Raw genomic sequence first — 115,343 nt, 5'->3', positions numbered from 1 at the left:
TGTTCTTCATGCTTGCCTTTCAGATCCCACCAGACTTTTGTTAATTCAGACAGATGCCGCTTATCTGTCGGTTTAGCCAGCCATTCTTTATCGTGATGGTTGTATTGAGTGTGTTTCTCAAAAGCTACAGCCTCACTTTTCTTGTCAAATTTCCTGCGGATGCGCTTTCCGTTGCGCCCTGCAGGTCTGATGTCCACTTCGTATCGACCATCATCGAGCTTTTTAATAGACATAAAGCCTCCCGATGATGTTACTGCTTACTTCAATTTCCTGATTTAAATAACAAAAACTCTTCGTGCATTTACTACACAAATAAGCGCCGTAAATGGTTAGCCAGTTTTCTGGTCGGAGTGGGGAGATGTTGTTGTCTGCTGCCCAAAGTGCGCGAGAGCCGGTGCAATCTGCCCAGCTTCTGGTGATATTTGTTCAGTCATAAACCAAAGGGTGTATTTGCTGAAACGAGGATGTTGAAGAATTTTCATGGCGACGTCCGTCGGGGGGATCGTTCTGCCGCTTTCATAATAGGTTAATGAGCTATAAGGAACTCCAGTAATTTCAGAGAATTGCTTCCTGTTTAGCCTCTCTGACTCACGTATGAGAGCCAGCTTTACACTAATTGCTGTTGACATGTTATCGAGATCCTCTAATAATCACGACATCTTCTACTATGTTTCAAGTTTTTCTAAGTTTCATTAAGGCACATTAGAGAACATTGAAACCCATTGGTTAGATCTAGATGAAAGGTTAACAGATGAGTAAACAAATTGTCAGTAGTAGTGATGCCGTCCCCTATCAAGAGTTTGCCAAACTTATTGGTAAGACCCCTGCAGCAGTAAGAGGAATGATTGAAAAAGGGAAATTACCGGTAGTTGAAATGACAGATCCGCAATCGACATCAGGTCGGGCAGGAGAATACTGGGTTTACCTACCAGCCTGGAATAATGGAATGAGACTTGCCTATGAAAGTCGCCCGAAAGAAATTCGTGAAGGTTGGCTGATGTGGCTTGGTTTGGGTGGACGGGCATAAGGAGGGAAGCTTAATGAAAGAACCTCGCTGTATAGCTCAATTACTGCGTAATGAAAGCCCGCGCCCTATGACGTTCAAGATTACTCATGGTAAGGGACGTAAAGGCATCATCATCCGCACTCGTAAGCCTGCCATTATTGAGACGCTTTTCCGTTTGGTCAGAAAAAGAGGGATATGGTTATGACCGTTATGACTCTTGATGTGATCCAGAAACAGCCAGCGGCACTTCGAGAGCTGGTTGGTAAGTACCTGGCTCAGCCACGCTGGCAAGACACCTGTGATTTTTACAATCAAATGATGGAACGCGAACGACTGACAGTTTGTTTTCATGCTCAATTAAAACAGCGTCACTCTGTCATGCGCTTAGAAGAAATGGACGAAGCAGATCGCGAGCGCCTTGTCTGTGCGCTGGATGAACTGAGATTCGCATTTTGTCGGTTTCGTCAGCATGGCTCTACTAGGGCGACTTTCATTAGCCGTCTTACTGTTAGCCAAAGGCGTTCTCTTTTTCGTCATGCCGGGCTCACAGATCAAGAATTCAGTATGTCGCATTGGCGATTGAACGAGGACGACTGCTATTGGCGGGACAAACTTTTCCGTGCCTTGCGAGAGCTGTTTAGCCTTTTTGAGTACGCGCCGACTATTTTAACCTCGGTAAAACCTGAGCAGTATTTACATTAATTAATCTGGATTCGATTTATTACACGCCTTACAGCGTGGGGACCCCTTTTGTCTGGAGATAGGCAAATGCAAAAACAAAAAACAGCTCAGCGGGATGTGTTTTCGGCACTTCTGGAGCAGGCAGTAAGTGAAGCACAGCGCGACACGGCGACCCGTTTCTCTTCTCAATTTGATGGGCTTATCGCGCACATCAGTAAGTCAGAACTTAACCGCACAGAGATTATCGAGTTGTTAGGTCAAGAATCAGAAAAATTGCACAACTCAATTTTCGGTTGAACGGATTATCCACTTTAGAAGGAAGTAAGAATGAGTATCCGTATCGATATAAATAACCAGTACGTTATTACCAGCGACCGCTATCAATTTATTTTGCAGGAAAAGAAAATCGCTACCTCCGGGAAAAACGAAGGTAAGGAATGGCTGGATGTTGTGGGTTACTACCCAACGATCCCTAAGCTCGTTTCAGGCCTTGCTTTGCATGACCTTTTAACGGGAGATGCTATCTCTTTCTCGGCGCTTGAAACTCAGATTGAGCGCGTAGCGAAGCAATGTCTGGACGCCTTCAATTAGAATGGCCGCTGCACCTCGGGGACGTACTGCCCCTTCGCCACCACCTCCTTTCTCGAAGCACACCGATGATACATTCGTCGGTGCTTATCCCTGGAATGCTCCACGTTCTGCAATTGGCCGTGACAGACCCCTTACACGTGGCGAATTCCGTCAGGTGCAAGGTGTTTTAGGTAAAGTTAATCGCCTGCCATATGTCTTAAAAACGCTGTTTAACTCGCGTTATGATTTCATCCGTCGTAATAAAAGCCCCCTTCATGGTTTCTATTTCCTTAAGAATACTGTCGAGAAAAGGGTGGGGCCGCGTCTTGAGCGGGTCAATCAGCTAAACGGAATGAACGAGACGGCATCTCTACTCTTCCTGAGTGAGCGCGAAAGCTATTCGCGTTTAGCAGGTATGAGTGACAAGGCTCTCAAAAAATTTGCTGCCCGTATCGCTTCGCAGCTCTATGTTGCTTATGAGGAACTTAGCGACGCTTGGGCTGATACTCACGGCGGTAAAGAGACTCTTTTTACTGATGAGGCTCAGGCGCATTTGTATGGTCACGTTGCTGGTGCAGCTCGCGCATTCAACATTACACCGATGTTCTGGAAAAAATACTGCAAAGGGCAAATCACGATCCGCCAGGCATTTTCCGCTATATCTCGTTTGATTAATGATGAGTGGTGGATTAACCAGTTTAAGGCACAGCGTATGCGCTGGCACGAGGCATTGCTGATTGCTGCCGGTGAGGTGAATAAAGACCGTTCCCCATACGCCAGCAGAACGGCGATCCGCGACGTGCATTCTCGCCGCTTGGCTAATCTCGAATACCTCAAATCGTGCGAGCTGGAAAACAAAGTTACCGGTGAGCGTATCGATCTCATCAGCAAAGTCATGGGAAGTATTTCAAACCCTGAAATCCGTCGTATGGAGCTGATGAACACTATTGCAGGCATTGAACGCTATGCGGCTGGGCAGGGTGACGTCGGTATGTTTATCACTATCACCACGCCATCGAAGTATCACCCTACACGTCAGGTCGGAAAGGGCGATAAAAAGACGGTGCAACTTAATCACGGATGGAATGACACCGCTTTTACGCCGAAGGATGGTCAGCGGTATTTATGCCGTATCTGGAGCCTGATGCGTACAGCCTTTAAAGATAATGATTTGCAGGTCTATGGTATGCGCGTTGTAGAGCCGCATCATGACGGAACGCCGCACTGGCACATGATGCTTTTTTGCAAACCAGAGCAACGTAAACATATTACTGAAATCATGCGACGCTATGCCTTAAAGGAAGATGGCGACGAAAAGGGTGCAGCAGCACAGCGTTTTGAAGCGAAGCACCTCAATCAAGGTGGTGCAGCCGGTTACATCGCAAAATACATTGCGAAGAACATCGACGGGTATGCACTTGATGGGCAAGTCGATCACGATACCGGTAAACCTCTCACTGATACTGCAGCAGCAGTAACCGCATGGGCGTCAACGTGGCGTATCCCGCAATTTAAATCTATTGGACTGCCGACGATGGGTGCATATCGTGAGCTGCGCAAATTACCTCGTGGCGTAAGCATTGCTGATGAATTTGATGAGCGAGTCGAGGCTACAAGAGCCGCAGCTGATGAGGGTGAGTTTGACCTTTATATCGCTGCGCAGGGCGGGGCGAACGTACCACGTGATAGTCAGACAGTCCGTGTGGCTCGTAACGTGACTGACGAGGTCAACGCCTACGAAGAGGATATAGAGAGAGTCGTGGGCATCTACGCTCCGCACTTGGGCTCTGGGCTGATACATGTTACCCGTACAGCCGAATGGCGCATCGTTCCAAAGCTGTTGGCCGTTGAGCCTTTGACTTTAAAAAGCGGCATTGCCGCGCCTCGGAGTCCTGTCAATAACTGTGGGGGAGATAGATTCAGTTATGAAACTGATTTGCACTTAATATCGTTAGAACGACGTGAAATCATGTTAGGCATGCTTAAAAAAAGATATGAATGCCATGCAAATTAGACTGGAGCGTAGAACTGGAATGTTAATTTTTTCTTGACGAGATTGTATTTTATCGTATCTATCTTTTCCCATGTAATTGTGACACAAAAAGCAACTACCTTTTATGGTTGTTTTTGTGCGGAGATTCTATAGATTGAAATATGTTACTATCTGATAGTTAATAGATTTTTCTATGGCTTTTTTAAAAACCTTAAGGCCTTTCAAGGCTATATATTCAAATAAATCTTTCAAGTTATCCATAACTAATTTCAGATCTAAGGATATAGTATGAAGTTTAATGATTTAAAAAAATGGACGTTATCAGACGAGACTATAGGGTTATTACTTTTTGTCGAGCGATCCCTTGAGCTATCTTATGATGGAACACCAGTGCCTGAGAAAAGAATTGAGCCGACTGTATGGGAGATTTTAGATGATTGTTATAAATTAGTTTCTCTCGTGGAGTCAGGGGTGAGGAAGAACGCTCGTGATGAACTAGATTATTTCTTAGAGAAGTTAGTGCAATGCATTAAAGGTGATCCAATTGCAAAAGATATGGTCTATGGTGTCGATAATTATACTTTAAATAGATTAAATACCCAATCGATTGAGGAATTGCGCACTTTACTTAATTTGCTAAAAGGAACTTTTTCAGCGAAAAAATATTGGGCGAAACTCCAGTTAAAAACATTGAATCTTGTGATGGATAAAAAAAATAAAAGAGAGATACTAGAGTGCGCAGATAAATGTTTTTATTTTTTGATTCGAGTTGGATATGTTAAGTCTAGTATATATTATCTTCTTCAAAAAATTTTCTTCTATGATTTAAATGACGGTGTAGTAAAAGACTCTTCTTATCTCAATAATTACTTTGATTTATTTGATTTGCAAGCTAAAGTGTTTGATGTTTACTTCAAGTGTTCAAATGCAACTGGTGATTTAGAAGGTGGTTTTGATATATTTTCGATCTCATATGTAACTGATCCTCAACCGAAATATGGACTTAAAATTGAACGTAAGTTTTTTAAAAAGGAAGGTGTGAATTATATTTTATGTAGCAAAATACGAGCTTTGGATTACATGCATGCGGTTTATCTTGCAAGGGATAAACTAAGTAAAATATCAAATATTTTCTCCTTCATGCATCATAAGTCTAAATTTTGGTACTCGAATGATTGTTTAATATATAACAATAATAAAGAGCATGTTAAGCTGCTTAACTTGCCTTCAAACATTATGTCCAAAACAGCTGATGTCGGTATTGATTATGCTAAAGAGAATCTTGGTATATTTTTAAGAGGTTTCAGAATGAGTAAACACTCTTTTGAACGTTTTAATCAAAGTATTGAGCTACATGCTTTAGCACTTAAAACAGAAAGTTTAAGTGCTCAGTTGCTCAATCTATGGATATGTATTGAATCTCTATTGGTTACTGGTAAAGGAAGCCATGTTGGAGAAGTGGAAAATTATCTTACACATATAATATGCAATGATTATTTAGCAGCGAAGCTTGAAGACCTTGATTTATATCTGCTCAACTGGAAAAAGGATTTTTATGAATCATTGTTGGAGAGAGTAGACTCACTTGATAATGAACGCAATATTAAATTAGCAAAGTTGTTATGTTTTAAAGAACATGAACCCATCTTGAAGGAAATTGGAGCGGAGCTCTCTTCGGGCACACCTTCACCACTTTTGTTGAATAAACTTTGGGAAGCTAGTCAATTATTAAGAAGTGTTAGTCATATTACGGAGGCTAGAAAAAAAATAAAAGAGAAAATTAAATTCGACATTAAGAGGATATATTTGATGCGTAATGAAATTGTGCATCAGGGAGAGGTCAAAGCACGCGATAATTTAGTTGAGGTTGCACATTATTATCTCGATATTATATTAAATGCAATAGTTATCAAATCATATGAAAGAAGACGAGAGATTAGGGATTTTTTGTATGAACAAAAAATGATTGGTGAAGAATATGAACGTGTTTTAACCAATGTGAAAAATGATGTGGTTGATGAAAGTAATTTTAAAAGGATTATCTTTAGTCCGGATTATAACTTGTATTTAGATTGATTTTTAGAGTGTCGAGTGGTGGTGATTTTGAGGCTTAAAGGTGTTTGAAGGATTTTTTACAAAACACCTTTAAGTTTTTTGATGTTTTGTAAGTCACTGGGTGTTGCTTTAATAATTGTTGGCGCACTTTGACGCTGTAAAATTAGACATTCATGCTTCTAAGTCATGTATTTGTTTAGATAGGTTAAAACATTCTTAAACTAACTGAGTTTAATGGTGCATTTTTTTGCATGAGTTAACGGTCCTCCTTTTTACAACCTGTATGCAGGCAGGAAGCTGGTCTTAATAACTAATGCACCTGCATTAAAAGCGACACGTTAAGCGCGCAGGCGAGGCGGGGATAGCACTGCGCGCCAGAGGCGGTGACAGCATTTAATTTAATGCGCCTGTGGGCGTCGTGACGGCGCTGATGCTTTGCCGGTCTGCGATGATGTGTTCGTGGGATTGTGCGGCGTGTGGTGTATCTGAGGCTGTCAGGGATGAGGCCGCCCTGAGGCGGCAATTTTTGCGCGGTTACTCTGATTCGAGGCTGTAATCTTTAAAGCGGATCACCTCCATTCCGAGCCAGTCGTTAATCTCTTTAAAACGCTCCTGCAACGGGGTCAGTTCGTTACGCACAAATACCCGCGCCACCTTCTCAACATCCCCCATTGAGCCAATATTTTCCGGCTTGCCGCCCATGAGCTGGAACGGTACGCGGTGCGCATCGAGCAGGTCAGCAGCGCTCACCTTTTTGATATTGAAAAAGTCATCTTTCGTGGCGACCTCACTCAGCGGCACTATCTTGATGCCATCCGGTTTCCCGTTGGGCGCGTAGAAAAACAGGTTTTTAAAATTCCCGAGTCCCTTTGAATCACGCATTGCAAAACGCAGCGATTCGACGTCAGTGCTGCTTTGCGCTGCGTCGGTGACGTACATGATGTAACCCGCGTGCGCGCCATTCTGGTAATACTTGCGACGAAACAGGGTGGCGGATTCATTCAGCCAGGCGGAATTGAGTGCGCTCAGGTATTCCGGCATGCCGTAAAGCTCCTGATTGATATCAGGCTCCAGCAGGTGAAACACCGAGCCGGGTGCGAACTGGTGCGGATTGTTAAAGCTCGATATGTACCAGTAAACGCCATCCTCAACGCCACGACGGGTATATTTAGCCGGTGATGTTTCCAGTTTCAAAAGCTGGCCGGTAACGCTCATGCGCTTCTCAAGATAGCCGTTGGCAAAGACCAGATAATCCAGCACGAGGCGGCTGAAATCCTGACGCGACAGGAGCGGGTGCGGGATGTAGGTGCTCGTCAGGATATTTCGTTTCACGTAAATCGGCGAGCTGTGATGCACGGCGGCGCGCAGGCTTTTTGCCAGACCTGAGAAGTTGACCGGCGGCTCGTACCACTTACCGTTATTGATGCACTCGACATAATCGAGGATATCGCGGCGATCCAGAACGGCTGAAGGCTCGCCAAAGGTGAACGCCTCCATTTTCTGCGGTGCGCTGGCAGTCGTTGTGGCGGGTTTCTTCTGTTGTTTTTTCATGTCAGTTAATATCCAGAATTGACGTTGAATGCATACCACTACCGGCGGAAAGCGGCTCGTTTAACAGGGCGTGCATAGTTGCCCATGCGATGTCTGCGTGGCTGGCCTCTTCGCTGCGGCTGGCCTCATAGGTGGAGCTGCGCCCGCTGCTGGTCATGGTTTTACGGATAGCCATAAATGATTGTGTGATATCGGTTGCCCCGGCGTCGTATTCCAGACATCCGCGTCTGATGGTGTCTTTCGCTTTCAGCACCATCGCGGTTTTCATTTCCGGTGTGTAGCGAATGGCGCGTGCCGCCGGGAAGAACGAGCGCACGAGCTGGTAAACACCCTGGCCGATGCCGGTCGCATCGATGCCGATATACTCGACGCAGTATTTTTCGGTCAGCTCGCGTATGGCCCCGGCCTGCGTCGCAAAATCCATGCCTTTCCACTGGTGACGCTCAAGGATGCGGAACTTGCCACCGGCAACCAGCGGCGGAGCCAGTACAGCGCAACCTGCGCTGTCGCCGGTGTGTGACGGGTCATAGCCAATCCACACCGGACGCCAGTTAAACGGACGGTCGGAAAACGGCTCGAAGTCCTCCCATTCTTCCATCGCATCAACCATGCAGCGCTGCAGCTCCTCGAACGGGAATACCGACGCTTTGTCGTCGACAAACTCACACATGAAGAGGTTGCGGAAATCATCGGCGCTGTTTTCCTGTTTCAGCTGATCCAGATTAAACAGCGTGCATCCCCCGGCGAGCGCGTCCTCGATGGTGACAATCTGCCGCCACTGACCGTCCGGGCACAGCACGCCCCCGGCCAGCGCTTTATGACTGATATCGATGTCGACACGCTCGGCAGCGCTGCTGCGTCCCCGGTTAAACAGCTCACCTGACCAGAACGGATAAGCGCCATGTGCCAGCGTCGAGGGGGTTGAAAAATAGGTGGTGCGCAGGTGGGACTGTGACGCCATCCCCGAGGCGACTTTGCGCAGTTTCTGAAAGTTGGGGATCCAGAAGATTTCATCGACATACAGGTCGCCGTTATGGCTCTGCGCCGTGTTGGAGTTGGTCCCGAGAAAAATCAGCTCTGCGCCATTGTTACCGATGACAATCGGGTCGCCTGACAGGTCGACGTCGACCATGCGGGCAAAGGCGATGATGTACTTTCGGAACACGTAAGCCTGCGTCTTACTGGCTGACAAAAATATCTGGTTTTGCCCGGTTTTCAGGGCGCGCAACAATGACTCGCGGGCAAAGTAAAATGTGGCGCCAATCTGGCGCGATTTGAGGATGTGGCGAATACGGTGCGCGATACCGGCCTTGTGCCAGTTGAGCTGATACTCAAAGGACTGATCGAAGAAAATCTCTTCGAGCTTTTCGATGGCCTCATCGCTGAAAAAATTACGTTTTGGCTTGCGGCGATCGCCTTTGTTGCGGCTGGCAATGTTGGGGTTTAAATCTGCCTCGTTTCCGGTCTGGCCGTAGCGGCTGACGCGTGCGAGCCGTTCCATCTGGCGTGACAGAAAATCAGCGACTTTGAAGTCATGCGGCGTGAGGTCAGGCTTTGCATAAAGCTGAATCAGGCGCGCTTCAAGCGTGGATTCCACGCGGTTAAGCGGGGCGGTTTCCTCCCACCCGTCACGCTGTTTCCAGCTCTGCACGGTCGGGCGCTTGACCTGCAGCGTGTCGGCGATTTGTGGCACGGAAAACCCCTGCCAGAACAGCAGGCGCGCCTGTCGTCGTGGGTCGTGCAAAAGGGAGAGGTCAGTCGAAATGGTCATGGTTGCCTCGTGTCAGTGAATACGGGGCAAGGCTAAGGAAATAGCGGGGCATTATCGCTAACCCCCTGTTGTATCAGGGATCGCACGTCTGCAAGCGGTGGCTGATGCGGGGCGGAGTCGGGAAACTACACCCGAACCGAAAACCCAACATCAGGACACCTGAACAATGGCAAAGAAAGTTTCTAAATGGTTTCGCATCGGCGTCGAGGGTGACACCTGCGATGGCCGTGTCATTAACGGCGATGACATTCAGGACATGGCGGATACCTTTGACCCGCGTGTCTACGGTTGCCGTATTAACCTCGAACACATCAAAAGCCTCTGGCCTGACAGTCCGTTTAAACGCTATGGCGACGTGACCGAAGTGAAAGCGGAAATCATCAGTGATGACTCTGCGCTGAACGGCAAAAAAGCGCTGTTTGGCAAGATTGCACCGCTTGATGAACTGATGAGCATGGTGCGTGCCGGTCAGAAGGTTTACACCTCGATGGAAATTCGCCCGAATTTCTCCAACACCGGTAAATGTTATCTCGTTGGCCTTGCTGTAACCGATGACCCGGCAAGCCTCGGTACGGAATATCTCGAATTCTGCAGCCGTGCTGCGCAGAACCCGCTCGCCGGTAAAAAAGACCAGCCGGGCGACCTCTTCTCGGTGGCCTCCCTTGCTGAGCTGGAATTCGAGGATGTTCCCGACTCCATGCTCAACAGCCTGACCGATAAGGTCAAATCGATTTTTAGCCGCAAACAGGTCAGCGATGACGCCCGTCTTGCTGATGTGCATGAAGCGGTGACCGCCGTCTCTGAGCAGGTACAGACCAACCTGACCGCCACCGAAACGCGCGTCAGTGAGCTGGAAACCGCCTTTGCACAGCTAAAGCAGGACGTGACCAGCCAGACCACGCAAAGCGCGCAGGCGCTTAACGCCCTGAAAAGCTCCCTCGATAACACCGAAAGCTATCGCCAGCCGCGCCGCGAGAAATCGAAAGGTGGGGCGGGTGACGAGCTGCTGACCAACTGCTGACAGACCTGCCGGGTGCGTGTCGCCCGGCCTGATGCCCCTTTTTAGAAAAACAGGAATAACAATGCGTAAAGATACCCGCTTTAAATTCAATGCTTACCTGTCCCGCGTGGCGGAGCTGAACGGCGTCGACACCGACGACGTGGCAAAAAAATTCACCGTTGAGCCGTCCGTGACGCAGACCCTGATGACCACCCTGCAGGCGTCATCCGCGTTTCTGACCAAAATTAATATCGTGCCGGTCGACGAGCTGAAAGGCGAAAAGGTAGGGGTTGGCGTCAACGGCACGATTGCGAGCACCACGGACACCGCCGCCGATGACGAGCGTAAGACTGCTGATTTCACTGCGCTCGAATCCAACAAATACGAATGCGCGCAAATCAACTTTGATTTCCATATTCGTTACAAACAGCTCGACCTGTGGGCGCGTTTTCAGGACTTTCAGACTCGTATCCGTGACGCGATTATCAAGCGTCAGTCGCTCGATTTCATCATGGCCGGTTTCAACGGTATCACCCGCGCGGAGACCTCCAACCGCAAAACGAACCCGATGCTGCAGGATGTCGCGGTGGGCTGGCTGCAGAAATACCGCAATGAAGCTGCCACGCGCGTGATGTCCAACGTCACCGATGATGACGGCAAGGTCATTTACGATGTGATCCGCGTGGGTAAAAACGGTGACTATGAAAACCTCGATGCGCTGGTGATGGATGCGACCACCAACCTGATTGATGAGATTTATCAGGATGACCCGGAGCTCGTCGTTATTACTGGCCGTAAGCTGATGGCGGATAAATATTTCCCGCTGGTTAACAAGGTGCAGGAAAACAGCGAAACGCTGGCCGCTGACATCATCATCAGCCAGAAGCGTATCGGCAACCTGCCTGCTGTGCGCGTGCCGTATTTCCCGGCGAATGCCCTGATGGTGACTCGCCTCGATAACCTGTCGATTTACTTCATGGATGATGCACACCGCCGCGCCATCATCGAGGAGCCGAAAAAGGACCGTGTCGAAAACTACGAGTCGATGAATATTGACTATGTGGTCGAGGCTTACGCCGCCGGTTGTCTGATTGAAAACATCAATCTCGGTGACTTCACCGCACCTGCCGCACCGGAAAGCGGGGAATAAGCCATGACGAGTCCCGCAGCGCGTCACATGATGCGGGTCTCGGCCTCTGAGAATGCGCGGCGGGCTGCTGCTCCGCTGCGCAATGCAACTGCCTATGAGCAGATGCTCGTCAAGCTGGCCGCAGACTGTCGCACGTTAAAACAAATCCGCTCCAATGAACGCAAGGCAGACAAAAAGCGTGAGCTGCTGCCGTTCTATCTGCCGTGGGTGTCGGGTGTCCTCAGCGCCGGAAAAGGGGCGCAGGATGACATTGTCATGACCGTCATGCTGTGGCGTCTCGATGCGGATGACATCGCCGGTGCGCTGGAGATTGCCCGCTATGCGATGACCTATGGCCTGACCATGCCGACCGGCGGCCACCGGCGCACCACGCCGTATTTACTGGCCGAAGAGGTCGCCCTGTCAGCGCAGCGCCTGCTCGATGCGAAACAGCCTGTCGGGCTGTCTCTCCTGCTCGACACCATCGCACTGACCGAACGGGCAGACATGCCGGATATCGTGCGCGCGAAGCTGCACAAAATTACCGGCTACGTGCTGCGTGAGGCTGGCCGTCTGACTGACGCGCTGGCGCACCTGCAGCGTGCGATCCAGTTAGAGCGGGCTGTCGGTGTGAAAAAAGATATTGAACAGCTCGAGCGCGCGCTGAAACCCAAACCAGAACCCGCACCCAAACAGAATAAACCGCGCACGCGCAAACCTGCCGCTAAACCGGCGGCACGGCGCGGGCGTCCCCCGAAAGCGGAAAAAGCCGCAGGTTAACAGAACGCTCCCCGAGCCGGGCGGCACGCCGGTCAATGCGGGTATTGATTGCCCTGACTGCGACCGGCGTCCACCGCCCACCCATTACCCGAGGTTGTCATGACGACAGTGATTATTGAGCCAAAAAAAGAGCCGCAGGATGTGCCGGGCGTGGTGATACCACCACCGGGCGTGAGCGAGCCGGTAATAAAAAATACCTTCTTTTTCCCTGATGTGGATCCGAAGCGTGTGCGCGAGCTGATGCGTCTGGAGCAGACCGTTTCCGCGCTGCGCCTGAATGATGCGATTAAAGCCGGTATGGCTGAAACCAATGCGGAGCTTGCCCTGTGGCGGGTTGAGCAAATGGCCGCAGGGCATGACTCGCTGGCTGATGTGCCTGCCGATGATATTGATGGCGAAAGCGTGCGCTGTTTCCATTATTTCCGCGCCGTCTGCGCCATGACCAGTGCCACGCTGTTTGAGCGCTATCGCGGCATCGATGCGACGGCGAAAGGCGACCGCAAAGCGGAAAGCACCGAGGCGGTTATCGATGAGCTGTGGCGGGATATGCGCTGGTCTGTGGCGCGTATTCAGGACAAGCCGCGCTGTATTGTCGGCCAAATCTGATGAAGGTCTGGGCTATGCAGGGCGACACCCTCGATGCGATTTGCGCCCGGTATTACGGGCGCACTGAGGGCGTCGTTGAAACGGTGCTGCAGGCGAATCCGGGGCTGTCGGAGCTGGGCGTTATTCTGCCGCACGGCACGGCAATCGAACTGCCCGAAACTGACAGCGCCCCGAAAACCGAGACGGTGAATTTATGGGACTGAGTGTGGAAAAAATCACGACGTTTATCGCTTACTGGCTGGCCGTGGGGCTGGCGTATTTCGGGGCGATGTCCCCCGAAAAGCTTGCGCTCTATGTGGGGAGTGCCTGCGCCATTTTTACCGCGCTGACTAATTACTGGTTTAAGCGCAAAACCTACCGCTACCTGACCTCACTCGGACTCGATAAGGAGGCTGTCCGTGAGCTCAATCATTAAACGCTGCAGTGTGGCCGCCGTGCTGGCGCTGGCGGCACTGGTGCCTGACTTTCGTCTGCTTAACACCTCGCCCGAGGGGCTTGCACTGATTGCCGACCTCGAAGGATGTCGCCTGACACCTTACCAGTGCAGCGCGAGAGTGTGGACGTCGGGCATCGGCCACACTGCCGGGGTGGTCCCGAAAGGGGATATCACAGAGCGACAGGCGGCGGAGAATCTCGTTTCCGATGTGCTTAACGTCGAGCAACGGCTCGCGGTCTGTGTGCCGGTGGATATGCCACCGCGCGTCTATGACTCGCTGGTCAGTTTTGCGTTTAACGTCGGAACCGGTGCGGCCTGCAGGTCGACGCTGGTCTCGTATCTCAAACGTCATCAGTGGTGGCAGGCGTGCGACCAGCTCACCCGCTGGGTGTATGTCAATGGCACAAAAAACAAAGGGCTGGAGAACCGCCGCGCGCGGGAGCTGGCGTATTGCATGAAAGGAGTGACTCAATGAAACAACACATTACCTCACTGATTTTTGATTTCCTGCTGGCGCTGATGCTGCTTATGGGGCTGACGAACCCGCAGAGCGTGGCGGTCAATTTCGTTGCTGTATGGGCGCTGTTTGGCTGTCTGGTCTGCATTGCTGCCAGCATCGCCGGTGTGGCTGCCTATGAGCACTGGCAGGGAAACCGGCAAAAGGGTATCCCGCTGAATGATGCGGTAATGAAGATTTTTCGTTTTGTGTTTTGTCGTAAACCTTCCCCGCTGCACCGCTTCTGGTCGCTGCTTATTTTTGCTGGCGTTTTTTCCTGTCTGGTAGGCGCGGGATGGGTGTTTACAGCGCTGCTGTATCTGATTTGTGTTCTGGTGTTTAACGCTGTGCGCACTGCTTACCGTCAGCGCATCGAGGGGGAGGGGATGTGTCCAGATTCATTGTGATCCTTCTGGTTGCTGTGCTGGCCGGGTTGCTGTGGCTGCGATATGAAAATGCGAACCTATCCCGGTCATTTGAGAAGGCGAATCGCGTCGCCAGTGCGCAAAAGACGACGATTGGCATGCTGAAAAATCAGCTTGCCGTATCGCAGCGAATCGCCAGGGCGAATGAGGATGCGGAGGTCAGGCTCGGTGATGAACTGGCCGTTGCCGGTGAGCAGGCGGCAAGGCGGGAAGAAACCATAATGAGGCTGATGAATGAAAATGAGACGTTACGCCGCTGGTACAGCGATAAGTTGCCTGATGCTGTGCGCCGGTTGCACATCCGAACCGGCTGCGCCTCCGCCGCCCGTTGTTTACAACGCCTGCCCGAAGGTGAGCCTCTGCCCGATGCCGGGAAGCGACCCCGTCACTAACGGTGATCTGAGTGCCGATATTCGCAGGCTGGAGCACGCGCTCACCGCCTGTGCGATTAAGGTCGAAACTATCAAAGACTGTCAGGATAAAATCGATGCAGAAAATGAAAAGCCTGCGAAAAGCGCTGAATGACGCCGTACCACAGCTCCTGAATAACCCCGAGATGATGCGTATCTTTGCCGACGAGGGGAATATCGATGCGCGTCTCGCGGCTTCGCTGTCCCATGAAAAGAAATACACGCTGAATGTGATCGTGTGTGACTTTGTCGGCGACCCCGACCTGATTTTTGTGCCGGTGGCGGCGTGGCTGCGAGAAAACCAGCCAGATATCTGCACGCTCGATGACGGACGCAAAAAGGGCTATCGATTCCAGATGGACTTAAATGACGGGGACAATGTTGATATCAGTATCAGCCTGCAACTGACGGAACGCACCCTTGTCCGAGAGGAAAACGGCGCATTACACGTCAGCTATGCCCCGGAGCCACCCCTGCCGGAGCCTGTCACCCGTCCGACCGAGCTCTATATCAATGGCGAGCTGGTGAGTAAATGGGATGAGTGAATTAACGCCTTTTGATGACCAACTGGCAGGGCTTATCGGAGCATTGTCACCGGAGTCTCGCCGTAAGCTGGCCGTTGATATTGCGAAGGAGCTGCGCAGATCTCAACAGCAACGCATCAAACAGCAAAAAGCGCCTGATGGCACGCCGTATCAGGCGCGAAAGCGCCAGCCGCTCAGGGCGAAAAAAGGGCGGATAAAACGGACGATGTTTCAAAAGCTGCGAACGAGTCGCTACATGAAAGCCATTGGGCACAATGATACTGCTGTGGTGGAGTTTACCAGCAAAGTACAACGCATCGCTCGGATTCATCAGTTCGGACTCAAAGACCGCCCAAATCCGCATAGTCAGGATATCCAGTATGCAGAGCGCAATTTGTTAGGGGTCAATCGGGCTGATAAAAAACTTATTGAGAGTTTTATTATTAAACATCTGGCTTAAGTACCAGCTGTTCAACTATAACCTAGTGCTACTAATTCTTGATGGTGGTTAAGCAGGTCGGCCAGTCCGCAGTGAGAAATAAACATAGCCGTGGTGTCAGTCCTCGTATGTCTGAGTAACGGTGAGTGTTTTATGAAATTTCGATGAGCATTAATTTTTTTTTTTTGCAAAATTCATTATGAAATCTTGGTCTTATTGCTATAGTCTTAGCGTAGTATCAATTCTTGAGTGATAAATAGGACTTTTAAAGGAATTTATATGACACCTATACAGAGGATTGCGGATTGGTCTCAAAGGAAACCAGTCTGGTGGAAACATGCTTTACGGCTTTCATTGGTTAATGGAAAATTAGATCAGGATAATTTTGATAGCATATTAAAAATAGCTTATATGGAACACGGGTTATTAGAGATTGATGAAATCTATAGGGAGTCTGCGAAGCCTATAGATTTCAAAGGATATACAGCAGAACAATATGAAGTGTCGATAAGATCCCTTTATGATGTGAAGGGGGTCGGATTGCTTGCAGAAAATCAAAAAATAAACTTCGCTAATGAAGGTTTGTTTATCGTTTACGGTGATAACGGTGCAGGTAAGTCAAGTTATGCAAGTATTTTAAAAAATACATGTTTAACTCGAGGGGAGTGCCCTCAGATAATGGGAAATATTTTCTCCAAAGAACAAATATCCCCGCAAGCAAAAATATCTGTATCATGTAATGGTCAGGACGAGACTTATGCTTGGGATAAAAACACCCCGAGCATAGAAGCTTTGAAGTCAATTAGAGTTTTTGACAGTTCATCTGCAAGTCATTATGTTAATAAAGAAGATGCACTTGGATTTAGGCCAATTGGTTTAAACTTGCTTGCAGAGTTAGTAAGAGCTGTTAATAGTGTTAAGTCATATATAGATGAAGACTTAATGCCAGGTAATGGTTTAATTAAGCTGGCTGAGTTGAACTCGTCAAGTATTACAGCTGATTTATTATCTAATTTATCGGCTGAGACAAGCGAAGATGAAGTGAGTAAGCATATCGCAACTCCTGATGAGTTGCAAAATATAGAACCACTAAGAGTTGAGATTTTACAATATAAATCGCAGACGGCAGAAACTATAAGAAACACATTGCAACAAAATAAAGCTATCCTGACGCCCTTGAAGATCTTTTGCGACAATGCATTAAAATTGCTGGATGATAAAGCTCTTGATGCACTTCAGCTTCTTAAAGTTGAAAAAGAAAGAACAGAAACACTTTCTGAGGAATTAAGAAAGGCCACCCTCAATAGCTTACCTTTGGAAAATATTGCTGGACTGAGTTGGCAAAAGTTATGGCAAGCTGCGAAGCTATTTATTGAGCAGGAAGAAAAAGAACAAAATTTTCCTATGATTAAAGGAGAATACTGTCCTCTTTGTTTGCAGGAAGTTGGAGAGGAAAGCGAAGTTCGAATGGCTTCTCTTAATCAGTATATAAATAATCAAACCGCTAAAGATGCTAAACTTGCAAAAGAAAACTATGATAATGCTATAAAAAGCATTAACTCTCTTTCGTTAACTTTGACACCTTATTTAGCAGCGATTACGTTTTTGAACAAACATAATAATTTGCTTGGTGAGGAAATAAACTCGCTGTTCTCCGCTTTGGAAAGTAGAAAGAAAATATTGACAGGAGTTGTGAATCTTCCACAACTTCCAATAAATGTGGCCTGCGTTAATAAATTAAAAGACATTATAGGACATATCGATATAGAGTTGTTAAGTGTCAGTTCAGATGAGGAATTACTGGCTTTGATAGCTAAAAAAGAGGCGGAATTACTTCATCTTGAAGATAAGAAATATGTTTCTGAAAATATTGATAGTATAATTTCAAATATCAGAAGATATAAAAGAATCAAAAGTCTTGAAAGTATTCAATCTCAGTGCGTCACTACATCCATTTCAACTCTTTCAGCCAGTATTAACCGCTCGGGTGTTGTTGAGCCGCTTATTTCTGCGTTTGATGCTGAATTAAAGAGCTTTGGCTTTGATCGTTTTAAGATAAAAGTTGATTCTCGAAATCGTTCCGGTGTTCAGCAGTTCAGGTTATCCCTTGCAGATGAAAATGATAACGTCATTGGTGCCCTTGGAGTTGCTAGCGAAGGAGAGCAGCGCTGTATTGCAATTGCTAGCTTCTTAGCAGAAATGATCGCAGACTCAAGGAAATCAGCAGTAATATTTGATGACCCTGTAAACTCACTAAGTCATGAATGGAGTCGTCGTGTAGCGAAAAGATTAGTTTTAGAATCCAAAAATCGACAAGTGATTGTATTAACACATAATATAGTATTTTATAAACTATTGCTTGAAGTTGCTGAAGGCATTGAGGCGCAACATTCTAGCATAGCACTTGAGCGCTCACGAAGGTTTGCAGGGCTTGTTAGAGAGTCGGCTCCTTGGGAAGCTATGACTACTCGTAGCAGATACAACTCACTGAAGGTTATGTTGCAAGAATTAAAACGTTTAGATAAAAAAGACGAAACGACAGGTACTGAGTTTCGTGATTCGTGTTACCGCTTTTATGGATCCTTGCGTGAAACATGGGAGAGGTTGGTAGAGGAGAAACTACTTAATAAAGTAGTGACACGATTTGAACGTGGGGTTTCTACGCAGCGCTTGGCGAGGCTTGTTGATATTTGCCAAGAGGATATAGATAAAGTAGATATGGCCATGACGAAATGTAGCACGTATTTCAGAGGGCACGATAGTGCTGCTGCGGTAGGCGACCCATATCCAACAATTGAAGAAGTTGAAGAGGATTTAAATGCTCTTTTTAAATTTTTAACTGAGTTGGAAGAGAAGCCTCGAAAACGAACTTGATGTAATTATTCTAAGCCTCGCTGAAAATGTGGGGCTTTATGAAGTAAGCGGTGCAAAGGATAAAGGTTAAGAGTTATTTGATGTATATGTAATGTTGGGTTTGTAACTTAATAGTAAATATCTGTTCGATATTACTTTTCTACTAAATGGTTGTTTTTTAGTTAGTGTCTTTGTGATTTTTAAATAAATAACTTCACGCCGATCTTTAAGTTCGTTGTGTCATCCACTATAAAACTCCGCCTGATTGCCGCTGGCCTTGCCCGGCGGCATCCTTTCCCCATGAATACGTTAAATTCCATTCAGGATATCGCCCGCGCGATCCGAAACCTTATCCGCACCGGCATTGTGACCGCAGTCAATCCCGATGAGGGGCTCTGTCGTGTCCAGACCGGTGGCATGCAAACCACATGGCTAAACTGGCTGACCTGCCGCGCCGGTCGCTCGCGGGTCTGGTGGGCTCCCTCGGTTGGCGAACAGGTGCTCATTCTTGCCATTGGCGGCGAGCTCGATACCGCCTTTGTGCTGCCCGGCATTTTCTCTGATGACTGCCCCGCGCCGTCGACCTCCCCTGATGCCTTTCACGTTTCCTTTCCTGACGGGGCGGTTATCGAGTACGAACCAGAAAGCGGGGCGCTCACGGTAAGCGGTATTAAAACCGCTGACGTCACCGCGTCGGACGCCATTACCGCAACTGTGCCGCTGGTACTGGTCAAAGCGTCCACCCGTATCACGCTCGATACCCCCGAGGTGGTCTGCACCAACAAACTGACCACGGCCACGCTTGAGGTGCAAAAGGGCGGGAAGATGAGCGGCAACATCGAGCACGGCGGCGGCACGTTTAAATCAAACGGCGTGCAGGTGGATGACCACGGCCACGGTGGTGTTAAAGGCGGGGATAACTGGACGCAGGGGACAAAATGACAACGAGCTATCTGGGCATGAACAGTCATACCGGGCTCAGTATTTCTGAGGTTGAGCATATCAGGCAGAGCGTGCGCGACATTCTGGTCACGCCGGTTGGCTCGCGTGTGATGCGTCGTGAATACGGCTCGCTGCTGTCGGCGCTTATTGACCAGCCGCAGACCCCGGCGCTGCGCCTGCAGATTATGGCCGCGTGCTATTCCGCGATCCAGAAGTGGGAGCCGCGCGTCAGCCTGACCACCATCACCTTTGAACGCGGGGAGAATGACGGTGCGATGTATGTCGATATCACCGGCACGCGGTCAGCGTCAGGCCAGTCTTTTTCTATCACCATTTCACTGAGTTAAACACTATGGCTATTGTTGACCTGAGCCTGCTCGCTGCGCCTGCAGATTATGGCCGCGTGCTATTCCGCGATCCAGAAGTGGGAGCCGCACGTCAGCCTGACCACCATCACCTTTGAACGCGGGGAGAATGACGGTGCGATGTATGTCGATATCACCGGCACGCGGTCAGCGTCAGGCCAGTCTTTTTCTATCACCATTTCACTGAGTTAAACACTATGGCTATTGTTGACCTGAGCCTGCTCGCTGCGCCTGATGTGGTGGATGAGCTGGACTATGAAACCATTCTGGCAGAGCGAAAGGCGACGCTTGTCTCACTGTATCCCGAGGAACAGCAGGAGGCGGTCGCGCGCACGCTGACGCTTGAATCTGAGCCGATTGTTAAATTGCTGCAGGAGAACGCTTACCGGGAGGTTATCTGGCGTCAGCGCGTGAATGAATCGGCGCGCGCGGTCATGCTGGCGTATGCCGCCGGTAATGACCTCGATAACATCGGCGCAAATTTCAGCGTCGGGCGTCTTGTTATCACGCCTGCAGATGAGACCACACTGCCGCCCACACCTGCCGTTATGGAGTCGGACACCGATTACCGTCTGCGTATTCAGCAGGCGTTTGAAGGAATGAGCGTGGCCGGGTCTGGCGGTGCTTATCAGTTCCATGGCCGCAGCGCTGACGGGCGGGTCGCAGATATCTCAGTGACCAGCCCGTCACCCGCCTGCGTGACGATTTCTGTGCTGTCGCGTGAAAACAACGGCGTCGCCTCTGATGAGCTGCTCACTGTTGTCCGTAACGCACTTAATGCCGAAGATGTCAGACCGGTCGCCGACCGTGTGACGGTGCAGTCAGCCGATATTGTTAACTACCAGATAACCGCCTCGCTTTATCTCTATCCCGGTCCCGAGAGTGAACCCATTCGCGCCGCTGCCGTGAAAAAGCTGGAGGGATATATCAGTGCGCAGCACCGCCTCGGGCGTGACATTCGTCTGTCTGCCATTTATGCCGCGCTGCATGTCGAGGGTGTCCAGCGTGTGGAGCTGGCCGCGCCGGTGGCTGACCTCGTGCTCAGCAGTGCGCAGGCGTCATTTTGCACTGATTACAGCATTGTGATCGGGGGCTCGGATGAGTGATACCCGTCTGCTGCCGGTGGGCTCGTCACCGCTTGAAGTGGCGGCGGCGCGTGCCTGCGCGGATATCGAAAACACCCCCGTCCCGCTGCGTCGTCTGTGGAGTCCCGACACCTGCCCGGCAAATTTGCTGCCGTGGCTGGCGTGGGCGTTTTCTGTCGACCGCTGGGATGAGAACTGGCCGGAGGAAACGAAGCGCGCGGTCATCCGTGGTGCGTACTTCATTCACTGCCACAAAGGCACTATCGGCGCTGTTCGTCGGGTGGTGGAGCCGCTCGGCTATGTCATCAACGTCACGGAGTGGTGGGAGACCAACGACCCGCCCGGCACATTCCGGCTTGATATTGGTGTGCTGGAAAGCGGTATCACTGAGGAAATGTATTTTGAAATGGAGCGCCTGATTGCGGATGCTAAGCCTGCCAGCCGTCATCTGATTGGTTTGAATATTATCCAGGACATTCCCGGTTATATGTATGTCGGTGGTGTGGTGTATGACGGCGACATTATTACGATTTATCCCGGATGAGTGAGGAATAATGAGCACGAAATTTAAAACAATTATTACCACTGCCGGTGCTGAGAAACTGGCGGCAGCCACTGTGCCGGGTGGTAAAAAAGTGAACCTTACAGCGATGGCTGTTGGTGATGGCGGCGGCACGTTGCCGGAGCCAAACGCCGGTCAGACAAAGCTCATTAATGAGGTCTGGCGTCATGCGCTGAATAAAATCAGCCAGGACAATAAAAATAAAAACTACATCGTGGCAGAACTGGTCATCCCTCCTGATGTGGGCGGTTTCTGGATGCGCGAGCTGGGTCTGTATGATGATGCAGGCACGCTGATTGCCGTTGCCAATATGGCCGAAAGTTATAAGCCGAAGCTGGCCGAGGGCTCGGGGCGTGCGCAGACCTGTCGTATGGTGATTATTGTCAGCAGTATCGCCTCAGTGGAGCTGTCCATTGACGCGACAACGGTGATGGCGACGCAGGATTATGTCGACGACAAACTGGCAGAGCATGAGCAGTCCCGCCGCCATCCTGACGGCACGCTGAAAGAAAAAGGCTTTGTGCAACTCAGCAGCGCTACCGACAGCACGTCTGAGAGCCTCGCAGCGACGCCAAAGGCAGTTAAGGCGGCGTATGACCTTGCCAGTGGTAAATATACGGCTCAGGACGCGAGCACGGCGCAGAAAGGTCTGGTGAAGCTCAGCAGCGCGACCGACAGCACGTCTGAGACGCTCGCCGCGACGCCGAAAGCGGTTAAGACGGCGTATGACCTTGCCAGTGGTAAATATACGGCTCAGGACGCGAGCACGGCGCAGAAAGGTCTGGTGAAACTCAGCAGCGCTACCGACAGCACATCTGAGACCCTCGCCGCGACACCGAAAGCGGTCAAAGACGCTAACGACAACGCAGATAAACGACTGGCTAAAGAGCAGAACGGCAGGGATATCCCCGAAAAAGATGTATTCGTGCGCAACATCGGCGCAGCGCGGGCTTTCAGTGGCACGGTAAGTATTGGCGGGGGCGGTGACTGGACGACTGCGGAGTTTATCGCCTGGCTGGAGCAGCAAGGTGCGCTTAATCATCCGTACTGGATGTGCAAAGGGTCATGGTCTTACGGTGATAACAGAACTATTACCGATACCGGGTGCGGGAATATCCAGCTAGCCGGTGCGGTTGTCGAGGTTATGGGCGTGCGTGGCGCGATGACCCTTCGTGTCACGACACCTACAACCGCAACGGCGGGGGTTACAAATGCGCAGTTCACATACGTCAATCATGGGGATGGTTATTTACCGGGCTGGCGACGGGATTTTAATACGGCAAATCCGCCACCAGTATCATACCCTGTCGGCGCGCCGATTCCGTGGCCATCCGATAACGTTCCGCACGCTCATGCCTTAATGCAGGGACAACCTTTTGATAAATCAGTCTATCCGTTGCTCGCCGTGGCGTATCCCTCCGGCGTTATTCCTGATATGCGCGGCCAGACGATAAAGGGCAGACCTGATGGCCGTGCTGTCCTTTCTCAGGAGCTGGACGGCATTAAGTCACACGACCACGGTGCAACGGTCGCAAGCACCGACCTCGGAAACCGCGATACAACGGGATTTGATTACGGTAATAAATCTGTTTCGGCTTTTGACTATGGCACGAAATCAACAAACAGCGGAGGCGAACACGCCCACTCGTTAGATGTTTATTATCTCAACACTTCCCAGCAGGCAGCGAAAGTCGGTGCCGGTGGTCAGTGGGCTGGCGGGGTGGGAACTCAGGGAACTTATGCAGGTGGGGCGCATGCTCATTCTGTTGGTATTGGTGCGCATGATCACATTGTTGGTATCGGAGCGCATGCCCACTCTGTCTACATTGGTGCGCACAGCCACGGCGTGACCGTTTCGCCGTCTGGTCATGCAGAAAACACCGTAAAAAATACCGCATTTAATTATTTAGTGAGGCTTGCATAATGGCTTTTAAAATGACCAGCACCAACCGGGTTATTACGATTTACAACCTGTCATCTGCCACGAATGAATTTATCGGTCAGGGTGATGGATTTATTCCTGCTAATACGGGCCTGCCTGCCTACAGCACCGATATTGCGCCCCCAAAAGTGACGGCGGGTTTTGTGGCTGTTTTCGATGCTCAGGCTAATAAATGGTCTCGGGTGGAAGACCACCGCGGGACAACCGTCTATGACATCAGCACCGGTCAGCCCGTTGTTATTGAAAAGCTGGGCGCTCTGCCTGATAACGTTGTGTCGGTTGCGCCTGACGGGGAGTATGTTAAATGGGATGGCGCTAAGTGGGTCCACGATGCCGAAGCGGAAAAAACATTTCGTCAGGGACAGGCGGCGCAGGAAAAAGCAAACCTGCTGATTATAGCAACATCGACCATCGCTCCCCTGCAGGATGCTGTTGATATGGAGATGGCAACGGAAGACGAAGCCGCGCGTTTACTCGCATGGAAAAAATATCGCGTCATGCTCAACAGGGTCAAACCCGAAGATGCACCCGATATCACATGGCCGGAACTCCCCGCATAACCGGTATCACTCAGGCGGGCGGTTGCCCGCGCTTTCCTGCCTCCGGTTGTGCCAGACCTTATCCAACCCTGACAAATAGCCCGCCATCACCACACAACAGAAAATACACTCACCCTTAACCACGGAGTTAAACGGATGAGTGATTTTCATCATGGCGTAGAGGTCATCGAGATTAACGATGGCGTGCGCACCATTTCCACCGTCTCAACGGCCATCATCGGCATGGTCTGCACGGCCAGCGATGCTGACGAAAAGACATTTCCCCTCAATGAGCCGGTGCTCATTACCAACGTACAAAGTGCTATCGGCAAGGCGGGCAAAAAGGGGACGCTGTCGACGTCCCTGCAGGCCATCGCTGACCAGTGTAAGCCGGTTATTGTGGCCGTGCGCGTGGCCGAAGGCGCAGAAGACCCGGACGACCCGGAGGCCGGGAAGAAACAAACGATTTCCAACATCATCGGCACGACCGACGAAAACGGCAAATACACCGGCCTGAAAGCGCTGCTGACGGCGCAGACCGTCACCGGCGTGAAGCCGCGCATTCTCGGCGTGCCGGGTCTTGATCCGCAGGAAGTGGCGACGGCGCTCGCGTCCACCTGCCAGAGCCTGCGCGCCTTTGGCTATGTCAGTGCGTGGGGCTGTAAAACCATTTCTGATGCCATCAACTACCGCGAGAATTTCAGCCAGCGTGAGCTGATGGTTATCTTCCCGGATTTTCTGGCATGGGACACCACGGCGAATGAGACTGCGACAGCCTGGGCAACGGCGCGCGCGCTCGGTCTGCGTGCCAAAATTGACCAGACCGTCGGCTGGCATAAAACCCTGTCAAACGTCGGCGTGAATGGTGTCACCGGCGTCAGCGCCTCGGTGTCGTGGGATTTGCAGGAGCCCGCGACTGACGCCAACCTGCTTAACAAAGCCGGTGTTACGACGCTTATCCGCAATGACGGTTTCAAGTTTTGGGGAAACCGCACCTGCTCAGATGACCCGCTTTTCCTGTATGAGAACTACACCCGCACCGCGCAGGTACTGGCCGACACGATGGCGGAGGCGCATGCGTGGGCGATGGATAAACCCATTACCCCGACCCTCATTCGCGACATCGTTTCGGGCATCAATGCCAAATTCCGCGAGCTGAAAAATAACGGGTATATCGTTGACGGCTCCTGCTGGTATGACCCGGAGTCGAACGAGACCGCGACTCTCAAAGTCGGGAAGCTGTATATCGATTACGACTACACCCCCGTCCCGCCGCTGGAGAACCTGACCCTGCGCCAGCGCATCACCGATACCTATCTGGCGAACCTGTCAGACTCGGTCAACAGCTAAGGAGCTCAGATCATGGCGTTACCCCGCAAACTTAAATATCTGAATATGTTCAACGATGGCCTCAGCTACATGGGCGTCGTTGAGTCCGTCACCCTGCCAAAGCTGACCCGCAAGCTGGAGAAATATCGCGGCGGCGGGATGCCGGGTGCGGTATCAATTGACCTCGGCCTCGATGACGACGCGCTGTCGCTGGAATGGACGCTCGGCGGTCTGCCTGACGTTGAACTGTGGGCGCAGTATGCCTCGCCGGACGCTGACAGTGTGCCGCTGCGCTTTACAGGCTCTTTCCAGCGTGATGACACCGGCGCGATTTCTGCCGTCGAGGTGGTGATGCGTGGCCGTCACAAAGATTATGACGGCGGTGAGAACAAGCAGGGCGAAAGCGGCACGACCAAAATGTCGACAGAGTGCGCCTATTACCAGCTCACGATTGATGGCCGCGAAGTCATCGAGATTGACGTCGTTAACATGGTGCTGAAAGTCGACGGCGTCGACCGTCTGGCGGAGCACCGCCGGGCGATTGGCCTGTAATCCCTTACCCGGTCAGTGAGGCTGGCCGGTCACTTTTCCTGATGAGAATACCCATGAAAAATATCAATGAAACTGCCGTTGCTGACACTGAAACCGTCAATCCGAATGTGGTGATTTTTGACACTCCGCTGATGCGCGGCGAGCAGAAAATTGAACAGGTCACGCTGACCAAACCGAATGCCGGAACCCTGCGCGGGGTGTCGCTGGCCTCGCTGGCGAATTCCGACGTTGATGCGCTGATTAAAGTGCTGCCGCGCATGACGTATCCCGCACTGACTGAGCACGAGGTCACGCGCCTCGATGCGTCTGATCTGATTTCGCTGGCCGGGAAGGTGGTCGGTTTTTTGTCGCCTGCTTCGGGGCGCTGACCTTTCCGAAAAACCTGTCGGTCGATGACCTGATGGCGGATATCGCGGTGATTTTCCACTGGCCGCCATCAGAGTTACATTCCCTGAGCGTGACCGAGCTCCTGACATGGCGCGACAAGGCGCTGCAACGAAGCGGAAACCATCATGAGCAATAACGTCAGAATCGAGGTGCTGCTGAATGCCGTCGACCGGGCAAGCCGACCGCTCAAAGCCATTCAGAACGCCAGCAAATCCCTGTCCGGTGACATCCGTACCTCACAGAAAAGCCTGCGCGAGCTGAATGCGCAGGCATCCCGTATCGACGGATTCCGAAAAGCCAGCGCACAGCTTGCTGTGACCGGTCACGCGCTTGATAAAGCGAAACAGGAAGCCGAAGCACTCGCCACGCAGTTTAAAAATACGGAGCGCCCGGCGCGTGCGCAGGCGCAGGTGCTTGAATCCGCGAAGCGTGCCGCCGAAGGGCTGCAGACGAAATACAACAGCCTCACGGAGTCAGTAAAGCGCCAGCAGCGCGAGCTCGGTGCGGCGGGGATTAATACCCGTAATCTGGCAAATGATGAGCGGGGGCTTAAATCCCGCATCAGTGAAACCACCGCGCAGCTTAACCGTCAGCGGGAGGCGCTGGCGAAAGTCAGTGCACAGCAGGCGAAGTTAAGTCGGGTGAAAGAACGGTATCAGGCCGGTAAATCACTGGCCGGTAACGCGGCGGCGGCGGGCGCTGCCGGTGTCGGTATTGCGACGGCGGGAACGATGGCCGGGGTTAAGCTGCTGACGCCGGGCTATGAGTTTGCACAGAAGAACTCAGAGCTGCAGGCGGTGCTTGGTATCGACAAACAGTCACCCGAAATGCAGGCGCTGCGCAAACAGGCGCGCCAGCTCGGGGACAATACGGCGGCCTCTGCCGATGATGCGGCGGGGGCGCAGATTATTATCGCCAAAAGCGGCGGGGATGCGGCGGCGATTCAGGCGGCGACACCGGTCACGCTGAATATGGCGCTGTCCAACAAGCGCACGATGGAAGAGAACGCCGCGCTGCTGACCGGGATGAAATCAGCGTTTCAGCTTTCAAACGACAAGGTCACGCATATTGGTGATGTTCTCTCGATGACGATGAACAAAACCGCAGCCGACTTTGACGGGATGAGCGATGCGCTGACCTATGCCGCGCCGGTGGCGAAAAATGCCGGGGTAAGTATCGAGGAAACCGCCGCGATGGTGGGGGCGCTGCACGACTCCAGAATCACCGGCTCGATGGCGGGAACGGGAAGCCGTGCCGTCATGAGTCGCCTGCAGGCACCGACCGGCAAAGCTTACGATGCTATCAAAGAGCTCGGGGTGAAAACCTCCGACAGCAAGGGCAACACCCGCCCGATATTTTCCATTCTGAAAGAAATGCAGCGCAGTTTTGAGAAAAATAATCTCGGGACGGGTCAGCGCGCGGAATACATGAAAACCATTTTCGGGGAGGAAGCCAGCTCGGCGGCCGCTGTGCTGATGACGGCGGCCTCAACCGGCAAGCTCGATAAGCTCACCGCCGCGTTTAAAGCCTCGGACGGCAAGACTGAGGAGCTGGTTAAGGTTATGCAGGATAACCTCGGCGGCGACTTCAAAGAATTTCAGTCAGCCTATGAGGCGGTCGGGACCGACCTGTTTGACCAGCAGGAGGGCTCACTGCGTAAGCTGACGCAGACGGCCACGCAATATGTGCTCAGACTCGACGGCTGGATCCAGAAAAATAAGGGGCTGGCGACCACCCTCGGCGTGGTGGTCGGGGGTGCGCTGGCGCTGACTGGTGTGATGGGCGGGATTGGCCTTATCGCATGGCCGGTGGTGATGGGGATTAATGCCATCATTGCGGCGGCTGGCGTGCTCGGCGTGGTTTTCAGTACGGTCGGCGGCGCGATTGTCACGGCTATTGGCGCAATCAGTCTGCCGGTGCTGGCGGTTGCCGGGGCGGTGGTGGCCGGGGCGCTGCTTATCCGTAAATACTGGGAGCCGATTGGCGCATTTTTCTCGGGGGTGGTGGAGGGGCTGAAAGCCGCCTTTGCCCCGGTGGGGGCGATGTTTTCCCCGCTCGCGCCGGTGTTTGATGCCATTGCGGAAAAGCTGGGCGTTGTCTGCCAGTGGTTTAAAGACCTGCTTGCACCGGTGAAAGCCACGCAGGACACGCTCGACAGTTGCAAAAATGTCGGCGTGGCATTTGGTCAGGCGCTGGCTGATGCGCTGATGACGCCGCTCAACCTGTTTAACAGCCTGAGCGGCAAGGTTGACTGGCTGCTGGAGAAACTCGGCGTTATCAAAAAAGAATCGACCGACCTCGACCAGACTGCAGCCAACGCGGATAAGGCTTCACCGGGTGGCGGGTATATCCCTGCGACAGCGAGTTATGGCGGGTATCAGGCGTATCAGCCGGTCACTGCGCCTGCAGGCCGGTCTTATATCGACCAGAGTAAAAGCGAATACAGCATCACTCTGCAGGGCGGCGTTGCACCGGGTGGAGACCTTGACCGCCAGCTCCGCGACGCCGTCGATAAACTTGACCGTGAAAAGCGCGCGCGTCAGCGATCCAACATGAGACTCGACTGAGAGAGGGGGCAAAATGTTAATGGTGCTGGGCTTTTTTGTGTTTGAACGGCGCACCCTGCCGCATCAGTCGATGCAGTATTCGAAGGACTACCGCTGGGTGTCCAATGACCGTATCGGCAAACGACCGGCTTATCAGTTTCTCGGGGAGGGGGAGACCTCGCGCACCCTGTCGGGGACGCTTTACCCTGAAATCACCGGCGGGCGGCTGTCGTTGCAGGCCATCGAGCTGATGGCCGACGAGGGGCGTGCGTGGCCGCTGATTGACGGAACCGGCATGATCCACGGGATGTACGTTATCGATAAAGTGACTCATAACCACACCGAGCTTTTCAGCGACGGCGCAGCGAGAAAAATCGAGTTCACTTTGTCCCTGAAACGCGTCGACGAGTCGCTCGCGGCCATGTATGGCGACCTGAAAACGCAGGCGGATAATCTGGTCACGTCTGCCAGTGAATGGGCGGGAGGGCTGGCAGGATGATAACGGGAATGAATATTCAGGCCGGGGCGCGTGTTGCCCCTGCGTATATGCTCACGCTGGACGGGGAGGATATCACGCAGAATTTCAGCGACCGGCTTATCGGCCTGACCATGACCGACAATCGCGGATTTGAGGCTGACCAGCTCGATATTGCGCTCGATGATACCGACGGGCTGGTCGAGCTGCCACCGCGCGGGGCATCGCTGACGCTGTGGCTGGGCTGGCAGGGATCCGCACTGGTCAACAAGGGGAGTTTCACGGTTGATGAAATCGAGCACCGGGGCGCGCCTGATACGTTGACCATCCGGGGACGTAGTGCAGATTTTCGCGGCTCGCTGAACTCCAGACGCGAGCAGTCATGGCACGACACCACGCTCGGGGTGATTGTGGAGACCATCGCGCAGCGTAATAAGCTGACGGCCAGTGTTGCTGACGCCCTGAAAGCCATCGCCATTCCCCATATCGACCAGACGCAGGAATCCGACGCGGCGTTTTTATCCCGCCTTGCTGAGCGTAACGGTGCATCCGTGTCGGTGAAAACCGGGAAGTTATTATTCCTGAAAGCCGGTAGTGCGATGACGGCCAGTGGTAAGCCTATCCCCCAAATGACCGTCGAGCGTGGCGACGGCGACCGCCATCAGTTCGCCATTGCAGACCGGGAGGCGTACACCGGCGTGACGGCGAAATGGCTACACACCAAAGACCCCAAACCACAAAAGCAAAAGGTGAAGCTCAAACGTAAACCCAAAGAGCAGCATCTGCGCGCGCTGCAGCACCCGAAAGCCGCTAAAACATCGACAAAGGCCAGAGAGAAAAAGGCGCAGGAAGCGCGGGAAGGTGAGTATATGGCCGGAGAGTCTGACAACGTTCTTGAGCTCACGACCATCTATGCCACAAAGGCGCAGGCCATGCGCGCGGCTCAGGCAAAGTGGGACAAGATACAGCGAGGCGTGGCGGAGTTTTCCATTACGCTTGCCACTGGCCGGGCTGATTTATTTCCTGAAACACCGGTTGCCGTGAAAGGCTTTAAGCGCGTGATAGACGAGCAGGCATGGATAATCAGCCGTGTGGTGCACAGCCTTAACGGGAGTGGCTTCACGACGGGCTTAGAGCTTGAGGTTAAGGTTTCTGATGTGGAGTATGAGAGCGAGGAAATAGAGCAGTAATTTACTATATGTATTTGTTTTGTAAGGTTAAAATGAGTAAAATCACTGTATTGAAAACGCTCAGAGGTGCTCATCATGTTTCACTGCCCGAAATGCCATTACGCCGCCCACGCCCGCACGAGTCGCTATTTTTCTGATACCACAAAAGAGCGGTATCATCAGTGCACAAACATCAACTGCAGTTGTACTTTTGTCACGACTGAAACCGTTGAGCGTTTCATCGTTTCGCCGGGGGAAGTCGTACCGGCTCCACCGCACCCGACAGTGTCCGGTCAGCATCAAATGCCCTGGCTGTGAGCCAAAAGAAAAGCCCCGCAATTGCGGGGCTTTCGTATTTTTAACTGTGGTGCTGAGCTTCACGCTTTGACTTCACTGAAGCATTCAAGGCAAGCATCACAATCACTCACGGAGTCTTAATGCTTGGAGAGCAGAACTAAAAAAACTGAATTGTTCATCATTAATTTTAAATTATTAGATTACAGGTATAAAACCATGATATCAGCCAAGTTGGATACATATAAAACTAACTAATTTTTTCTCTGCTTTTAAAAAGAGTTTGGATTTCTTCAAATTTTTCTTTAGGCAAATCAGCAATCCTTGAAGAACATGCATTCGCAAATCTAGTTGGTTCGCATTCTTCCATGTGATCGAATTGATTCTGAACGTTTCCTCCACGAGAAGCGTATTTAACTTTTCCATCCTCCATTGCTAGAACCACGCGCTCTTGGTTTCCAGGGGTCTTGTATACTCCACCAACAGCAATATCATTTTCACTGATAGACATGTTAATCAATCCTTTTTTAATGGAAGTTTCAAGCCATAGAGTAACCACCATCATAAAAAAATCAAACAATACATACGTCTAACATTGACCTTCTGATTGAACAGTAAAGTCTGTGAAGCATTTCTCAGTAAGATGGTTAGTAATCGACTCTGTTGCTGAGGAAAAAATACTCTGAATTGGACTAACTTCACTGTGATTAATACACACTGACCTTTTCTCTCTTTGCTCGTAGTGATTTCAGGTGCTGTGCTTAAAAATGTACGCCTGCTTAACCGAGACATAAAAGGAAAAACCCCGCAAATGCGGGGCTTTTTGTATCGATGTGGTCAATGTGTGGACATTGATAGAAATAAATCCATTTATTTCAGTAGATTACAGGCAAAAAATAAGCCTGCGTAAGGGAGATTACGCAGGCTAAGGAGGTGGTTCCTGGTACAGCTAGCATTTATGGGTTATGTTTTTCAGCGGAGGGGATAATACCCTTAATGAACGAAACGGTATGTGATCGATTTCTAAGAATCTTCCGAACGCTGAAAAATAACCGTAATTAACTACTTAGCATGCGGGTTTCGTGTGGACTCGCTGGCAAAATTACGCATCAACAATGCATAATTCAGATCGATATCCTCTGGTACAGGCATCCACACGGTGTAACCATCGCCCGGCGCAACTGGCATGGCTTCGCCTTTCGCGTTTTCCATCTGCTCGAGAGTAAAGTTGATGTTGCCCTGTGGGGTCATCAGCTCCAGGCTGTCGCCGACGGTGAATTTGTTTTTTACCTGCACGGCCGCCAGTTCACCTTTACGTTCGCCGGTGAATTCGCCGACAAACTGCTGACGCTCGGAAACAGAGAAGCCGTATTCGTAGTTTTGATAGTCGTCATGTGTATGGCGGCGCAGGAACCCTTCGGTGTAACCACGATGCGCCAGGCCTTCCAGCGTTTCCAGCAGTTGCGGGTCGAACGGTTTACCGGCTGCGGCATCATCAATGGCTTTACGATAGACCTGCGCGGTACGTGCACAGTAATAGTACGACTTGGTGCGGCCTTCGATCTTCAGGGAATGCACGCCCATCTGCGTCAGGCGCTCAACGTGGGCAATGGCACGCAAATCCTTCGAGTTCATGATGTAAGTGCCGTGTTCGTCTTCGAATGCGGTCATGTACTCACCCGGGCGCTGGGCTTCCTCAATCATAAAGACTTTGTCTGTTGGTGCGCCAATACCCAGCGTGGGTTCGACGTTTTGTACCGGGATAGGCTCGTACTTATGCACGATATTGCCCACTACATCTTCTTTCCCTTCCTGCACGTTGTATTCCCAGCGGCAGGCATTGGTACAGGTACCCTGGTTTGGGTCACGCTTGTTGATGTAGCCAGAGAGCAGGCAACGGCCGGAGTAAGCCATGCACAGCGCGCCGTGAACGAAGATCTCAAGCTCCATATCCGGCACCTGGGTGCGGATCTCTTCAATCTCTTCCAGCGACAGCTCACGGGAGAGGATCACGCGGGTCAGCCCCATCTGCTTCCAGAATTTCACCGTCGCCCAGTTTACGGCGTTAGCCTGTACCGAAAGGTGAATGTCCATGTCAGGGAAGTTTTCGCGCACCAGCATAATCAGACCAGGGTCTGACATGATCAGTGCATCCGGCCCCATTTCCACCACCGGTTTCAGATCACGAATGAAGGTCTTCAGCTTGGCATTATGTGGGGCAATGTTAACCACCACATAGAATTTTTTACCCAATTCATGGGCTTCATTAATACCGAGCTGCAGGTTTTCGTGGTTGAATTCGTTGTTGCGTACGCGCAGTGAGTAACGCGGTTGGCCCGCATACACAGCGTCTGCGCCATAGGCGAAAGCGTAACGCATGTTTTTCAGCGTTCCCGCCGGGGAAAGGAGTTCCGGTTTAAACATAATTTTCTCGTTCTGATGACAGGTCAGACTCGCCTCACTCAATGAGGCGGTTAGGGGAGTGCCCCCATATTAAGGGCGGGCATTGTAGCGCTGCAGGGAAGGCAGGTAAAGAAAAACGCCGGGCGACAGCGTTGCGTTACCCGGCTGAGCGAGTAATTATCAGGTCTTATCTTTTATCGTCTGACTGACACCATTGGTCTTAACCGAAGTAATACCGGTCTCGCGTGACTGTTCATTCGCATACAGTTGACTGCTACCAATAATCTGGTGGTTTGCAGCTTTCAGGTTGAAATGTAATTTTCCATTAGCCGCTGTTTTTTTCTCATAACGCTCATCCAGAGGGCTGTTAGCCTGGACAGATGCGATCCCTTTTTCCGCAGCGCCTTTGGTAGTGTAAAGCTCGCTGGTAAGGATTATTTCCCCGTTCCCAGCTTTAAGAACAAAGCGGTACTGATCATCGCTACTTTTACTTAATTCAAACCAACCAGCCATATGAACTCCTTGATTAAAAGTTTTAGATCAAACAGTTATTGACGACAGTGTTGTCAGAAAGAGTATGAGCGATATTTGGAGAGTTGCTAGTCACCAGGGCCCCATGGAGCAGCGGGCCCTGAAGGGCAGGAGTGTTTAAGCAATTCGGCAGGCGTCGGCTTCCCAGCGATACCCCACGCCATAGACCGCGCGGATAAACGACTGCTCAGCATCCAGCGACTCCAGCTTGCGTCGCAGGTTCTTAATATGGCTGTCGATGGTGCGGTCGGTAACGACGCGATAATCGTCATAGAGATGGTTAAGTAATTGTTCTCGGGAGAATACTTTTCCCGGCTCATGTGACAACGTTTTAAGTAAGCGGAATTCGGCGGGCGTTAAATCGAGCATCTTCCCACGCCAGGAGGCCTGAAAACGGCCTTCATCGACGATAAGCGGGCTTTCTGCATCCATTTGTTGTAGTTCGCGCTGCGGTTTGCATCGGCGCAGGATCGTTTTAACACGCGCGACGACTTCGCGCGGGCTGTACGGTTTACAAATATAATCATCTGCACCGATCTCCAGCCCCAGCAGGCGATCAATCTCTTCGATTTTAGCGGTTACCATCATGATGGGGACTTCTGAGAAGCGGCGGATTTCCCGACACAGGGTCAGACCATCGGTACCGGGCAGCATCAGATCCAACAAGATCAGATCGGGCGGTGTTTGGCGCACGTAAGGCAGAACCAGGTCGCCGTGGCTGATGAGCGTAGGAGCGTAGCTCGCTGCCCGCAGGTAGTCGATGAGCAGTTGCCCCAGCTTGGGTTCGTCTTCCACGATCAGAATACGCGGCGTGTTTTCATCAATGGGTAACTCAGTCATACATCTCTCTGTAAATCGCGTTCCAGCGGTAACTCTACTGTAATGCTAACCCCACCAAAAGGCGAATGGGCGGCGCGGATCAGACCATTATGCGCTTGTACGATATTGACGCAAATCGCCAGCCCCAGCCCGGAACCTCCGCTGGCGCGGTTACGCGAGCCTTCGGTGCGATAAAATCGTTCAAACAGCTTCTGTAACTGCTCGTCACTTACGCCGGGAGCGGAATCCGCGAAGGTTAATAACACCATGCGTTCGCGTTGTTCGGCGCTGATGTGCAGCCCGCCGCCGCTGTCGGTGTAGCGCAGGCTGTTTTCCAGCAGATTGTTGAACAACTGCATCAGACGATCCCTGTCGCCAAATACCGTCATGCTGTCCGGGAGCGAGAGTTGAATCGTCAGTCCACGGCTGGCAAAGCGTTCACGAAATGCGCCGCTTGCCACCTCAAGCAGCGGGATAAGATCCAGCGATGATTTCTGATAGGCCAGCGCGCCTTCATCTGACATGGAGAGCTGATGAAGGTCGTCAACCAGTTTGGTGAGCGTACCCACTTCAGCCTGCAAAGAAGCAACGGAGTCGGGCGTGAACTGGCGGACGCCATCCTGAATGGCCTCCAGTTCACCGCGCAACACCGCCAACGGCGTGCGCAGTTCGTGAGAAATGTCGGCCATAAAGTCACGACGCATCTGCTGGTTTTTTTCCAACGTACTGGCGAGCTGGTTGAAGTCCTGCGCCAGCTTGCCTAGCTCATCCGTACTGGTTGGCGTAACGCGAGTGGTGAAATCGCCCGCCGCCAGTTTGTGCGTGCCTTCCACTAACCGTTTAACCGGGGCCAGCAGGCTGCGCGCCAGCGTAAACGTTGCCAGCGCAGCCAGAATCGTGGAGAGCGCGACGATAAGCCAGCTGGAACGTCTTTGCTGCATGTCGAAATTGATATCGGTATTACGCGTTAAACGCTCCACCGGAGAGGCAATCACAGCACCCACTTCGCTACCGTTGACGCGGATGGGATGGCGCATACCGTCGCGGGGGACAGGAGCCCGCGGGCCGACCAGTACGTGGGCATTTTGATCGACAACCCAAAACTGTGTACGCCAGCCGTGTGGCGGCATGCCTGGACCCGGTTTATCATCGTCGTTGTCGTGTTCAAAAGAGCGCAGGATCTGGAAAACGAAACGATCGTTATTGCGTAAGAATCGCCAGTTGCCGTGCTGCGCGTACTGCTCGCTTAACGCGTCGCTGAGCATTTGCAGCCGCTGTTCGTTACCGTGCTTAATATAGTCGATAAAACCGCGTTCGAAGCTTATGCGTACGGCCCAGTGCATGCTGATCAGCAACACAATGCAGGTGGCGAAAATCGCCAGAAACAGTTTGCCGGTGATACCGGGCCGCCAGAACTTCATCAGGTGCTCCTTTTGCGTCGTGAAATCACCGCATTGGTTTGCGTGTCGTTCGGCACGCGGGCAAAAATAATGGCGGGCAGCGCAATAATGAATGCAATGCACAACCAGGTATACATAAAGACGCTATGCGTACTACCGCTGTCGATGGCGATATGCTGCTGGCCAAACATGCCTAACAGCAGGCCCGCGATGGTCACCCCGATACTCATCGACAGCTGCATGATCATCGACAGCAAGCTGTTGCCGCTGCTGGCGAGATCGTCAGGCAGATCTTTTAACGTAAGGGTATTCATGGATGAAAAGCGCGTTGAGTTGACCATTCCCTGTAAAAACAGCACGAAGGGCAGGGCGTAATACCAGCCCAGCAGTGCCGTGGTCATTAGCAACAGACTGACCAGCGACAGGCCAAGCGTGGTGGTAATCAGTACGCGACGGTAACCAAAGCGGTTAACGACCTGCACCACAATGCGCTTCATGCCCATACTGCCCAGCACCATCGGGATCATCATCAGTCCGGCATGAAACGGTGAAAAACCGAGGCCAATCTGTAAAAACACCGGCGTCATAAACGGCAGCATACCGCTGCCGATGCGTCCGGCAAAACTGCCGAACAGACCTAGCGAGAAGGTCGATGTGCGAAACAGATTCAGGCTAAACAGCGCGCGGGGATTTCGATGGGCGTGTTTCAGATACAGCGCAATAGCCAGCACCCCGCAGATGACCAACGCCGCCAGCGTGATACTGGAGAGACCTGTTCCTTTGCTGCCATCGAGCGCCAGCGTCAGAACCGCCATACCGACCGCCAGCATCGCGAATCCGGAGAGGTCGAAGCGTCGGGTTTGCATGGTGTAGTTGGGCATCAACATTAACGTCGCTATCGCGCCGACAATGCCTACCGGAATGTTAATCAAAAAGATCCAGTGCCAGGAGGCGTATTCAACCAGAATTCCGCCTAACGCTGGGCCCAGCAGCGGGCCGATTTGACCGGGTAAAGTGACAAACGTCATCGCCGCCATATATTGCTCACGCGGGACGATTTTCATCACCGTCAGCCTGCCGACTGGCACCATCATCGCACCGCCAACGCCTTGTAAGACGCGCGCCATCACCAGCTCGTTGAGCGTGCTGGACCCGGCGCAAAACAGCGAACCAAGCGTAAACAGGATAATGGCGGTGAAGAAGATATTACGCACGCCAACTTTGTCCGCCAGCCATCCGCTGGCGGGCAGCATCACGGCAACGGTTAAAACATATGACACAATGACCATATGCATGTGTAACGGGCTTTCCCCGAGGCTTGCCGCCATCGAGGGAAGCGCGGTATTAACGATGGTGGTATCCAGCGACTGCATAAAAAAACCAAATGCCACAATCCAAAGTTGCCAGCGGGTGCTGTCGGGAAGTTCTGTCATAACTCTGCTACCGGTTTGCTGTTTTTACGCGAAAAACGCAGACGCAGACGGTCGAAAAAGAGATAGACCACAGGCGTGGTGTACAGCGTCAGGAGCTGGCTCACGACCAGCCCACCGACAATGGTTATCCCCAACGGCTGGCGCAGCTCAGAGCCATCCCCTGCGGATAACACTAACGGCAGTGCGCCAAATAACGCCGCCAGCGTGGTCATCATGATTGGGCGAAAGCGCAACAGGCAGGCCTGGAAAATAGCTTCTTCCGGCTGCAGCTTACCGTTTCTCTGCGCTTCCAGCGCAAAATCGACCATCATGATGGCGTTTTTCTTCACAATTCCAATTAATAGCATGATCCCTATCAGGGCGATTAGGCTGAACGGGGCATTGAACAGCTCCAGCGCCAGCAAAGCCCCGACCCCTGCCGAAGGTAGCGTGGAGAGAATGGTCAGCGGATGTACATAGCTTTCATACAGCATACCCAGCACGATATAGACGGTGGCGATGGCGGCGATAATCAGGATCACCTGCGAGTTCATAGTGTCCTGAAATACCTGGGCGGTACCGGCAAAGCTGCCACGAACCGTGGAGGGGACGCCTAGCTGGGTCATGGTTCTGTTGATGGCCTCTGTCGCTTCTGACAGTGAAGAACCTGTCGGCAGGTTAAACGACACGGTTGAGGCGGCAGATAATCCCTGATGGTTTACCGACAGTGGCGCATTCGCTGGCTGCCATTTGGCAAAGTACGATAACGGGATCGCTTTACCGTCATTGTTGATGACGAACATTTTGTCCAGCGCGCTGATGTCCTGGGTGTAACGTCGATCGACCTCCATCACCACTTTGTACTGGTTCATCGGCTGATAGATGGTTGAAATTTGTCGCTGACCAAAGGCGTTATTCAGCAGGCTGTTGGCGGCCGCCACGTCGATCCCAAGACGAGACATGGTGTCGCGATCGTAAATCAGATTCATCTCCGCGCCATTGTCCTGCTGATCGGAGTTGACGTCCGCCAGTTGGGGCAGGGCGGCAAGCGCCTTACGGATCTTCGGTTCCCACTCACGCAGCGCCGCCAGATCGTCGGACAGCAATGTGTATTGATAGCTGGCGTTGGCCTGCCGTCCGCCAACGCGGATGTCCTGCACCGCCATCAGAAACAGATTCGCACCTGGTTCTTTTGAAAGCGCAACGCGTAGGCGGTCGATCACCTGCTGAGCGGTTTCACGGCGCTCATCGCGGGGCTTGAGGGTAATAAACATCATCCCGCTGTTAACCCGTGACCCACCGGTAAAGCCGGTGACATTGTTCACCGCCGGATCGTCGCGGATGATCTTCATAAAATCCTGCAGTTTACCGCGCATCGCCTGGAAAGAGATGCTCTGGTCAGCCTGGATCCCTCCCATCAATACGCCCGTATCCTGCTCCGGGAAGAAGGTTTTGGGGATGGAAATATAAAGCCAGATATTCAGCGCAATGGTGCCGAGTAATACCACGCCCACCAGTCGCGTGTGGCGCAGTACCCATTTAAGTGAAGTGCCGTAGCTTTGCTGCAGCGCTACCAGCACGCGACCAAATCCCCGTTTACGCGACTGTTCACGCGGGGCGCTGGATTTAAGCATCCAGCCGCACATCATTGGCGTTAATGTCAGCGACACCAGCAGCGAGATACCGATGGCAACCGACAGCGTGACGGCAAATTCGCGCAGCAGGCGTCCAGGCAATCCGCCCATTAACAGCAGCGGCAGGAACACCGCCACCAGCGACAGGCTCATGGAAAGCACAGTGAATCCCACTTCGCGCGTACCCTGTAACGCCGCCTGGAGTGGCTTCATTCCCGCTTCCAGGTGGCGGGCAATATTTTCCAGCACCACGATGGCGTCATCTACGACAAATCCCGTGGCAATGGTTAACGCCATCAACGACAGGTTGTTCAGGCTGAATCCGCACAGATACATGGCGGCAAAGGTACCGATCAGCGAGACCGGAACCGCTACCGCGGGGATCAGAGTCGCACGCCCGGATCGCAGGAAAACAAAGACCACCAGGATAACCAGCGCCACGGAGATAATCAGCGTCTGTTCGACTTCCTCTAGTGAAGCGCGAATGGTCGGTGAACGGTCCTGGGCGATTTGCAGATCGATGGCGGCCGGGACCAGCGTTTGTAGCTCCGGTAATTTGGCGCGAATGCTATCTACAGTCTGAATAATATTGGCTTCCGGCAGCTTGCGGATCATCAGCAGAATGGCCGGTTTGGCGTTGGTCATCCCCGCGTTACGAACGTCCTGTACAGAGTCGGTTATAGACGCAACATCACCCAGTCGCACCGCTGCGCCGTTGTTATAGTGGATGATAATCGGTTGATATTCGGCGGCGGTTTTCAGCTCATCGTTAGTTTGTACCTGCCAGCGATGGGTATCATTCTCGATAGCGCCCTGCGGCTTACGCACGTTGGCATTGTCGATCGCGCTACGCACGTCGTCCAGTGACACGCCCTGGTTAAACAGCGCCTGCGGGTTGAGTCCTACCCGCACGGCAGGCAGAGAACTGCCTCCAACGTCCACGTCGCCCACACCGTCGATTTGCGCGATGGTCTGCGCCAGTTGTGTTGATGCGAAATCGTACAGTTCACCCTGCGAGTAAGTGTCCGACGTCAGCGTCAGGATCATGATTGGCGCATCGGAAGGGTTAGCTTTGCGATACGTTGGTCGGCTCGGCATCCCGCTGGGCAGCAGGCTTTGCGCGGCGTTAATCGCGGCCTGAACGTCCCGCGCCGCGCCATTGATGTCACGGTCGAATTTGAATTCGAGAATAATACGCGTACTGCCAAGCGAACTACTCGAAGTCATTTCGTTTACGCCCGCGATGCGGCCCAGCGAGCGCTCCAGCGGAGTTGCGACCGAAGACGCCATCGTTTCAGGGGAGGCACCGGGTAATGATGCGCTGACCATAATCACCGGAAAATCCACCTGCGGCAGCGGAGCGACCGGCAGCAGACGAAAGCCCAGAATACCGCACAGGGTGATAGCCACCGAAATGAGAATGGTCGCCACCGGCCGATGAATGAAAAGCGCGAAAAATTTCATTTACGCTTCCTCTTCCTGACGCGGGAAACGGCTTTTCACATACAGCGACAGACGGTCAAACAGCAGATAAATTACCGGAGTGGTAAACAGGGTTAATACCTGACTCACAAGCAGTCCACCGACCATGCCAATGCCTAACGGACGGCGTAACTCTGCGCCCACACCGGTACTTAACATCAGCGGCAACGCGCCGAGCAGTGCCGCCAGCGTAGTCATCAGAATTGGGCGGAAACGCAGCAGACAGGCCTGGAAAATAGCATCGCGCGGCGCCATGCCTTGTTCGCGCTCCGCGGCAAGGGCAAAGTCGATCATCATTATGGCGTTTTTCTTGACGATACCGATGAGCAAAATAATGCCAATAATCGCGATGACGTCCAGTTCGCTGCCGGCAATCATTAACGCCAGCAGTGCCCCGACGCCCGCCGTCGGCAGCGTGGAGAGAATAGTAATTGGGTGAATAAAGCTCTCATACAGCACGCCGAGGACGATATACATCGCGACAACCGCAGCCACAATCAACCAGATGGTATTTCCCAGCGCGGCCTGGAAGGCGAGCGTGCTACCCTGGAACTGGGTCGTAATATTTGCGGGCAGGTTAAGCGTTTTTTCGGCGTCCAGAATCGCCTGTACCGCATCACCCAGCGAATGTTCGTCTGGCACGTTGAACGAGATGGTGGTGACCGGGAACTGATCGAGGTGGTTAATCGACAGCGGGGCAAAACGCTGTTCAATACTGGCGATCGCGCTGAGCGGTACTATGCCACCGTCGATACTGGTCAGACGTATTGTATCCAGTGCCGCAAGCCCCGGCGTATTGTTGGTGTTATGTTCTAACACCACGCGATACTGATTTGCCTGGGTGTAAATAGTCGAAATCAAACGCTGGCCGAAGGCGTTGTACAGGGCGTTGTCGACATCTGACATGCTGATGCCCAAACGGCTGGCGCTGTCGCGATTGACGTTCACATACGCTACCAGCCCTTTGTCCTGCCAGTCGCTGCTGACATCGGACAGCTGCGGTAGCTGATTTAGTTTTGCTATCAGCTGTGGAACCCAGGTGCTGAGGGCATCAAGGGATGTCGCTTGCAGCGTGAACTGATATTGCGTCCGGCTCACCTGAGTATCAATCGTCAGATCCTGAGTAGGCTGAAGATAAAGGTCAACTCCGGGAACCCTGTCAACCGCGTCCTGTAAGCGCGCAATCACTTTCTGCACCCGATCGTCACGTTCATCCAGCGGTTTAAGGTTGATTTGCAAACGTGCGCTGTTCAATGCCGGATTAGTACCATCCACGCCGACAAAAGCGGTCAGGCTCTCTACCGCCGGATCTTTAAGGATGACATCTGAAACCTGACGCTGGCGCTCGGCCATGCTGGCGAATGAGCTGGACTGCGGTGCCTGTAGCGTACCCTGGATAATGCCGTTGTCCTGGATTGGGAAGAAACCTTTGGGGATAAAAACCCATAGCATGACGCTCAATGCCAACGTGCCGAGCGCTACGCTCAGCGTCAGCCACGGGTGGTTAAGTACTTTTGCCAGCCAATGACCGTACCCGGCTATGACGCGATCAAACACTCGCTCTGAGGCGCGGGAGAAGCGATTCTGCTTACGCAATGAGGCCTGATTCAGCATACGCGCGCACATCATCGGCGTAAGAGTGAGCGAGACAACGGCGGAAATCAGAATCGCCACCGCCAGCGTAACGGCGAATTCACGGAACAAGCGCCCGACGATATCGCCCATGAATAGCAGTGGGATCAATACCGCAATCAATGAAAACGTCAGAGAGATGATGGTAAAACCAATCTCGCCTGCGCCCTTCAGGGCAGCAGTCAGCGGTTTTTCGCCTTTTTCGATATAGCGTGAAATATTCTCGATAACCACGATAGCGTCATCCACAACAAAGCCTGTCGCGATGGTTAGCGCCATTAAGGTCAGGTTGTTGATGGAGAAATCAAGAAATACCATCACCGCGAAGGTGCCGATTAACGACAACGGTACGGCGACTGCAGGAATAATCGTCGCCGGAACATTGCGCAGAAACAGGTAGATAATCATCACCACCAGCGCTATCGCCAGCATCAACTCGAACTGGGTGTCTGCAACAGAGGCACGAATATTGGTGGTGCGATCGGAAAGTACGCTGACCTTAACCGATTTGGGCAGGCTTTCGGTGAGCTGTGGCAGCATCTGGCGGATACTGTCTGCCGTGGCGATGATGTTCGCCCCAGGCTGGCGCTGCACATTCATCACTATAGCTTGTTGCTTATTTGCCCATGCACCCAGCCAGCTGTTTTCTGCTCCTTGTTCGACGGTAGCGACATCGCCCAGGCGAACCGGTGCACCGTTTTTATAGGCAATAATGAGCTGACGATATTCATCTGCGGACTGCATCTGGTCGTTAGCTGAAAGGGTAACGGCGCGCGTTGGGCCATCAAGACTCCCTTTTGCTGAATTGACGTTGGCACCGGTAATGGCCGTACGGATGGTTTCGCTGGTCAGACCGAGTGCGGCAATGGCCTGAGCGTTAAGTTTCACGCGGACCGCCGGACGTTGCCCACCGGAAAGTGTTACCAGACCCACGCCGGATACCTGAGAGATTTTCTGCGCGACGCGGGTTTCGACCATATCTTCCACCTGCGTCATCGGCATGGCGCTGGAAGTGACCGCCAGCGTCATGATCGGCGGATCTGCCGGGTTTACCTTGCTGTAGACCGGAGGGTTAGGTAGATCGCTAGGTAATAAATTGGTGGCGGCGTTAATCGCGGCCTGAACTTCCTGCTCGGCAACATCCAGCGGGAGCGTCAGTTGAAACTGTAACGTAACGACCGATGCGCCACCGGAGCTTTGTGATGACATCTGTTTTAAGCCAGACATCTGGCCAAACTGACGTTCAAGCGGCGCGGTTACCGCCGAGGTCATGACGTCCGGGCTGGCGCCAGGGTAGAGCGTCACGACCTGAATCGTGGGGTAATCCACTTCAGGTAAGGCGGCGATTGGCAGAAAGCGATAACCGATAATACCGGCAAGCAAAATCGCGACCATCAGCAGCGTAGTGGCGACGGGGCGCAGAATGAACAGGCGCGATGGTCCGCCTGTGTTGTCAGGAGGTAACACCTGCATCAGGAGTTGGCTCCTTTTTTGCCGTATCCGCGTGGCGCTGTTTTCTCATCGGAAACAGAGGCGTCGTGCGCCTCAACGACTTCGACTTTTGCGCCTTCCGTCAGACGGTCAATACCGTCAGTCACGACCCGATCGCCTGCGGACAACCCAGCGGCGATCACCACTTTTTGGCTGTCCTGAATACCCGGTTTAACCAGATGCTTGCTGACTTTGTTGTCGCTGTTCAATACCCAGACAAAGTGCCCTTCGTTGCCCATCTGCAGGGCTGCTGTTGGGATCACAACGGCATTTTGCTGCGTGTCGACCAGCATGCGGGCGTTGACGAACTGGTTAGGGAATAACGCATCATCCTGATTGTTAAAACGGGCTTTAACTTTGATGGTTCCTGTAGTGGCATCAATCTGATTGTCGAGACTGAGCAGGACGCCTTCACTCAGTTTTTGTGAATTGGTTCGGTCCCAGGCTTCGACCTTCAGCTGGCTTCCCGATTTTTGTGCCTGCAACACGGTAGCAATGTCGTTTTCAGGCAAAGTAAATATCAGGTCGATGGGATGAGTTTGCGTAATGACGACGATCCCGGTGGTATCGCCGCTGGAAATTTGGTTACCGACATCGACCTGCTTCAGGCCGACACGACCATCGACAGGTGCGGTTATCCGGCTCCAGTCGAGCTGCAACTGAGCGCTGGCGACACTGGCTTCATCCGCTTTGATTGTGCCTAACGTCTCATTGACCAGCGCCTGCTGGGCATCCAGCTCCTGGCGGGAGACCAGATTGGTTTTAACCAACTGTTGATAGCGGGCAAGATCGCGACGGGCATTCGCCAGCGTGGCTTTATCTTTTGCCAGTTGTCCCTGCGCCTGAGCCAGAGCGACTTTGAACTGGCTGGGATCTATCTCTGCCAGCAGGTCGCCGGCTTTTACCTGTTGTCCTTCCTCAAAGTGTAAGGCAATGAGCTGACCGTCCACCCGGCTACGTACCGTGGCGGTATTGGCGGCAGTAATGGTACCCAGCCCTGTCAGGTAACGTGGAACGGCTTCCTCGGTGGCGGTGGCAGCCTGCACGGGAGCCAACGGTCCGGAGCGCATTCCACGGCGTGCCGACCCAGGCGTGTGCTGCGCTGGTTTGGTAGCGCCCGGTGCGGTTTCCTGGGAAGCGCTGTGGCTTTGCCAGAACCAGATGGCGGCGACGGCGGCCACGACGATCACGATTGCTATCACCCAGCGGGATTTATTACTGCCTTTCATTGTTATGAGTTTCTCATCCTGAAACGATTCGCGGAATGATACTAGTTTAGCCAGCGAACAAGGGAGAAAAATGGAGGAATTATGAAACACTGTCGGGATTCGTCTGAATGCTGACGCGGCTTTGCGAGGCGTTACGCAACAATTTGCGGCGAAAATAGCGAATGCGTCATTGTGCGTTAGAGTGCGGTCAAGGCAAAAGGAGGTAAGCCAGAGATTTCAGCGGGACGCTGGAACGGGAAAGCCCCTCCCGAGGAAGGGGCCAAAATAAGGAAAGGGTTATGATGAAGTACGTCATCATACTGGTGATACTCTTAGTCATTAGCTTACCGGCTTACTAAGACACCAGGGGGAGGGGAAACCTTCCCTAACCCTCACTCCTGAAAATAAGCCACAGCAACGGTGATGTCAATACGCACACCTTTCAGCTTGCGAGCGGCTTAGCGGAAAACAACGTCAGCCCAGCGGGCCAGACCGGCGGTGACAGAACCGAAGTCATCGCCACCCGCGATAGGGATCCCAGGAAGCTGCTGGGCGAGGGCTTTTTTAATCAGCGGTGAACGCGCGCTGCCGCCGGTCAGATAAATTACGTCCGGTTTTTCCTGCGCGTTGTCCAGCGCCAGTTTGACCTGCTCCAGAATGCGCGCCAGGGGCTGATTGAGCGCGGCCTCCAATCCATGTTGACTAATATCGGTTGCCAGCGTGTCGCTGATAAACGGTATCGCAGCCGTTACAATGGTCTGGTCGGAAAGCGCGATCTTGCTCTCTTCTGCGCTGCGCACCAGGCGATAGCTCAGACGCTCGCGCCAGACTTTAAGCAGCAAGGCTACTTTATCGGCTTCTTTCGCGTCGCGGACAAGATCGTTCAGTAAACGACCGTTGGCGCTGCTGTAGAAATCACTTTGCGCGGGAACATCGTTGATCGCGACCGCGTTCCACCAGGGGAGAATCGGTAAGGCGATCCCTTTTTCAGTCTCACCGCCCATACCTAGCAGCGGCATCAGGTGTTTAAACGCCAGCGCGATATCCAGATCGTTCCCGCCTACACGGCAGCCACTGTGTCCCAGCAGGCTGTTTTCGCGATCGGCGCGCTGATGCCATTGCGGCCCCATCAGCAGTAGTGAACAGTCGGTCGTACCCCCGCCAATATCTACCACCAGCACGCGTTTCTCATCCTGCAGTGTGGCTTCGTAATCCAGCCCCGCTGCTACCGGCTCGTACTGGAAGACGACATCCTGAAAACCGGCTCGTTTGGCTGCACGTTCAAGAATCCCCTGCGCCTGGGTGTTGGCGTCATCGCCGCCTAATCCCTGGAAGTTGATGGGGCGACCAATTACGGCCTGAGTGATAGCTTCCGGCAGTTGGCTTTGCGCCTGGTTGCGAATGTGCAGCATCATTGCACAGACGAGATCTTCAAACAGCGCAACTTGCTGCGGCTTCAGACCGCTGGCGCCCAAAAATGATTTTGGCGATTTAACGAAGTACACCTCTTCCGGGTCTTCAATATACTGACCCAGCGATGTCAGACCGAACTGCACGCTGTTGGCGTTAACGTCGATGTCCTCTTCGCGATTGTAGCGCATCGCACGGCGAAGCAGCGCCTGTGTTTCATCGTCCGTGGTTGGAACGTCGTGATGGCGATACAGCCACTCGCTAACCGCTTCGCGCGTTGGTGCACACAGCATTGAGGGTAGCAGCGTGCTGTTATTTTCCATTTTGAGCAGGTGGGGCTGCCCATCACGCATAACGGCCACTGAACAGTTTGCCGTACCGTAGTCAAAACCAATAAACACCGTAAAAATCCCCATGCCAGTGAAGAAGGGGCGTGACTTTAACGAATAGTTGACGCCCCGACAACTGGAATATGAAAGCAAGGCGTACTGATTGAATACCGTTTATGCTGTAAGTTTGCTTTAAAAGGAAAACCGAATGTTCACGCTGAGCTGGCAACCGCCTTATGACTGGCCCTGGATGCTGGGATTTCTTGCCGCCCGTGCGGTTGAAGGTGTCGAAACCGTAGAAGAACTGAGTTATGTCCGAAGTCTGTCCGTAGGGGAGTATCGTGGTCTGGTAAGCGTTGTCCCGGATCTGCACGCCAACGTGCTACACGTGACGTTGAGCTCAGGGTTACAGCCTGTAGCCTCTGAGTGCCTGGCAAAAATAACGCGCTTGTTCGATCTTTCCTGTTGCCCGCAGCAAATTGTCGGCGCGCTGGGTAACCTCGGCGCGGCGCGTCCGGGATTGCGCCTGCCGGGATGTGTCGATGCTTTTGAGCAAGGGGTACGGGCGATTTTAGGGCAGTTAGTCAGCGTGGCGATGGCCGCAAAACTGACAGCGAAAGTAGCGCACGCTTATGGCAATACACTGGAGGATGCGCCCGAGTATGTGTGTTTTCCCTCTCCAGAAGAGCTTGCCAACGCCGATCCGCTGCACCTGAAAACGTTAGGAATGCCGCTCAAACGCGCTGAAGCGTTGATTCACCTTGCTCATGCAACCCTTGAAGGAACGCTCGCGACAACAGCCCCTGCCGATATCGAACAAGGCGTTAAGCAGCTACAAACATTTCCCGGGATAGGGCGATGGACCGCCAACTACTTTGCGCTGCGCGGCTGGCAGGCGAAGGACGTTTTTCTGCCGGATGATTATCTGATTAAGCAGCGTTTTCCCGGCATGACACCAGCCCAGATCCGGCGGTATGCAGAGCGCTGGAAACCCTGGCGCTCCTATGCGCTGTTGCATATCTGGTATACGGATGGTTGGCAACCGTCAGTTGATGGCGAAATTGCTGGTATTCAGTAGCAGATCCAGCGGTTGGGCGTCGGCAATAATATCGCCATAAATCATATCAATACCGATGCCAGAAAGCGTATCCATGATGAGCGGCAGTTGCACCGGACCGGCGATGGTTTTAATGTCCAGGCGCTGAGCATGACCCTGGATAATGGACACCCACATTTCGTCGATCAAGTTGCCGGGAGCGCTGGCACTTAGCTCGCTGTCGAGTAACAGGTAATCGACAATGTGATATTTCAGGTTGTCAAAAAGCTCTAAGTCGCGACCAACCTGACTTAACACAATTCGACAACCGTACTGCCGCAGTCGATGCAGGGCGGATACCGCCTGCGTTGGGCTTGTTTTGATGACACTTGATGGAACGGTCAGATGCAGCAATCGTGGCGGTAGCGGGCTGCGTTGCAATTGCTCCAGCAGCTCATCTACCAGCTCTGTGTTGAGCAGGCCGGCGGCGGAAAGGGGCAGGGCAATACTGAGGCCCTTGTTGGCGACAGCCGGGGCAGCACTCTGGAAGAACTCGCCGAATACCCGACGATCGAGCGCTTGACTCAACGTGGGATCGACCAACCCGGCATGGAAGGCTTGATCTTCAATGACTTCACCCTCAGCGGTGCCTAAGCGAAGTGAGATAATCCAGAAGCTAAAAGTCTCCGGTATACGCGGAGAAGCAACACCTCTGGCGATCATCAGCATAGGGTTGTGTGTAATAGTGTGTCTTTGTTCATCCAATGACAGTTGGCTACGCGCGGCATGGGCCTGGCTTTGCTGAGGTTCATAGACACAGACTCGCCCACGGCCGCTGTTTTTCGCCGCGTAGCAGGCGATATCGGCCTGAGACATAACGTCAGTCGCGACATGGTTTTTCTCATCAATCAGCGTAATTCCCGCACTGGCGCCAATACGGTGCAAACGGCCTTCCCACATAAATTGGTAATTGTTAATAGCACTGATGATGCGTCCTGAGATAAAGCGGGCGCTTTCGATATTACAATCCGGCAGCAACAGACCAAACTCGTCGCCGCCAAGGCGCGCCAGCATATCGCTGGATCGCAACATGCTGAGCATAAGCGCAGAGAGTTCACGCAGCAGGGCATCGCCGGCGGCATGACCCGCGCTGTCGTTCACCGCTTTAAAACGATCCAAATCGATAAAAACCAGTACATGGCACTGGCGCGTGTCGTGTACTGAATGCAGCAATTGTTTTAGATGGTTTTCGAAGCTGACCCGGTTTGCCAACTGCGTCAGGTCATCATGTGAGGCACTGTAGCTAAGCTGGCGGAGCATCTTCCGTGACTCTGTGACGTCCTGAATAACCAACACCGAACCAATGCTGCCGCCGTCAAGGGTGCTGAGGGGCGTGATGCTGTACTGAATGTCATAACTGCTGCCATTACGACAATGCAGGACCACTTCCTGCTCGATTGCCGTACGCGACATGTCAGCACTGTAGATATTTTCCATCAGCGGACCGTTCTCGCCAAAAGTAATATGTAGTACCGTCAATAGCGGAATGCCGATGGCACTGTCCTGCTGCCAGCCGCTCATTTTCTCAGCGACCGGATTCATAAAGGTCACGTTCATATAGACATCAATACAAATTACCGCTTCGCCGATTGAGTCCAGCGTAATGTGCAGGCGCTCTTTTTCCTGATACAGCGCTTCGTTAAGCTGCTTCACTTCGGTCATATCCATATTGATACCAAGTAAGCGTTCAACTTCACCGTCTTTATTCAGCACCCGGTTGGCCAACGAGCGGATATGGCGTATGCCATCTTTTACTGCGATACGAAACTCAAGCTTAAACGGAACCCGCGCGGCCAGCGAATCACGAATCACATTTTCGGCGTACTCGCGATCTTCGGGTACAACGCACTCATACCAGACTTGCCAACTGGGCTTTATATGCGCAGGAACTTCATACAGATCGAACATCCGTTTATCCCAACTGATCACGTCAGGCTGCAGTTCCCATTCCCAAATCCCAATGCCCCCGGCTTCATTGGCGAGGGTAATGCGTTCCATCAACCGTTTGTTAATCCACTCGGTATGCTTCAGGTCGTTAATGTCCTCAACCTGCGCGATAAAGTAGAGTGGAGTGTTGTCGCTATGACGCACCAGCGAAACGGCCAGCAACGCCCAGACGACGTCGCCCGCGCGGGTGTAATAGCGTTTTTCCATGGAATAGCTATTAATCTCTCCGCGTGCCAGCATGTTGAGTTGTTCAAGGTCGTTGTTCAGATCTTCCGGCCAGGTTAACTGCTGGAAGGTCAGCGAACGTAGCTCCTCCTGGCTATAGCCCAGAAACTGGCACAAGGCTTTATTGGCCTGTAGCCATTGCCCCTCGGTGCCAACCAGTGCCATGCCAATCGCGGAATATTCCATGGCGTTGCGAAAGCGTGACTCGCTTTCTGAAATGTTCTTGCGTTCGGCTCGAAACGCGTACATCACCATGGTCATCATGTTGGCGGGCAACAGGATCATCAAAAACGGCAACCAGGGGATGTCCGTCATCATGTTCTGTTTCGGGGTGTAAAGCAGTGAAGGGTCGGCGGCCAGCATCAGCGAGACCATCATCACGGTGCTGAGGAATATTAAAAACGCCTCCATACGCGGCAGGCGGACAGCGCTCCACATCAGCAGGACAATAACGCAGGTAAATGGCCATGGAATGTACATCATGGATAGCCAACTGAACGTTAAGGTCACCAGAAGCGTAATCAGGGTCTCAAGTAATAATCGCGGGTTGCGATGGCGCAGCAGGTAATGTGGTTTAAACAGCAAACCTAACGGCACCAACTCCAGTGCGCCAATGGATTCTGACAGTACCCAAATGAGAAAGGTATTTAACGTAGTTTCCTTCGGCAGCAACATCCACATCAATACGCCGCCCAGCAGTGGCGGAACAACCGCGCTGCCAAATGCCAGACGCGCCCAGTCGTTAAGATTTTGTAAGGGATTGTACCAGGGCAGCAGTTTACGCAATAACATTGCGCCAACAACAGCCTCAATAATGTTAATGACCGTATAGGAGAAATTAAGCGACTGTCCGGGGAAGAAGAGTAAAGAGGCGCCGATGCTACCGAATGAGCAAGCCAGCGCGATCCCAGGCCACATCTTTCCAGCGTGACGGTAAAAAGCCACCATCATGATAGAGGTTGGAAACCACAGCGGTGCAAGCTGTGCGCCGTAACGTGACAGTTCCAGCGAAAACAACGTAAAGATGAAAGCCACCAGACCTAAACTGGCCAGGCGCAGTAGAGGATGGGGTAAGGTAACTAAAACATGTTGGGATTGTTTACTCATTACCACTCTACCCAAATAGCCGTTGTCGCCCAGCAGAGATGCCGGACGCATCACATTTAATCTGGGATTATGCTAGTACAAACAATTTACAATTTATACGCCAGCTGCTCATAAATTAACACTCCCAAGCTATTAATTCCTAAGGCAGGTGAATAAATATAGTGGCTGTTCTAAATCTGACCATTTTAATTTGCGACAGGGACAGCATTGGTGCAGCCTGGGGTGGCATCGCGCCGCTGAAATCCCTATAATTGCCGCGTTTGGCGTTTCGGCGCCGCCCTTCCTTACATCCAGGTTAATCAGGTCGCTAAATTTATGACTGATCAGTCCCATCAGTGCGTCATTATCGGCATTGCCGGCGCATCGGCTTCCGGCAAGAGCCTTATTGCCAGTACTCTTTATCGCGAATTGCGTGAACAAGTCGGTGACGAACATATTGGCGTTATTCCCGAAGACAGCTATTACAAAGATCAAAGCCATCTGTCGATGGAAGAACGTGTAAAAACCAACTACGACCATCCGAACGCGATGGACCACAGCCTGCTGTTTCAACATCTGCAAGCGCTGAAACGCGGCTCCGCCATTGAGCTGCCGGTATATAGCTATGTTGAGCACACGCGTACGCAAGACACTATTCATATCGAACCCAAGAAAGTCATCATCCTGGAAGGCATTTTGCTGCTGACGGATGCGCGTTTGCGTGACGAGATGAACTTCTCTATTTTTGTTGATACGCCGTTAGATATTTGCCTGATGCGCCGTATCAAGCGGGATGTGAACGAACGTGGTCGTTCAATGGATTCGGTGATGGCGCAATACCAGAAAACCGTCCGCCCAATGTTCCTGCAATTTATTGAGCCTTCAAAACAATACGCCGACATCATTGTGCCGCGCGGGGGTAAAAACCGCATCGCCATCGATATTCTGAAGGCTAAAATCAGTCAGTTCTTTGAATAAGTTCAGCGAATTGTGTACCGTTCAGTGATAACCTGGTTCACCCTTAACGCACCTGGCATTAAGGGTTTGAAGCACGAAAGGAGAAAGTGCCATGCGTTTATGTGACCGAGATATTGAAGCCTGGTTGGATGAAGGTCGCCTGTCGATCAATCCACGCCCTCCTGTCGAGCGAATCAATGGCGCCACGGTAGATGTGCGCCTTGGCAACAAATTCCGTACGTTCCGCGGTCATACGGCGGCGTATATCGATTTAAGCGGACCGAAAGATGAAGTCAGCGCCGCGCTGGATCGCGTGATGAGTGATGAAATCGTCCTTAAGGACGGCGAAGCCTTTTTCCTGCATCCGGGGGAACTTGCACTGGCGGTAACATTCGAATCCGTGACACTGCCTTCCGATCTCGTCGGTTGGTTAGATGGCCGTTCTTCGCTGGCTCGTCTGGGACTGATGGTACACGTCACCGCTCACCGTATCGATCCGGGCTGGTCTGGCTGTATCGTACTGGAGTTTTACAACTCCGGAAAATTACCGCTGGCTCTGCGTCCGGGGATGCCGATTGGCGCGTTAAGTTTCGAACCGCTTTCCGGTCCGGCAGCGCGACCCTACAACCGTCGTCAGGATGCGAAATATCGCGACCAGCAGGGCGCCGTTGCCAGCCGGATCGATAAAGACTGAGTGTTTATCAGTCCATTGGGGATAGCATGAGACGATTTCTGACGACGCTGATGATTCTTCTGGTCGTGCTGGTGGCCGGCTTTTCTGCGTTAGTACTGTTGGTGAATCCGAATGATTTCCGCGCGTATATGGTCAAGCAGGTTGCCGTACGTAGCGGGTATCAGCTGCAGTTGGATGGCCCCCTGCGTTGGCACGTATGGCCGCAACTGAGTATCCTCTCAGGGCGAGTGATGTTAACGGCTGAAGGCGCCAGCGACCCCCTGGTTCGTGCTGATAATATGCGTCTCGACGTTGCATTGTGGCCGCTGTTGAGCCACCAGCTCAGCGTGAAGCAGGTGATGCTCAAAGGCGCAGTGATTCAATTGACCCCGCAAACTGAGGCGGTACGCGGCAAAGATGCACCCGTTGCCCCAAAAGACAATATGTTGCCCGATCTGGCGGAAGACAAAGGATGGTCGTTTGATATCGCCCGTCTGCGCGTTGCCGACAGTGTTCTGGTGTTCCAACATGAAGACGATGAACAGGTTACCGTTCGCGATATTCGTCTGGAGATGGAACAAGATAGCCAGCACCGCGGCACGTTTGATTTCTCCGGGCGTGTGAACCGCGATCAGCGCGATCTCGCGTTATCCTTTAACGGTACGGTCGATGCCTCCGATTATCCGCACAACTTATCTGCGAATATTGAACAGTTAAGCTGGCAACTGCAGGGGGCCGATCTTCCGCCGCAGGGGATCAACGGTCAGGGACATCTTCAGGCGCAATGGCTGGAAGAGAAAAAACAGCTTTCATTTAGCCAGATAAATTTGACCGCTAATGACTCTTCTTTCTCCGGGCAAGCGCATGTGGCCTTGTTGGAAAAACCGGAATGGGCCGTTGACCTAAAATTTGGTCAGCTCAATCTGGATAACCTGCTCGTACAACATGACGCAGCGGTGACAGCAAAAGGTGAAGTTCAGCAAGGTCAGAGTCAGTCAACGCTGGCGCGCCCCGTTATTGCTTCCCAGGTTGATGCTGTTTCGTATCAGGGACTCAAGGGTTTTTCGGCAGATATCGCTTTGCAGGCTGACAAGGTGCTGTGGCGGAAAATGGCGTTTGAGAATGTCTCGGCAAAAATAGACAACCGGTTCGGCTTACTGAACATTGCACAGTTGCAGGGAAAAAGTGATGGCGGGCTGATCTCATTGCCCGGCACGCTGGATGCCAGAAAGGGAGAACCGCGAGCGGTCTTTCATCCGCGCCTGGAAGGTGTTGAAATTGGCACTATTCTGAAGGCCTTTGATTACCCCATCGCACTCACCGGCAAGCTGTCGTTGACGGGAGATTTTTCCGGCTCGGATATTGACGCCCAGGCGTTTCGTCACAGCTGGCAAGGGCAGGCCCATGTCGAAATGAACGATACGCGAATGGAAGGGATGAACTTCCAGCAGATGATACAGCAGGCCGTCGAGCGTAGCGGTGGAGATGCTAAAGCCCAGCAAAATATGGAGAACGTGACCCGTCTGGATCGTTTTGTAACCGATATGACGCTGGATAACGGTGAGGTGACGCTGGATAACATGGTAGGGGAGTCCGCTATGTTGGCACTGACCGGCAAAGGAACGTTAGATCTGGTGAAGCAGAATTGCGACACGCTGTTTAACATTCGCGTTCTGGGCGGTTGGGATGGCGAAAGTAAGTTGATTAATTTCCTGAAGGCCACCCCGGTTCCTCTCAGAGTCTATGGTCAATGGCAATCACTGAACTACAGTCTGCAAGTTGATCAGCTTTTGCGTAAACATCTGCAGGATGAAGCAAAACGTCGCCTGAATGACTGGGCCGATCGCAATAAAGATTCCCGCAACGGCAAAGATGTTAAAAAGTTGCTGGATAAGCTCTGATTCATATTGCCGGATGGTGGCTAATGCCCCATCCGGCTCGTGACTTACACCTCGTAATCCATCTCTTCTTCACTGTGTAGCGGTATCAGCTGGACTTTTTGCACGCGATGATTTTCCACCTGCAGGGTTTTTAGCCGATAGTCGCCAACCTGGACTTCCTCCCCGGTTTTTGGGATGCGCTGCAAATATTCCATTAAAAGCCCGGCAATGGTGTGATACTCACGTTTTTCATCTAATGGGATAGGGACGTACTGCACCAGGTCTTCCAGCGGCATATGCCCGTTAGCGGTCCATGAACCATCGGCGTTTTTCTGAATATCATGGCGGGCGTCGATTTCCTCTACCTCGTTTGGCAGATTGCCGGCGATGGTTTCCATCACATCACTCAGCGTCACTATCCCTTCGACGGAACCAAATTCATCGGCTACAAACGCGAAGTGCGTCCGGGCGTTTCGGAACTGCTCAAGCGCCGGAAGTAGCGGCAGAGTTTCCGGGAACACCAGCGGCTGGCGAATCAGGACGCGCAGGTCGAGCGGCTCGCCGCGCAGAGATTGTTGCAGCAAATCGATGACATGCACCACACCAAGCAGTTCTTCCTGCCCGTCTTCGCCAGTGACCACCAGACGCGTATGCTGGTTTTTTTCCAGTAAGGCGCGGATTTCTGCTTCGGGAGCATTGAGGTCGATGTGTTCAATATCGTGACGCGAGGTCATGATACTGCTGACGGTACGCTGATTAAGGTTCAGCACACGTTCAATCATCCTCCGCTCCTGAGGCGCGAAAATCTGACCTTCATGATGGTCCGCCAGCATTGCCGCGGTTTCGGCATCCAGTTCGGCATCTTCTTTTTGCCCGCTCAGCAGCCGCATTACCGCTTCGGCGGTGCGCTGGCGCAGAGTATGGTTGGCTGAGAGGAAGCGACGACGGTTAAAAATAGCCAACTGGTTCAATGCTTCGATCATCACCGAGAAGCCGATGGCCGCGTACAGGTAACCTTTCGGGATATGGAAACCAAACCCTTCGGCCACCAGGCTAAAACCAATCATCAGCAAGAAGCTCAGGCACAGAATAACGATAGTTGGATGACTGTTGACAAAGCGCGTCAGCGACTTGCTCGCCAGCATCATCAGGCTGATGGCAATAATCACCGCAGCCATCATCACGGCCAGGTGATCGACCATCCCAACAGCGGTAATGACGGAATCGAGAGAGAATATGGCGTCCAGCACCACGATCTGCGCGACCACACCCCAGAACTTAGCGCCTTTACGCTGGGTGGGATTGTCGCTGTCTTTTCCTTCCAGCCGTTCGTTGAGCTCCATAGTGGCTTTAAACAGCAGGAAGAAACCGCCGAACAGCATGATCAGATCGCGGGCGCTGAAGCTGAGATCGCGAATGCTGAACAGCGGCGTGGTCAGTGTTACCAGCCAGGATATTGATGCCAGCAGCAGCAGGCGCATAACCATCGCCAGCAGTAGCCCGGTAATACGCGCCTTATCCCGCTGGGCAGGAGGTAGTTTCTCCGCGAGGATGGCAATAAAAACAAGATTATCAATGCCAAGAACAAGTTCGATCACGATTAACGTGACCAGTCCGGCCCAGATTGACGGATCGGCAATCCATTCCATAGTAAATGCTATACCCATAGTTGTATGACAATTGTCACAATTCGATCATGGGTAAAACTGGCGAAAAATGCAATGGCGAGAGGGGATTTCTCTGCCGGTTATATCAGAACAGATGCAGGATAATAGCCTTAATGTCACTACAGGAAATTAGTTCATTAATCTAGATATATTTAGGAAATATCGCAGGTGGAATGTTTTTATATCAATATTGTCAACATCAATAAAATCCTAAAAATATACAAATCCAACGCTTAATATTAATCTTAAAAGCTTGGTATCGGTGGTTTGTTATCTTGCCTGATATTCGCTTAGCTGCAACAATTCTTGCGGTAATAATCAAAAGATAAATATTTCCTCATTAACCAGTGGCACGTATTCCCGATGCGTTGCCGCTGTAAATGTGATGAAAATAAAGGAGAAGATAAAAATTTAAATTAATCAGTGCATTGGTAGCTAGTGAAGCCAGGGGCGGTAGCGTGTCTGGTCGCCTGAAACAAGCCTAAATTATTCTGTCAAGAGACCGCAGATGAATTCATTTTTTTTAGGACTGATGCCAGTTAAATTTCATTTCAATTAACGGCAAGGTAAATACGTACAGGCGAAGTCGCTATTTAGATTGCATGTGATAATTACTCTGCCAAAGTGATAAATAATCAATGATGAAATCCAAACTTAAATTGATACCAGTATTGGTATCGGTAATCTTGATAAACGGTTGTACCGTGCTTCCGGGCAGCAATATGTCTACGATGGGCAAAGATGTGATTAAACAGCAGGACGCTGATTTTGATATCGATCGCATGGTGAATGTTTATCCACTCACCCCACGACTGGTAGAACAATTACGTCCTCGACCAAATGTTGCACAACCTAATATGTCGCTGGACCAGGAGATTGCCGGGTATCAGTACCGGGTCGGTCCGGGGGATGTCCTGAATGTGACAGTCTGGGACCATCCTGAACTCACCACACCAGCCGGGCAGTACCGTAGCTCAAGCGATACCGGTAACTGGGTGCAACCTGATGGCACGATGTTTTACCCCTACATCGGCAAAGTCAGCGTGGTAGGGAAAACGTTGGCAGAGATTCGTAGTGATATTACCGGGCGCTTAGCGAAGTACATTGCTGACCCGCAGGTGGACGTTAATATCGCCGCTTTCCGCTCGCAGAAGGCCTATGTCTCCGGACAGGTGAACAAATCCGGTCAGCAGGCCATCACCAACGTGCCACTTACCGTTCTCGATGCCATTAACGCCGCTGGCGGTCTCACCGAAGCGGCAGACTGGCGCAACGTTGTGCTGACTCATAAAGGGCAGGAGCAACGCATTTCACTGCAAGCACTGATGCAAAATGGCGACCTGAGCCAGAACCGACTGCTCTATCCTGGCGACATTCTGTTTGTCCCGCGTAATGACGATCTGAAAGTCTTTGTAATGGGGGAAGTGAAAAAACAGAGCACCCTCAAAATGGACTTCAGTGGCATGACGCTTACCGAAGCGCTGGGCAATGCCGAAGGTATTGACCTGACCACCTCCAATGCCAGCGGTATTTTCGTTATTCGACCATTGAAAGGCGAAGGCGGGAACAACGGCAAGATCGCCAATATCTATCAGCTTGATATGTCCGATGCGACATCGCTGGTGATGGCAACATCATTCCGACTCCAGCCATACGATGTGGTGTACGTCACTACTGCGCCGGTTGCTCGCTGGAACCGTTTGATCAATCAGTTGCTGCCGACTATTAGCGGTGTTCGCTATATGACGGACACGGCCAGCGACCTTCACAACTGGTAATCGTCATGTTTAACAAAATCTTAGTTGTCTGTGTGGGGAACATTTGCCGTTCCCCGACGGCAGAGCGCTTGTTAAGGCAATTTCACCCGGCGTTGACGGTCTCTTCTGCCGGTCTTGGGGCGCTGGTGGGGAAAGGCGCGGATCCGTGCGCCATTAGTGTGGCGCAGGCGCACAACCTGTCACTGGATAATCATTGTGCCCGGCAGATCTCGGGACGAATGTGCCGGGAGTATGACCTGATCCTGGCCATGGAAAAGCGCCATATCTCTGCCCTGTGTGAAATGGTGCCGGAGATGCGCGGCAAAGTGATGCTTTTTGGTCACTGGGACAGCGAGCGCGAAATTCCCGATCCATATCGTAAAAGCCGTGATGCGTTTGACGCGGTGTACACATTACTTGAGCGGTCTGCCCGCCAATGGGCTCAGGCACTGAACGCAGAGCAGGGAAAACGATGACAGAAAAAGTAAAACAGTCTGCTGCGCCGGTAACGGGCAATGATGAAATCGATATTGGTCGTCTGGTCGCAACGGTGGTGGAAGCCCGCTGGTGGGTACTTGGCATTACCGCGGCTTTTGCATTGTGTGCCGCGGTCTACACACTGTTCGCCACCCCCATCTATAGTGCGGACGCGCTGGTGCAAATTGAGCAAAATACTGGAAATTCACTGGTGCAGGATATTGGCTCGGCGTTGTCGAACAAACCCCCGGCCTCGGAAGCGGAAATTCAGCTCATTCAGTCACGACTGGTATTAGGGAAAACGGTAGACGATCTCAACCTCGATATCGGCGTGACCAAAGATACGTTCCCTATTTTTGGCGCGGGCTGGGACCGGCTGATGGGCCGTCAGAACGAAACGGTTAATGTGACTACCTTCACGCTGCCAAAGGCTATGAATGAACAGACCTTCACGCTTAATGTGCTGAATGACAAAAGCTATCAACTGGTGAGTGACGGGGGTTTTAGCGTTCGGGGGCAAGTCGGCAAGGTGTTGGAACACGATGGCGTGACGATGCTGGTTGAGGCGATTCATGCCAGCCCGGAGAGCCAATTTACCGTCAGCAAATTCTCCACGCTGGGCATGATAAACACCCTGCAAAATAACCTGATGGTGACGGAAACAGGCAAAGATACCGGTGTATTGAGCCTGACTTTTACCGGTGAAGACCGCGAGCAAATCCGCCAGATCCTCGACAGTATTACCCGTAACTATCTGCAACAAAACGTGGAACGTAAATCCGAAGAAGCCGCCAAAAGTCTGGCGTTTCTGGCCAGACAGTTGCCTGAAGTGCGTAACCACCTGGATGTTGCTGAAAACAAGCTTAACGCCTTTCGTCAGGATAAAGACTCCGTGGATTTGCCGCTGGAAGCCAAAGCGGTGCTGGATTCGATGGTGAATATCGATGCGCAACTGAATGAACTGACCTTCAAAGAAGCGGAGATTTCCAAGCTGTTCACCAAAGCGCATCCGGCGTACCGCACGCTGCTGGAAAAACGCCAGGCGCTGGAAGATGAGAAAAGTAAGCTGAACGGGCGTGTAACGGCGATGCCGAAAACACAGCAGGAAATTGTTCGCCTGACGCGTGATGTGGAGTCCGGTCAGCAGGTCTATATGCAGTTGCTGAACAAGCAACAGGAACTGAAGATTACCGAGGCCAGTACGGTCGGTGATGTGCGCATTGTCGATCCCGCGATTGCTCAGCCTGGCGTGCTGAAGCCGAAAACGGCGCTGATTATTCTCGGCAGTATCATTCTCGGTTTAATGCTTTCCGTGGTGGGCGTACTGCTGCGTTCTCTGTTTAATCGCGGTATTGAAAGCCCCCAGGCGCTGGAAGAGCATGGTATCAGCGTGTATGCCAGTATTCCGCTGTCTGAATGGCAAAAAGCGCGTGATAACGTTCAGACCATTAAAGGTGTGAAACGCTACAAGCAAAGCCAACTGCTGGCCGTGGGGAATCCAACGGATCTCGCCATAGAAGCGGTCCGTAGCCTGCGTACCAGCCTGCACTTTGCCATGATGCAGGCGCGTAACAACGTATTGATGCTGACCGGCGTCAGTCCGTCGATTGGGAAAACATTTGTCTGCGCTAACCTGGCGGCAGTTATTAGCCAGACTAACAAACGCGTGCTATTGATCGACTGCGACATGCGCAAAGGCTATACCCACGAACTGCTGGGGACCAATAATGTTAACGGCCTGTCTGAGATCCTCATTGGCAAAGGGGATATTTCATCCAGCGCTAAACCGACATCGATTCCGCATTTTGATCTGATCCCTCGTGGTCAAATTCCTCCCAATCCTTCCGAACTGTTGATGAGCGAGCGCTTCGGCGAACTGATTGCCTGGGCCAGTTCGCACTATGACCTGGTGTTGATTGACACCCCACCAATTCTGGCGGTGACCGATGCGGCTATCGTAGGGCGCCACGTCGGAACCACGCTGATGGTAGCGCGTTATGCGGTCAACACGCTGAAAGAGGTGGAAACCAGCCTGGGCCGCTTCGAGCAAAATGGCATTCAGGTGAAAGGGGTGATCCTCAACTCGATCTTCCGCCGCTCCAGCGGGTATCAGGATTACGGCTACTACGAATACGAATACACGTCGGATTCGAAATAACTAACAGCAACGCATATCGAATGTAGGCCTGATAAGCGTAGTGCCATCAGGCAACTTTTTTTGGAAACGAAAATGACCACAGAAAACCCGCTAATTTCAATTTACATGCCAACCTGGAACCGCCAGCAGCTGGCCATTCGGGCGATTAAATCGGTGTTGCGGCAGGACTATCCTCACTGGGAGATGATCATTGTGGATGATTGCTCTTCCTCATATGAGCAGTTGCAGCAGTTTGTTGAGGAACTCAACGATCCGCGCGTGTCGTATACGCATAATCCCACCAACTCCGGGGCCTGTGCGGTGCGTAATCAGGCCATTATGCAGGCCAACGGGCAATACATTACGGGGATTGATGATGATGATGAATGGACGCCGAACCGACTGAGTGTATTTCTCAACTATCGCCATCATTTGGTCACGCGGGCGTTTCTGTATGCCAATGACTATGTCTGTGAGGGTGAAGTGTATTCGCAGCCGACCAGTCTGCCGCTCTATCCTAAGTCCGTTTATTCACGCCGCAGGTTTTATAAGCGCAACATCATTGGTAACCAGGTATTTACCTGGGCATGGCGGTTTAAAGCATGTCTGTTCGATACCACGCTGAAAGCGGCGCAGGATTACGACATCTTCCTGCGCATGGTGGTGGCGTATGGCAAACCGTGGAAGGTCAAAGAGGCGACGCAGATCCTGCATGTAAATCACGGTGAGATGCGCATTACCTCATCGCCGAATAAATTCTCCGGCTACTTTCAGTTTTACCGCAAGCACAAAGGCAAATTTGACCGGGCCAGCAAGAAGTATCAGTTGTTTACCCTCTATCAGATCCGCAACAAACGGATGAACTGGCGCACGCTGCTGACGCTGCTTTCTGTTCGCAACAGTAAGCGTCTGGCCGACGGACTGCGAGGACGCTAATTATGCTGGAAGATTTACGCGTGAACGGCTGGAGTCTGCGCCCCTGCTGCATGGTGGTGGCCTATCGGATTGCCCATTTTTGCTCCGTCTGGCGTAAAAAAAACATCTTAAACAACCTGTGGGCCGCACCGGTACTGGTGATGTACCGCCTTATCACCGAATGCCTGTTTGGCTATGAAATTCAGGCCGCTGCATCAATCGGTCGTCGTTTCACCATCCATCATGGCTATGGGGTGGTTATCAATAAACACGTGGTTGTGGGGGATGATTTTACCCTACGTCACGGCGTCACCATCGGCAATCTTGGCACCAACGATTTGTCCTGCCCGGTAATCGGTAACAGCGTTGAGCTGGGGGCCAATGTCACTCTGCTTGGCGACGTTGCTATTGGCGATAACGTGACGATTGGTGCCGGGAGCGTCGTGGTGGATAGCGTTCCGGACAATGCGCTGGTCGTGGGCGAGAAGGCACGGGTGAAGGTAATAAAATGAAGATATTACAATTTAATGTGCGACTCGCAGAAGGTGGGGCGGCAGGCGTGGCGTTAGATTTGCATCTGAGGTCGCTGGAAAAAGGGCTGTCGTCGCGTTTTGTCTATGGCTATGGCAAAGGCGGTAAAAAAAGCGCCAGCCATGCGAAATACCCGCAGGTTATCAAATATACGCCGCGCCTGACGTCGGCGGCGAACATTGCGCTGTTTCGTTTCGCGAACCGCGACATGTTCGGCAATCTCGACAAGCTATATCGTACGGTTACCCGCACTAACGGCCCGCTGGTACTGCATTTTCATGTGTTGCACAGCTACTGGTTGAACCTGGAAGAGGTAGTCTCCTTTTGCCAAAAAGTGAAAGCGCATAAACCGGATATCACCTTCGTCTGGACGCTGCACGATCACTGGAGTGTGACCGGGCGCTGTGCCTTTACCGATGGCTGCGAAGGCTGGAAAACGGGCTGTCTGCAATGCCCAACGCTGAGCAACTATCCGCCGGTAAAAATCGATAAAGCCCATCAGCAGTTGCCCGTTAAGCGGCAGATGTTTCGTGCGATGCTGGCGCTGGGTTGCCAGTTTATCTCGCCCAGTCAGCATGTGGCCGACGCGTTCAACAGCCTGTATGGCGCGGGACGTTGCCGCATTATCAATAATGGCATTGATGTGGCAACTGAAGCCATTCTTGCCGAACTACCCGCGATGCATGAGAAGAGCGGTCGGCCGAAAATTGCCGTGGTGGCTCATGACCTGCGCTATGACGGCAAAACCAGTCAGCAACTGGTGCGAGCGATTACCGCGCTCGGAGACAAAATTGAGTTGCATACCTTCGGCAAATTTTCGCCATTTGCGGGAGATAACGTCATCAATCACGGTTTTGAGAGCGATAAGCGCACGTTGATGAGTGCGCTTAATCAGATGGATGGATTGGTGTTCAGCTCCCGTGTCGATAACTACCCGCTGATTCTGTGCGAAGCGCTGTCCATCGGCGTACCGGTAATAGCCACGCACAGCGATGCCGCGCAGGAAGTGCTGGCTAAATCAGGCGGAAAAACGTTCAGCGAAGCTGAAGTGTTGCAACTGGTGCAGCTGAAAAAATCAGACATTGCGCAGGCGGTTTTTGACACGTCGCTTGCCGCATTTAGCCAGCGCAGCCGGTTGGCATACAGTGGACAACAGATGCTGGAGGAATATGTCTCGTTCTATCAGAATCTGTAGCTATCTGGTGCTACCGCTGCTTTATCTGCTGGTAAACGTCAAACTCGCCCAGCTTGGCGAGAGCTTCCCGATAACTATTGTCACCTTTTTACCCGTTCTGCTGTTGCTGTTTATCGAGCGCATCAATATCAAAAAATTAATGATCGCGCTGGGCGTAGGGGGCGGACTGACGGCATTTAACTATCTGTTCGGTCAGTCACTGGATGCCAGCAAGTACGTGACGTCCGCCATGTTGTTTATCTATACCGTGGTGATTATTGGCATGGTATGGAGTATTCGCTTCAAAACCATTTCATCGCATAACTACATTAAAATCTTGCGCTTTTTCTGGCTGGTTGTGGGACTGGTGGTGGGGTTAGCTGCAGCTGAAATGGCGCAGATAATTCTCAGCGGCGGCAGCAGTTTAATGGAAGTTATTTCGAAATATCTTATTTACAGTAACAGCTATGTTCTGAACTTTATTAAGTTTGGTGGGAAACGAACCACGGCGCTCTATTTCGAACCGGCATTCTTCGCTCTGGCATTAATCTCAATTTGGCTCAGTATCAAACAGTTCGGTATCAAAACACCTAAGTCCGATGCTATGATTCTGGTAGGGATAATATTATCGGGATCGTTTTCAGGAGTAATGACGTTTATTTTGTTTTACCTCCTGGAATGGGCGTTTCAGTACCTAAATAAGGATGCGATAAAAAAGAAACTACCTCTGGCGATAATCTCATTGAGCGTGTTTTTAGTTGGTGTGATATTTGCTTTTCCGTACATCGCAACGCGGCTTGGTGATTTAGGAACTGAAGGTTCGTCATCGTATTATCGTATCGTAGGGCCATTAGTGATGGTCGGTTATTCGTTACTGAACGTTGATGGCGTAGTGAGATTTGGCTCACTTTATGAATACGTCGCGTCATTCGGAATTTTTAACGGTGCAGATGTCGGTAAAACAATAGACAATGGCTTGTATCTGCTGATTATTTATTTTTCATGGTTCGCGGTGATATTAGCCCTATGGTACATGGGGAAAGTCATGAAAATGATGATCAATGCGTTTGGCGATAATCAGAATTATCGGGTGCAGCTTTATCTTTTTACACCATTGTCACTGTTTTTTACTGGTTCAGTATTTAGTCCGGAATACGCATTTTTAATTGTGTGTCCGTTTATTTTGCGCAAGGCGCTGAATATCGCGAGGTAACTCACATGCTGCTCAGTATCATTACCGTCGCCTTTCGCAATCTGGAAGGGCTCGTCAAAACTCACGCGTCGCTGGCACATCTGGCGCAAGCGGGTGATATCAGTTTTGAGTGGATTGTTGTTGATGGCGGCTCCTCGGATGGTACGTCGGCGTTTCTTGAAGGACTCAGTGGAGAACACCGGTTACGGTTTGTCAGCGAGCCGGATAACGGTATCTATGATGCGATGAACAAAGGCATCGCCATGGCGCGCGGGCGGTTTGCACTGTTCCTCAACTCCGGGGATATTCTGCATGCGAATGCGGCTTGTTTTATCCGCCAGCTAAAAATGCAGAGTGACCAAACTATGGTCATTGGCGATGCGTTGCTGGATTTCGGCAATGGCAACAAAATTAAGCGTCGGGCAAAACCGGGTTGGTATATTTATCACAGTCTGCCAGCCAGCCATCAGGCAATATTCTTTCCGCTCTCAGGACTGAATGTCTGGCATTATGATTTGCAATATAAAATATCGTCAGATTACGCGTTGGCAGCCAAATTATACAAATCCGGTTACGCTTTTAAAAAGCTGCGCGGGTTGGTGTCGGAATTTTCTATGGGCGGAGTGTCAACGACGAATAATCTGGAATTGTGCCGGGATGCCAAAAAAGTACAGCGCCAGATATTACATGTGCCTGGTTTTTGGACCGGTTTGTCAGAATATTTACGTCTGCGCACAACCGATAAAGCAAAAACCTTATATGGAAAAACGTAAGAGCACAATATGCAAGACTTAAGCGGATTTAAAGTGCCTGGCGGTTTTCGCGGCGGCGGCGCTATTAAAGTGCAATTATGGTGGGCGGTGCAAGCAACATTATTTCGCTGGTCTCCGCAGGTCATGTATCGCTGGCGTGCATTTTTATTACGGATGTTTGGCGCAAAAATAGGAAAAAACGTAGTCATTCGGCCTTCAGTAAAAATTACTTATCCGTGGAAGCTAACTCTGGGAGATTATGCCTGGGTGGGTGATGACGCGGTTTTATATACGTTAGGTGATATTACGATTGGGGCCCACGCAGTTATTTCGCAAAAAAGTTATTTATGCACCGGGAGTCATGATTATGCCAGCCAACATTTTGATATTAACGCCACACCGATAGTGGTTGGCGATAAATGCTGGCTGGCGACAGATGTCTTTGTCGCGCCTGGCGTAACGATTGGCGATGGCACCGTCGTCGGAGCACGAAGCAGCGTATTTAAATCGCTGCCAGCAAATGTCATTTGTCGGGGAAATCCCGCAGTAGTCACGCGCGAACGCGTCGAGAAAGTTACTCCCTGAGGGGATCACTGAAGAGGTTATAACATGTCAAAAGTCGCTCTCATTACTGGCGTAACCGGGCAGGATGGTTCTTACCTGGCAGAACTCCTGCTGGAAAAAGGGTACGAAGTACACGGTATTAAGCGTCGCGCTTCATCATTCAACACCGAACGTGTGGACCACATCTACCAGGATCCGCATTCAGGCAATCCCAAATTTCATCTGCACTATGGCGATTTGACGGACTCCTCCAATCTGACCCGTATTTTACAGGAAGTCCAACCGGATGAAGTCTATAACCTGGGTGCCATGAGCCACGTTGCGGTGTCGTTTGATTCACCGGAATACACCGCAGACGTTGATGCGATCGGCACCTTGCGCTTGCTGGAGGCGATCCGCTTCCTTGGTCTGGAAAAAAAGACCCGTTTTTATCAGGCGTCCACCTCTGAGCTGTACGGTCTGGTTCAGGAAATCCCGCAGAAAGAGAGCACGCCGTTCTATCCGCGTTCACCGTATGCCGTTGCTAAGCTGTATGCCTACTGGATAACCGTCAACTACCGTGAGTCTTACGGGATGTATGCCTGTAACGGCATTCTGTTTAACCACGAGTCTCCGCGCCGCGGCGAAACCTTTGTCACTCGCAAAATTACCCGGGCGATCGCCAACATCGCTCAGGGGCTGGAGTCTTGCCTGTACCTGGGCAACATGGATTCACTGCGCGACTGGGGGCATGCCAAAGATTACGTCAGGATGCAGTGGATGATGCTGCAGCAGGATAAGCCGGAAGATTTCGTGATTGCCACCGGCGTGCAGTATTCCGTGCGCCAGTTTGTAGAAATGGCGGCAGCTCAACTGGGGATTAAATTGCGCTTTGAAGGTGAGGGCGTGAATGAAAAAGGCATCGTGGTTTCCGTGACCGGACATGATGCGCCGGGCGTGAAGCCAGGCGATGTCATGATTGCCGTTGACCCGCGCTACTTCCGTCCGGCTGAGGTGGAAACGCTGCTGGGCGATCCGGCCAAAGCACATGAAAAACTGGGCTGGAAACCGGAAATCACACTGCGCCAGATGATCTCGGAAATGGTTGCGAACGATCTTGATGCGGCGAAGAAACATTCCCTGCTCAAGTCGCACGGTTACGAGGTCGCCATCGCGCTGGAGTACTGAGGATGAAGACACAACGTATTTTTGTGGCGGGCCATCGCGGGATGGTGGGGTCCGCCATCGTCAGACAATTGTCGCAGCGAAATAATGTGGAGCTGGTGCTGCGTACCCGCGACCAGCTTAATCTGCTGGACGCCAGTGCGGTGCAGGCGTTTTTTGCCGCTGAACGTATTGACCAGGTTTATCTGGCGGCGGCAAAAGTAGGAGGGATTGTGGCAAACAATACTTATCCTGCTGATTTTATTTATGAAAACATGATGATTGAGAGCAACATTATTCATGCTGCACATCTGCATAACGTGAATAAACTGTTGTTTCTCGGGTCATCCTGTATTTATCCCAAGCAAGCTACCCAGCCAATCGCCGAGAGTGAACTGTTGCAGGGGACACTTGAACCGACCAATGAGCCGTATGCGATTGCCAAAATTGCCGGTATCAAGCTGTGTGAATCCTATAACCGACAGTATGGCCGTGATTATCGCTCGGTGATGCCGACCAATCTGTATGGGCCGCATGACAACTTTCATCCGAGTAATTCGCATGTGATCCCGGCGCTGCTGCGCCGCTTTCATGAAGCTCGCGGGCAAAATGCGCCGGATGTGGTGGTATGGGGCAGCGGGACGCCAATGCGTGAATTTCTGCATGTCGACGATATGGCGGCGGCCAGTATCCACGTGATGGAGTTGGCTCAGGAAGTGTTGCAGGAATATACCCAGCCGATGCTGTCGCATATCAACGTGGGGACCGGCGTGGACTGCACCATCCGTGAACTGGCGCAGACTATTGCGGAGGTCGTGGGCTACAAGGGGCGCGTGGTGTTTGACGCCAGCAAACCGGACGGCACACCGCGCAAATTGCTCGACGTTACGCGTCTGCATCAGTTGGGCTGGTATCACGAGATATCTCTGCAAGCGGGGCTTGCCAGTACATATCAGTGGTTCCTTGAAAACCAGCAGCGTTACCGGGGGTAAGCATGTTTTTACGTCATGAGGATTTTGCCACCGTTGTACGTTCAACTCCGCTGATTTCCATCGATTTGATCGTGGAAAACGCCCACGGTGAATTTCTGCTTGGCAAGCGCCTCAATCGTCCTGCGCAGGGGTACTGGTTTGTGCCCGGCGGTCGGGTGCAAAAAGATGAACCGCTGCACGCGGCCTTTGAGCGGCTTACTGAAGCTGAGCTGGGGTTACGTTTACCGCTGTCCGCTGCGCAGTTTTACGGTGTCTGGCAGCACTTCTATGACGACAACTTTTCCGGGGAAGATTTCTCAACGCATTACATCGTGCTGGGATTTCGTCTGCGGGTGTCGGAAAACGACCTGCAACTGCCTGACGTTCAACATGACGCGTACCGCTGGCTGGCAATTGAAGAGATTCTGGCCACTGACCGCGTGCACAACAACAGCTGGGCTTACTTCTGTGAGAAGAGTCAGGCCGGAGCACCCGGGCTATGAAGATCCTTGTGTATGGCATCAACTATTCGCCGGAGTTGACCGGTATCGGTAAATACACCGGTGAAATGGTGGAATGGATGGCGCAACAGGGGCATGACGTACGGGTGATCACTGCGCCGCCTTATTATCCGCAGTGGAAAGTCAACGGTCGCTATTCATCCTGGCGCTACCATCGTGAAGAGGGCGATGCCATCGTCTGGCGTTGCCCGCTGTATGTGCCTGAGCAGCCCTCCACGCTCAAGCGTCTACTGCATTTAGGCAGTTTCGCCCTGAGCAGTTTCTTCCCGCTGCTGGCGCAGCGCCGCTGGAAGCCGGATCGCATCATTGGGGTAGTACCGACACTGTTTTGTACGCCGGGAATGCGCCTGCTGGCGAAGCTGTCCGGGGCGCGCACGCTGCTGCATATTCAGGATTACGAAGTTGATGCCATGTTGGGACTTGGCATGGCGGGCAAAGGCAAGCGCGGTATGGTGGCAAAACTGGCCTGCGCCTTTGAGCGCAGTGGGCTGTTGAATATGGATCATATTTCGACCATTTCTCGCTCAATGATGAACAAAGCACAGGAAAAGGGCGTTGATGCACAGAAGGTTATTTTCTTTCCGAACTGGTCAGAAGTAGCGCGTTTTCGCGATGTGGACGCCGCCGATGCTCTGGCGTTGCGCCAGCAGCTGGGCTTGCCTGATGAAAAAAAAATCATTCTCTACTCTGGCAATATTGGTGAAAAGCAAGGGCTGGAGAGTGTGATCGACGCAGCGGCCCTGTTGAGCGAGCGGCCCTGGCTGTTTGTGATTGTCGGGCAGGGCGGGGGTAAAGCGCGGCTGGAGAGTATGGCCAGCGAACGCGGCCTGAACAATGTGATGTTCTTTCCGCTGCAATCTTATGACGCGCTGCCTGCGCTGCTCAAGATGGCGGACTGTCATCTGGTGGTACAAAAGCGCGGTGCGGCGGATGCCGTACTGCCCTCCAAACTGACCAATATCCTCGCCGTTGGTGGTAACGCGGTGATTACCGCCGAGCCGGAAACCGAGCTGGGGCAACTCTGTAACATTGTTCCAGGCATCGCAGTATGCGTGGAGCCGGAATCGGTAAACGCGCTGGTTTGCGGTATCCAACAAGCGTTGAGTATGCCAAAAGTCAATACGGTGGCACGTGACTATGCCGAACGCACGCTGGATAAAGATAACGTGCTTAGCCAATTTATTGCTGATATTCGGGGTTAATGATGAGTCAAAGCAAACTCTTTCCGGTAGTGATGGCCGGTGGCTCGGGTAGCCGTTTATGGCCTCTGTCCCGCGTATTGTATCCAAAGCAGTTCCTGTGCCTGAAAGGTGATCTCACCATGCTGCAGACAACGATCTGTCGTCTGAACGGCGTGGAGTGTGAAAGCCCGGTGGTTATCTGTAATGAACAACACCGTTTCATCGTCGCGGAACAACTACGGCAACTGCACAAGCTGACTGAGAACATTATTCTCGAACCCGCCGGACGTAACACGGCACCGGCGATAGCGCTGGCCGCACTGGCGGCAAAACGTCAGTGTCCGGGGGAAGATCCGCTGCTGCTGGTATTGGCGGCCGATCACATGATTGCCGACGAAGAGGCATTTCGCGAGGCGGTTCGCAATGCTATGCCCTATGCCAGTGCGGGTAAGCTGGTGACGTTTGGTATCGTGCCGGACCAGCCGGAAACGGGCTATGGCTATATCCGCCGTGGCGAGGTTTCGCCAACGAATACCGACGCCGTGGCGTTCGAAGTGGCGCAGTTTGTTGAAAAGCCCAATCTGGAAACCGCGCAGGCTTATGTGGCGAACGGCGATTACTACTGGAACAGCGGCATGTTCTTGTTCCGTGCCGGACGTTATCTGGAAGAACTGAAAAAATATCGCCCCGACATTCTTCAGGCCTGTGAGAATTCCATGAGTACGGTTGACCCCGATCTCGATTTTATCCGCGTTGATGAACAGGCGTTTCTCGCCTGTCCGGAAGAGTCTGTGGACTATGCGGTAATGGAACGTACGGCGGATGCGGTGGTAATGCCCATGAACGCAGGCTGGAGCGACGTTGGCTCCTGGTCATCGCTGTGGGAAATCAGCGCCCATACCGCCGAAGGCAATGTGCATCATGGCGACGTCATTAGCCACAAAACGGAGAACAGCTACGTGTATGCCGAATCTGGCCTGGTGACGACCGTCGGGGTGAAGGATCTGGTGGTGGTGCAGACCAAAGATGCGGTGCTGATCGCCGATCGCAACGCGGTGCAGGACGTCAAAAAAGTGGTGGAGCAAATTAAAGCTGACGGACGACATGAACACCATATTCACCGTGAAGTTTACCGTCCGTGGGGCAAGTACGACTCCATTGATGCCGGAGACCGTTACCAGGTGAAGCGAATTACCGTTAAACCCGGTGAAGGATTGTCCGTGCAGATGCATCATCACCGGGCTGAACACTGGGTGGTGGTGGCTGGTACCGCGAAAGTGACGATCAATGATGACATCAAACTGCTCGCTGAAAACGAGTCTGTCTATATTCCGCTTGGGGCGACCCATTGTCTGGAGAATCCCGGGAAAATCCCGCTCGATCTGATTGAAGTGCGCTCCGGATCTTACCTCGATGAGGATGATGTGGTGCGGTTTGCGGACAGATACGGGCGCGCCTGATGCAGGATGCGCCGCGCTTATCCGGCCTACAACAACGTAGGCGCGGTAAGCGAAGCGCACCGGGCAATGCATTTAACACTCATTAAAAAGGCTCATTAAGAGTCAGGGCCTCCTGTTGCCTGAAGAGGGGTAAATCATGACGAAATTAACCTGTTTCAAAGCCTACGATATTCGCGGCAGGCTGGGCGAAGAATTGAATGAAGATATCGCGTGGCGTATTGGCCGCGCTTACGGCGAGTTCCTGAAGCCAAAAACGATCGTCCTCGGCGGTGATGTGCGCCTGACCAGCAAGACGCTAAAGCTGGCGCTGGCGAAAGGACTTCAGGATGCGGGGGTGGATGTGCTGGATATTGGCATGTCGGGTACCGAAGAGATTTACTTCGCCACCTTCCACCTGGGTATTGACGGCGGTATTGAAGTGACCGCCAGCCATAATCCGATGGATTACAACGGCATGAAGCTGGTGCGGGAAGGGGCACGGCCCATCAGCGGTGATACCGGTCTGCGCGACGTACAGTGCCTGGCGGAAGCCAACGACTTCCCGGCGGTTGATGAGACAAAACGTGGCCGCTACCAGCGTATTACTACCCGTGATGCCTACATTGACCACCTGCTGGGTTACATCAATCCCGCCAATCTGAAACCGATGAAGCTGGTGCTCAATTCCGGCAACGGCGCGGCAGGTCCGGTGGTTGACGCCATTGAAGCCCGTTTTAAAACATTGGGCGTGCCGGTCGAGTTCATCAAAATCCACAATACGCCGGATGGCAACTTCCCCAACGGTATTCCCAATCCTCTGCTGCCGGAATGCCGGGCTGACACGCGCAACGTGGTGATTGAACACGGCGCCGATATGGGGATTGCCTTCGACGGTGATTTTGACCGCTGCTTCCTGTTCGATGAAAAAGGTCAGTTCATTGAGGGCTACTACATTGTCGGCCTGCTGGCGGAGGCGTTTCTGGAGAAGAATCCGGGGGCGAAGATTATCCACGACCCGCGTCTGTCCTGGAACACCGTGGACGTGGTGACGGCGGCAGGCGGTAAACCGGTGATGTCAAAAACCGGACACGCGTTTATCAAAGAGCGGATGCGCCACGAAGATGCCGTCTACGGCGGTGAAATGAGTGCGCATCACTATTTCCGTGACTTTGCCTACTGTGACAGCGGGATGATCCCGTGGCTGCTGGTAGCGGAACTGTTGTGTCTGAAAGGGCAGTCGCTGGGCGAACTGGTCCGCGACCGGATGGTGGCCTACCCGGCGAGTGGTGAAATAAACAGCACGCTGGCAGAGCCGGCGGCAGCGATTGCGCGCGTGGAGCAGCATTTTTCCCGTGAGGCGCTGACGGTGGACAGAACGGACGGTATCAGCATGTCGTTTGTCGACTGGCGCTTCAATTTACGCTCTTCCAATACCGAACCGGTGGTGCGCCTGAACGTGGAATCGCGCGGAGATATTCCGTTGATGGAAGCGCGAACGCGCACTCTTCTGGCGTTACTGAATCAGTAATGCTGGTGCTTCCTTTGCCCGATTCTGGGCAAAGGGTGACTAACAGGAACCACGATGACACATCTAAAGAAGCGCGAGCGCGCCAAAACCAATGCGTCGTTAATTTCGATGGTGCAACGCTTTTCAGATATCACCATCATGTTTGGCGGGTTGTGGGTAATCTGCGAATTAAGCGGTTTGCCTTTCCTGTACATGCACCTGCTGGTGGCGCTGATCACTCTGGTCGTTTTTCAGATGCTCGGTGGCATAACGGATTTTTATCGCTCCTGGCGTGGTGTCAAAATTACCACTGAGCTGGTGCTGTTGCTGCAAAACTGGACGCTAAGCCTGATTTTTTGCGCAGGTCTGATCGCCTTTAATAATGATTTTGATAACCGTCTCGCCGTCTGGCTGGCGTGGTATCTGCTATCCAGCGTTGGCCTGGTGTTGAGTCGTTCGTTTATTCGCTACGGCGCGGGATGGCTGCGTAATCGCGGTTACAACACTCGCCGGGTGGCAGTGGCAGGGGACCTGCCAGCTGGACAAATGCTACTGGACAGTTTTCGCCATGAACCGTGGCTGGGGTTTGAAGTAGCAGGTATCTATCACGACCCTATCCCTGGAAAAAACTCCCGCGACTGGGCCGGTAATCTGCAACAACTGGTGGATGACGCCAAAGCCTCACGCATTCATAACGTTTATATCGCCATGTCGATGAGCGATGGTGCCAGCGTCAAAAAATTAGTGCGCGAGCTGGCCGATACCACCTGTTCAGTGATCCTTATTCCTGATGTCTTTACCTTCAACATTCTGCATTCACGGATTGAAGAGATGAACGGCATTCCGGTGGTGCCGCTGTATGACACGCCACTCTCGGGAATTAATCGTCTGTTGAAGCGCGCGGAAGATATCGTGCTGGCTTCACTGATCCTGCTACTTATTTCCCCGGTGCTGTGTGGCATAGCACTACTGGTAAAACTGACCTCCAAAGGACCGGTGATTTTCCGCCAGACTCGCTATGGCATGGATGGGAAGCCGATCAAAGTCTGGAAGTTTCGCTCAATGAAAGTGATGGAAAACGATGCGGTGGTGACGCAGGCCACGCAAAACGATCCGCGCGTTACTCCTGTGGGGAATTTCCTGCGTCGGACGTCGCTTGATGAACTGCCGCAGTTTATTAACGTGCTCACCGGGGGGATGTCTATCGTCGGACCACGTCCGCATGCGGTGGCGCATAACGAACAGTACCGCCAACTGATTGAGGGATACATGTTACGCCATAAGGTGAAACCGGGTATTACCGGCTGGGCGCAAATCAACGGCTGGCGCGGTGAAACCGATACGCTGGAAAAAATGGAGAAACGTGTGGAGTTTGACCTCGAATACATTCGCGAGTGGAGCGTGTGGTTCGATATCAAAATTGTTTTTCTGACGATATTCAAAGGCTTTGTTAACAAAGCGGCGTATTAACATGAGCTTACGAGAAAAAACGCTTAATGGCGCAAAGTGGTCGGCGATTGCCACGGTGATCATTATTGGGCTCGGACTTATTCAGATGACCGTCCTGGCGCGAATTATTGATAACCACCAGTTCGGGTTGTTAACCGTGTCGCTGGTGATCATAGCGCTGGCCGATACACTGTCGGATTTCGGTATCGCCAACTCAATTATTCAACGCAAAGAGATTGGTTATCTGGAGCTGACAACGCTGTACTGGCTCAACGTTGGGCTGGGTATCGTGGTATGCGTGGCGATGTTTCTGCTGAGCGAGACGATTGCCCATGTGCTCAATAACCCAGAACTGGCACCGCTCATCAAAACCTTATCACTGGCGTTTGTGGTGATACCGCACGGGCAGCAGTTTCGCGCGCTGATGCAAAAAGAGCTGGCCTTCAACAAAATTGGCATGATTGAAACCAGTTCGGTGCTGGCTGGATTTACCTTTACCGTGGTCAGCGCCCATTTCTGGCCGCTCGCGCTGACGGCCATTCTTGGGTATCTGGTGAATAGTACGCTACGTACGCTGCTGTTCGGCTATTTTGGCCGCCGGATTTACCGACCCGGGCTACATTTTTCACTCGCATCCGTTTCGTCGAACCTGCGTTTTGGCGCATGGCTGACGGCAGACAGCATCATCAATTACATCAATACCAACCTTTCCACGCTGGTTTTAGCCCGCACGTTGGGAGTTGGCGTGGCGGGCGGATTCAATCTTGCGTGGAACGTGGCGGTTGTCCCGCCGATCAAACTGAACCCGATTATCACCCGCGTGCTGTTTCCGGCGTTTGCCAAAATCCAGGACGACAGCGAAAAACTACGGGTGAATTTTTACAAGCTGCTGTCAGTGGTTGGGATTATCAACTTCCCGGCGCTACTGGGACTGATGGTGGTGTCGGATAATGTGGTGCCGCTGGTGTTTGGCGAGAAGTGGAACGGCATTATTCCGGTCCTGCAACTATTGTGCATTGTGGGTTTGCTGCGCTCGGTGGGGAATCCAATAGGATCGCTCTTGATGGCGAAAGCCCGGGTCGATATCAGCTTCAAATTCAATGTGTTCAAAACCATTCTGTTTATTCCTGCCATTTTCATTGGCGGTCATCTGGCGGGGGCGATTGGCGTGACGCTGGGCTTTCTGTTGGTCCAGGTGATTAACACGATCCTCAGCTACTTCGTGATGATCAAACCTGTTCTTGGCTCCAGCTACCGTCAGTACATGCTCAGCCTGTGGCTGCCGTTGTATCTCTCCTTACCAACCCTTGTGGTGAGCTATGCGTTGGGCTTAACCCTGCGCAATCAGGTGCCATTAAGCGCGCTGCTGGGGATCCAGATAGCGGCAGGAGCAGTGGTGTTTGCGCTAATGATTGTGCTGTCGCGCCATCCGCTGGTGGTGGAAATAAAACGCCAATTCTGTCGCAGTGAAAAAATGAAAACCTTGCTCCGTGCGGGATAAGAACAACGTTTTAAGAGGTCATAATGAAATTACTAATTTTAGGCAACCATACCTGCGGGAACCGAGGGGATAGCGCGATCCTGCGCGGTTTGCTGGATGCCATTAACGCGTTGCGTCCCGAGACCGAAGTGGATGTGATGAGCCGTTACCCGGTGAGCTCTTCGTGGTTGTTAAACCGCCCGGTGATGGGCGACCCGCTGTATTTGCAGATGAAGCAACATAACAACGCAGCGGGTGTTATGGGGCGCGTGAAGAAAGTGCTGCGTCGTCGCTATCAGCATCAGGTACTGCTCTCGCGTGTTACCGATTCCGGTAATCTGCGCAATATCGCTATCGCCCAGGGCTTTACCGATTTTGTCCGTCTGCTGTCGCGCTATGACGCCATCATCCAGGTCGGCGGATCGTTCTTTGTCGATCTGTATGGCGTGCCGCAGTTTGAACATGCCCTGTGTTCGTTTATGGCGAAAAAACCGCTGTACATGATTGGTCACAGCGTGGGGCCATTCCAGGATGAGCAGTTTAATCAACTGGCGAACTACGTGTTTGGTCACTGTAATGCGCTAATTTTACGTGAATCCGTCAGTCTGGATCTGATGAAGCGCAGCGCAATTACCACGGATAAAGTCGAAACTGGCGTGGATACGGCCTGGCTGGTTGACAACCATCATGAGGATTTTGAGCCAGGTTATGCGGTACAGCACTGGTTAGACATGGCGGCTAAACAGAAGACCGTTGCCATTACATTGCGTGAGCTGGCTCCTTTTGATAAGCGTCTGGGGACAACGCAGCAGGCCTATGAGCAAGCCTTTTCCGGGGTGGTGAACCGCATCCTCGACGAAGGTTACCAGGTGATAGCGCTGTCAACTTGCACCGGTATTGATAGTTACAACAAAGATGACCGCATGGTGGCGTTAAACCTGCGCCAGTATGTTAACGATCCGGCCCGATATCACGTGGTGATGGATGAACTTAACGATCTGGAGATGGGGAAGATTCTGGGCGCCTGCGATCTGACGGTGGGGACTCGCTTGCATTCTGCCATCATCTCGATGAATTTTATGACGCCTGCCATCGCCATTAACTACGAGCACAAATCGGCCGGGATCATGCAACAACTGGGGTTACCGGAGATGGCTGTTGATATTCGTCATCTTCTCGATGGCGGTCTCGAAGGGAAGGTTGCCGATACTCTCGGACAGTTACCTGAGCTGCGCATACGTCTCGGCGACGCGGTTATGCGCGAACGCGAACGTGGGGTACGCATGGTGCAGTCGGTTTTAACGCGTATTGAGGGGGATAAATGAAGATTGGTTTTTTCCTGCTTAAATTTCCGCTCTCCTCCGAGACATTTGTACTCAATCAGATAACCGCATTTATCGATATGGGCTACGACGTGGAGATTGTCGCTTTGCAGAAGGGCGATCTTGAAAATACTCATGCCTCCTTTAATACCTACCGTCTGGGTGAAAAAACTCGCTGGTTGCTGAATGAACCGGAAAGCAAACTGGCGAAACTGAAATATAGGGCAGCGGCGGCTCTGCACGGTATTACCCGCGCAGCGACCTGGAAAGCGCTTAATGTTGCACGCTATGGTGAGGAGGCGCGCAATCTGATTTTGGCAGCTATTTGCGGCGGGAATCCGCGAGCGTTTGAGGCGGATGTTTTTATTGCTCATTTTGGGCCCGCAGGCGTAACGGCCGCCAAGCTGCGTGAGCTTGGGATGATCCGCGGAAAAATCGCCACGGTATTTCATGGGATTGATGTTTCGCACCGGGGCGTTTTGGCCCGCTATACCCCTGAGTATCAGCAGCTGTTTCAACGCGGTGATTTAATGTTGCCCATCAGCAATCTCTGGGCCGGACGGTTAAAAAACATGGGATGTCCGCCGCAAAAAATTGCCGTCTCGCGTATGGGAATCGATATGACACGCTTTACGCCACGCCAGTTGAAATCGCCAACTGCACCGCTGGAAATAATCTCTGTTGCCCGGTTAACCGAGAAAAAAGGACTGCACCTCGCCATCGAAGCTTGTCGTCAGTTAAAAGAGCAGGGCGTTTCATTTCGTTATCGAATTCTGGGTATCGGCCCTTGGGAGCGTCGTTTACGTACGCTGATCGAGCAATATCAACTCGATGGCGTTATTGAGATGCCCGGCTTTAAGCCCAGTCATCAGGTAAAGGAGATGCTTGAACAGGCGGATGTATTTTTGCTGCCTTCGATCACCGGAAGAGACGGCGATATGGAAGGGATCCCGGTGGCACTGATGGAGGCGATGGCGGTGGGTATTCCGGTGATTTCCACCGTTCACAGCGGGATCCCGGAGCTGGTCGAGTCGGGTAAATCAGGCTGGCTGGCACCGGAAAACGACGCGCAGGCACTGGCAGAGCGTTTAGCGGCATTTAGCCTGCTCGACAGTGAGCAGGTACAGTCGATTGTGCAGTGTGCGCGTGAAAAAATTGAAAATGAATTTAATCAGTTAGCTATCAATAAACAGTTAGCCAGTCTGCTGCAAACGATGTAAATCGAGGTTGTATGTCAGAGAACAAACTCTCACGCCGTACTTTTCTGACGGCGGGCTCTGCGCTTGTCGTGCTGCATTCTCCCGTTGTTCGCGCGCTTGAATCATCGGGCAGCGTCAACATTCAGGATTACAACCCACAGGATTGGGTGGCCTCTTTCAGGCAGGCGTTCAAAGAAGGGCAAATGGTCGTCGTACCAAAAGGCCTGGAATGTAAGGATCTCAATACTGCTATTGTTATTCCGCCAGGCAAAACGCTCTTCATACAAGGGCGAATAAGTGGCAATGGCCGTGGGCGCTTTATTCTGCAGGATGGATGCAAAGTGGTGGGCGAGCAGGGCGGGAGCCTGAAGAACGTTACCCTGGATGTGCGTGGTTCGGACTGTGTAATAAAAAGGATTGCCATGAGCGGTTTCGGTCCGGTGACGCAAATCTATATCGGCGGTAAAACTTCAAGGCTGATGCGTAATCTGATTATTGATGATATTACTGTCACACGCGCTAACTATGGGATTTTACGTCAGGGTTTTCATAACCGAATGGATGGCGTAAAGATTACAAACTGCCGATTTAGCGATCTCCAGGGAGATGCCATTGAGTGGAATGTGGCTATCAACGACAGCAACATCCTCATTTCTGACCATGTCATTGAACGTATTAACTGTACCAATGGCAATGTGAACTGGGGCATCGGTATCGGGCTGGCGGGCAGTACCTATGACAATAGCTATCCCGATGAACTGGCGGTGAAAAACTTCGTGGTGGCGAACATCACCGGTACCGACTGTCGGCAGTTAGTTCATGTGGAGAACGGCAAGCATTTTATCATTCGTAATATTACCGCGCGAAATATCACACCGGATTTCAGTAAGAAAGCAGGCATTGATAATGCGACGGTTGCTATTTATGGATGTGATAACTTCGTGATTGATAATATCAATATGGAGAACAGCGCAGGTATGCTCATTGGTTATGGCGTCATCAAAGGTCGATATTTATCCATTCCACAAAACTTTAAGCTAAATAATATCCATCTCGATAACACCAAACGTGAATACAAATTACGCGGAATTCAGATCTCCTCTGGTAATGCAACGTCATTCGTGGCCATCACCAACGTGGAGATGAAGCATGCCACGCTTGAGTTGCACAACCAACCGCAGCACCTTTTTTTACGTAACGTCAGGGTGATGCAGCAATCGGCTACGGGTCCCGCACTTAAGATGCACTTCGATCTGCGCCAGGACGTACGCAGTAAGTTTATGGCTAAGCAGGACACCTTGCTATCACTGGCGAATATCCATGCGGTAAACGAAAGCGGGCAAAGTTCAGTTGACATTGACCGGGTAAACCATCAGGTGGTGAATGTTGAAGCGGTGAATTTTCGACTACCGGGGCAGGGGAGGTAACTTTGCGACCATTCCTGGCTCAAGTCGCACATACTTGAGCTTAAGATTACTGCATTCTACAGATAAGCGGCGTAACATACGCGGCAACTGTACAATGTAATTCATACTGGCTAAAACAAGCTAAAAAGCTATAATTCAGCAACTAATGAATAGGTGAATGACTTAATGATTAATTTGAAAGCAGTTATTCCGGTAGCGGGTCTGGGGATGCACATGTTGCCAGCCACTAAGGCAATCCCTAAAGAGATGCTGCCGATCGTAGACAAGCCGATGATTCAATACATTGTCGACGAAATTGTAGCTGCAGGTATCAAAGAAATCGTTCTGGTAACTCATGCGTCTAAGAACGCGGTTGAGAACCACTTCGACACTTCTTACGAACTCGAATCGTTGCTTGAGCAGCGTGTTAAGCGCCAGTTATTAGCCGAGGTGCAGTCTATCTGTCCTCCGGGCGTGACTATCATGAACGTCCGTCAGGCTCAGTTACTGGGTCTGGGTCACTCCATTCTTTGTGCTCGTCCTATCATTGGTGATAACCCGTTTGTCGTGGTATTACCTGACGTTATTCTGGATACCGCAAGTGCGGATCCGCTGCGCTACAACCTCGCTGCTATGGTTGCTCGTTTTAATGAAACCGGGCGCAGTCAGGTGCTGGCTAAGCGTATGGAGGGCGATCTGTCTGAATACTCTGTTATTCAAACCAAAGAGGCTTTGGACAACGAAGGTAAAGTCAGCCGTATCATTGAGTTCATCGAAAAACCGGATCAGCCGCAAACGCTGGATTCCGATCTGATGGCCGTAGGACGCTATGTACTTTCTGCTGATATCTGGGCAGAGCTGGAAAAAACTGCTCCAGGTGCCTGGGGACGTATTCAGCTGACTGATGCCATTGCAGAGTTGGCTAAAAAACAGTCTGTTGATGCGATGCTGATGACGGGTGACAGCTACGACTGCGGTAAAAAGATGGGCTACATGCAGGCGTTTGTGAAGTATGGGCTGCGTAGCCTGAAAGAAGGTCCGAAGTTCCGTAGGAGCATCGAGAAGCTACTGAGCGAGTAGATATTTACAGGTCTTTGTGACGGTAAGCCAGAAAAAATAGCGGCAGCTAACATCCAAGCTTCTATGCTTTAAGCAATGGAATGTTACTGTCGCTTTTTTATGAAAAATGACCAATAACAACAAGTTAACCTACCAAGTTTAATCATGGCTTTGTCAGATTTTTTCTTGTTTCTGCTGGCATTTGGTAAGACAATTAGCGTTTGAATTTAACAGAGCTTTGCGATAGCTGGCGGGGCTGGTTACATCTTTGGAATTTAGGTAGTGCTCTGGTAGCTGCAAGGCCAGGGGCGGTAGCATACCTAAAAATGTGCAGGCTTCTGCAGGTTTTCAAAAAATAGAGTTATGAGTCTAATAAAGAATAGTTTTTATAATTTGGCAGGTTTTGCAATTCCAACATTAATTGCTGTACCTGCCTTAGGTTATCTTGCTCGAGTTATAGGCGTCGAAGCTTTTGGTATATTCACATTGGCATTTGCAATTGTGGGTTATGCTAGTATTTTTGATGCAGGGCTCAGTCGTGCTGTCATTCGAGAAATTTCTATTTATCGTGATGACTTGCAAGAACAGTATAAAATTATCGCCACATCAGGTATAGTAGTATTGTTTATGGGCTGTACGGCCGCAATTCTTTTATTACTGAGTGTACCGCATCTTAATTCGTTTTTAAAAGTGTCAGTAGATATGAGAGATGAAGTTCGTCAGTCTTTCATATTACTGGCATTTATTATTCCAATTTATCTATTAAATCAGATATGGTTAGCATGGTTGGAAGGCCATGAGAAATTTATTAACATTAATATACAGCGTTCAATTAGTAATTCAGCAATTGCTGGGCTCCCTGCTTTATGCTGTATTTTCCAGCCTACATTAAAATCCGCGATCATTGGTTTAATATTCGGTAGGTTAATTTCATTTATAATTACATGTTTTATTTGTAGAAAAATAATAATTTCCAGTGGTATAAATTTTAGCAGGAAAACATTTATACGGCTTATAAAATTTGGAGGATGGCTAACGATTAGTAATATAATCAGCCCTATGATGGTCTATTTTGATCGGTTTGTAGTGTCAAATTTATTAGGCGCGGGTAAAGTCGCTTTTTATACTGCCCCCTCAGAAGGCATCGGTCGACTATTAAATATTCCAGCTGCTTTAGCAAGAGCCTTATTTCCTAAGCTTAGTTATGCGCAATCAGCTGAGGAAAGAATAAAGCTTGAAAAGCAAAGTATTCTATTGATGTCTATTATTTGTGTTCCCGTGGTCATCATATGCTTGTTCTTTTCAAAGCAGCTAATGTCCTTATGGATGGGAGAGGAGTTTGGCATTCATTCAGCGCACATCTTACAGGTCCTAATTGTAGGGTTTTATTTTAACGCCTTAGCTCAGATCCCATATTCACTAATACAGGCCGCAGGAAAAGCTAAGTTTACAGCATTTATTCATCTTTCTGAGATAATCCCGTATCTTATCATTCTGTATGTTTTAACTTTACATTATGGATTATTAGGTACAGCTATCGCTTGGACAGGCCGAGTAGCTTTAGATGCGCTGTTGCTAAAGATTGTATCAAATAAATTACGAATTTATAAAAGATAAATTAATATGGACTACAAAATATTTGCAATCATTGTCACCTATAATCCGGATAATTCAGTACTTGATGAGTTTGTCAGAAAAATAACACATCAGGTATCTAAGGTGATTATTGTTGATAATAGTGAGCCTTCACAAGTTAATAGCTACAAGGATGTGGATATTGTTCGACTGAATGACAATGTCGGTATCGCTGAGGCGCAAAATATAGGGTTGCAGAAAGCGATGGATGAAAATTGTGATTTCATTTTTACCTTTGATCAAGACTCGCAGATTTCAGATTCATACTGCAAAAAAATGATTGCTGAGTATAATAAATTTAAAGATCAGTATCCTATTGCTTGCATAGGTCCAACAATTAATCAGCAATCAACAGATCATCAACCAAAACATTTGGAACTAGCTGAGAAAGATTTTATTATTTCTTCTGGCGCTCTTTTTCCTCTACATGCCTTTCAAACCGTGGGGATGTTTAAAGCCGATTGGTTCATCGATATGATTGATGTTGAGTGGAGCCATCGTGCACGAAAGAAAGGATATCTTTCTTTTGAAACTCCACGTGTAATAATGAACCATAATATTGGTGAAAACGAGTATCCAAAACTCTTTATTTGGGAGGTTAGAATAGGCTCGCCTGTACGACAATATTATCTTGTACGAAATTGGATTTTCTCATTAAAATCAAAGAGTTTTGACATGAGGAGCAAACTTATAATTATTTTTCTTTTGCTAAAAAAAATACCTCTTTTTGCGATTATGACACCCAAAAGGAAACGAATTAAATTTATTTTGCAAGGTATTTGGGATGGAGTTATAGGCAAAGGAGGAAAATACTCATATTAAAATGAGTGTTTAAATAACTATGAATCAGGATATCCATGTTGATGTTATTCTTGCTGCTCATAATGGTGCCAAATTTATTCAGCAGCAAATTTTTTCTATTTTGGAACAATCGCATACGGCGCTAAATTTAATTGTTACAGATGACGGGTCTTCTGATGGTACAGTTGACCTTATTCATAATATTTCGAAGCAAGATCCTAGGGTTAGTTGTCATGTTTGTAATAATGCCGCAGGAGTTGTGAAAAACTTCAATAATGGAATCCAATTCAGTACAGCGGATTATATTCTTTTTTGCGATCAAGACGATGTGTGGGAAAAAGATAAAATAGAACTGATGCTTAATGAGATTCGTGAACAAGAGATAATCAACGGAGAAAAAGTCCCTTGTTTAGGCTTTTCAAACCTTAGAATAGTTGATGAAAATCTTAACTTAATAAATGATGATTTTTACAATTATTCAAAACTTGATCCGAATAATAATTTGGCATTAAATTATTTAACTTGGCGATCGTCGGTTTATGGCTGTACAGTTATTATGAATTCAATACTTCTCAAAATGGCCGGAATGGTGCCTGAGCATATTGCAATGCATGATCACTGGTATGCTTTTCAGGCTGCGAGGAGTGGGAAAATATTTTATCTGGCTCGGCCTCTTGTTAATTATCGCCAACACTCAGCAAACGTTGTAGGTGCCCAACAACGTAGTACCTTCGCTAGAGCTAAAAGAGTGAAAAAGACCTTATCAGGAATTAAGCGCTCAGTCGTATCGGCGCGAATAATGCTTAATCTGTTAGAAAATAATGAATGTAAAAGGAAATTAACTTTTTTACAAAAGATACGTTTCTTGCATAAATATGTTAAACCCTATTATACTGAGAGGTTTGCCTACAGTGTAATTTTCTCAATACTTTGGTTGATTTATGAATAAGCTAATTGTTCTTTCCGGTGTTAATATGGTTGAAGGCGGTATTTTGACCGTATTCAGGACGATGATCACTACATTTAGCAAAGTCTCTGGGGTGAGGTTAATTTGCTTGGTTCACGATGTCAATCTATTTGAACAATTTAAGTCACAAGAAAATATTGAATTTTATGAGTATAAAAATATTAAAACAGGCTGGCTTAAAAGACTCAAGTTTGAATATATAACTAGCTTTACATTGAGTAAAGAACTAAATCCAGATGCTTGGATATGTCTGCACGATATGTCTGCACGGGTAGCTACGGCCAACCAATTTGTGTATTGCCATAACCCATCTCCATTTTATCAGGCAAGTCATCTCGATCTTAAGTATGATCGAACTTTTTTCTTGTTTACCAAACTTTACAAATATTTATATCGCGTTAATATCAAATCTAATAAGCTAGTCATTGTGCAACAGCAATGGATTGCAAAGTATTTTAAGGAAAACTATAGTATTAATAATTTGTTGGTTGCCCGCCCTGAGGCAGAAAATATAAGAAACCGTGAAACCGCTCAATGCAACTCAGTGTCTACTGGAGTAAAAAGATTGCTGTACCCAGCATTTCCAAGAACTTTTAAAAATTTCAATATACTTCTTGATGCGATGGCAATCTTAAAAAAACAACAAATACATATCTATAATAAATTAAACATAATATTGACCTTTAATAAAGGAATGACGAAATTTGGAGATTTTATTATTTTTGAGTGTGAAAGGCGTGGGTTGCAAAATATACATTTCATTGGTCTGAAAAGTAAAGAAAAATTAGATGATATATATCGCAATGAAACCGATGCTCTAATTTTCCCTTCTAAGCTTGAAACATGGGGTCTTCCTCTTTCTGAAGCAAAAGAGTTTAAATTACCAATTCTTTCTGCCGATCTACCCTATGCTCATGAGACAATAGGAAATTATGAAAGAGTGAACTTTTTCAAACCTGATGATGCTGTTTTGTTGGCCGAAAAATTAGCTGCCTTTTCCCAAGGTGAAGATATTTTCGGGCCGACTACATTTACTGATGATCCTGCATATTTGGTTAGTCACAGTTGGGCTGAGTTAGCGAAACAGATTATTGATTCTTTGGAAATGAAATAATGAGCTCTACTTTAAAAATTGGTATTGCGGTAGTGACTTATAATGGTGGGGAAATTTGGGAGAAAGCGGCGCAAGCTATTCATCTAAATTGTCAACCCGGTACTGATGTCGTGGTTGTGGACTCACAAAGTAAGGACAACACCCAAGCAGTTGCCCAACAGTATGGATTTATTGTCCATGAGATCCAGCAGCATGATTTTAATCATGGTGGTACTCGTAATCTAGCTATGGATATTTTTCATGATAAGGATTATGTTATTTTTCTGACTCAGGATGCTATTCTTGAAACTAGAAATAGTGTGGCTACATTAATCAATTTTATGGTCGAAAATGATCTATGCGCTGCATATGGTAAGCAACTTCCTCATATTGATGCTAATCCAATAGCTGCCCATGCACGTGAATTTAATTATGGATGCGAGTCGTTGATAAATCAGCTAGATTGTATCCCTATTCGTGGCATCAAAACTGCTTTCATGTCTAATTCATTTTCCGCTTATAAAGTAGATGATTTTCAGCGTATTGGTGGTTTCCCAACTGACACTATCCTTTGTGAAGATATGTTTTTTGCGGCGAAAGCTATTCAACATAATCTAAAAACAGGCTATTGCTCTGAGGCTGCAGTCCGTCATTCACATAATTACTCAATTATCGAAGAATATAAGCGTTATTTCGATATTGGTGTTTTCCATCAAGATGAACCGTGGATTCAGAAAAAGTTTAATGCAGTATCGTCAGAAGGTAATAGATTTATTAAGTCAGAGGTGATTTATCTAATGAGACATAATCCATTGTTAATTATTAAAGCATTTATGAATAATGTGGCAAAATTAATTGGATACAAAATTGGATTAAGATATAAAAATCTCCCGCTTAGTGTCATAAAAAAAATGAGTATGCACAGGAATTACTGGAAGAATTCTTATAATAGGTGAGTCATGTTAAAGAATAAGTTTAAGCATAATGTACCGAAATATGTTTTCGCAAGTGTTGATTTTTTTGTCTATATATCCTCTCTTTTTGTAGCAATGATGCTTACCAAGCATTTTTTTGGCGGTGACTTATCACCTTTTCTGCCTGGGGAAGATTATAATTACCGAGTACTCTCTCACTTCATTCTTGGATTCGTCGCTGTAGCGTGGTTTGGAATTCGCTTACGCCATTATACATACAGGAAACCATTCTGGAATGAGCTAAAAGAAATACTACGAACAGTCATCATTTTCGCTGTAATAGATTTGGCGATCGTCGCGTTTTCAAAATGGCATTTTTCTCGCTATCTTTGGGCTTTTACTTGGTGTGGGATTTTTATATTTATACCGGTCGGCCGAAATTTAGTTAAGCGATTCCTAAAAAAGATAGGTATGTGGAAAAAGAAAACTATTATTCTAGGTGGCGGTGTTAACGCTTATGATGCATATCAAGCATTAATGAGTGAAAAGAACTTAGGCTATGATATTCAATATTTATATACTGTCAATGGCAAAGTTGAACCTATTAGTGAAGATATTAAGCTTCTTACAGAAGAGGAAGATATCTACAAAATTGAAGATTTTAGAAACATCCAATTTATCCTTGCATTTGATGATGGTGACTATCAACAATTAGATCGATGGCTTAAAAATCTCACAAAGAAAAAATGTCGTTCGATTTCAGTAATACCTACAATTCGTGGTGTGCCATTGTATGGAACAGATATGGCATTCATCTTTAGCCATGAAGTCTTATTACTTAGAGTAAATAACAATCTAGCTAAACGTAGTTCTCGTTTTGTTAAACGAACTTTTGATATTATAGTCTCTAGCTTTCTTTTAATTTTACTTTCCCCACTACTTATTTATCTGAGCCTTAAAGTAAAGAAAGACGGTGGGTATGCTATTTATGGGCATGAAAGGGTCGGTCGAAAAGGAAACTTATTTAAATGTCTTAAATTTCGCTCAATGGTGATGAATTCGCAGGAGGTGCTACAAAACCTGCTTGAAAGTGATTCTCAAGCCAGAGATGAATGGGAAAAAGACTTTAAGTTACGAGATGACCCTCGAATTACTCCAATAGGAAAATTTATTCGACGTACCAGCTTGGACGAACTTCCGCAACTCTTTAATGTTTTGAAAGGTGAGATGAGCTTAGTAGGTCCGCGACCAGTTATCGCTGAGGAACTACTACGCTATAACGATGAAGCTGATTACTACCTCATGGCAAAACCAGGTATGACTGGTTTATGGCAGGTAAGTGGACGAAATGATGTCGATTATGAAAAACGTGTATATTTTGATTCATGGTACGTTAAAAACTGGTCTCTATGGAATGATATCGTTATTTTATTTAAAACAATTAGTGTCGTTTTAAAACGCGACGGTGCTTATTAATCCTATTAAAGGTGCGATGATGAAAGTTATTGATACTAAGATCAATGGTGTTAAGATCATAGAACCCAAAGTATTTGAAGATGTACGTGGTTTCTTTTTGGAAACATTTAACGCCCAGCGTTATAAGAAAATGTTAGATATTGAACATGATTTTATCCAGGATAACCATTCACGTTCAGTCAAAAATGTTTTACGCGGCTTACATCTCCAGACCAATAATCCACAAGGCAAGTTAGTTCGTGTGGTCCATGGAGAAGTACTTGATGTGGCCGTTGATATCCGTAAAAATTCACCAACTTTTGGTCTTTGGGAGTCAGTAATTCTTAGCGAAAGCAATAAAAAACAATTTTGGATCGCGCCAGGACTTGCTCATGGTTTTGTTGTTCTCTCTGATGTCGCTGATTTTGAATATAAGTGTACAAATTATTACGATCCTGCAAGTGAAAAATGTATTTTATGGAATGATGCTGATCTGAATATTGAATGGCTGGTATCCGATCCTATTCTTTCTGATAAGGATATGAAAGGATTAACTTTTAAAGAATATGCTTCTCAACTTTAATTTATAGGTCTATTTGATGAAAATTCTGGTAACAGGCGGTGCGGGCTTTATTGGTTCTGCAGTGGTTCGATATATTATAAATAATACCGCTGACTATGTTGTCAATGTTGATAAATTGACCTACGCAGGTAATCTAGAATCGTTAAAAAGCATTGCTGATAATGAGCGTTATTCTTTCGAGAAAGCAGATATTTGCGATAAAGCTGACATTGAACGCATTTTCGAACGTCATCAACCTGATTTAATTATGCATTTGGCTGCAGAAAGCCATGTAGATCGCTCAATTTCTGGTCCGGCAGATTTTATTGAAACGAATATTGTAGGTACATACACATTGTTAGAGGTGTGTAGAGCTTACTGGAATAACTTAGAAAGTTCACGTAAAGAAGCGTTCCGATTTCATCATATTTCAACTGATGAGGTTTACGGTGACTTACCGCACCCGGATCAATGGGAAGGCGATAATGATTCATTACCGTTGTTCACCGAGGAAACAGCTTATGCACCAAGCAGCCCATATTCAGCTTCAAAAGCATCCAGTGATCATTTGGTGCGTGCGTGGAAGCGGACTTACGGTTTACCGACAATTGTTACTAATTGCTCTAATAACTATGGTCCATATCACTTTCCAGAAAAACTTATACCTCTGGTGATACTGAATGCCCTTGAAGGAAAACAATTGCCAATCTATGGCAAGGGTGATCAAATTCGAGACTGGCTATATGTAGAGGATCATGCACGTGCGCTTTATTGCGTATTGACTAAAGGCACGCCAGGAGAAACCTATAACATAGGCGGGCATAATGAGAAAAAAAATATTGAAGTGGTTCATGCAATTTGTGATTTACTTGATGAACTCGTTCCATCTTCAACTTCATACCGTGAACTAATTAGCTGGGTTGCAGATCGACCGGGCCATGACCGTCGTTATGCTATAGATGCGGATAAAATCAAAAATGAACTTAATTGGTCCCCTCAGGAAAGCTTTGAGTCCGGGATTCGCAAGACTGTCCAGTGGTATCTCGACAATACAGAGTGGATAAATAATGTGAGAAGCGGGGAGTATGCTAACTGGATTAAGCATAACTATAAGGATCGAGTGTAATGAATATACTATTATTTGGTAAGGGCGGGCAGGTAGGTTGGGAGCTACAGCGGGCATTGGCCCCTTTGGGTAAATTGACTGCACTAGATTTTAATTCTAGTGAGTATTGTGGTGATTTTGCCAATCCCGAAGGGATTGCCGAAACTATACGCCGAATCAAACCTGATGTTATTGTTAATGCTGCTGCATATACCGCAGTTGACAAAGCAGAGTCCGAATCTGAGTTGGCGTATATAGTGAATGCCGAGAGTGTTGGGGCTATTGCATCGGAAGCCAAAAAGATCGATGCTTGGGTTATCCACTACTCCACTGATTACGTTTTCCCTGGTGATGGTGACATTGCAAAGAAAGAAACTGACCCGACGAATCCGCTCAATGTTTATGGTGAAACCAAACTAGCTGGTGAGCAATTATTGCAGCAACATTGTGAAAAATATCTTATATTTCGTACTAGCTGGGTCTATGCTGGTAAAGGGAATAATTTTGCCAAGACTATGCTAAGATTGGCAAAAAAAAATGTGACTTTGTCGGTTATCTGTGACCAATTTGGTGCACCGACTGGTGCTGAGTTGCTTGCTGATTGCACTGCTCACGCCATTATCACCGCACAAGCTAGGCCAGAAGTCGCTGGCTTATATCATTTGGTTGCATCTGGGGTTACAACTTGGGCTGATTACGCTGAATTGGTTTTTGCTCAAGCACGTAAAGCAGGGATTGAATTAGCTGTTAAGGATGTCAGAAAAATATCAACGAGTGAATATCTGACACCAGCTTGCCGTCCTGGAAACTCCCGTCTTTCAACGGAAAAATTTCAGACGACTTTCAATCTGCAGTTACCACAATGGCAGGTTGGTGTGAAGCGGATGTTGGCTGAACTATTTACCGCATCGTCACTTTGATCCCTACTCTTTGGCATAAACACTATTTGAGATAAAAAATGACAACTCGTAAAGGTATTATTTTAGCAGGTGGTTCAGGAACACGACTTTACCCAGTTACAATGGCGGTGAGTAAGCAATTATTACCGATCTATGATAAACCGATGATTTACTATCCACTGACCACGTTAATGCTGGCAGGGATTCGAGATATACTTATTATCAGTACACCCCAGGATACGCCTCGATTTGAACAACTGCTAGGTGATGGGAGTCAGTGGGGACTGAACTTAAAGTATAAAATACAGGATAGTCCTGATGGTCTGGCTCAGGCTTTCATTATTGGTGAAGAGTTCATAGGTGATGATAGTTGTGCGCTAGTGTTAGGTGATAATATTTTCTACGGTCATGATTTACCAAAATTACTTTCAAACGCAGTGAAAAAAGAATCAGGTGCGACTGTTTTTGCTTATCATGTCAATGATCCAGAGCGATATGGCGTAGCCGAGTTTGATGAGACAGGCAAGGCTATCTCCTTAGAAGAGAAGCCCGCAAAACCTAAAAGTAACTATGCAGTGACTGGACTTTATTTCTATGATAATAGTGCAGTTTCCCTAGCTAAGACCCTGAAGCCTTCGGCGCGCGGTGAGCTAGAAATCACAGATATTAATCAACTTTATCTGGAGCAAGGAAATCTCTCCGTTGAGATGATGGGACGTGGTTATGCGTGGCTTGATACTGGTACTCACCAGAGTCTCATCGAAGCTAGTAATTTTATTGCAACTATTGAAGAACGTCAGGGGTTAAAAGTTGCTTGCCCGGAGGAGATTGCATTCCGTAAAGGATTTATCACTGCTGACCAGGTTCTCAAACTTGCTGAACCGATGGCAAAGAATAACTATGGAAAATATCTTGCTAAATTGATTAAATAGTTATTGTGAACTCATAATATACACACTTGAGTTTTTAGATGAATTGTATTCCTGAGCGACTAATGTTGCTTTTAAAGGAAGATATGTATCACTTAATTTTCATCAGGTGGTACATAATCAAATTTCAATTGTTTTTATAGTTCGTGTTTTATATTGAACCTAACTTCAATTCTATTATTATTTTGTGATTAATTCAGTGATTTTGACTGTTTGATTTTTGCTATTTTGTGAAATTAAAGGCTATTCAAAATTGCTATTATCGAGTTAATATCTAGACCACATCTCAAGCCGCGTTTACGTCGCGCGGTGACCACACCTGACAGGAGTATGTAATGTCCAAGCAACAGATCGGCGTCGTCGGTATGGCAGTGATGGGGCGCAACCTGGCGCTCAACATCGAAAGCCGTGGTTATACCGTCTCCATCTTCAACCGCTCCCGCGAGAAAACTGAAGAAGTTGTTGCCGAGAACCCGGGTAAGAAACTGGTTCCTTATTACACGGTGAAAGAGTTCGTCGAGTCTCTTGAAACCCCACGTCGTATCCTGTTAATGGTGAAAGCGGGTGCTGGCACCGATGCTGCTATTGATTCCCTGAAGCCGTATCTGGATAAAGGCGACATCATCATTGATGGTGGTAACACCTTCTTCCAGGACACCATTCGTCGTAATCGTGAACTGTCAGCTGAAGGCTTCAACTTCATCGGTACCGGCGTGTCCGGCGGTGAGGAGGGGGCCTTGAAAGGTCCGTCTATTATGCCTGGCGGCCAGAAAGAAGCGTACGAACTGGTTGCGCCGATTCTGACTAAAATCGCCGCTGTTGCTGAAGATGGCGAACCGTGCGTGACCTATATCGGTGCCGATGGCGCAGGTCACTATGTGAAGATGGTGCACAACGGGATCGAATATGGCGATATGCAGCTGATTGCGGAAGCCTATTCTCTGCTGAAAGGCGGTTTGAACCTGTCTAACGAAGAGCTGGCAACTACTTTCACCGAGTGGAATGAAGGCGAGCTGAGCAGCTATCTGATCGACATCACCAAAGATATCTTCACCAAGAAAGACGAAGAGGGTAAATACCTTGTTGATGTGATCCTGGACGAAGCGGCGAACAAAGGCACCGGTAAATGGACCAGCCAGAGCTCTCTGGATCTGGGCGAACCGCTGTCGCTGATCACCGAATCCGTATTCGCTCGCTACATCTCTTCTCTGAAAGACCAGCGCGTTGCGGCATCTAAAGTGCTGTCTGGCCCGCAGGCTAAACTGGCTGGTGATAAAGCAGAGTTTGTTGAGAAGGTCCGTCGCGCGCTGTATTTGGGCAAAATCGTCTCTTATGCTCAGGGCTTCTCTCAACTGCGTGCCGCATCTGACGAATACAACTGGGATCTGAACTACGGCGAAATTGCGAAGATCTTCCGCGCGGGCTGCATCATTCGTGCGCAATTCCTGCAGAAAATCACCGACGCCTATGCTGAAAACAAAGGCATCGCGAACCTGCTGCTGGCTCCGTATTTCAAAAATATCGCTGACGAATATCAGCAAGCGCTACGTGATGTAGTGGCTTATGCTGTGCAGAACGGTATTCCGGTACCGACCTTCTCTGCAGCGATAGCCTACTACGACAGCTACCGCTCTGCGGTACTGCCGGCTAACCTGATCCAGGCCCAGCGCGACTACTTTGGTGCACATACGTATAAACGCACCGATAAAGAAGGCGTGTTCCACACCGAATGGCTGGATTAATCTGATTTAGTCTAACTGTGAATCCAGGCCCGGAGCGCTCCTCCGGGCTTTTTTATTGCCAAAAAATGGGATTCAGTCAGGTCCGATATCCGGTGTTGTAGCAAATCACGATATACTGGCGCAATGCAGAGCCGATGCGCCACGTTGTTGGCAGCGTGTTCACCCTCAAATGTTCAACCGGAAGAAGTTACACAGCGAATGAAGATAACTATCTCAGGAACAGGTTATGTAGGTTTGTCGAACGGTATTCTGATTGCCCAGCACCACGAAGTGGTCGCTCTGGATATCGTTCCGACGAAGGTCGAGATGCTGAATCAGAAAAAATCGCCGATCGTTGATAAGGAGATCGAAGAATATCTGGCGACAAAACAGCTGAATTTCCGTGCAACGACCGATAAGTATGATGCTTACCGCGACGCGGACTACGTTATCATCGCGACACCGACTGATTACGATCCGACAACTAACTACTTTAACACTTCGAGCGTCGAGTCAGTGATCCGCGATGTGGTCGAAATCAACCCAAATGCGGTGATGGTAATTAAATCAACGATTCCGGTTGGCTTTACGAACTCCATTAAAGAACAGTTGGGTATCGACAATATTTTCTTTTCGCCAGAATTCCTGCGTGAAGGTCGTGCGCTATACGACAACTTGCATCCGTCCCGTATCGTTATTGGTGAACGTTCCGAACGAGCCGAGCGTTTTGCCGCGTTGCTGCAGGAAGGTGCGGTTAAAAAAGACATTCCGACGCTGTTTACCGACTCTACTGAAGCCGAAGCCATCAAGTTGTTCGCTAACACCTATCTGGCGTTACGTGTTGCCTACTTTAACGAGCTGGATAGCTATGCAGAAAGTCTTGGCTTGAACTCACGGCAGATTATTGAAGGTGTGTGCCTGGATCCGCGTATCGGTAATCACTACAACAATCCGTCATTCGGCTATGGTGGTTACTGCCTGCCGAAAGATACTAAGCAGTTGCTGGCTAACTACGCGTCTGTACCGAATAACATTATTGGCGCGATTGTTGATGCGAACCGTACGCGTAAGGACTTCATTGCAGATTCTATTCTTGCGCGTAAGCCTAAGGTGGTCGGCGTGTACCGTTTGATCATGAAAAGTGGTTCCGATAATTTCCGGGCATCATCGATTCAGGGCATCATGAAGCGCATTAAAGCCAAGGGCGTACCCGTTATTATCTATGAACCGGTCATGGAAGAGGATGAATTTTTCCATTCCCGAGTTGTGCGTGATCTTAATGCGTTCAAAAATGAAGCGGATATTATTATTTCTAACCGCATGACGTCAGAATTAGCTGATGTTGCCGATAAAGTTTATACCCGCGATTTGTTTGGTAGTGATTAATCTCGTCTCCATAAAAAAGGCCTTATAAAAGGCCTTTTTATTTTAATCAGGTCAGTAATTAAACTTTGTAGAAATTACGATACCAGTCAACAAAGTTCTTCACCCCATCTTTTACCGTGGTTTCAGGTTTAAAACCAATTACCTCATACAGTGCTTTAGTGTCTGCGCTGGTTTCCAGTACATCACCTGGCTGTAGTGGTAGCATGTTTTTCTTCGCTTCAATACCCAGAGCATCTTCCAAAGCCTGGATATAGTCCATTAGCTCAACCGGTGAACTATTGCCGATATTGTAGACGCGATAGGGCGCAATGCTGGCTGCTGGCGTGCCTGTTTCAACGGTCCATTGTGTGTCTGCGTGTGGAATGACATCCTGCAGGCGAATGATCGCTTCTGCGATATCATCGATATAGGTAAAGTCACGCTTCATTTTGCCGTAGTTATAGACGTCAATACTTTTCCCTTCCAGCATCGCTTTGGTGAACTTGAACAGCGCCATATCCGGTCGACCCCATGGGCCGTACACGGTGAAAAAACGCAACCCGGTGGTGGGCAATCCGTACAGGTGGGAATAAGTATGAGCCATCAGCTCGTTGGCTTTTTTGGTTGCTGCATACAGCGACACGGGATGATCGACGGAATCATCCGTAGAGAAAGGCATTTTGCGATTCAGGCCGTAAACTGAACTGGATGAGGCATAGAGTAAATGCTGAATTTTATTATGGCGACACCCTTCCAGTATGTTCAGAAATCCTGTGAGATTTGAGTCTGCATAGGCATGCGGGTTTTCGAGTGAATAACGTACGCCAGCCTGTGCGGCAAGATGAATGACACGTTCAAAATGCCCGGATGCGAAGAGTTCAGTCATGCCTTCGCGGTCGGCTAAATCAATTTTATTAAACTGGAAACCAGGCTGCGCAAGTAATTCCAGACGAGCTTGTTTAAGACTGGCGTCGTAGTAATCGTTCAGATTATCAATACCGACTACTTGATGGCCAGCCTCAAGGAGGCGTTTGCTAACGTGGAAGCCGATGAAACCAGCGGCACCCGTAACCAGGTATTTCATGTTTATTCCTCTTTTTGGCTAAATAATAGCCAGGCACCAACAGGCGCTACTAAAAAGTGGAATGATACCGTTAGATGGTAAAAAAGCTAATTGTTATATTTTTTACGCTTACCATCTTTACTGGTTAGACGGTAAGTATTCACGACATGAATTCATTAAAATGAATTGTAAAGTGCAACGATTGGCGGGCATGAAATCTGATTATTGCTGTTTTTTTGCTCATGAAAGTGTTCTTTGAGTATTTACACTTTTGTTTGATCGTATTGATTTTCAGTAGTGATTGAAATACCAATCAAAATCCCTCAAACAATTTGATTTTTTTATCATTAATCCTATGGCATTGCCTCAATTTATAGCTAAACTAATCCCAGTTTAAGTCTTTCCTTATCTAGGATCTAGGGTTTCTATGTCTGTAAGTGATAACAACATGTCCGGGAGCAGTCATGATCCGGAACAGATTGATCTGATTGATTTACTAGTACAGTTGTGGCGCGGGAAAGTAACAATCGTTATTGCGATTGTTATTGCCATAGTGCTTGCTGTGGGCTATCTGGCAGTTGCTAAGGAGAAATGGACCTCTACAGCAATTATCACTCAACCGGATGTTGGACAGATTGCCACCTATAACAACGCACTTAACGTGTTGTATGGTGCCAGTGCCCCTAAGGTTACTGAGTTACAGGCAAACGTGATTGGCCGTTTTAGTACGTCATTCTCTGCGTTGGCGGAAACGCTGGATAATCAGGAAAAGCCTGAAAAACTGTCGATTGAGCAGTCTGTAAAAGGGCAACCATTGCCGTTGGCGGTCGCTTATGTAGCTGGTTCTCCAGAAGAAGCTCAGCGTCAATTGGCTGAATATATTCAACAAACAGATGAAAAGGTTGCCAAAGAGCTGGAGCTTGATCTGGTTGATAACATCAAATTGCAAACAACTACGCTTCAGGACTCCTTGAAAACTCAGGAAGTGGTCGCGCAGGAGCAAAAAGATCTGCGAATTAAGCAAATTCAGGAAGCGCTGCGTTATGCAGAACAAGCTGGTGTGATTAAGCCGCAAATTCAGCAGACGCAGGATGTGACGCAGGATAGCATGTTCCTGTTGGGTAGCGATGCCCTGAAATCCATGATTGAGCACGAATCCACACGCCCTTTGATATTGTCTGATAACTACTTCCAGACCAAACAAAAGCTGTTGGATATCGAAAGTCTTAAGCTTGAAGGGGCGGAGTTACACGCCTACCGCTACGTGATGAAACCAACGTTACCGGTTCGTCGTGACAGTCCGAAAAAAGCGATTACCCTGGTGCTGGCGGTTCTGCTCGGCGGGATGATTGGGGCTGGCGTGGTGCTGGGGCGAAATGCGTTGCGCAGCTATAAAGGCAAAACAGAGTAAGCGCTCATCTCAATAAAAAAACCGGGCTTGCCCGGTTTTTTTACATTTGCAACTTACTGATGACGCTTACGTAAATTCTCAATCACCGTCGTCAGGTCGAGTTTCTGATCCTGCAGCAGCACCAGCAGGTGATACATCAGATCAGAGGCTTCATTTGTCAGCTCAAAACGGTCGTTCACCGTCGCAGCCAGCGCGGTTTCTACGCCTTCTTCACCCACTTTCTGTGCGATGCGTTTGGTGCCGCTGGCATACAGTTTCGCGGTGTAAGAACTGGCTGGGTCAGCGGTTTTACGTTCGGCCAGCAGTTGCTCAAGCTGATACAGGAACAGCCACTGGTGGCTGGTGTCACCAAAGCAGCTTGAGGTGCCTTTATGGCAGGTTGGGCCAATCGGGTTAACCAGCACTAGCAAAGTGTCGTTGTCGCAGTCAGGCGCAATGCTCACCACATTCAGGAAGTGACCTGAGGTCTCTCCTTTGGTCCACAGGCGCTGCTTGGTCCGCGAGAAAAAGGTCACTTTGCCGCTTTCGAGCGTTTTATCCAACGCCTCCGGATTCATATAACCCAGCATCAATACTTCACCGGAAACCGCATGCTGCACGATGACTGGCATCAGCCCGTCGGTTTTTTCCCAGTCCAGCTCACGGCATTGTTGCTTCGTTAACATATCCTGATCTCCACGCCCTGTGTTGCCAGGTACGCTTTTAATTCGCCAATATTGATGATTTGCTTGTGGAAGACGGAGGCGGCAAGCGCGCCGTCAACGTCGGCATCCTGGAAGGCTTCGAGAAAGTGTTCCATGGTGCCCGCGCCGCCGGAGGCAATCAGCGGGACGTGGCAAACGTCACGTACTTTTTTCAACTGTTCCAGGTCATAACCGTTACGTACGCCGTCCTGATTCATCATGTTCAGGACGATTTCGCCCGCGCCGCGTTTTTGGACTTCCTGCACCCAGTCCAGTGTTTCCCACTGCGTGACGCGGGTACGGCTTTCATCCCCGGTATACTGATTAACGTGATATTTGCCGGTTTCGGCGTCATACCAGGTATCGATGCCCACCACGATGCACTGCACGCCAAAGCGATCCGCCAGACGGGTGATTAGTTCCGGTTCGGCCAGCGCCGGGGAGTTGATGGAGATTTTGTCCGCTCCGAAAGAGAGGATACGTGCCGCATCGTCGATGGATTTAATGCCACCGGCAACACAGAACGGAATATCGATCACTTCCGCCACGCGTGATACCCAGCTTTTATCCACTACGCGGCCATCGCTGGAAGCGGTGATATCGTAGAACACCAGTTCATCTGCGCCTTCATCGGCATAGCGTTTTGCCAGTGGGACAATGTCGCCAATAATCTCGTGATTACGGAACTGGACGCCTTTTACCACCTGTCCGTCACGGACGTCCAGGCAAGGAATTATGCGTTTTGCCAGCATTGTATGGCCTCCTCAACGGTGAACATACCTTCCAGCAGGGCTCGTCCGACGATAACACCACGGACACCGGTCCCGCGCAGGGCCGCTACGTCCTCAATTCCACCAATGCCGCCAGATGACTGAAACGCCACCTGCGGATATTTGGCGCACACTTCTTCATAAAGCGCGACGTTTGAGCCCGTCAGCGTGCCGTCGCGGGAGATATCGGTGCACAGCACGTGCTTCAGGCCGACGGGTAAATAGGTCTCAACCAGTTCTTCCAGTGAAACCCCGGAATCTTCCTGCCAGCCGCTAACCGCTACCTGTTTGTTCCCGCGCTCGTCAATACGAACGTCCAGTGCCAGCACCAGCGCATCGGCACCAAAACGAGCAAACCAGCTTTTGACTTCTTCGGGGGATTTTACCGCCGTCGAACCCACCACCACGCGCGCCACGCCAGCGTCAAGCAGCGCCGCCACGTCCGCTTCGGTACGCACGCCGCCGCCAACCTGCACTGGAACGTTGACGCCAGCGACCAGCGTTTTAATCAGCGGGATCTGGCGCTGCGCCGGGTCTTTCGCGCCGGTTAAATCAACCAGGTGCAGTACTTCGGCACCCTGGGCGGCGTAATCCTGCAAACGGGGGAGCGGATCGTTGCCGTAATCACGTTGTGTTGCGTAATCGCCCTGATGAAGACGCACCACCGTGCCGTCGATTAAATCTAATGCCGGAATAATCATTACATCTCCAGAAAGTTTTTCAGCAACTGCGCCCCAGCCGCGCCCGAACGTTCCGGGTGAAACTGTACGCCAAAGAAATTGTCTTTTTGTACTGCCGCGGTAAACGGTTCACCGTAATGACACTGGGCGATGGTCCACGGGTTTACCGGCATAGCGTAGCTGTGTACAAAGTAGAAATATGCGCCATCTTCAATGCCCTGGAACAGACGATTTCCCGCTTGTGGATAGACGCGATTCCAGCCCATGTGCGGCAGCGGCAGACCGAAATCGGTCATCTTCGGGACATCCTGCTCAATAATGCCCAGCAGGGATACGCCGTTACTCTCTTCGCTGCGACGGCCCAGCAGTTGCATGCCTAAGCAGATCCCCAGCACTGGTTGCGTACAGGCTTTGATCAGCTCAATCAGTTCACGCTCGTGCAACTGGTCCATCGCCGCCTGGGCGGTACCGACGCCCGGCAGAAACAGTTTATCGGCGCGCAGCACCACGTCCGGGTCACGGCTGACAACAGGATCGTATCCATGGCGTGCGACGGCGGATTTTACCGAGTGCAGGTTGGCGCAGCCGGTGTCCAGAATCACCACGTCCATTACAGCACTCCTTTTGAAGAGGGCAGCGTGTCGCCTTCGACGCGAATCGCCTGACGCAGCGTACGGCCAAAGGCTTTAAACAGGCTCTCCACACGGTGGTGGTCATTTTTGCCTTTGGTTTTCAGGTGCAGGGTGACGCCCATGGTGTAAGAGAGTGAGCGGAAGAAGTGTTCGATCATCTCTGTGCTCAGATCGCCAACGCGCTGGTAGGTAAACTCCGCGCGGTACTCCAGGTGCGGGCGGCCGGAAATATCCAGTGCGCAACGCGCCAGGCACTCGTCCATCGGCAGCACAAAACCAAAACGATTGATGCCGCGTTTATCGCCTAATGCCAGCTTTAAAGCTTCACCCAGCGCCAGACCGGTATCTTCAACGGTGTGGTGATCGTCAATATATAGATCGCCCTTGACGGCTATCTCCATGCGAAAACCGCCATGGGTGGCGATTTGATCCAGCATGTGGTCAAAGAAGCCAACGCCGGTATTGATTTTGCTTTGGCCTTCACGGTCCAGCCAGACTTTGACGTCAATCTGCGTTTCTTTAGTATTACGCTCTACGTGTGCGTAGCGGTCACGTTTGGTCAGATGCTCGCCGATCATCACCCAGTTCAGGGTGTCGCGATGGTAACGCAATCCGCTAATGCCCATGTTTTCAGCGAGCTGAATATCGGTTGCCCGATCGCCTATGACGTAGCTGTTCGCCATATCCATGGCCTGTTCAACCAGATACTGTTCAACCAGCTTCACTTTTGGCTTACGGCAATCGCACTCGTCCGCTGGCAGGTGCGGGCAAATCAGTACCTCATCAAATGTCACACCCTGAGAGGTGAAAATTTGCATCATCAGGTTATGCGGACCGTCAAAATCAGCCTGGGGGAAACTCTGCGTTCCGAGCCCATCCTGGTTAGTGATCATAACCAGCTTAAAACCTGCTTTTTGCAGTTTCAGCAAAACGGGAACAACTTCCGGCTCGAAGGCGAGTTTGTCAAAGCGATCGACCTGAAAGTCACTTGGCGGTTCGGAAATCAGGGTTCCATCACGGTCAATAAAAAGATACTTCTGGCTCATACTTGCTCCGCACGTAAGGCGTCAATGACGCGCTGGCTCTCTTCACGGGTTCCGACAGTAATTCGCAGGCAGCCGCTTAACGAAGGTTGTTTATTCTGATCTCGTAAGATAATGCCCTGATCCCACAAAGATTTAAATACGCTACTTGATGCGGTGAAGCGCGCCAGAACATAGTTGGTTTCAGAGTCGAAAACCTGTTCTACACAGCGAATCGTTTTCAGGTTATCTACCAGATACTGACGCTCTTCCAGGATCTGCTCTACGCGTTTACGCATGGCGGAAATCCCTTGCGGCGTCAGGGCTTGGGCGGCGATATCTGCCACCGGCGTAGAGAGTGGGTAAGGGGCAATCACCTTTAACAGCAGATTGATAACCTCTTCATTCGCCAGCGTAAACCCGCAGCGTAAACCGGCGAGAGCAAACGCTTTTGACAACGTGCGTAATATCACCAGATGCGGATACTCAGACAGCCAGCCTGCGAGCGTGGCTTGCGGGCAAAACTCAATATAGGCCTCATCAGCGACCACAATAGCTTTACCCTGCGTCATTTCGAGCAGTGAACGCAGATCCTGCGGGTTAATCAACTGGCCGGTTGGGTTATTAGGGCTGCAAACGTAGACCACCTTCACGCCATCAATCTTGTCCGCGATGCCTTGCAAATCCAGCTGCCAGTTATCAAGGGTCGGAACGGTGCGGCATTCGACGCCAATCGTTTCGGCGCTGACGCTGTACATGCCGTAAGTCGGCGGGCAGTAGAGAATGGCATCTTTACCGGGTTCGCAAAACGCGCGCACCAGCAGCTCGATCCCTTCATCTGCGCCGCGGCTGACCAGCACCTGCTCCGGTTTGACGCCAGCATACTGCGCGTAATTCTCAATCACCGCTTTCGGCTGACACTCCGGGTAGCGGTTCAGCGTTTGCTGACTGAGCTGGAACTCCACAGCGGTGGGATATTCATTCGCGTTGAGCCAGACATCGCCGTTACCGCCGAGACGACGGGCAGACTGATAGGGCGTTAACTCGCGAACATTCTTCCGGGCTAAATCAGTGACGCTGAGAAAGTTGTCAGTGCTCATGCTTGCTCCTTCAGGGCGTTAACGCGCAGGGTAACGGCATTTTGGTGTGCAGTCAGTCGTTCAGCAGCGGCCAGTATTTCAATGGTTGAGGCCAGGCCAGAGAAACCTTGTGGGGTTAATTCCTGTACAGTCATCCGTTTCTGGAAGTCAGCCAGCCCAAGACTTGAGCAAGTCGCGGTATAGCCGTAGGTCGGAAGAACGTGGTTGGTGCCAGAAGCGTAGTCGCCTGCGGATTCCGGCGACCAGTCGCCGAGGAACACCGAACCGGCGCTGGTGATCTCATCAACCAGTTCACGTGCGTTGCGGGTCTGAATAATCAAGTGTTCCGGACCGTAGGCGTTAGAAATGGCCACGCACTGCGCCAGATCTTTGGCGATAATCAGCCGACTGGCACTGAGCGCCTGGCGGGCGGTCTCAGCGCGGGAAAGCTCAGCGAGCTGGCGCTCTACGGCTTTGGCAACGCCTTCGGCAAGCGTAGCGTCTGGCGTCAGCAGGATCACCTGCGAGTCGGGGCCGTGTTCTGCCTGAGAAAGCAGGTCAGAGGCAACAAAGTCCGGCGTCGCGCCGCTGTCGGCGATAACCAGCACTTCGGACGGACCAGCAGGCATGTCGATGGCCGCGCCGTCAAGACGCTGGCTGACCTGACGTTTGGCTTCGGTCACATACGCATTGCCCGGCCCGAAGATTTTATCGACCTTAGGAATAGATTCGGTGCCCAGCGCCAGCGCGGCAATAGCCTGAGCGCCGCCCACATTAAACACCTCTTTTACACCACACAGTTGCGCGGCGTAGAGAATTTCATCGGCAATCGGCGGCGGTGAGCACAGCACCACTTTTTTGCAGCCGGCGATACGCGCCGGGGTCGCCAGCATTAATACGGTAGAGAACAGCGGCGCTGAACCTCCTGGAATATACAGGCCCACGGAAGCGATAGGGCGGGTAACCTGCTGGCAGCGCACACCTGGCTGAGTTTCAATATCCACCGGTGGCAGGATCTGCGCGGTGTGGAAAGTATCAATATTACGCACCGCTGCCTGCATAGCTTGTTTCAGTTCGTCGCTCAGGCGACTACTGGTTTGCTGGATTTCTTCCTCGGTGACGCGCAGCGCGCCGACCTCGGTTTTATCAAACTTCGCGCTGTATTCACGCAGCGCCCGGTCGCCGTTATTTTTGACGTTCTCAAGGATCTCGGCCACCGTACGGCTGATGCTTTCCGAGGCGGAAATAGCCGGGCGCATCAGCAGTTCGCGTTGCTGTTCGGGGCTACAGCTATTCCAGTCAATCAGGGTATTGAAGCTCATGGCTATCACTCCATCATCTTCTCAATTGGCAGCACCAGAATTGAGCTGGCACCGAGCGCTTTCAGTTTTTCCATCGTTTCCCAGAACAGGGTTTCGCTGCTGACCATGTGCATGGCAACACGCTGCTGGTCGCCGGCCAGCGGCAGAATGGTCGGACGCTCAGCGCCAGGCAGCAGGGCGATAACTTCGTCCAGACGCTCGCTCGGCGCGTGCATCATGATGTATTTGGATTCACGAGCCTGAATAACGCCCTGAATACGGGTCAGCAATTTGTCGATCAGTTGTTGCTTGGCGTCGGCCATTTCGCCATCGCGCTGAATCAGGCAGGCTTTAGAGCGGTAAATGACTTCCACTTCACGCAGACCGTTGGCTTCAAGTGTTGCGCCAGTGGACACCAGATCACAAATCGCGTCGGCCAGACCCGCACGGGGAGCGACTTCTACAGAGCCGTTTAACAGACAGGATTTAAACGACACCCCTTTCTGATCGAGATAGCGTTTGAGCAGGTGTGGGTAAGAGGTCGCGATACGCTTACCGTTCAGCGCTGCCGGGCCATCCCATGCTTCATCAACCGGGGTTGCCAGCGAGAGACGGCAGCCGCCGAAGTCCAGACGACGCAGGGTAAAATAGCGAGGGTCTTCACCCTGTGCGCGGCGGTTGAGCAGTTCCTCTTCCAGAACGTTTTCCCCGATGATGCCGAGGTCAACAACGCCATCCATCACCAGACCCGGGATATCGTCATCACGTACGCGCAGAATATCGATAGGCATATTCTCTGCCATTGCAATCAGGCGCTGGGTGTGAAGATTAATTTTAATGCCGCAACGGGCCAGCAATTCGCGTGAATCATCGCTTAAACGGCCAGATTTCTGCATAGCTATGCGTAAACGGGTGTTGTCTAACATTCTTTATTCCTCGTTATCCTGTCTGAATCAGTTTGGGTCACGCACAAAAAAAAGCCCCCGGAAGAAATCTTCCGGGGGCTTTCTCATACGCTCATGCACCGCTGGAAGATTTAAATGTCTCCCAGCACACATCGCCTGAAAGACTAGTCAGGATGATGGTGATGATGGTGTTTGAATTGAGCGCGTGTCATAAATTTTCTCGATGAATGTTTATTCATTTGATGTCTTTTAACCTAAACCACTTTAGCTACGGAAAGCAAGGGCTTTTTTTGATCATTAATTCATTTCATATTGATACTATGAATTGTCAGCCACCGTGGGCTGGCGTAGCCTTGCGTTATAGGCCAAAAGTCAGGAGAGAAGGCATGAAAAAGGTCGCAATTGTCGGATTAGGTTGGTTAGGCATGCCGTTAGCCATGTCGCTGGCGGCGAGAGGCTGGCAGGTTACCGGCAGCAAAACCACATTGGATGGGGTGGAAGCGGCCCGCATGAGCGGTATCGAGAGTTACTCGCTGCGCCTGGAACCTGAACTGGTCTGTGAGGCTGACGATCTCGACGCACTGATGGACGCCGATGCGTTGGTTATTACGCTGCCTGCACGCCGTAGCGGTCCTGGGGAAGCATTTTACCTGCAGGCAATGCAGGAACTGGTCGACAGCGCGCTGGCGTATCGGATCCCGCGGATTATTTTTACCAGTTCTACGTCAGTCTATGGTGACGTTCAAGGAACAGTGAAAGAGGGGACGCCGCGTAATCCGGTCACGGCAAGTGGTCGTGTTCTGAAAGAACTTGAAGACTGGTTGCACAATTTACCTGGCACGTCGGTGGATATTTTGCGTCTGGCCGGGTTAGTTGGTCCGGGAAGACATCCTGGTCGCTTCTTTGCCGGCAAGACGGCGCCAGACGGACATCATGGCGTCAATCTGGTGCATCTGGACGATGTGGTTTCTGCCATCACGTTACTGCTGCAAGCGCCTAAAGGGGGACACATCTATAATATATGTGCGCCTATGCATCCGGCGCGTAACGTGTTCTATCCGCAGATGGCCCGCCAGTTGGGGATGGAGCCGCCGGAATTTCGCGACGGTACGGATAACGGTAAAGGTAAAGTCATTGATGGCAACCGTATTTGTAATGAGCTTGGGTTTGAGTACCAGTATCCTGATCCGCTGGTGATGCCGATGGAGTGACAAGCCAGCAGAGTGCCGCTGTATACCGCCAGGGGGCGAGTATGAAACCACTGCTGGACGTTCTTATCATCCTCGATGCCTTAGAAAAAGAGGGCAGTTTCGCGGCGGCGTCGGCAAAATTGTTTAAGACGCCGTCTGCGCTTAGCTACACCGTCCATAAGCTGGAAAGCGATCTTAATATTCAGATACTCGATCGCAGCGGGCACCGGGCTAAGTTCACCCGCACCGGACAGATGCTGCTGGAAAAGGGGCGGGAGGTGCTGCATACCGTCCGTGAACTCGAAAAGCAGGCCATTAAACTACACGAAGGCTGGGAGAATGAACTGGTTATTGGCGTAGATGATACCTTTCCCTTTTCATTGCTGGCCCCACTCATCGAGTCTTTCTATCAACACCACAGCGTGACGCGTCTGAAATTTATCAATGGCGTGCTGGGCGGCTCATGGGATGCCCTAATTCAGGGCCGGGCGGATATTATTGTCGGTGCCATGCATGAACCCCCTGCAGCGAGCGAATTTGGCTTTGCACGGCTGGGGGTTCTGGAACAGGTGTTTGTGGTTGCGCCGCATCACCCGCTGGCGCAGGAACAGGAACCGTTAAATCGTCGCACTATTCGCCGTTTTCGCGCCATTGTAGTGGGCGACAATGCGCAGCATGCCAATGTCTCAGGTTCTCAGGTGCTTGACGATCAGGAAGCCATTACCGTTTTTGACTTCAAAACCAAGCTGGAACTACAAATCAGCGGCCTGGGATGTGGCTATATTCCGCGCTATCTGGCGCAGCGATTTCTGGAGAGCGGCGCACTGATTGAGAAAAAAGTGGTCGCGCAAATTGTCCTTGAACCCGTGTGGATAGGCTGGAATGAACAGACCGCCGGGTTGGCCAGTGCCTGGTGGCGAGATGAAATTTTAGCAAATAGTGCTATTGCGGGGGTGTATGTTAAAACGGCTGCTGACAAATCAATCAGTTAAGAAAAAATATTCTTTTGTAGCCACTTCAATCTCTTGTTATTTCTCCCCAATTTAGTGCAAAATACGCCGCTTGCAAAAAATGACATTAACCGACGTTTTAATACGCGTCGGTTATTTTTTTGCATCAAACCAATCATTCATAAAAGAGGCCGGGCTTCGTACCGGATAGATACTTACTTAAAAATCGACAGTTGTTGTCGCTGAGGATTAACAAAAAATGGGGCAATTTTTTGCTTACGCGACGGTTTTCGCCGTAATGGGGGATAACCATGTCGCATAACGCTACTCCAAACACCTCTCGCGTGGAATTACGTAAAACGCTTACGCTGGTTCCGGTTGTCATGATGGGCCTTGCCTATATGCAGCCGATGACGCTGTTCGATACATTCGGTATCGTATCAGGAATGACCGATGGTCACGTCCCGACAGCTTACGCCTTTGCACTGATCGCCATCCTTTTTACCGCACTGAGCTACGGTAAACTGGTACGCCGCTATCCGTCTGCAGGCTCTGCCTACACTTACGCCCAGAAATCCATTAGCCCGACAGTTGGCTTTATGGTGGGTTGGTCATCACTGCTGGACTACCTGTTCGCCCCGATGATCAACATTCTGTTGGCGAAAATTTATTTTGAAGCGCTGGTGCCCTCGATTCCATCGTGGATGTTCGTGGTGGCGCTGGTGGCCTTTATGACCGCCTTCAACCTTCGCAGCCTCAAATCCGTTGCTAATTTCAACACCGTCATCGTGTTGTTGCAGGTGGTGCTGATTGCGGTGATCCTCGGCATGGTCATTTATGGCGTGTTCGAAGGTGAAGGTGCTGGTACGCTGGCGAGCAGCCGTCCATTCTGGTCCGGTGATGCGCACGTGATCCCGATGATCACCGGTGCGACCATCCTGTGCTTCTCGTTCACCGGTTTTGACGGTATCAGCAACCTGTCAGAAGAAACCAAAGACGCTGAGCGCGTGATCCCGCGTGCGATTTTCCTGACCGCGCTGATTGGTGGCCTGATCTTTATCGTCTCCACCTATCTGTTGCAGTTGTACTTCCCGGATATTTCGCGCTTTAAGGATCCAGATGCTTCGCAGCCGGAAATCATGCTGTATGTTGCCGGTAAGTTCTTCCAGGTCGGCGCGCTGATTTTCTCTACCATTACCGTACTGGCGTCCGGTATGGCGGCGCATGCAGGCGTTGCGCGTCTGATGTACGTGATGGGTCGTGACGGCGTATTCCCGAAAAGCTTCTTCGGTTATGTACACCCGAAATGGCGTACTCCGTCCATGAACATCATTCTGGTTGGGGCGATTGCTCTGTTGGCAATCAACTTCGACCTGGTGATGGCGACGGCGCTGATTAACTTTGGTGCGCTGGTGGCATTTACCTTCGTTAACCTGTCGGTAATCTCCCAGTTCTGGATCCGTGAGAAGCGTAACAAGACGCTGAAAGATCACTTCCAGTACCTGTTCCTGCCAATGTGCGGTGCGCTGACCGTTGGCGCGCTGTGGGTGAACCTGGAAGAAAGCTCAATGGTTCTGGGCTTAATCTGGGCGGGTATCGGTCTGATCTACCTGGCTTGCGTGACCAAAAGCTTCCGCAACCCGGTCCCACAGTACGACGAAGATATCGCGTAATAACTGCATTTAGCTGAAAAAAAACGGAGACATGTTCTCCGTTTTTTTATACGTGGGATTTATACAATCTCTTCGGCATACTGCCAGAGTGATTTCAGCAGCATCAACTTTTCTTTGTTATCCGCATATTGCTGGCTCAATAGCTGCAATTCATTGGCGTAATTTTGCAAAAACTCCGGTGTGAATACCTGGCGACGATGGTCCAGCCAGCGCTGCTGTTCAGCTTCGTCCAGCGTTCCCGGGAAGTTACGTGCACGGTAATTAAACAACAGTTTTTCAATGCGCTTATCGACAAAGGAGATATCCAGCGCCGGTAAATTGCGTGGTTCGGTTTCCAGAACGATTTTCATCGCCGCACGGTCAGCATCGCTGAAAAAGCCGTTGTACAGTTGGGCATCCACGTTATCTGATGGAGTAAAGGGTTCCGCATCGGCAAAGATCGCGACCACTTTGTCGCGTATCTGCGGGTTTTCGCGCAGAACTTTGAGATTATCCAGACAATGCTGGCGGTTAATGCCAAGACGGTCGGCATCTTCCGGACGCAGGGTATTCGCCTGTGCCAGTACCGGGCATTTGTTGATGTGCACCAATTTAACCGGTACGGCCGGGTTATCACCCAGATCCGCTTTAGACGTGTAGAGCCGCTCGCGCAGGGCGTCGCTGTCGAGTTCGAGCAGCGGCGAAATATCACCAGCTAAGTCGACCATAATAACCGCGTTACGATTCTCCGGATGCCACGCCAATGGCGCCACCCAACTGGTGTTACCGCGCCATGCGCCGAACATACCAGAGACATGGACCAGAGGTTTCATTTGCGGGACATCAACCAACGCGGCCAGCTTGTGCTTATTACGATGGCTGTAGAGATAATCAAACAGACGCGGCTGACGTGACTTCACTAATTGCGCCATTGCGATCGTGGCGTATACGTCCGCCATCGCATCGTGAGCATTGGCATGCTCAATACCATTAGCTTTGGTCAAATGCTCCAGGCGGAAGCTGGGTAAGCCGTCGTCGTTTTCCGGCCAGTTAATGCCTTCAGGGCGCAGGGCATAGCAGGCGCGCATCACATCCAGCAGATCCCAGCGCGAATTATCGTTCTGCCAACTCCAGGCATAGGGATCGTAGAAATTGCGATACAGGATGTTGCGCGTCACCTCATCATCGAAGCGCACGTTGTTATAGCCCAGGATACAGGTTTTCGGCACGGTGAACAGGGCGTGGATGCGCGCAGCAAAAGCGGCTTCATTCTCTCCCTTTTCACGTGCTTCCTGCGGTGTGATACCCGTAATCAACACCGCCTCAGGCTTCGGCAGATAATCGTCCGCGGGTTTGCAATAAAAGACTTCTGGTTCACCGATGATGTTGAAATCATTATCTGTGCGGATAGCCGCAAATTGCGCGGGTCTGTCCAGCGCCGGATGGGTACCAAAGGTCTCGTAATCGTGGAAGAGAAAACCAGGACAGTTGGAGGTATCTGACATTTCTTTATTACACCTGTATTGGAATTTATTGCCAACATGAAAACCATGTCCTACGGGCTTGGCCATCTGCTGGTTTTGGCTCTGCCTTATTGCCTTGGGATTAAAATCTTACTGGACTGACAGATATTTCTTTTTAAGGGTTTTGGTACGCCGCTTTTGGAGTGTACCAATGCGCCTTCTATGAAGGCGGGTTTTTAATAATAGAACTCAATATACTAGTGTTTTATCCTAGTGCTATCCACTTTTTCCTAAGATAAAACGAATGTAGTCCAATTAGTTGGTGTTACATATAGGATGAAAAACCAGTTTTGTTACGTCTGTAAGTTTCTCTTAGTCTTCGATACAGTCGAATCAAATTTTACTTCCAGTTTGTTAAGACTGCCGAGGTCTGAGGTTTTCTGTTAGTTTACTGAATGATCTATGACTCCCGAACTGTAATGGCTTATATTTTAAACAAAAATGTAACAACACTTTATGCGCAAATACAAAATTAAGTGAGCTCTGTTTTTTTATTTGTGTTGATAAACATGAGTGAGATAAATAGGATTGTTACTGGTATTTCAGCTCTGGCCATCACAGCTTCAGTAACTCCATAGCACATGAGTGAAAATAAAATCGTTAATGCAAATTTATTTTTATTATTAATTACAGCTTTGATTAGGAGGGCTGTTAGGATTAGTATATATGATATACCAAATGCAGAGAGTAGTATGAGATATGAACTATCTAGTGCATAATCTGGAAGCTGAGTTCCGAAAATATAATCCCATGAATTAAGTTCACGTAAAAAATCATGGTAATAAGTTAAGCGCCCGCTCAAAATAAAGTCGATGTTGCTACCGCTTTTTGAAGATAAATAAATAGTGGAAACCAATGCAGCTAAAGGAATAAATGGGATTAACCTAATGGCAATTTGTTTGAATGTATTTATATAGCAAAGCATAAAGAAAAAAATAGCCATTACCATTGCATATCCAGGCGTCCTGGAGTCAGCTATCCATGGAATTACAAAACAAAATGCCATAACTATGTATGAAACAATGCGATATTTATTTTTTATATTTTTTTTAAGAAAGCCAAGGGTTGCGAATAGTGTCATAAAACAGGAAAATGATATGAATCCCGGATAGTTTGCTGACCAGAAACCTAAATTATTCCTGTACCTTCCTGACTCAGCTATATAAACAATATCAGGATGAATTAATCCATTAATGACAAAGGCACAAAAAACAAGCGAAAACATTAGAGTTGAGTAGAAAATGCATTTAACCAGGTTTTTATCTCCAAGTTTCTTCATTAAAAATATAAGCCACACAGTAAATAATATATTTATACATGTAAAGTTATGGCTTGTGATGAAGAAAATCACTATAAAGATAGATGATAAAAGTAAATAAATGCTGCATTTAAAATCTTTGAAATATAAAGCAAAAATAAGAACGCCGACCGCCGTTCTGACATACAGTGCAATTGTTTCCGGTATCAATAGCAATCCTGTAGCCAGAAGAGATGTAATTTGCATAAGAAACAGAATGGCTGTGATTTTTTTCATTACAGACCTTGTTTTATTGTATTATTTTAAACACAAAACCAATTGTAAGTATGGCTACATATCTTATAAAAGGTGATTCTTTTTTTGTCTTTCTTGATGAATACTGATAATATCGATAAAAAAACAAAGTCCCTATATAGGATGAGTCGTCCAATTGATGATATGGTGATTTCATTGAACATTTTTTCTCCGGTTATGAAAGATTCTTTAGAATATATCGTAATTGCTGCGTGTAGTCAATATCATAAGTAGTGTTGATCTTTATGAATACGATCACGACTAAAAAATAGTGTAATTTAGATAAATTTAAAGACTCAATCTTATGATGATCTTGACTCTGCCAATCTTATCACTCGTTTGATTGTGTCATGATAACTTTGTTAAAGAGTACTGAGGCGATTACCTATTGTTCTTATAGAAATACATCTTATCATTTTTAACTTCTCATTATTCTGGCTTTTATTTGAATTGTCTGATTGTGTTTTATATTAAGATAAGCTGTATGTTATGTTTTTTAGTAAAATAATATCAGTCCTTGTCTATGTTGAAAATAGCATAAGGAATGCTGTCAGTTGATGTGTTCATTGATAAATATTAACGGGGGTAAATTATCATTAGAACTGATTTATCATTTTTAATGAATGACAAAGATTAAGATAGAAGCAGTGATGCAATTATCGATTCTGATGCAATAGATATTTAATTGATTGAGAATTATTATTATTGTTGTTGCTACTTTGCGCCCGATTCGTGGTGTTCTGGAAACTTTAAAAGTCTTTTATAAACAAAGAGTTTTTATTTGTGTCAATTCGCTGTCATGCATTGTAATGAAATGTGATTAATGTAAAAAATAAATATTCTAAACGCCATATAATCATTGGATATATCTAATAACAGGAGGTTATATGAGCATTAGTCGGCGTAATTTTTTGCGAGGAGTGGGTATAGGCTGTTCAGCCTGTGCGATAGGCAGTTTTCCGCCAGGCGCACTGGCACGAAATTCTCCTGAGAGTATCAAAGGGAAAACATCCCTGACGCCAAGTTTGTGTGAAATGTGTTCTTATCGTTGCCCGATACAGGCGCAGGTAATTAATAACAAAACGGTTTTTATTCAAGGGAACCCTAATGCTCCTCAACAAGGCACGCGTGTCTGCGCTCGTGGCGGCAGCGGCGTTAGCCTGGTCAACGACCCTCATCGCATTGTTAAACCCATGAAACGCACAGGACCTCGCGGGAGCGGAGAATGGCAGGTTATTAGCTGGGAACAAGCGTATAAAGAAATTGCCGAAAAAATGACGGCAATTAAAACGCAGCATGGTCCTCAGGGCGTCGTCTTTTCTTCTAAATCCGGTTCGCTTTCAGGGCATTTATTTCAACTGGCGACGGCTTTCGGATCGCCAAACACCTTTACGCACGCGTCGACATGCCCGGCCGGAAAATCGATTGCCGCCAAAGTGATGATGGGCGGCGATTTGGCCATGGATATCGCCAATACCCGTTATATGGTCTCTTTTGGTCACAACCTTTATGAAGGAATTGAGGTTGCCGAAACGCATGAACTGATGATGGCGCAGGAAAAGGGCGCAAAAATGGTCAGCTTCGACCCTCGTCTGTCCGTCTTCTCCAGCAAGGCGGATGAATGGCATGCGCTCAAACCGGGCGGCGACTTGCCGGTGTTGATGGCCATGTGTCACGTCATGATCAATGAAAAATTGTATGACGCGGACTTCGTTGCGCGCTACACCACAGGGTTTGACCAACTGGCAGAAGCAGTACAAGAGACCACGCCGGAATGGGCGCAAAAGCAAGCTGATGTGCCTGCTGATGTCATTGTTCGGGTCACCCGAGAAATGGCCGCCTGCGCGCCTCATGCTATCGTCAGCCCGGGCCATCGTGCGACGTTCTCGCAAGAAGAAATTGATATGCGGCGCATGATTTTTACCCTCAATGTGCTGCTTGGCAATATTGAGCGTGAAGGCGGTTTATACCAGAAAAAAGCGGCGGCAACTTATAATAAGCTGGCCGGAGAGAAGGTCGCTCCGGTGCTGGCAAAACCCGATGTCAAATTACCCAAGCCAACGGCGCAGCGTATCGATCTGGTAGCCCCGCAGTTTAAGTACATCGCGGCGGGCGGTGGTGTGGTGCAAAGCATCATTGATGCTGTGTTAAACCAGACGCCTTATCCGGTGAAGGGATGGATTATGTCCCGACACAACCCTTTCCAAACCGTTACCTGCCGACCGGATCTGGTCAAAACCGTTGAACAGCTCGACCTTGTGGTCAGTTGTGATGTTTATCTAAGCGAAAGCGCGGCGTATGCCGACTACCTTTTGCCTGAATGTACTTACCTTGAGCGCGATGAAGAAGTTTCAGACATGTCGGGTCTGAATCCAGCCTATGCCCTGCGCCAGCAGGTAGTAGAACCTATTGGTGATGCGCGTCCAAGCTGGCAAATCTGGAAAGAGCTGGCCGTGCAGTTAGGCCTTGGGCAATTCTACCCATGGCAGGATATGCAAACGCGTCAGTTATACCAGCTTAATGGCGATCATGCGCTGTCTGCTGAACTGCGTGAGAAAGGGTATCGGGAGTGGGGTGTTCCGTTACTGCTGCGTGAACCTGAAGCGGTGCGTCAGTTTGTGGAACGCTATCCGGGCGCGGTGGCGGTTGACAGCGACGGTACCTATGGGGAGCAACTGCGCTTTAAATCCCCTTCAGGAAAAATAGAGCTTTATTCTGAAGAGCTGGAGACGCTCCTGCCTGGCTACGGTATTCCGCGCGCGCGCAATTTTGCGCTCAAAGGCGATAGTGAGCTCTATTTTATCCAGGGAAAAGTGGCGGTTCATACCAACGGTGCGACGCAATACGTGCCACTGCTTAGCGAGTTGATGTGGGACAACGCGGTGTGGATCCACCCGCAAACGGCCCGTGAAAAAGGCATCAAAAGCGGCGATGACATCTGGCTGGAAAATGCGACCGGTAAGGAAAAAGGCAAAGCGCTGGTCACCGCCGGAATTCGGCCCGATACGCTGTTTGTTTATATGGGGTTTGGCGCCAAGGCGGGAGCCAAAACCGCGGCGACAACGCACGGTGTCCATTGCGGTAATTTGCTTCCGCATGTCACCAGTCCGGTTTCCGGTACAGTGGTGCACACCGCTGGCGTTACGCTTCGTCGGGCATGAGAAAGGAGAACATCATGAATCAATCTACAAACCCTTATGTCATGCTGCATGACGAGAAACGCTGTATTGGCTGCCAGGCATGTACGGTTGCCTGCAAAGTTTTGAATGACGTGCCAGAGGGATTTAGCCGTCTACAGGTGCAGATCCGTTCACCTGAACATGAACCCGAGGTGCTATCCCACTTCCAGTTTGTTCGCGTTTCCTGTCAGCATTGTGAAGATGCGCCGTGTGTCAGCGTTTGTCCGACCGGTGCGTCATTTCGCGACGAAAATGGCATTGTGCAAGTGGATAAGTCTCGCTGTATTGGCTGTGACTATTGCGTTGCCGCTTGTCCGTTCCACGTCCGTTATCTCAATCCGCAAACGGGAATTGCCGACAAATGTAACTTCTGTGCAGATACCCGACTGGAGACTGGACAATCGCCCGCCTGCGTTTCCGTTTGCCCGACGGATGCGCTGAAATTTGGTCGTCGTGACGACCCGGAAATTCAGCACTGGATAAATCAGAAAGAGGTTTATCGCCAGCAGGATACGCGTAGCGGCCCGGTGAGTGTTTATCGGCGTAAAGAGATCCATCAGGAGGGTAAAGCATGAATTCTATCTGGGGAGCAGAGCTTAACTATGCGCCGGACTACTGGCCGCTGTGGCTCATTTATGCAGGCGTTGTTATTGTGCTGATGATTGCGGGCCTGGTTTTACACGCGCTGTTACGTCGGATGTTGTCACCCAAAACAGCAACTGGAGAAGAACATCGGGATTACCTCTATTCGCTGGCAGTTCGCCGCTGGCACTGGGGTAATGCGCTGCTTTTTATCCTGCTTCTGCTGAGTGGCCTGTTTGGGCACTTCTCTGTCGGACCGGTGGCATTGATGGTGCAGGTACATACCTGGTGCGGTTTCGCCCTGTTGGCCTTCTGGGTTGGTTTTGTGCTAATCAACGCAACCAGCGGCAACGGTTGTCATTATCGGGTGAAGTTTAACGGGTTGATATCACGCTGCTTGTTGCAAACGCGTTTTTATCTGTATGGCATCATGAAAGGTGAGCCGCACCCGTTTGCCGCAACGGCAGAGAGTAAATTTAACCCGCTACAACAGTTGGCTTATCTGGCCATCATGTATGCGCTGGTTCCGCTGTTGATCATTACCGGGTTGTTATGTCTCTACCCGCAGGTAATAGGGGCAGGGCCTGTGATGCTGGTGCTGCATATGGTGTTGGCGATTGTCGGCTTACTGTTCATCTGTGCACATATTTACCTGTGCACGCTGGGTGACACACCGGGGCAAATTTTCCGCAGCATGATAGATGGCTATCATCGTCATCGCACCCATCACGCAGAGACAGCACCGCGCAAAGGGTAATGCCCGCCGCGGTTGATATCTGAAAACCTTTCCTTACAGCAAGAAAATGTGCCTTATGTCACATTTTCTTGCAATTTATCCATGTTTGTTCGCCAGAACTTCCGTAAAAAGAACGGCTATTTCTCCATTTCCTGAGGACATGCTGTTGAAACGCCGTTTGTTTATTGCCGCTTCACTCTTTGCGATGAGTTTTTCGCCCGCGTACGCGACCGAGGTCGTAAGCTTTTCCCCACAGCCACCTGCGATTAATGCCGGGGCGTGGGTATTAATGGATTACACCACGGGCCAAATCCTGACAGCCGGAAATGAACACCAGCAGCGCAACCCTGCCAGCCTGACCAAGCTGATGACTGGTTATGTTGTCGATCGCGCAATTGACAGCAAGCGTATTAGTCCGACAGATATTGTCACCGTTGGGCGCGACGCCTGGGCGAAAGATAATCCGGTATTCGTCGGTTCATCCTTAATGTTCCTGAAAGAAGGGGATCGCGTTTCTGTGCGCGACCTGAGTCGTGGGTTAATTGTTGATTCCGGTAATGATGCCTGTGTGGCGCTGGCGGATTACATCGCCGGAGGGCAGCCGCAGTTTGTCGCGA

Annotated in this window: 107 protein-coding genes, 2 pseudogenes and 1 other annotated feature (2 of these 110 running past the window's edge); of the genes and pseudogenes, 81 read left to right on the top strand and 28 right to left on the bottom strand. The window is 50.3% G+C overall.

All coding sequences use genetic code 11. From position 1 onward, the window contains the following. Both WN16_RS18740 and WN16_RS18735 read right to left on the bottom strand, forming a co-directional pair. Window positions 1-233, bottom strand: partial view of a tyrosine-type recombinase/integrase gene (locus WN16_RS18740; RefSeq protein ID WP_049002085.1) — the 5' portion only. It extends 775 nt beyond the left edge of the window; 233 of the gene's 1,008 nt are visible here — the first part of the coding sequence; its start codon is at window positions 231-233; its stop codon lies off the left edge, out of view. Between the two features lie 96 nt (window positions 234-329). After that, on the bottom strand, window positions 330-629 hold the full coding sequence (locus tag WN16_RS18735) for a helix-turn-helix transcriptional regulator (RefSeq protein WP_048234962.1): 300 nt from the start codon (window positions 627-629) through the stop codon (window positions 330-332). 122 nt (window positions 630-751) lie between these two features. Here WN16_RS18735 and WN16_RS18730 point away from each other — a divergent pair, with 122 nt between their 5' ends. The 7 genes from WN16_RS18730 to WN16_RS18705 all read left to right on the top strand — a co-directional run bounded on the left by WN16_RS18730 (window position 752) and on the right by WN16_RS18705 (window position 6,326). After that, complete coding sequence (locus WN16_RS18730) at window positions 752-1,027, top strand: regulatory phage cox family protein (protein WP_071684349.1); 276 nt, start codon at window positions 752-754, stop codon at window positions 1,025-1,027. Between the two features lie 13 nt (window positions 1,028-1,040). Continuing rightward, window positions 1,041-1,211: a hypothetical protein gene (locus WN16_RS24390; protein ID WP_165488875.1), complete on the top strand. Its 171-nt coding sequence runs from the start codon at window positions 1,041-1,043 to the stop codon at window positions 1,209-1,211. Then, window positions 1,208-1,708 carry a replication protein B gene (locus WN16_RS18725; RefSeq protein ID WP_088168984.1) on the top strand — a complete coding sequence of 167 codons (501 nt, stop codon included), beginning with the start codon at window positions 1,208-1,210 and terminating at the stop codon, window positions 1,706-1,708. The genes WN16_RS24390 and WN16_RS18725 overlap by 4 nt, the downstream gene beginning before the upstream one ends. A gap of 66 nt (window positions 1,709-1,774) precedes the next feature. After that, window positions 1,775-1,984 carry a DUF2732 family protein gene (locus tag WN16_RS18720; protein ID WP_049002088.1) on the top strand — a complete coding sequence of 70 codons (210 nt, stop codon included), beginning with the start codon at window positions 1,775-1,777 and terminating at the stop codon, window positions 1,982-1,984. 30 nt (window positions 1,985-2,014) lie between these two features. Next, window positions 2,015-2,278, top strand: coding sequence for a DUF5405 family protein (locus WN16_RS18715; protein WP_088168985.1), 264 nt, complete (start codon window positions 2,015-2,017; stop codon window positions 2,276-2,278). Window position 2,279: 1 nt separating this feature from the next. Continuing rightward, window positions 2,280-4,271 (top strand): replication endonuclease, encoded by a 1,992-nt coding sequence (locus WN16_RS18710; protein WP_224776453.1) that lies wholly within the window; start codon window positions 2,280-2,282, stop codon window positions 4,269-4,271. A 267-nt stretch (window positions 4,272-4,538) separates the two neighbouring features. Continuing rightward, window positions 4,539-6,326, top strand: a complete 1,788-nt coding sequence (locus WN16_RS18705) for a HEPN domain-containing protein (protein WP_088168986.1) — start codon at window positions 4,539-4,541, stop codon at window positions 6,324-6,326. Between the two features lie 513 nt (window positions 6,327-6,839). Here WN16_RS18705 and WN16_RS18700 read toward each other — a convergent pair. Together WN16_RS18700 and WN16_RS18695 are read right to left on the bottom strand one after the other, a co-directional pair. Then, window positions 6,840-7,856 carry a phage portal protein gene (locus WN16_RS18700; RefSeq protein WP_088168987.1) on the bottom strand — a complete coding sequence of 339 codons (1,017 nt, stop codon included), beginning with the start codon at window positions 7,854-7,856 and terminating at the stop codon, window positions 6,840-6,842. A gap of 1 nt (window position 7,857) precedes the next feature. After that, window positions 7,858-9,627: a terminase ATPase subunit family protein gene (locus tag WN16_RS18695; RefSeq protein ID WP_088168988.1), complete on the bottom strand. Its 1,770-nt coding sequence runs from the start codon at window positions 9,625-9,627 to the stop codon at window positions 7,858-7,860. Window positions 9,628-9,793: 166 nt separating this feature from the next. Between WN16_RS18695 and WN16_RS18690 the strand changes: the two genes are divergently transcribed. The 28 genes and pseudogenes from WN16_RS18690 (at window position 9,794) to WN16_RS18555 (ending at window position 30,936) form a co-directional block, all read left to right on the top strand. Continuing rightward, a complete protein-coding gene (locus WN16_RS18690) occupies window positions 9,794-10,648 on the top strand; it encodes a GPO family capsid scaffolding protein (protein ID WP_088168989.1) in 855 nt (284 codons plus the stop codon). A gap of 61 nt (window positions 10,649-10,709) precedes the next feature. Next, window positions 10,710-11,777, top strand: coding sequence for a phage major capsid protein, P2 family (locus WN16_RS18685; RefSeq protein WP_088168990.1), 1,068 nt, complete (start codon window positions 10,710-10,712; stop codon window positions 11,775-11,777). A gap of 3 nt (window positions 11,778-11,780) precedes the next feature. Beyond that, on the top strand, window positions 11,781-12,536 hold the full coding sequence (locus tag WN16_RS18680; RefSeq protein ID WP_088168991.1) for a terminase endonuclease subunit: 756 nt from the start codon (window positions 11,781-11,783) through the stop codon (window positions 12,534-12,536). 99 nt (window positions 12,537-12,635) lie between these two features. Further along, complete coding sequence (locus tag WN16_RS18675) at window positions 12,636-13,142, top strand: head completion/stabilization protein (RefSeq protein WP_088168992.1); 507 nt, start codon at window positions 12,636-12,638, stop codon at window positions 13,140-13,142. Beyond that, window positions 13,142-13,345 carry a tail protein X gene (locus WN16_RS18670; RefSeq protein ID WP_088168993.1) on the top strand — a complete coding sequence of 68 codons (204 nt, stop codon included), beginning with the start codon at window positions 13,142-13,144 and terminating at the stop codon, window positions 13,343-13,345. The genes WN16_RS18675 and WN16_RS18670 overlap by 1 nt, the downstream gene beginning before the upstream one ends. Further along, complete coding sequence (locus WN16_RS18665) at window positions 13,336-13,557, top strand: HP1 family phage holin (protein WP_088168994.1); 222 nt, start codon at window positions 13,336-13,338, stop codon at window positions 13,555-13,557. The genes WN16_RS18670 and WN16_RS18665 overlap by 10 nt, the downstream gene beginning before the upstream one ends. Continuing rightward, window positions 13,541-14,053, top strand: a complete 513-nt coding sequence (locus WN16_RS18660) for a lysozyme (RefSeq protein WP_088168995.1) — start codon at window positions 13,541-13,543, stop codon at window positions 14,051-14,053. The genes WN16_RS18665 and WN16_RS18660 overlap by 17 nt, the downstream gene beginning before the upstream one ends. Continuing rightward, a complete protein-coding gene (locus WN16_RS18655) occupies window positions 14,050-14,481 on the top strand; it encodes a DNZ54_00345 family protein (protein ID WP_088168996.1) in 432 nt (143 codons plus the stop codon). Before WN16_RS18660 ends, WN16_RS18655 begins: the two co-directional genes overlap by 4 nt. Next, the gene (lysB, locus tag WN16_RS18650; RefSeq protein ID WP_088168997.1) at window positions 14,463-14,891 is read left to right on the top strand and encodes an Rz-like lysis system protein LysB; all 429 of its coding nucleotides are present in this window, start codon (window positions 14,463-14,465) and stop codon (window positions 14,889-14,891) included. Before WN16_RS18655 ends, lysB begins: the two co-directional genes overlap by 19 nt. Further along, window positions 14,779-15,024: an Rz1-like lysis system protein LysC gene (gene lysC, locus WN16_RS24605; protein WP_233602503.1), complete on the top strand. Its 246-nt coding sequence runs from the start codon at window positions 14,779-14,781 to the stop codon at window positions 15,022-15,024. Before lysB ends, lysC begins: the two co-directional genes overlap by 113 nt. Further along, a complete protein-coding gene (locus tag WN16_RS18640) occupies window positions 14,987-15,454 on the top strand; it encodes a phage tail protein (RefSeq protein ID WP_088168999.1) in 468 nt (155 codons plus the stop codon). The genes lysC and WN16_RS18640 overlap by 38 nt, the downstream gene beginning before the upstream one ends. Beyond that, entirely contained in the window at window positions 15,447-15,893 is a 447-nt protein-coding gene (locus tag WN16_RS18635) for a phage virion morphogenesis protein (RefSeq protein WP_088169000.1), read from the top strand. Before WN16_RS18640 ends, WN16_RS18635 begins: the two co-directional genes overlap by 8 nt. Window positions 15,894-16,151: 258 nt before the next feature. Beyond that, window positions 16,152-18,746 (top strand): AAA family ATPase, encoded by a 2,595-nt coding sequence (locus tag WN16_RS18630; protein ID WP_088169001.1) that lies wholly within the window; start codon window positions 16,152-16,154, stop codon window positions 18,744-18,746. Window positions 18,747-19,025: 279 nt separating this feature from the next. Continuing rightward, complete coding sequence (locus WN16_RS18625; protein ID WP_088169002.1) at window positions 19,026-19,667, top strand: phage baseplate assembly protein V; 642 nt, start codon at window positions 19,026-19,028, stop codon at window positions 19,665-19,667. Further along, window positions 19,664-20,014 carry a GPW/gp25 family protein gene (locus tag WN16_RS18620; RefSeq protein ID WP_103790822.1) on the top strand — a complete coding sequence of 117 codons (351 nt, stop codon included), beginning with the start codon at window positions 19,664-19,666 and terminating at the stop codon, window positions 20,012-20,014. Before WN16_RS18625 ends, WN16_RS18620 begins: the two co-directional genes overlap by 4 nt. A gap of 30 nt (window positions 20,015-20,044) precedes the next feature. Then, window positions 20,045-20,224, top strand: a pseudogene (locus WN16_RS24600) (baseplate assembly protein); the annotation flags it as partial. Window positions 20,225-20,229: 5 nt separating this feature from the next. Next, window positions 20,230-21,138 carry a baseplate assembly protein gene (locus WN16_RS18610; RefSeq protein ID WP_088169030.1) on the top strand — a complete coding sequence of 303 codons (909 nt, stop codon included), beginning with the start codon at window positions 20,230-20,232 and terminating at the stop codon, window positions 21,136-21,138. After that, complete coding sequence (locus tag WN16_RS18605; RefSeq protein ID WP_088169029.1) at window positions 21,131-21,661, top strand: phage tail protein I; 531 nt, start codon at window positions 21,131-21,133, stop codon at window positions 21,659-21,661. Before WN16_RS18610 ends, WN16_RS18605 begins: the two co-directional genes overlap by 8 nt. A 10-nt stretch (window positions 21,662-21,671) precedes the next feature. Then, window positions 21,672-23,603 carry a phage tail protein gene (locus WN16_RS18600; RefSeq protein WP_088169028.1) on the top strand — a complete coding sequence of 644 codons (1,932 nt, stop codon included), beginning with the start codon at window positions 21,672-21,674 and terminating at the stop codon, window positions 23,601-23,603. Next, window positions 23,603-24,181: a tail fiber assembly protein gene (locus WN16_RS18595; protein ID WP_088169027.1), complete on the top strand. Its 579-nt coding sequence runs from the start codon at window positions 23,603-23,605 to the stop codon at window positions 24,179-24,181. The genes WN16_RS18600 and WN16_RS18595 overlap by 1 nt, the downstream gene beginning before the upstream one ends. Before the next feature lie 135 nt (window positions 24,182-24,316). Further along, window positions 24,317-25,510, top strand: a complete 1,194-nt coding sequence (locus WN16_RS18590; RefSeq protein WP_048235001.1) for a phage tail sheath protein — start codon at window positions 24,317-24,319, stop codon at window positions 25,508-25,510. Window positions 25,511-25,522: 12 nt separating this feature from the next. Further along, window positions 25,523-26,041 (top strand): phage major tail tube protein, encoded by a 519-nt coding sequence (locus WN16_RS18585; protein WP_088169026.1) that lies wholly within the window; start codon window positions 25,523-25,525, stop codon window positions 26,039-26,041. A 53-nt stretch (window positions 26,042-26,094) separates the two neighbouring features. Next, entirely contained in the window at window positions 26,095-26,409 is a 315-nt protein-coding gene (locus WN16_RS18580; RefSeq protein WP_032942881.1) for a phage tail assembly protein, read from the top strand. Further along, window positions 26,406-26,564, top strand: a complete 159-nt coding sequence (locus WN16_RS18575) for a GpE family phage tail protein (RefSeq protein WP_306308100.1) — start codon at window positions 26,406-26,408, stop codon at window positions 26,562-26,564. The genes WN16_RS18580 and WN16_RS18575 overlap by 4 nt, the downstream gene beginning before the upstream one ends. Then, on the top strand, window positions 26,554-28,995 hold the full coding sequence (locus WN16_RS18570; protein ID WP_088169025.1) for a phage tail tape measure protein: 2,442 nt from the start codon (window positions 26,554-26,556) through the stop codon (window positions 28,993-28,995). Before WN16_RS18575 ends, WN16_RS18570 begins: the two co-directional genes overlap by 11 nt. 13 nt (window positions 28,996-29,008) lie before the next feature. Further along, window positions 29,009-29,473: a phage tail protein gene (locus WN16_RS18565; protein ID WP_049042165.1), complete on the top strand. Its 465-nt coding sequence runs from the start codon at window positions 29,009-29,011 to the stop codon at window positions 29,471-29,473. Beyond that, window positions 29,470-30,639: a phage late control D family protein gene (locus tag WN16_RS18560; protein ID WP_088169024.1), complete on the top strand. Its 1,170-nt coding sequence runs from the start codon at window positions 29,470-29,472 to the stop codon at window positions 30,637-30,639. Before WN16_RS18565 ends, WN16_RS18560 begins: the two co-directional genes overlap by 4 nt. A 75-nt stretch (window positions 30,640-30,714) precedes the next feature. Next, window positions 30,715-30,936 (top strand): DNA-binding transcriptional regulator, encoded by a 222-nt coding sequence (locus WN16_RS18555; protein ID WP_041327762.1) that lies wholly within the window; start codon window positions 30,715-30,717, stop codon window positions 30,934-30,936. Between the two features lie 226 nt (window positions 30,937-31,162). On the opposite strand, the gene WN16_RS18550 is transcribed toward WN16_RS18555, so the two are convergent. The 9 genes from WN16_RS18550 to WN16_RS18510 form a co-directional block, all read right to left on the bottom strand. Then, window positions 31,163-31,423, bottom strand: a complete 261-nt coding sequence (locus WN16_RS18550) for a hypothetical protein (protein WP_088169023.1) — start codon at window positions 31,421-31,423, stop codon at window positions 31,163-31,165. Between the two features lie 551 nt (window positions 31,424-31,974). Continuing rightward, window positions 31,975-33,336, bottom strand: coding sequence for a tRNA 5-hydroxyuridine modification protein YegQ (gene yegQ, locus WN16_RS18545; RefSeq protein WP_044701894.1), 1,362 nt, complete (start codon window positions 33,334-33,336; stop codon window positions 31,975-31,977). 159 nt (window positions 33,337-33,495) lie between these two features. After that, a complete protein-coding gene (locus WN16_RS18540) occupies window positions 33,496-33,828 on the bottom strand; it encodes a YegP family protein (protein WP_003841759.1) in 333 nt (110 codons plus the stop codon). A gap of 135 nt (window positions 33,829-33,963) precedes the next feature. After that, window positions 33,964-34,686, bottom strand: coding sequence for a two-component system response regulator BaeR (gene baeR, locus WN16_RS18535; RefSeq protein WP_003036797.1), 723 nt, complete (start codon window positions 34,684-34,686; stop codon window positions 33,964-33,966). Beyond that, a complete protein-coding gene (gene baeS, locus WN16_RS18530; RefSeq protein WP_003844344.1) occupies window positions 34,683-36,086 on the bottom strand; it encodes a two-component system sensor histidine kinase BaeS in 1,404 nt (467 codons plus the stop codon). The genes baeR and baeS overlap by 4 nt, the downstream gene beginning before the upstream one ends. Further along, window positions 36,086-37,498 carry an MFS transporter gene (locus tag WN16_RS18525; RefSeq protein ID WP_003036790.1) on the bottom strand — a complete coding sequence of 471 codons (1,413 nt, stop codon included), beginning with the start codon at window positions 37,496-37,498 and terminating at the stop codon, window positions 36,086-36,088. The genes baeS and WN16_RS18525 overlap by 1 nt, the downstream gene beginning before the upstream one ends. Then, the gene (gene mdtC / locus WN16_RS18520) at window positions 37,495-40,575 is read right to left on the bottom strand and encodes a multidrug efflux RND transporter permease subunit MdtC (RefSeq protein ID WP_044701897.1); all 3,081 of its coding nucleotides are present in this window, start codon (window positions 40,573-40,575) and stop codon (window positions 37,495-37,497) included. The genes WN16_RS18525 and mdtC overlap by 4 nt, the downstream gene beginning before the upstream one ends. Then, a complete protein-coding gene (locus WN16_RS18515; RefSeq protein WP_044701898.1) occupies window positions 40,576-43,698 on the bottom strand; it encodes an MdtB/MuxB family multidrug efflux RND transporter permease subunit in 3,123 nt (1,040 codons plus the stop codon). Then, the gene (locus WN16_RS18510; protein WP_003841769.1) at window positions 43,698-44,945 is read right to left on the bottom strand and encodes an MdtA/MuxA family multidrug efflux RND transporter periplasmic adaptor subunit; all 1,248 of its coding nucleotides are present in this window, start codon (window positions 44,943-44,945) and stop codon (window positions 43,698-43,700) included. The genes WN16_RS18515 and WN16_RS18510 overlap by 1 nt, the downstream gene beginning before the upstream one ends. Window positions 44,946-45,223: 278 nt before the next feature. Between WN16_RS18510 and WN16_RS18505 the strand changes: the two genes are divergently transcribed. Further along, window positions 45,224-45,283: a type I toxin-antitoxin system Ibs family toxin gene (locus WN16_RS18505; protein WP_106672390.1), complete on the top strand. Its 60-nt coding sequence runs from the start codon at window positions 45,224-45,226 to the stop codon at window positions 45,281-45,283. A gap of 99 nt (window positions 45,284-45,382) precedes the next feature. Here WN16_RS18505 and yegD read toward each other — a convergent pair whose 3' ends face one another. Further along, complete coding sequence (gene yegD, locus WN16_RS18500; RefSeq protein WP_044701901.1) at window positions 45,383-46,735, bottom strand: molecular chaperone; 1,353 nt, start codon at window positions 46,733-46,735, stop codon at window positions 45,383-45,385. Window positions 46,736-46,871: 136 nt separating this feature from the next. Here yegD and alkA point away from each other — a divergent pair, with 136 nt between their 5' ends. Beyond that, a complete protein-coding gene (gene alkA, locus WN16_RS18495) occupies window positions 46,872-47,741 on the top strand; it encodes a DNA-3-methyladenine glycosylase 2 (protein WP_016150612.1) in 870 nt (289 codons plus the stop codon). On the opposite strand, the gene WN16_RS18490 is transcribed toward alkA, so the two are convergent. Then, window positions 47,709-51,038, bottom strand: coding sequence for a diguanylate cyclase (locus WN16_RS18490; protein ID WP_103790826.1), 3,330 nt, complete (start codon window positions 51,036-51,038; stop codon window positions 47,709-47,711). The genes alkA and WN16_RS18490 overlap by 33 nt on opposite strands. Window positions 51,039-51,353: 315 nt before the next feature. On the opposite strand from WN16_RS18490, the gene udk reads away from it, so the two are divergent. The 3 genes from udk to asmA all read left to right on the top strand — a co-directional run bounded on the left by udk (window position 51,354) and on the right by asmA (window position 54,548). Continuing rightward, the gene (gene udk, locus WN16_RS18485; protein ID WP_003841777.1) at window positions 51,354-51,995 is read left to right on the top strand and encodes a uridine kinase; all 642 of its coding nucleotides are present in this window, start codon (window positions 51,354-51,356) and stop codon (window positions 51,993-51,995) included. A gap of 91 nt (window positions 51,996-52,086) precedes the next feature. After that, the gene (gene dcd, locus WN16_RS18480) at window positions 52,087-52,668 is read left to right on the top strand and encodes a dCTP deaminase (RefSeq protein WP_003036774.1); all 582 of its coding nucleotides are present in this window, start codon (window positions 52,087-52,089) and stop codon (window positions 52,666-52,668) included. Between the two features lie 26 nt (window positions 52,669-52,694). Continuing rightward, on the top strand, window positions 52,695-54,548 hold the full coding sequence (asmA, locus tag WN16_RS18475; RefSeq protein ID WP_044701904.1) for an outer membrane assembly protein AsmA: 1,854 nt from the start codon (window positions 52,695-52,697) through the stop codon (window positions 54,546-54,548). Window positions 54,549-54,592: 44 nt separating this feature from the next. On the opposite strand, the gene WN16_RS18470 is transcribed toward asmA, so the two are convergent. Next, window positions 54,593-56,176 carry a TerC family protein gene (locus tag WN16_RS18470; RefSeq protein WP_044701906.1) on the bottom strand — a complete coding sequence of 528 codons (1,584 nt, stop codon included), beginning with the start codon at window positions 56,174-56,176 and terminating at the stop codon, window positions 54,593-54,595. A gap of 656 nt (window positions 56,177-56,832) precedes the next feature. Here WN16_RS18470 and WN16_RS18465 point away from each other — a divergent pair. The 33 genes from WN16_RS18465 (at window position 56,833) to ugd (ending at window position 93,837) form a co-directional block, all read left to right on the top strand. Then, a complete protein-coding gene (locus tag WN16_RS18465) occupies window positions 56,833-57,972 on the top strand; it encodes a polysaccharide export protein (protein ID WP_003036765.1) in 1,140 nt (379 codons plus the stop codon). Window positions 57,973-57,977: 5 nt separating this feature from the next. Continuing rightward, a complete protein-coding gene (gene wzb / locus WN16_RS18460; protein ID WP_003036763.1) occupies window positions 57,978-58,427 on the top strand; it encodes a low molecular weight protein-tyrosine-phosphatase Wzb in 450 nt (149 codons plus the stop codon). Next, window positions 58,424-60,586 (top strand): tyrosine-protein kinase Wzc, encoded by a 2,163-nt coding sequence (wzc, locus tag WN16_RS18455; RefSeq protein ID WP_044701908.1) that lies wholly within the window; start codon window positions 58,424-58,426, stop codon window positions 60,584-60,586. The genes wzb and wzc overlap by 4 nt, the downstream gene beginning before the upstream one ends. A 72-nt stretch (window positions 60,587-60,658) precedes the next feature. After that, window positions 60,659-61,501: a colanic acid biosynthesis glycosyltransferase WcaA gene (wcaA, locus tag WN16_RS18450; RefSeq protein WP_003841790.1), complete on the top strand. Its 843-nt coding sequence runs from the start codon at window positions 60,659-60,661 to the stop codon at window positions 61,499-61,501. Between the two features lie 2 nt (window positions 61,502-61,503). After that, window positions 61,504-61,992, top strand: coding sequence for a colanic acid biosynthesis acetyltransferase WcaB (gene wcaB / locus WN16_RS18445; protein WP_003844327.1), 489 nt, complete (start codon window positions 61,504-61,506; stop codon window positions 61,990-61,992). Further along, window positions 61,989-63,206 (top strand): colanic acid biosynthesis glycosyltransferase WcaC, encoded by a 1,218-nt coding sequence (wcaC, locus tag WN16_RS18440; RefSeq protein ID WP_044701909.1) that lies wholly within the window; start codon window positions 61,989-61,991, stop codon window positions 63,204-63,206. Before wcaB ends, wcaC begins: the two co-directional genes overlap by 4 nt. Further along, complete coding sequence (gene wcaD / locus WN16_RS18435; RefSeq protein ID WP_003841796.1) at window positions 63,181-64,398, top strand: colanic acid polymerase WcaD; 1,218 nt, start codon at window positions 63,181-63,183, stop codon at window positions 64,396-64,398. Before wcaC ends, wcaD begins: the two co-directional genes overlap by 26 nt. Window positions 64,399-64,403: 5 nt before the next feature. After that, complete coding sequence (gene wcaE, locus WN16_RS18430) at window positions 64,404-65,150, top strand: colanic acid biosynthesis glycosyltransferase WcaE (RefSeq protein ID WP_044701911.1); 747 nt, start codon at window positions 64,404-64,406, stop codon at window positions 65,148-65,150. Window positions 65,151-65,159: 9 nt separating this feature from the next. After that, entirely contained in the window at window positions 65,160-65,714 is a 555-nt protein-coding gene (gene wcaF / locus WN16_RS18425; protein ID WP_003036750.1) for a colanic acid biosynthesis acetyltransferase WcaF, read from the top strand. A gap of 24 nt (window positions 65,715-65,738) precedes the next feature. After that, window positions 65,739-66,860: a GDP-mannose 4,6-dehydratase gene (gene gmd, locus WN16_RS18420; protein WP_003036748.1), complete on the top strand. Its 1,122-nt coding sequence runs from the start codon at window positions 65,739-65,741 to the stop codon at window positions 66,858-66,860. Between the two features lie 2 nt (window positions 66,861-66,862). After that, entirely contained in the window at window positions 66,863-67,828 is a 966-nt protein-coding gene (locus WN16_RS18415) for a GDP-L-fucose synthase (RefSeq protein ID WP_003841801.1), read from the top strand. Between the two features lie 2 nt (window positions 67,829-67,830). Continuing rightward, entirely contained in the window at window positions 67,831-68,310 is a 480-nt protein-coding gene (locus WN16_RS18410; protein ID WP_044701913.1) for a GDP-mannose mannosyl hydrolase, read from the top strand. After that, entirely contained in the window at window positions 68,307-69,530 is a 1,224-nt protein-coding gene (gene wcaI / locus WN16_RS18405) for a colanic acid biosynthesis fucosyltransferase WcaI (protein ID WP_044701914.1), read from the top strand. The genes WN16_RS18410 and wcaI overlap by 4 nt, the downstream gene beginning before the upstream one ends. Window positions 69,531-69,532: 2 nt before the next feature. Further along, window positions 69,533-70,969: a mannose-1-phosphate guanyltransferase gene (gene cpsB / locus WN16_RS18400; RefSeq protein ID WP_044701916.1), complete on the top strand. Its 1,437-nt coding sequence runs from the start codon at window positions 69,533-69,535 to the stop codon at window positions 70,967-70,969. Window positions 70,970-71,105: 136 nt separating this feature from the next. Further along, a complete protein-coding gene (cpsG, locus tag WN16_RS18395; RefSeq protein ID WP_044701918.1) occupies window positions 71,106-72,476 on the top strand; it encodes a colanic acid biosynthesis phosphomannomutase CpsG in 1,371 nt (456 codons plus the stop codon). A 54-nt stretch (window positions 72,477-72,530) separates the two neighbouring features. Continuing rightward, on the top strand, window positions 72,531-73,925 hold the full coding sequence (gene wcaJ, locus WN16_RS18390) for an undecaprenyl-phosphate glucose phosphotransferase (protein WP_003844315.1): 1,395 nt from the start codon (window positions 72,531-72,533) through the stop codon (window positions 73,923-73,925). A 1-nt stretch (window position 73,926) separates the two neighbouring features. Further along, window positions 73,927-75,405: a colanic acid undecaprenyl disphosphate flippase WzxC gene (wzxC, locus tag WN16_RS18385; RefSeq protein ID WP_044701920.1), complete on the top strand. Its 1,479-nt coding sequence runs from the start codon at window positions 73,927-73,929 to the stop codon at window positions 75,403-75,405. Between the two features lie 23 nt (window positions 75,406-75,428). After that, window positions 75,429-76,709: a colanic acid biosynthesis pyruvyl transferase WcaK gene (gene wcaK, locus WN16_RS18380; protein ID WP_003841813.1), complete on the top strand. Its 1,281-nt coding sequence runs from the start codon at window positions 75,429-75,431 to the stop codon at window positions 76,707-76,709. Beyond that, window positions 76,706-77,926, top strand: a complete 1,221-nt coding sequence (gene wcaL, locus WN16_RS18375; RefSeq protein ID WP_003841815.1) for a colanic acid biosynthesis glycosyltransferase WcaL — start codon at window positions 76,706-76,708, stop codon at window positions 77,924-77,926. Before wcaK ends, wcaL begins: the two co-directional genes overlap by 4 nt. A gap of 11 nt (window positions 77,927-77,937) precedes the next feature. Next, window positions 77,938-79,332, top strand: coding sequence for a colanic acid biosynthesis protein WcaM (gene wcaM, locus WN16_RS18370; RefSeq protein WP_044701921.1), 1,395 nt, complete (start codon window positions 77,938-77,940; stop codon window positions 79,330-79,332). Window positions 79,333-79,497: 165 nt separating this feature from the next. After that, window positions 79,498-80,391 (top strand): GalU regulator GalF, encoded by an 894-nt coding sequence (galF, locus tag WN16_RS18365; protein WP_003844310.1) that lies wholly within the window; start codon window positions 79,498-79,500, stop codon window positions 80,389-80,391. 342 nt (window positions 80,392-80,733) lie between these two features. Then, window positions 80,734-81,987, top strand: a complete 1,254-nt coding sequence (locus tag WN16_RS18360) for a flippase (RefSeq protein WP_003844308.1) — start codon at window positions 80,734-80,736, stop codon at window positions 81,985-81,987. A gap of 6 nt (window positions 81,988-81,993) precedes the next feature. After that, window positions 81,994-82,827, top strand: a complete 834-nt coding sequence (locus WN16_RS18355; RefSeq protein ID WP_044701922.1) for a glycosyltransferase family 2 protein — start codon at window positions 81,994-81,996, stop codon at window positions 82,825-82,827. 19 nt (window positions 82,828-82,846) lie between these two features. Next, the gene (locus WN16_RS18350) at window positions 82,847-83,755 is read left to right on the top strand and encodes a glycosyltransferase family 2 protein (protein WP_044701925.1); all 909 of its coding nucleotides are present in this window, start codon (window positions 82,847-82,849) and stop codon (window positions 83,753-83,755) included. Then, window positions 83,748-84,887, top strand: a complete 1,140-nt coding sequence (locus WN16_RS18345; protein WP_016150595.1) for a glycosyltransferase — start codon at window positions 83,748-83,750, stop codon at window positions 84,885-84,887. Before WN16_RS18350 ends, WN16_RS18345 begins: the two co-directional genes overlap by 8 nt. Next, window positions 84,887-85,822: a glycosyltransferase gene (locus WN16_RS18340; protein WP_044701927.1), complete on the top strand. Its 936-nt coding sequence runs from the start codon at window positions 84,887-84,889 to the stop codon at window positions 85,820-85,822. Before WN16_RS18345 ends, WN16_RS18340 begins: the two co-directional genes overlap by 1 nt. Window positions 85,823-85,825: 3 nt before the next feature. Then, window positions 85,826-87,256, top strand: coding sequence for an undecaprenyl-phosphate galactose phosphotransferase WbaP (wbaP, locus tag WN16_RS18335; RefSeq protein ID WP_003844301.1), 1,431 nt, complete (start codon window positions 85,826-85,828; stop codon window positions 87,254-87,256). Between the two features lie 19 nt (window positions 87,257-87,275). Continuing rightward, the gene (rfbC, locus tag WN16_RS18330; protein WP_003844299.1) at window positions 87,276-87,818 is read left to right on the top strand and encodes a dTDP-4-dehydrorhamnose 3,5-epimerase; all 543 of its coding nucleotides are present in this window, start codon (window positions 87,276-87,278) and stop codon (window positions 87,816-87,818) included. Window positions 87,819-87,834: 16 nt separating this feature from the next. Further along, complete coding sequence (gene rfbB / locus WN16_RS18325; RefSeq protein WP_003844298.1) at window positions 87,835-88,923, top strand: dTDP-glucose 4,6-dehydratase; 1,089 nt, start codon at window positions 87,835-87,837, stop codon at window positions 88,921-88,923. Continuing rightward, window positions 88,923-89,822, top strand: coding sequence for a dTDP-4-dehydrorhamnose reductase (gene rfbD / locus WN16_RS18320; protein ID WP_044701929.1), 900 nt, complete (start codon window positions 88,923-88,925; stop codon window positions 89,820-89,822). The genes rfbB and rfbD overlap by 1 nt, the downstream gene beginning before the upstream one ends. A 38-nt stretch (window positions 89,823-89,860) precedes the next feature. Further along, window positions 89,861-90,733: a glucose-1-phosphate thymidylyltransferase RfbA gene (gene rfbA, locus WN16_RS18315; protein ID WP_044701931.1), complete on the top strand. Its 873-nt coding sequence runs from the start codon at window positions 89,861-89,863 to the stop codon at window positions 90,731-90,733. A gap of 332 nt (window positions 90,734-91,065) precedes the next feature. Further along, window positions 91,066-92,472 (top strand): NADP-dependent phosphogluconate dehydrogenase, encoded by a 1,407-nt coding sequence (gene gndA / locus WN16_RS18310; RefSeq protein ID WP_032936740.1) that lies wholly within the window; start codon window positions 91,066-91,068, stop codon window positions 92,470-92,472. A 198-nt stretch (window positions 92,473-92,670) separates the two neighbouring features. Next, window positions 92,671-93,837, top strand: a complete 1,167-nt coding sequence (gene ugd, locus WN16_RS18305) for a UDP-glucose 6-dehydrogenase (RefSeq protein WP_044701934.1) — start codon at window positions 92,671-92,673, stop codon at window positions 93,835-93,837. 58 nt (window positions 93,838-93,895) lie between these two features. Here the strand turns inward: ugd and WN16_RS18300 are convergent, their stop codons facing one another. After that, window positions 93,896-94,900 (bottom strand): NAD-dependent epimerase, encoded by a 1,005-nt coding sequence (locus tag WN16_RS18300; protein ID WP_044701936.1) that lies wholly within the window; start codon window positions 94,898-94,900, stop codon window positions 93,896-93,898. A gap of 406 nt (window positions 94,901-95,306) precedes the next feature. On the opposite strand from WN16_RS18300, the gene wzzB reads away from it, so the two are divergent. After that, window positions 95,307-96,290 carry an LPS O-antigen chain length determinant protein WzzB gene (gene wzzB / locus WN16_RS18290; RefSeq protein ID WP_044701938.1) on the top strand — a complete coding sequence of 328 codons (984 nt, stop codon included), beginning with the start codon at window positions 95,307-95,309 and terminating at the stop codon, window positions 96,288-96,290. Window positions 96,291-96,343: 53 nt separating this feature from the next. Here wzzB and hisIE read toward each other — a convergent pair whose 3' ends face one another. The 9 genes from hisIE to hisL all read right to left on the bottom strand — a co-directional run bounded on the left by hisIE (window position 96,344) and on the right by hisL (window position 103,574). After that, window positions 96,344-96,955 (bottom strand): bifunctional phosphoribosyl-AMP cyclohydrolase/phosphoribosyl-ATP diphosphatase HisIE, encoded by a 612-nt coding sequence (hisIE, locus tag WN16_RS18285; protein WP_044701940.1) that lies wholly within the window; start codon window positions 96,953-96,955, stop codon window positions 96,344-96,346. Beyond that, entirely contained in the window at window positions 96,949-97,725 is a 777-nt protein-coding gene (gene hisF, locus WN16_RS18280) for an imidazole glycerol phosphate synthase subunit HisF (protein WP_044701941.1), read from the bottom strand. Before hisF ends, hisIE begins: the two co-directional genes overlap by 7 nt. Then, window positions 97,707-98,444 (bottom strand): 1-(5-phosphoribosyl)-5-[(5-phosphoribosylamino)methylideneamino]imidazole-4-carboxamide isomerase, encoded by a 738-nt coding sequence (hisA, locus tag WN16_RS18275; protein ID WP_044701944.1) that lies wholly within the window; start codon window positions 98,442-98,444, stop codon window positions 97,707-97,709. Before hisA ends, hisF begins: the two co-directional genes overlap by 19 nt. Beyond that, entirely contained in the window at window positions 98,444-99,034 is a 591-nt protein-coding gene (gene hisH, locus WN16_RS18270) for an imidazole glycerol phosphate synthase subunit HisH (RefSeq protein ID WP_003844282.1), read from the bottom strand. Before hisH ends, hisA begins: the two co-directional genes overlap by 1 nt. Then, window positions 99,034-100,101, bottom strand: coding sequence for a bifunctional histidinol-phosphatase/imidazoleglycerol-phosphate dehydratase HisB (hisB, locus tag WN16_RS18265; RefSeq protein WP_044701945.1), 1,068 nt, complete (start codon window positions 100,099-100,101; stop codon window positions 99,034-99,036). The genes hisH and hisB overlap by 1 nt, the downstream gene beginning before the upstream one ends. Further along, complete coding sequence (gene hisC, locus WN16_RS18260; RefSeq protein ID WP_044701948.1) at window positions 100,098-101,177, bottom strand: histidinol-phosphate transaminase; 1,080 nt, start codon at window positions 101,175-101,177, stop codon at window positions 100,098-100,100. The genes hisB and hisC overlap by 4 nt, the downstream gene beginning before the upstream one ends. Next, on the bottom strand, window positions 101,174-102,478 hold the full coding sequence (gene hisD / locus WN16_RS18255; protein ID WP_044701949.1) for a histidinol dehydrogenase: 1,305 nt from the start codon (window positions 102,476-102,478) through the stop codon (window positions 101,174-101,176). Before hisD ends, hisC begins: the two co-directional genes overlap by 4 nt. A 5-nt stretch (window positions 102,479-102,483) precedes the next feature. Then, window positions 102,484-103,383 (bottom strand): ATP phosphoribosyltransferase, encoded by a 900-nt coding sequence (gene hisG / locus WN16_RS18250; RefSeq protein ID WP_003030161.1) that lies wholly within the window; start codon window positions 103,381-103,383, stop codon window positions 102,484-102,486. Window positions 103,384-103,428: 45 nt separating this feature from the next. Continuing rightward, window positions 103,429-103,551 (bottom strand) — a sequence feature (His leader region). Continuing rightward, complete coding sequence (gene hisL, locus WN16_RS18245; RefSeq protein ID WP_100250077.1) at window positions 103,527-103,574, bottom strand: his operon leader peptide; 48 nt, start codon at window positions 103,572-103,574, stop codon at window positions 103,527-103,529. It overlaps the preceding feature by 25 nt. A gap of 174 nt (window positions 103,575-103,748) precedes the next feature. Here hisL and WN16_RS18240 point away from each other — a divergent pair, with 174 nt between their 5' ends. The 3 genes and pseudogenes from WN16_RS18240 (at window position 103,749) to plaP (ending at window position 107,175) form a co-directional block, all read left to right on the top strand. Continuing rightward, the gene (locus WN16_RS18240; protein WP_003030163.1) at window positions 103,749-104,573 is read left to right on the top strand and encodes an SDR family oxidoreductase; all 825 of its coding nucleotides are present in this window, start codon (window positions 103,749-103,751) and stop codon (window positions 104,571-104,573) included. Window positions 104,574-104,614: 41 nt separating this feature from the next. Next, a pseudogene (locus WN16_RS18235) lies at window positions 104,615-105,599 on the top strand (LysR family transcriptional regulator). Window positions 105,600-105,813: 214 nt separating this feature from the next. Beyond that, entirely contained in the window at window positions 105,814-107,175 is a 1,362-nt protein-coding gene (gene plaP, locus WN16_RS18225) for a putrescine/proton symporter PlaP (RefSeq protein ID WP_003844275.1), read from the top strand. Window positions 107,176-107,234: 59 nt separating this feature from the next. On the opposite strand, the gene sbcB is transcribed toward plaP, so the two are convergent. Beyond that, on the bottom strand, window positions 107,235-108,659 hold the full coding sequence (gene sbcB / locus WN16_RS18220) for an exodeoxyribonuclease I (protein ID WP_047715910.1): 1,425 nt from the start codon (window positions 108,657-108,659) through the stop codon (window positions 107,235-107,237). Between the two features lie 490 nt (window positions 108,660-109,149). Beyond that, the gene (locus WN16_RS18215; RefSeq protein WP_044701556.1) at window positions 109,150-110,211 is read right to left on the bottom strand and encodes a hypothetical protein; all 1,062 of its coding nucleotides are present in this window, start codon (window positions 110,209-110,211) and stop codon (window positions 109,150-109,152) included. A 905-nt stretch (window positions 110,212-111,116) separates the two neighbouring features. On the opposite strand from WN16_RS18215, the gene phsA reads away from it, so the two are divergent. The 4 genes from phsA to dacD form a co-directional block, all read left to right on the top strand. After that, the gene (gene phsA / locus WN16_RS18210) at window positions 111,117-113,390 is read left to right on the top strand and encodes a thiosulfate reductase PhsA (protein ID WP_047715909.1); all 2,274 of its coding nucleotides are present in this window, start codon (window positions 111,117-111,119) and stop codon (window positions 113,388-113,390) included. A 14-nt stretch (window positions 113,391-113,404) separates the two neighbouring features. Next, complete coding sequence (gene phsB / locus WN16_RS18205) at window positions 113,405-113,983, top strand: thiosulfate reductase electron transport protein PhsB (RefSeq protein ID WP_003844270.1); 579 nt, start codon at window positions 113,405-113,407, stop codon at window positions 113,981-113,983. Beyond that, entirely contained in the window at window positions 113,980-114,747 is a 768-nt protein-coding gene (phsC, locus tag WN16_RS18200) for a thiosulfate reductase cytochrome B subunit (RefSeq protein WP_044701554.1), read from the top strand. Before phsB ends, phsC begins: the two co-directional genes overlap by 4 nt. A gap of 139 nt (window positions 114,748-114,886) precedes the next feature. Continuing rightward, window positions 114,887-115,343, top strand: the 5' end (the start) of a protein-coding gene (gene dacD / locus WN16_RS18195) for a serine-type D-Ala-D-Ala carboxypeptidase DacD (RefSeq protein WP_044701552.1). It continues 716 nt past the right edge of the window; only the first 457 of its 1,173 coding nucleotides appear in the window; the start codon lies at window positions 114,887-114,889; the stop codon falls past the right edge of the window.

This window comes from Citrobacter sp. ABFQG (assembly GCF_004322975.1).
GTDB classification, from domain to species: Bacteria; Pseudomonadota; Gammaproteobacteria; order Enterobacterales; family Enterobacteriaceae; genus Citrobacter; species Citrobacter freundii.
The sequence above is the reverse complement of the archived record's forward strand: the minus strand, read 5'-3'. Positions and strand labels throughout refer to the sequence as shown.

Coding starts and splice junctions, on each gene's coding strand:
- WN16_RS18525 (WP_003036790.1), bottom strand. CDS start 37,498: ATGACAGAACTTCCCGACAGCACCCGCTGGCAACTTTGGATTGTGGCA.
- rfbD (WP_044701929.1), top strand. CDS start 88,923: ATGAATATACTATTATTTGGTAAGGGCGGGCAGGTAGGTTGGGAGCTA.
- wcaL (WP_003841815.1), top strand. CDS start 76,706: ATGAAGATTGGTTTTTTCCTGCTTAAATTTCCGCTCTCCTCCGAGACA.
- WN16_RS18665 (WP_088168994.1), top strand. CDS start 13,336: ATGGGACTGAGTGTGGAAAAAATCACGACGTTTATCGCTTACTGGCTG.
- plaP (WP_003844275.1), top strand. CDS start 105,814: ATGTCGCATAACGCTACTCCAAACACCTCTCGCGTGGAATTACGTAAA.
- WN16_RS18465 (WP_003036765.1), top strand. CDS start 56,833: ATGATGAAATCCAAACTTAAATTGATACCAGTATTGGTATCGGTAATC.
- WN16_RS18610 (WP_088169030.1), top strand. CDS start 20,230: ATGGCTATTGTTGACCTGAGCCTGCTCGCTGCGCCTGATGTGGTGGAT.
- WN16_RS18710 (WP_224776453.1), top strand. CDS start 2,280: ATGGCCGCTGCACCTCGGGGACGTACTGCCCCTTCGCCACCACCTCCT.
- WN16_RS18695 (WP_088168988.1), bottom strand. CDS start 9,627: ATGACCATTTCGACTGACCTCTCCCTTTTGCACGACCCACGACGACAG.
- wzxC (WP_044701920.1), top strand. CDS start 73,927: ATGAGCTTACGAGAAAAAACGCTTAATGGCGCAAAGTGGTCGGCGATT.
- WN16_RS18410 (WP_044701913.1), top strand. CDS start 67,831: ATGTTTTTACGTCATGAGGATTTTGCCACCGTTGTACGTTCAACTCCG.
- wcaM (WP_044701921.1), top strand. CDS start 77,938: ATGTCAGAGAACAAACTCTCACGCCGTACTTTTCTGACGGCGGGCTCT.
- WN16_RS18350 (WP_044701925.1), top strand. CDS start 82,847: ATGAATCAGGATATCCATGTTGATGTTATTCTTGCTGCTCATAATGGT.
- WN16_RS18680 (WP_088168991.1), top strand. CDS start 11,781: ATGACGAGTCCCGCAGCGCGTCACATGATGCGGGTCTCGGCCTCTGAG.
- rfbB (WP_003844298.1), top strand. CDS start 87,835: ATGAAAATTCTGGTAACAGGCGGTGCGGGCTTTATTGGTTCTGCAGTG.
- dcd (WP_003036774.1), top strand. CDS start 52,087: ATGCGTTTATGTGACCGAGATATTGAAGCCTGGTTGGATGAAGGTCGC.
- WN16_RS18580 (WP_032942881.1), top strand. CDS start 26,095: ATGAAAAATATCAATGAAACTGCCGTTGCTGACACTGAAACCGTCAAT.
- WN16_RS18355 (WP_044701922.1), top strand. CDS start 81,994: ATGGACTACAAAATATTTGCAATCATTGTCACCTATAATCCGGATAAT.
- wzc (WP_044701908.1), top strand. CDS start 58,424: ATGACAGAAAAAGTAAAACAGTCTGCTGCGCCGGTAACGGGCAATGAT.
- wcaE (WP_044701911.1), top strand. CDS start 64,404: ATGCTGCTCAGTATCATTACCGTCGCCTTTCGCAATCTGGAAGGGCTC.
- gmd (WP_003036748.1), top strand. CDS start 65,739: ATGTCAAAAGTCGCTCTCATTACTGGCGTAACCGGGCAGGATGGTTCT.
- wcaA (WP_003841790.1), top strand. CDS start 60,659: ATGACCACAGAAAACCCGCTAATTTCAATTTACATGCCAACCTGGAAC.
- wbaP (WP_003844301.1), top strand. CDS start 85,826: ATGTTAAAGAATAAGTTTAAGCATAATGTACCGAAATATGTTTTCGCA.
- baeR (WP_003036797.1), bottom strand. CDS start 34,686: ATGACTGAGTTACCCATTGATGAAAACACGCCGCGTATTCTGATCGTG.
- WN16_RS18700 (WP_088168987.1), bottom strand. CDS start 7,856: ATGAAAAAACAACAGAAGAAACCCGCCACAACGACTGCCAGCGCACCG.
- WN16_RS18620 (WP_103790822.1), top strand. CDS start 19,664: ATGACAACGAGCTATCTGGGCATGAACAGTCATACCGGGCTCAGTATT.
- WN16_RS18415 (WP_003841801.1), top strand. CDS start 66,863: ATGAAGACACAACGTATTTTTGTGGCGGGCCATCGCGGGATGGTGGGG.
- WN16_RS18675 (WP_088168992.1), top strand. CDS start 12,636: ATGACGACAGTGATTATTGAGCCAAAAAAAGAGCCGCAGGATGTGCCG.
- WN16_RS18515 (WP_044701898.1), bottom strand. CDS start 43,698: ATGCAGGTGTTACCTCCTGACAACACAGGCGGACCATCGCGCCTGTTC.
- WN16_RS18635 (WP_088169000.1), top strand. CDS start 15,447: ATGAGTGAATTAACGCCTTTTGATGACCAACTGGCAGGGCTTATCGGA.
- WN16_RS18240 (WP_003030163.1), top strand. CDS start 103,749: ATGAAAAAGGTCGCAATTGTCGGATTAGGTTGGTTAGGCATGCCGTTA.
- phsC (WP_044701554.1), top strand. CDS start 113,980: ATGAATTCTATCTGGGGAGCAGAGCTTAACTATGCGCCGGACTACTGG.
- wcaD (WP_003841796.1), top strand. CDS start 63,181: ATGTCTCGTTCTATCAGAATCTGTAGCTATCTGGTGCTACCGCTGCTT.
- WN16_RS18540 (WP_003841759.1), bottom strand. CDS start 33,828: ATGGCTGGTTGGTTTGAATTAAGTAAAAGTAGCGATGATCAGTACCGC.
- rfbC (WP_003844299.1), top strand. CDS start 87,276: ATGAAAGTTATTGATACTAAGATCAATGGTGTTAAGATCATAGAACCC.
- WN16_RS18340 (WP_044701927.1), top strand. CDS start 84,887: ATGAGCTCTACTTTAAAAATTGGTATTGCGGTAGTGACTTATAATGGT.
- cpsG (WP_044701918.1), top strand. CDS start 71,106: ATGACGAAATTAACCTGTTTCAAAGCCTACGATATTCGCGGCAGGCTG.
- WN16_RS18570 (WP_088169025.1), top strand. CDS start 26,554: ATGAGCAATAACGTCAGAATCGAGGTGCTGCTGAATGCCGTCGACCGG.
- wcaI (WP_044701914.1), top strand. CDS start 68,307: ATGAAGATCCTTGTGTATGGCATCAACTATTCGCCGGAGTTGACCGGT.
- WN16_RS18215 (WP_044701556.1), bottom strand. CDS start 110,211: ATGAAAAAAATCACAGCCATTCTGTTTCTTATGCAAATTACATCTCTT.
- WN16_RS18555 (WP_041327762.1), top strand. CDS start 30,715: ATGTTTCACTGCCCGAAATGCCATTACGCCGCCCACGCCCGCACGAGT.
- WN16_RS18490 (WP_103790826.1), bottom strand. CDS start 51,038: ATGAGTAAACAATCCCAACATGTTTTAGTTACCTTACCCCATCCTCTA.
- hisB (WP_044701945.1), bottom strand. CDS start 100,101: ATGAGCCAGAAGTATCTTTTTATTGACCGTGATGGAACCCTGATTTCC.
- WN16_RS18705 (WP_088168986.1), top strand. CDS start 4,539: ATGAAGTTTAATGATTTAAAAAAATGGACGTTATCAGACGAGACTATA.
- hisD (WP_044701949.1), bottom strand. CDS start 102,478: ATGAGCTTCAATACCCTGATTGACTGGAATAGCTGTAGCCCCGAACAG.
- WN16_RS18470 (WP_044701906.1), bottom strand. CDS start 56,176: ATGGAATGGATTGCCGATCCGTCAATCTGGGCCGGACTGGTCACGTTA.
- WN16_RS18655 (WP_088168996.1), top strand. CDS start 14,050: ATGAAACAACACATTACCTCACTGATTTTTGATTTCCTGCTGGCGCTG.
- WN16_RS18715 (WP_088168985.1), top strand. CDS start 2,015: ATGAGTATCCGTATCGATATAAATAACCAGTACGTTATTACCAGCGAC.
- WN16_RS18685 (WP_088168990.1), top strand. CDS start 10,710: ATGCGTAAAGATACCCGCTTTAAATTCAATGCTTACCTGTCCCGCGTG.
- hisIE (WP_044701940.1), bottom strand. CDS start 96,955: ATGTTAACGAAGCAACAATGCCGTGAGCTGGACTGGGAAAAAACCGAC.
- wcaK (WP_003841813.1), top strand. CDS start 75,429: ATGAAATTACTAATTTTAGGCAACCATACCTGCGGGAACCGAGGGGAT.
- wzb (WP_003036763.1), top strand. CDS start 57,978: ATGTTTAACAAAATCTTAGTTGTCTGTGTGGGGAACATTTGCCGTTCC.
- WN16_RS18630 (WP_088169001.1), top strand. CDS start 16,152: ATGACACCTATACAGAGGATTGCGGATTGGTCTCAAAGGAAACCAGTC.
- hisC (WP_044701948.1), bottom strand. CDS start 101,177: ATGAGCACTGACAACTTTCTCAGCGTCACTGATTTAGCCCGGAAGAAT.
- cpsB (WP_044701916.1), top strand. CDS start 69,533: ATGAGTCAAAGCAAACTCTTTCCGGTAGTGATGGCCGGTGGCTCGGGT.
- hisG (WP_003030161.1), bottom strand. CDS start 103,383: ATGTTAGACAACACCCGTTTACGCATAGCTATGCAGAAATCTGGCCGT.
- WN16_RS18605 (WP_088169029.1), top strand. CDS start 21,131: ATGAGTGATACCCGTCTGCTGCCGGTGGGCTCGTCACCGCTTGAAGTG.
- WN16_RS18725 (WP_088168984.1), top strand. CDS start 1,208: ATGACCGTTATGACTCTTGATGTGATCCAGAAACAGCCAGCGGCACTT.
- yegQ (WP_044701894.1), bottom strand. CDS start 33,336: ATGTTTAAACCGGAACTCCTTTCCCCGGCGGGAACGCTGAAAAACATG.
- WN16_RS18735 (WP_048234962.1), bottom strand. CDS start 629: ATGTCAACAGCAATTAGTGTAAAGCTGGCTCTCATACGTGAGTCAGAG.
- galF (WP_003844310.1), top strand. CDS start 79,498: ATGATTAATTTGAAAGCAGTTATTCCGGTAGCGGGTCTGGGGATGCAC.
- WN16_RS24390 (WP_165488875.1), top strand. CDS start 1,041: ATGAAAGAACCTCGCTGTATAGCTCAATTACTGCGTAATGAAAGCCCG.
- WN16_RS18590 (WP_048235001.1), top strand. CDS start 24,317: ATGAGTGATTTTCATCATGGCGTAGAGGTCATCGAGATTAACGATGGC.
- WN16_RS18730 (WP_071684349.1), top strand. CDS start 752: ATGAGTAAACAAATTGTCAGTAGTAGTGATGCCGTCCCCTATCAAGAG.
- rfbA (WP_044701931.1), top strand. CDS start 89,861: ATGACAACTCGTAAAGGTATTATTTTAGCAGGTGGTTCAGGAACACGA.
- ugd (WP_044701934.1), top strand. CDS start 92,671: ATGAAGATAACTATCTCAGGAACAGGTTATGTAGGTTTGTCGAACGGT.
- WN16_RS18550 (WP_088169023.1), bottom strand. CDS start 31,423: ATGTCTATCAGTGAAAATGATATTGCTGTTGGTGGAGTATACAAGACC.
- alkA (WP_016150612.1), top strand. CDS start 46,872: ATGTTCACGCTGAGCTGGCAACCGCCTTATGACTGGCCCTGGATGCTG.
- WN16_RS18565 (WP_049042165.1), top strand. CDS start 29,009: ATGTTAATGGTGCTGGGCTTTTTTGTGTTTGAACGGCGCACCCTGCCG.
- WN16_RS18640 (WP_088168999.1), top strand. CDS start 14,987: ATGCAGAAAATGAAAAGCCTGCGAAAAGCGCTGAATGACGCCGTACCA.
- wzzB (WP_044701938.1), top strand. CDS start 95,307: ATGTCTGTAAGTGATAACAACATGTCCGGGAGCAGTCATGATCCGGAA.
- hisH (WP_003844282.1), bottom strand. CDS start 99,034: ATGGACGTGGTGATTCTGGACACCGGCTGCGCCAACCTGCACTCGGTA.
- udk (WP_003841777.1), top strand. CDS start 51,354: ATGACTGATCAGTCCCATCAGTGCGTCATTATCGGCATTGCCGGCGCA.
- WN16_RS18690 (WP_088168989.1), top strand. CDS start 9,794: ATGGCAAAGAAAGTTTCTAAATGGTTTCGCATCGGCGTCGAGGGTGAC.
- wcaF (WP_003036750.1), top strand. CDS start 65,160: ATGCAAGACTTAAGCGGATTTAAAGTGCCTGGCGGTTTTCGCGGCGGC.
- WN16_RS18670 (WP_088168993.1), top strand. CDS start 13,142: ATGAAGGTCTGGGCTATGCAGGGCGACACCCTCGATGCGATTTGCGCC.
- wcaJ (WP_003844315.1), top strand. CDS start 72,531: ATGACACATCTAAAGAAGCGCGAGCGCGCCAAAACCAATGCGTCGTTA.
- asmA (WP_044701904.1), top strand. CDS start 52,695: ATGAGACGATTTCTGACGACGCTGATGATTCTTCTGGTCGTGCTGGTG.
- WN16_RS18300 (WP_044701936.1), bottom strand. CDS start 94,900: ATGAAATACCTGGTTACGGGTGCCGCTGGTTTCATCGGCTTCCACGTT.
- WN16_RS18600 (WP_088169028.1), top strand. CDS start 21,672: ATGAGCACGAAATTTAAAACAATTATTACCACTGCCGGTGCTGAGAAA.
- WN16_RS18360 (WP_003844308.1), top strand. CDS start 80,734: ATGAGTCTAATAAAGAATAGTTTTTATAATTTGGCAGGTTTTGCAATT.
- WN16_RS18625 (WP_088169002.1), top strand. CDS start 19,026: ATGAATACGTTAAATTCCATTCAGGATATCGCCCGCGCGATCCGAAAC.
- wcaC (WP_044701909.1), top strand. CDS start 61,989: ATGAAGATATTACAATTTAATGTGCGACTCGCAGAAGGTGGGGCGGCA.
- hisF (WP_044701941.1), bottom strand. CDS start 97,725: ATGCTGGCAAAACGCATAATTCCTTGCCTGGACGTCCGTGACGGACAG.
- phsB (WP_003844270.1), top strand. CDS start 113,405: ATGAATCAATCTACAAACCCTTATGTCATGCTGCATGACGAGAAACGC.
- WN16_RS18560 (WP_088169024.1), top strand. CDS start 29,470: ATGATAACGGGAATGAATATTCAGGCCGGGGCGCGTGTTGCCCCTGCG.
- wcaB (WP_003844327.1), top strand. CDS start 61,504: ATGCTGGAAGATTTACGCGTGAACGGCTGGAGTCTGCGCCCCTGCTGC.
- WN16_RS18585 (WP_088169026.1), top strand. CDS start 25,523: ATGGCGTTACCCCGCAAACTTAAATATCTGAATATGTTCAACGATGGC.
- baeS (WP_003844344.1), bottom strand. CDS start 36,086: ATGAAGTTCTGGCGGCCCGGTATCACCGGCAAACTGTTTCTGGCGATT.
- WN16_RS18595 (WP_088169027.1), top strand. CDS start 23,603: ATGGCTTTTAAAATGACCAGCACCAACCGGGTTATTACGATTTACAAC.
- WN16_RS18720 (WP_049002088.1), top strand. CDS start 1,775: ATGCAAAAACAAAAAACAGCTCAGCGGGATGTGTTTTCGGCACTTCTG.
- hisA (WP_044701944.1), bottom strand. CDS start 98,444: ATGATTATTCCGGCATTAGATTTAATCGACGGCACGGTGGTGCGTCTT.
- gndA (WP_032936740.1), top strand. CDS start 91,066: ATGTCCAAGCAACAGATCGGCGTCGTCGGTATGGCAGTGATGGGGCGC.
- mdtC (WP_044701897.1), bottom strand. CDS start 40,575: ATGAAATTTTTCGCGCTTTTCATTCATCGGCCGGTGGCGACCATTCTC.
- WN16_RS18345 (WP_016150595.1), top strand. CDS start 83,748: ATGAATAAGCTAATTGTTCTTTCCGGTGTTAATATGGTTGAAGGCGGT.
- phsA (WP_047715909.1), top strand. CDS start 111,117: ATGAGCATTAGTCGGCGTAATTTTTTGCGAGGAGTGGGTATAGGCTGT.
- WN16_RS18510 (WP_003841769.1), bottom strand. CDS start 44,945: ATGAAAGGCAGTAATAAATCCCGCTGGGTGATAGCAATCGTGATCGTC.
- sbcB (WP_047715910.1), bottom strand. CDS start 108,659: ATGTCAGATACCTCCAACTGTCCTGGTTTTCTCTTCCACGATTACGAG.
- lysC (WP_233602503.1), top strand. CDS start 14,779: ATGCTGTGCGCCGGTTGCACATCCGAACCGGCTGCGCCTCCGCCGCCC.